The 113,228-nt window shown below is 63.7% G+C and carries 108 protein-coding genes and 1 tRNA gene (2 of these 109 only partly in view); 65 read left to right on the top strand and 44 right to left on the bottom strand.

Features of this window, described 5'->3' with window-relative positions:
• The 4 genes from RFN28_RS05295 to RFN28_RS05280 all read right to left on the bottom strand — a co-directional run.
• Positions 1–434 carry the 5' portion of a hypothetical protein gene (locus RFN28_RS05295; RefSeq protein WP_320286319.1) on the bottom strand. 1,312 nt of this gene lie to the left of the window's left edge, so 434 of the gene's 1,746 nt are visible here — the first part of the coding sequence; it begins with the start codon at positions 432–434; its stop codon lies off the left edge, out of view.
• Positions 431–1,648, bottom strand: coding sequence for an N-6 DNA methylase (locus RFN28_RS05290; protein ID WP_320286318.1), 1,218 nt, complete (start codon positions 1,646–1,648; stop codon positions 431–433). Before RFN28_RS05290 ends, RFN28_RS05295 begins: the two co-directional genes overlap by 4 nt.
• Before the next feature lie 82 nt (positions 1,649–1,730).
• Positions 1,731–1,895, bottom strand: coding sequence for a hypothetical protein (locus tag RFN28_RS05285; protein WP_320286317.1), 165 nt, complete (start codon positions 1,893–1,895; stop codon positions 1,731–1,733).
• A gap of 242 nt (positions 1,896–2,137) precedes the next feature.
• Positions 2,138–5,923: a vitamin B12-dependent ribonucleotide reductase gene (locus RFN28_RS05280; RefSeq protein WP_320286316.1), complete on the bottom strand. Its 3,786-nt coding sequence runs from the start codon at positions 5,921–5,923 to the stop codon at positions 2,138–2,140.
• A 720-nt stretch (positions 5,924–6,643) separates the two neighbouring features.
• Here RFN28_RS05280 and gltX point away from each other — a divergent pair.
• Positions 6,644–8,017 (top strand): glutamate--tRNA ligase, encoded by a 1,374-nt coding sequence (gene gltX, locus RFN28_RS05275; protein WP_320286315.1) that lies wholly within the window; start codon positions 6,644–6,646, stop codon positions 8,015–8,017.
• On the opposite strand, the gene RFN28_RS05270 is transcribed toward gltX, so the two are convergent.
• The 4 genes from RFN28_RS05270 to RFN28_RS05255 form a co-directional block, all read right to left on the bottom strand.
• Entirely contained in the window at positions 7,935–9,143 is a 1,209-nt protein-coding gene (locus tag RFN28_RS05270; RefSeq protein ID WP_320286314.1) for a DUF2865 domain-containing protein, read from the bottom strand. The two genes, gltX and RFN28_RS05270, sit on opposite strands and share 83 nt — an antisense overlap.
• Positions 9,144–9,192: 49 nt before the next feature.
• Positions 9,193–9,612, bottom strand: coding sequence for an MAPEG family protein (locus tag RFN28_RS05265; protein ID WP_320286313.1), 420 nt, complete (start codon positions 9,610–9,612; stop codon positions 9,193–9,195).
• A 121-nt stretch (positions 9,613–9,733) separates the two neighbouring features.
• Positions 9,734–12,058, bottom strand: coding sequence for an NADP-dependent malic enzyme (locus RFN28_RS05260; protein ID WP_320286312.1), 2,325 nt, complete (start codon positions 12,056–12,058; stop codon positions 9,734–9,736).
• 160 nt (positions 12,059–12,218) lie between these two features.
• Positions 12,219–12,998: an SDR family oxidoreductase gene (locus tag RFN28_RS05255; RefSeq protein ID WP_320286311.1), complete on the bottom strand. Its 780-nt coding sequence runs from the start codon at positions 12,996–12,998 to the stop codon at positions 12,219–12,221.
• A 118-nt stretch (positions 12,999–13,116) separates the two neighbouring features.
• Between RFN28_RS05255 and RFN28_RS05250 the strand changes: the two genes are divergently transcribed.
• A complete protein-coding gene (locus RFN28_RS05250; protein ID WP_320286310.1) occupies positions 13,117–13,947 on the top strand; it encodes a UDP-2,3-diacylglucosamine diphosphatase in 831 nt (276 codons plus the stop codon).
• A 21-nt stretch (positions 13,948–13,968) separates the two neighbouring features.
• Here the strand turns inward: RFN28_RS05250 and RFN28_RS05245 are convergent, their stop codons facing one another.
• Positions 13,969–14,889 carry an AraC family transcriptional regulator gene (locus RFN28_RS05245; protein ID WP_320286309.1) on the bottom strand — a complete coding sequence of 307 codons (921 nt, stop codon included), beginning with the start codon at positions 14,887–14,889 and terminating at the stop codon, positions 13,969–13,971.
• Between the two features lie 130 nt (positions 14,890–15,019).
• On the opposite strand from RFN28_RS05245, the gene RFN28_RS05240 reads away from it, so the two are divergent.
• Together RFN28_RS05240 and RFN28_RS05235 are read left to right on the top strand one after the other, a co-directional pair.
• The gene (locus RFN28_RS05240; protein WP_320286308.1) at positions 15,020–15,910 is read left to right on the top strand and encodes an SDR family oxidoreductase; all 891 of its coding nucleotides are present in this window, start codon (positions 15,020–15,022) and stop codon (positions 15,908–15,910) included.
• A gap of 170 nt (positions 15,911–16,080) precedes the next feature.
• Positions 16,081–17,295, top strand: a complete 1,215-nt coding sequence (locus tag RFN28_RS05235) for an MFS transporter (protein WP_320286307.1) — start codon at positions 16,081–16,083, stop codon at positions 17,293–17,295.
• Here the strand turns inward: RFN28_RS05235 and dgcA are convergent.
• Positions 17,266–18,249, bottom strand: a complete 984-nt coding sequence (gene dgcA, locus RFN28_RS05230; protein WP_320286306.1) for an N-acetyl-D-Glu racemase DgcA — start codon at positions 18,247–18,249, stop codon at positions 17,266–17,268. The two genes, RFN28_RS05235 and dgcA, sit on opposite strands and share 30 nt — an antisense overlap.
• 77 nt (positions 18,250–18,326) lie before the next feature.
• On the opposite strand from dgcA, the gene RFN28_RS05225 reads away from it, so the two are divergent.
• From RFN28_RS05225 to RFN28_RS05210, 4 genes are all read left to right on the top strand, one after another.
• Positions 18,327–19,514 carry an ABC transporter permease gene (locus RFN28_RS05225; RefSeq protein WP_320286305.1) on the top strand — a complete coding sequence of 396 codons (1,188 nt, stop codon included), beginning with the start codon at positions 18,327–18,329 and terminating at the stop codon, positions 19,512–19,514.
• A gap of 1 nt (position 19,515) precedes the next feature.
• Positions 19,516–20,322: an ABC transporter ATP-binding protein gene (locus RFN28_RS05220; protein WP_320286304.1), complete on the top strand. Its 807-nt coding sequence runs from the start codon at positions 19,516–19,518 to the stop codon at positions 20,320–20,322.
• 14 nt (positions 20,323–20,336) lie between these two features.
• Positions 20,337–21,710: an MlaD family protein gene (locus tag RFN28_RS05215; protein WP_320286303.1), complete on the top strand. Its 1,374-nt coding sequence runs from the start codon at positions 20,337–20,339 to the stop codon at positions 21,708–21,710.
• A gap of 79 nt (positions 21,711–21,789) precedes the next feature.
• Positions 21,790–22,389: an ABC-type transport auxiliary lipoprotein family protein gene (locus RFN28_RS05210; RefSeq protein ID WP_430677288.1), complete on the top strand. Its 600-nt coding sequence runs from the start codon at positions 21,790–21,792 to the stop codon at positions 22,387–22,389.
• A 157-nt stretch (positions 22,390–22,546) separates the two neighbouring features.
• On the opposite strand, the gene RFN28_RS05205 is transcribed toward RFN28_RS05210, so the two are convergent.
• Positions 22,547–28,834 carry a kinesin gene (locus RFN28_RS05205; protein ID WP_320286302.1) on the bottom strand — a complete coding sequence of 2,096 codons (6,288 nt, stop codon included), beginning with the start codon at positions 28,832–28,834 and terminating at the stop codon, positions 22,547–22,549.
• Positions 28,835–29,122: 288 nt separating this feature from the next.
• Here RFN28_RS05205 and RFN28_RS05200 point away from each other — a divergent pair, with 288 nt between their 5' ends.
• The 3 genes from RFN28_RS05200 to RFN28_RS05190 all read left to right on the top strand — a co-directional run bounded on the left by RFN28_RS05200 (position 29,123) and on the right by RFN28_RS05190 (position 31,047).
• Positions 29,123–29,491: an Hpt domain-containing protein gene (locus tag RFN28_RS05200; RefSeq protein WP_320286301.1), complete on the top strand. Its 369-nt coding sequence runs from the start codon at positions 29,123–29,125 to the stop codon at positions 29,489–29,491.
• Between the two features lie 107 nt (positions 29,492–29,598).
• On the top strand, positions 29,599–29,919 hold the full coding sequence (locus RFN28_RS05195; protein WP_320286300.1) for a 2Fe-2S iron-sulfur cluster-binding protein: 321 nt from the start codon (positions 29,599–29,601) through the stop codon (positions 29,917–29,919).
• Positions 29,920–30,015: 96 nt separating this feature from the next.
• A complete protein-coding gene (locus RFN28_RS05190; RefSeq protein WP_320286299.1) occupies positions 30,016–31,047 on the top strand; it encodes an NAD(P)/FAD-dependent oxidoreductase in 1,032 nt (343 codons plus the stop codon).
• A gap of 26 nt (positions 31,048–31,073) precedes the next feature.
• Here the strand turns inward: RFN28_RS05190 and RFN28_RS05185 are convergent, their stop codons facing one another.
• Positions 31,074–32,561, bottom strand: coding sequence for an MDR family MFS transporter (locus RFN28_RS05185; protein WP_320286298.1), 1,488 nt, complete (start codon positions 32,559–32,561; stop codon positions 31,074–31,076).
• Between the two features lie 221 nt (positions 32,562–32,782).
• Positions 32,783–33,403, bottom strand: a complete 621-nt coding sequence (locus tag RFN28_RS05180; protein WP_320286297.1) for a DUF922 domain-containing Zn-dependent protease — start codon at positions 33,401–33,403, stop codon at positions 32,783–32,785.
• A gap of 84 nt (positions 33,404–33,487) precedes the next feature.
• On the opposite strand from RFN28_RS05180, the gene folP reads away from it, so the two are divergent.
• From folP to folK, 3 genes are read left to right on the top strand one after another with little or no spacing between them, the layout of a single operon-like run.
• Entirely contained in the window at positions 33,488–34,339 is an 852-nt protein-coding gene (gene folP / locus RFN28_RS05175) for a dihydropteroate synthase (protein ID WP_320286296.1), read from the top strand.
• Between the two features lie 2 nt (positions 34,340–34,341).
• Positions 34,342–34,701, top strand: a complete 360-nt coding sequence (gene folB / locus RFN28_RS05170; RefSeq protein ID WP_040972244.1) for a dihydroneopterin aldolase — start codon at positions 34,342–34,344, stop codon at positions 34,699–34,701.
• Positions 34,685–35,197, top strand: a complete 513-nt coding sequence (gene folK, locus RFN28_RS05165; RefSeq protein ID WP_320286295.1) for a 2-amino-4-hydroxy-6-hydroxymethyldihydropteridine diphosphokinase — start codon at positions 34,685–34,687, stop codon at positions 35,195–35,197. Before folB ends, folK begins: the two co-directional genes overlap by 17 nt.
• A gap of 9 nt (positions 35,198–35,206) precedes the next feature.
• On the opposite strand, the gene RFN28_RS05160 is transcribed toward folK, so the two are convergent.
• Both RFN28_RS05160 and RFN28_RS05155 read right to left on the bottom strand, forming a co-directional pair.
• On the bottom strand, positions 35,207–35,755 hold the full coding sequence (locus RFN28_RS05160) for a DUF924 family protein (protein ID WP_320286294.1): 549 nt from the start codon (positions 35,753–35,755) through the stop codon (positions 35,207–35,209).
• 13 nt (positions 35,756–35,768) lie between these two features.
• Positions 35,769–37,604, bottom strand: coding sequence for a monovalent cation:proton antiporter-2 (CPA2) family protein (locus RFN28_RS05155; protein ID WP_320286293.1), 1,836 nt, complete (start codon positions 37,602–37,604; stop codon positions 35,769–35,771).
• Between the two features lie 141 nt (positions 37,605–37,745).
• Between RFN28_RS05155 and RFN28_RS05150 the strand changes: the two genes are divergently transcribed.
• The 3 genes from RFN28_RS05150 (at position 37,746) to RFN28_RS05140 (ending at position 40,463) form a co-directional block, all read left to right on the top strand.
• Entirely contained in the window at positions 37,746–38,735 is a 990-nt protein-coding gene (locus RFN28_RS05150; RefSeq protein WP_320286292.1) for an AraC family transcriptional regulator, read from the top strand.
• Positions 38,736–38,794: 59 nt separating this feature from the next.
• The gene (locus RFN28_RS05145) at positions 38,795–40,003 is read left to right on the top strand and encodes an MFS transporter (RefSeq protein WP_320286291.1); all 1,209 of its coding nucleotides are present in this window, start codon (positions 38,795–38,797) and stop codon (positions 40,001–40,003) included.
• A 193-nt stretch (positions 40,004–40,196) separates the two neighbouring features.
• Positions 40,197–40,463: a hypothetical protein gene (locus RFN28_RS05140; protein WP_040972249.1), complete on the top strand. Its 267-nt coding sequence runs from the start codon at positions 40,197–40,199 to the stop codon at positions 40,461–40,463.
• Positions 40,464–40,536: 73 nt separating this feature from the next.
• On the opposite strand, the gene RFN28_RS05135 is transcribed toward RFN28_RS05140, so the two are convergent.
• The 4 genes from RFN28_RS05135 to RFN28_RS05120 form a co-directional block, all read right to left on the bottom strand.
• Positions 40,537–41,091, bottom strand: a complete 555-nt coding sequence (locus RFN28_RS05135; RefSeq protein WP_320286290.1) for a hypothetical protein — start codon at positions 41,089–41,091, stop codon at positions 40,537–40,539.
• A gap of 112 nt (positions 41,092–41,203) precedes the next feature.
• A complete protein-coding gene (locus tag RFN28_RS05130) occupies positions 41,204–42,286 on the bottom strand; it encodes a YcjF family protein (protein WP_320286289.1) in 1,083 nt (360 codons plus the stop codon).
• Positions 42,283–43,755: a YcjX family GTP-binding protein gene (locus RFN28_RS05125; protein WP_320286288.1), complete on the bottom strand. Its 1,473-nt coding sequence runs from the start codon at positions 43,753–43,755 to the stop codon at positions 42,283–42,285. The genes RFN28_RS05130 and RFN28_RS05125 overlap by 4 nt, the downstream gene beginning before the upstream one ends.
• A 63-nt stretch (positions 43,756–43,818) precedes the next feature.
• The gene (locus RFN28_RS05120; protein WP_320286287.1) at positions 43,819–44,322 is read right to left on the bottom strand and encodes a SixA phosphatase family protein; all 504 of its coding nucleotides are present in this window, start codon (positions 44,320–44,322) and stop codon (positions 43,819–43,821) included.
• Between the two features lie 266 nt (positions 44,323–44,588).
• Between RFN28_RS05120 and dksA the strand changes: the two genes are divergently transcribed.
• Entirely contained in the window at positions 44,589–45,005 is a 417-nt protein-coding gene (gene dksA / locus RFN28_RS05115) for an RNA polymerase-binding protein DksA (protein WP_040972254.1), read from the top strand.
• Positions 45,006–45,129: 124 nt separating this feature from the next.
• Here the strand turns inward: dksA and RFN28_RS05110 are convergent, their stop codons facing one another.
• Positions 45,130–45,840 (bottom strand): flagellar biosynthetic protein FliO, encoded by a 711-nt coding sequence (locus RFN28_RS05110; RefSeq protein ID WP_320286286.1) that lies wholly within the window; start codon positions 45,838–45,840, stop codon positions 45,130–45,132.
• A 225-nt stretch (positions 45,841–46,065) separates the two neighbouring features.
• Between RFN28_RS05110 and cckA the strand changes: the two genes are divergently transcribed.
• Both cckA and RFN28_RS05100 read left to right on the top strand, forming a co-directional pair.
• On the top strand, positions 46,066–48,645 hold the full coding sequence (cckA, locus tag RFN28_RS05105; RefSeq protein WP_320286285.1) for a cell cycle histidine kinase CckA: 2,580 nt from the start codon (positions 46,066–46,068) through the stop codon (positions 48,643–48,645).
• Between the two features lie 75 nt (positions 48,646–48,720).
• Entirely contained in the window at positions 48,721–49,428 is a 708-nt protein-coding gene (locus RFN28_RS05100; RefSeq protein ID WP_320286284.1) for a purine-nucleoside phosphorylase, read from the top strand.
• Here the strand turns inward: RFN28_RS05100 and RFN28_RS05095 are convergent.
• Complete coding sequence (locus tag RFN28_RS05095) at positions 49,425–49,730, bottom strand: ribbon-helix-helix domain-containing protein (protein WP_320286390.1); 306 nt, start codon at positions 49,728–49,730, stop codon at positions 49,425–49,427. The genes RFN28_RS05100 and RFN28_RS05095 overlap by 4 nt on opposite strands.
• Positions 49,731–49,965: 235 nt before the next feature.
• Here RFN28_RS05095 and RFN28_RS05090 point away from each other — a divergent pair, with 235 nt between their 5' ends.
• The 3 genes from RFN28_RS05090 to RFN28_RS05080 all read left to right on the top strand — a co-directional run bounded on the left by RFN28_RS05090 (position 49,966) and on the right by RFN28_RS05080 (position 52,623).
• The gene (locus RFN28_RS05090; protein ID WP_320286283.1) at positions 49,966–50,361 is read left to right on the top strand and encodes a VOC family protein; all 396 of its coding nucleotides are present in this window, start codon (positions 49,966–49,968) and stop codon (positions 50,359–50,361) included.
• A gap of 77 nt (positions 50,362–50,438) precedes the next feature.
• Positions 50,439–50,984 (top strand): gluconate 2-dehydrogenase subunit 3 family protein, encoded by a 546-nt coding sequence (locus RFN28_RS05085; RefSeq protein WP_320286282.1) that lies wholly within the window; start codon positions 50,439–50,441, stop codon positions 50,982–50,984.
• Between the two features lie 67 nt (positions 50,985–51,051).
• Positions 51,052–52,623, top strand: coding sequence for a GMC family oxidoreductase (locus RFN28_RS05080; protein WP_320286281.1), 1,572 nt, complete (start codon positions 51,052–51,054; stop codon positions 52,621–52,623).
• Between the two features lie 57 nt (positions 52,624–52,680).
• On the opposite strand, the gene RFN28_RS05075 is transcribed toward RFN28_RS05080, so the two are convergent.
• Positions 52,681–53,073: a hypothetical protein gene (locus tag RFN28_RS05075; RefSeq protein WP_320286280.1), complete on the bottom strand. Its 393-nt coding sequence runs from the start codon at positions 53,071–53,073 to the stop codon at positions 52,681–52,683.
• Positions 53,074–53,379: 306 nt separating this feature from the next.
• Here RFN28_RS05075 and urtA point away from each other — a divergent pair, with 306 nt between their 5' ends.
• The 6 genes from urtA (at position 53,380) to RFN28_RS05045 (ending at position 59,781) form a co-directional block, all read left to right on the top strand.
• Entirely contained in the window at positions 53,380–54,690 is a 1,311-nt protein-coding gene (urtA, locus tag RFN28_RS05070) for an urea ABC transporter substrate-binding protein (RefSeq protein ID WP_320286279.1), read from the top strand.
• A 116-nt stretch (positions 54,691–54,806) separates the two neighbouring features.
• Entirely contained in the window at positions 54,807–56,423 is a 1,617-nt protein-coding gene (gene urtB, locus RFN28_RS05065) for an urea ABC transporter permease subunit UrtB (protein WP_320286389.1), read from the top strand.
• A complete protein-coding gene (urtC, locus tag RFN28_RS05060) occupies positions 56,420–57,643 on the top strand; it encodes an urea ABC transporter permease subunit UrtC (protein ID WP_320286278.1) in 1,224 nt (407 codons plus the stop codon). Before urtB ends, urtC begins: the two co-directional genes overlap by 4 nt.
• Before the next feature lie 6 nt (positions 57,644–57,649).
• Positions 57,650–58,396, top strand: a complete 747-nt coding sequence (gene urtD / locus RFN28_RS05055) for an urea ABC transporter ATP-binding protein UrtD (protein WP_320286277.1) — start codon at positions 57,650–57,652, stop codon at positions 58,394–58,396.
• 70 nt (positions 58,397–58,466) lie between these two features.
• Positions 58,467–59,162, top strand: a complete 696-nt coding sequence (gene urtE / locus RFN28_RS05050; RefSeq protein ID WP_320286276.1) for an urea ABC transporter ATP-binding subunit UrtE — start codon at positions 58,467–58,469, stop codon at positions 59,160–59,162.
• Positions 59,163–59,604: 442 nt separating this feature from the next.
• Positions 59,605–59,781: a hypothetical protein gene (locus RFN28_RS05045; protein ID WP_320219154.1), complete on the top strand. Its 177-nt coding sequence runs from the start codon at positions 59,605–59,607 to the stop codon at positions 59,779–59,781.
• A gap of 19 nt (positions 59,782–59,800) precedes the next feature.
• Here RFN28_RS05045 and RFN28_RS05040 read toward each other — a convergent pair whose 3' ends face one another.
• The 8 genes from RFN28_RS05040 to RFN28_RS05000 form a co-directional block, all read right to left on the bottom strand.
• On the bottom strand, positions 59,801–60,946 hold the full coding sequence (locus RFN28_RS05040) for a GGDEF domain-containing protein (protein WP_320286275.1): 1,146 nt from the start codon (positions 60,944–60,946) through the stop codon (positions 59,801–59,803).
• Positions 60,947–61,514: 568 nt separating this feature from the next.
• The gene (locus tag RFN28_RS05030) at positions 61,515–62,321 is read right to left on the bottom strand and encodes a DUF72 domain-containing protein (RefSeq protein ID WP_320286273.1); all 807 of its coding nucleotides are present in this window, start codon (positions 62,319–62,321) and stop codon (positions 61,515–61,517) included.
• 28 nt (positions 62,322–62,349) lie between these two features.
• A complete protein-coding gene (locus tag RFN28_RS05025) occupies positions 62,350–62,814 on the bottom strand; it encodes a GNAT family N-acetyltransferase (protein ID WP_320286272.1) in 465 nt (154 codons plus the stop codon).
• A gap of 35 nt (positions 62,815–62,849) precedes the next feature.
• Positions 62,850–65,771: an excinuclease ABC subunit UvrA gene (gene uvrA, locus RFN28_RS05020; protein ID WP_320286271.1), complete on the bottom strand. Its 2,922-nt coding sequence runs from the start codon at positions 65,769–65,771 to the stop codon at positions 62,850–62,852.
• A 725-nt stretch (positions 65,772–66,496) separates the two neighbouring features.
• The gene (locus RFN28_RS05015) at positions 66,497–66,781 is read right to left on the bottom strand and encodes a hypothetical protein (protein WP_430677272.1); all 285 of its coding nucleotides are present in this window, start codon (positions 66,779–66,781) and stop codon (positions 66,497–66,499) included.
• 63 nt (positions 66,782–66,844) lie between these two features.
• Positions 66,845–67,450 (bottom strand): ATP-dependent Clp protease proteolytic subunit, encoded by a 606-nt coding sequence (locus RFN28_RS05010; protein ID WP_071099199.1) that lies wholly within the window; start codon positions 67,448–67,450, stop codon positions 66,845–66,847.
• 26 nt (positions 67,451–67,476) lie between these two features.
• Complete coding sequence (locus RFN28_RS05005; RefSeq protein WP_320286269.1) at positions 67,477–67,968, bottom strand: SRPBCC family protein; 492 nt, start codon at positions 67,966–67,968, stop codon at positions 67,477–67,479.
• A complete protein-coding gene (locus RFN28_RS05000; protein WP_320286268.1) occupies positions 67,965–68,279 on the bottom strand; it encodes an ArsR/SmtB family transcription factor in 315 nt (104 codons plus the stop codon). The genes RFN28_RS05005 and RFN28_RS05000 overlap by 4 nt, the downstream gene beginning before the upstream one ends.
• 238 nt (positions 68,280–68,517) lie before the next feature.
• Between RFN28_RS05000 and RFN28_RS04995 the strand changes: the two genes are divergently transcribed.
• The 3 genes from RFN28_RS04995 (at position 68,518) to RFN28_RS04985 (ending at position 69,993) form a co-directional block, all read left to right on the top strand.
• Entirely contained in the window at positions 68,518–69,033 is a 516-nt protein-coding gene (locus RFN28_RS04995) for a single-stranded DNA-binding protein (RefSeq protein WP_320286267.1), read from the top strand.
• 34 nt (positions 69,034–69,067) lie between these two features.
• Positions 69,068–69,466 carry a DUF2306 domain-containing protein gene (locus tag RFN28_RS04990; RefSeq protein ID WP_320286266.1) on the top strand — a complete coding sequence of 133 codons (399 nt, stop codon included), beginning with the start codon at positions 69,068–69,070 and terminating at the stop codon, positions 69,464–69,466.
• 101 nt (positions 69,467–69,567) lie between these two features.
• Positions 69,568–69,993 carry an OsmC family protein gene (locus RFN28_RS04985; protein ID WP_320286265.1) on the top strand — a complete coding sequence of 142 codons (426 nt, stop codon included), beginning with the start codon at positions 69,568–69,570 and terminating at the stop codon, positions 69,991–69,993.
• A gap of 32 nt (positions 69,994–70,025) precedes the next feature.
• On the opposite strand, the gene RFN28_RS04980 is transcribed toward RFN28_RS04985, so the two are convergent.
• The 3 genes from RFN28_RS04980 to RFN28_RS04970 form a co-directional block, all read right to left on the bottom strand.
• A complete protein-coding gene (locus RFN28_RS04980; RefSeq protein WP_320286264.1) occupies positions 70,026–70,655 on the bottom strand; it encodes a MarC family protein in 630 nt (209 codons plus the stop codon).
• A 94-nt stretch (positions 70,656–70,749) separates the two neighbouring features.
• Entirely contained in the window at positions 70,750–71,127 is a 378-nt protein-coding gene (locus RFN28_RS04975; protein ID WP_320286263.1) for a VOC family protein, read from the bottom strand.
• A 32-nt stretch (positions 71,128–71,159) separates the two neighbouring features.
• Positions 71,160–71,690: a hypothetical protein gene (locus tag RFN28_RS04970; protein ID WP_320286262.1), complete on the bottom strand. Its 531-nt coding sequence runs from the start codon at positions 71,688–71,690 to the stop codon at positions 71,160–71,162.
• Positions 71,691–71,775: 85 nt separating this feature from the next.
• On the opposite strand from RFN28_RS04970, the gene RFN28_RS04965 reads away from it, so the two are divergent.
• The gene (locus tag RFN28_RS04965; protein WP_320286261.1) at positions 71,776–72,606 is read left to right on the top strand and encodes a helix-turn-helix transcriptional regulator; all 831 of its coding nucleotides are present in this window, start codon (positions 71,776–71,778) and stop codon (positions 72,604–72,606) included.
• An 88-nt stretch (positions 72,607–72,694) separates the two neighbouring features.
• Here the strand turns inward: RFN28_RS04965 and RFN28_RS04960 are convergent, their stop codons facing one another.
• From RFN28_RS04960 to RFN28_RS04950, 3 genes are all read right to left on the bottom strand, one after another.
• Complete coding sequence (locus RFN28_RS04960; protein WP_320286260.1) at positions 72,695–73,708, bottom strand: PQQ-dependent sugar dehydrogenase; 1,014 nt, start codon at positions 73,706–73,708, stop codon at positions 72,695–72,697.
• 87 nt (positions 73,709–73,795) lie between these two features.
• On the bottom strand, positions 73,796–74,416 hold the full coding sequence (locus RFN28_RS04955) for a ParB-like protein (protein ID WP_320286259.1): 621 nt from the start codon (positions 74,414–74,416) through the stop codon (positions 73,796–73,798).
• Positions 74,413–76,110 (bottom strand): SulP family inorganic anion transporter, encoded by a 1,698-nt coding sequence (locus RFN28_RS04950; RefSeq protein ID WP_430677321.1) that lies wholly within the window; start codon positions 76,108–76,110, stop codon positions 74,413–74,415. Before RFN28_RS04950 ends, RFN28_RS04955 begins: the two co-directional genes overlap by 4 nt.
• Before the next feature lie 34 nt (positions 76,111–76,144).
• On the opposite strand from RFN28_RS04950, the gene RFN28_RS04945 reads away from it, so the two are divergent.
• Together RFN28_RS04945 and gyrA are read left to right on the top strand one after the other, a co-directional pair.
• On the top strand, positions 76,145–76,318 hold the full coding sequence (locus RFN28_RS04945) for a hypothetical protein (protein WP_320286257.1): 174 nt from the start codon (positions 76,145–76,147) through the stop codon (positions 76,316–76,318).
• Position 76,319: 1 nt separating this feature from the next.
• Positions 76,320–79,112: a DNA gyrase subunit A gene (gene gyrA, locus RFN28_RS04940; protein WP_320286256.1), complete on the top strand. Its 2,793-nt coding sequence runs from the start codon at positions 76,320–76,322 to the stop codon at positions 79,110–79,112.
• A gap of 97 nt (positions 79,113–79,209) precedes the next feature.
• Here gyrA and RFN28_RS04935 read toward each other — a convergent pair whose 3' ends face one another.
• The gene (locus tag RFN28_RS04935) at positions 79,210–79,362 is read right to left on the bottom strand and encodes a hypothetical protein (RefSeq protein WP_320286255.1); all 153 of its coding nucleotides are present in this window, start codon (positions 79,360–79,362) and stop codon (positions 79,210–79,212) included.
• A 192-nt stretch (positions 79,363–79,554) separates the two neighbouring features.
• Here RFN28_RS04935 and coaD point away from each other — a divergent pair, with 192 nt between their 5' ends.
• From coaD to RFN28_RS04900, 7 genes are all read left to right on the top strand, one after another.
• Complete coding sequence (gene coaD / locus RFN28_RS04930) at positions 79,555–80,055, top strand: pantetheine-phosphate adenylyltransferase (protein WP_320286254.1); 501 nt, start codon at positions 79,555–79,557, stop codon at positions 80,053–80,055.
• A gap of 170 nt (positions 80,056–80,225) precedes the next feature.
• The gene (locus RFN28_RS04925; RefSeq protein WP_320286388.1) at positions 80,226–80,723 is read left to right on the top strand and encodes a peptidylprolyl isomerase; all 498 of its coding nucleotides are present in this window, start codon (positions 80,226–80,228) and stop codon (positions 80,721–80,723) included.
• Between the two features lie 29 nt (positions 80,724–80,752).
• Complete coding sequence (locus RFN28_RS04920; protein WP_040972289.1) at positions 80,753–81,265, top strand: peptidylprolyl isomerase; 513 nt, start codon at positions 80,753–80,755, stop codon at positions 81,263–81,265.
• An 11-nt stretch (positions 81,266–81,276) separates the two neighbouring features.
• Complete coding sequence (locus tag RFN28_RS04915) at positions 81,277–81,726, top strand: DMT family transporter (protein ID WP_320286253.1); 450 nt, start codon at positions 81,277–81,279, stop codon at positions 81,724–81,726.
• Positions 81,726–82,814, top strand: coding sequence for a tRNA preQ1(34) S-adenosylmethionine ribosyltransferase-isomerase QueA (gene queA, locus RFN28_RS04910; RefSeq protein WP_320286252.1), 1,089 nt, complete (start codon positions 81,726–81,728; stop codon positions 82,812–82,814). The genes RFN28_RS04915 and queA overlap by 1 nt, the downstream gene beginning before the upstream one ends.
• A gap of 43 nt (positions 82,815–82,857) precedes the next feature.
• Positions 82,858–83,988, top strand: coding sequence for a tRNA guanosine(34) transglycosylase Tgt (gene tgt / locus RFN28_RS04905; protein ID WP_320286387.1), 1,131 nt, complete (start codon positions 82,858–82,860; stop codon positions 83,986–83,988).
• Between the two features lie 73 nt (positions 83,989–84,061).
• On the top strand, positions 84,062–85,540 hold the full coding sequence (locus RFN28_RS04900; protein WP_320286251.1) for a glycosyltransferase family protein: 1,479 nt from the start codon (positions 84,062–84,064) through the stop codon (positions 85,538–85,540).
• A 24-nt stretch (positions 85,541–85,564) separates the two neighbouring features.
• Here RFN28_RS04900 and RFN28_RS04895 read toward each other — a convergent pair whose 3' ends face one another.
• Positions 85,565–85,984: a DUF4864 domain-containing protein gene (locus tag RFN28_RS04895; RefSeq protein ID WP_320286250.1), complete on the bottom strand. Its 420-nt coding sequence runs from the start codon at positions 85,982–85,984 to the stop codon at positions 85,565–85,567.
• A gap of 219 nt (positions 85,985–86,203) precedes the next feature.
• On the opposite strand from RFN28_RS04895, the gene RFN28_RS04890 reads away from it, so the two are divergent.
• The 15 genes from RFN28_RS04890 (at position 86,204) to glpK (ending at position 102,453) form a co-directional block, all read left to right on the top strand.
• Positions 86,204–86,440: an Lrp/AsnC ligand binding domain-containing protein gene (locus RFN28_RS04890; RefSeq protein ID WP_320286249.1), complete on the top strand. Its 237-nt coding sequence runs from the start codon at positions 86,204–86,206 to the stop codon at positions 86,438–86,440.
• A gap of 169 nt (positions 86,441–86,609) precedes the next feature.
• On the top strand, positions 86,610–88,022 hold the full coding sequence (locus RFN28_RS04885; protein WP_320286248.1) for a circularly permuted type 2 ATP-grasp protein: 1,413 nt from the start codon (positions 86,610–86,612) through the stop codon (positions 88,020–88,022).
• Positions 88,023–88,145: 123 nt separating this feature from the next.
• On the top strand, positions 88,146–89,087 hold the full coding sequence (locus tag RFN28_RS04880) for an alpha-E domain-containing protein (RefSeq protein WP_320286247.1): 942 nt from the start codon (positions 88,146–88,148) through the stop codon (positions 89,085–89,087).
• A 20-nt stretch (positions 89,088–89,107) separates the two neighbouring features.
• On the top strand, positions 89,108–89,902 hold the full coding sequence (locus RFN28_RS04875; protein ID WP_320286246.1) for a transglutaminase family protein: 795 nt from the start codon (positions 89,108–89,110) through the stop codon (positions 89,900–89,902).
• A gap of 34 nt (positions 89,903–89,936) precedes the next feature.
• Positions 89,937–90,668 (top strand): proteasome-type protease, encoded by a 732-nt coding sequence (locus RFN28_RS04870; protein ID WP_320286245.1) that lies wholly within the window; start codon positions 89,937–89,939, stop codon positions 90,666–90,668.
• Positions 90,669–90,772: 104 nt separating this feature from the next.
• Entirely contained in the window at positions 90,773–92,185 is a 1,413-nt protein-coding gene (locus RFN28_RS04865) for a pyridoxal phosphate-dependent decarboxylase family protein (RefSeq protein WP_320286244.1), read from the top strand.
• A gap of 128 nt (positions 92,186–92,313) precedes the next feature.
• The gene (locus RFN28_RS04860; protein WP_320286243.1) at positions 92,314–93,081 is read left to right on the top strand and encodes a DeoR/GlpR family DNA-binding transcription regulator; all 768 of its coding nucleotides are present in this window, start codon (positions 92,314–92,316) and stop codon (positions 93,079–93,081) included.
• A gap of 125 nt (positions 93,082–93,206) precedes the next feature.
• Positions 93,207–94,733: a glycerol-3-phosphate dehydrogenase gene (gene glpD, locus RFN28_RS04855; protein ID WP_320286242.1), complete on the top strand. Its 1,527-nt coding sequence runs from the start codon at positions 93,207–93,209 to the stop codon at positions 94,731–94,733.
• A gap of 39 nt (positions 94,734–94,772) precedes the next feature.
• Positions 94,773–95,852 carry an ABC transporter ATP-binding protein gene (locus RFN28_RS04850; RefSeq protein ID WP_320286241.1) on the top strand — a complete coding sequence of 360 codons (1,080 nt, stop codon included), beginning with the start codon at positions 94,773–94,775 and terminating at the stop codon, positions 95,850–95,852.
• Between the two features lie 10 nt (positions 95,853–95,862).
• Entirely contained in the window at positions 95,863–96,930 is a 1,068-nt protein-coding gene (locus RFN28_RS04845) for an ABC transporter ATP-binding protein (protein ID WP_320286240.1), read from the top strand.
• Positions 96,931–97,797 (top strand): carbohydrate ABC transporter permease, encoded by an 867-nt coding sequence (locus RFN28_RS04840; protein ID WP_320286239.1) that lies wholly within the window; start codon positions 96,931–96,933, stop codon positions 97,795–97,797.
• 97 nt (positions 97,798–97,894) lie between these two features.
• Positions 97,895–98,713, top strand: coding sequence for an ABC transporter permease subunit (locus tag RFN28_RS04835; RefSeq protein WP_040972338.1), 819 nt, complete (start codon positions 97,895–97,897; stop codon positions 98,711–98,713).
• A 68-nt stretch (positions 98,714–98,781) separates the two neighbouring features.
• A complete protein-coding gene (locus tag RFN28_RS04830) occupies positions 98,782–99,069 on the top strand; it encodes a DUF2160 domain-containing protein (RefSeq protein ID WP_320286238.1) in 288 nt (95 codons plus the stop codon).
• Positions 99,070–99,146: 77 nt separating this feature from the next.
• Entirely contained in the window at positions 99,147–100,871 is a 1,725-nt protein-coding gene (locus tag RFN28_RS04825) for an ABC transporter substrate-binding protein (protein WP_320286237.1), read from the top strand.
• 91 nt (positions 100,872–100,962) lie between these two features.
• Positions 100,963–102,453: a glycerol kinase GlpK gene (gene glpK / locus RFN28_RS04820; protein WP_320286236.1), complete on the top strand. Its 1,491-nt coding sequence runs from the start codon at positions 100,963–100,965 to the stop codon at positions 102,451–102,453.
• Between the two features lie 63 nt (positions 102,454–102,516).
• Here the strand turns inward: glpK and RFN28_RS04815 are convergent, their stop codons facing one another.
• Positions 102,517–102,765, bottom strand: a complete 249-nt coding sequence (locus RFN28_RS04815; RefSeq protein ID WP_320286235.1) for a BA14K family protein — start codon at positions 102,763–102,765, stop codon at positions 102,517–102,519.
• Between the two features lie 287 nt (positions 102,766–103,052).
• Here RFN28_RS04815 and RFN28_RS04810 point away from each other — a divergent pair.
• From RFN28_RS04810 to RFN28_RS04795, 4 genes are all read left to right on the top strand, one after another.
• Positions 103,053–103,128, top strand: a tRNA-Lys gene (locus RFN28_RS04810).
• Positions 103,129–103,288: 160 nt separating this feature from the next.
• Entirely contained in the window at positions 103,289–103,828 is a 540-nt protein-coding gene (locus RFN28_RS04805; RefSeq protein WP_320286234.1) for a J domain-containing protein, read from the top strand.
• Positions 103,829–103,847: 19 nt separating this feature from the next.
• The gene (locus RFN28_RS04800; RefSeq protein ID WP_320286233.1) at positions 103,848–104,018 is read left to right on the top strand and encodes a hypothetical protein; all 171 of its coding nucleotides are present in this window, start codon (positions 103,848–103,850) and stop codon (positions 104,016–104,018) included.
• A 405-nt stretch (positions 104,019–104,423) separates the two neighbouring features.
• Entirely contained in the window at positions 104,424–104,609 is a 186-nt protein-coding gene (locus RFN28_RS04795) for a hypothetical protein (RefSeq protein ID WP_320286232.1), read from the top strand.
• Between the two features lie 11 nt (positions 104,610–104,620).
• Here the strand turns inward: RFN28_RS04795 and RFN28_RS04790 are convergent, their stop codons facing one another.
• Positions 104,621–105,043, bottom strand: coding sequence for a hypothetical protein (locus tag RFN28_RS04790; RefSeq protein ID WP_320286231.1), 423 nt, complete (start codon positions 105,041–105,043; stop codon positions 104,621–104,623).
• Positions 105,044–105,232: 189 nt separating this feature from the next.
• Between RFN28_RS04790 and RFN28_RS04785 the strand changes: the two genes are divergently transcribed.
• Positions 105,233–106,375 (top strand): hypothetical protein, encoded by a 1,143-nt coding sequence (locus RFN28_RS04785; protein ID WP_320286230.1) that lies wholly within the window; start codon positions 105,233–105,235, stop codon positions 106,373–106,375.
• Between the two features lie 7 nt (positions 106,376–106,382).
• Here the strand turns inward: RFN28_RS04785 and dprA are convergent, their stop codons facing one another.
• From dprA to RFN28_RS04765, 4 genes are all read right to left on the bottom strand, one after another.
• Positions 106,383–107,519, bottom strand: coding sequence for a DNA-processing protein DprA (gene dprA, locus RFN28_RS04780; RefSeq protein ID WP_320286229.1), 1,137 nt, complete (start codon positions 107,517–107,519; stop codon positions 106,383–106,385).
• On the bottom strand, positions 107,516–108,097 hold the full coding sequence (gene plsY / locus RFN28_RS04775; RefSeq protein ID WP_320286228.1) for a glycerol-3-phosphate 1-O-acyltransferase PlsY: 582 nt from the start codon (positions 108,095–108,097) through the stop codon (positions 107,516–107,518). Before plsY ends, dprA begins: the two co-directional genes overlap by 4 nt.
• Positions 108,098–108,174: 77 nt before the next feature.
• Positions 108,175–109,470 (bottom strand): dihydroorotase, encoded by a 1,296-nt coding sequence (locus tag RFN28_RS04770; protein ID WP_320286227.1) that lies wholly within the window; start codon positions 109,468–109,470, stop codon positions 108,175–108,177.
• Complete coding sequence (locus RFN28_RS04765; protein WP_320286226.1) at positions 109,467–110,432, bottom strand: aspartate carbamoyltransferase catalytic subunit; 966 nt, start codon at positions 110,430–110,432, stop codon at positions 109,467–109,469. Before RFN28_RS04765 ends, RFN28_RS04770 begins: the two co-directional genes overlap by 4 nt.
• A gap of 183 nt (positions 110,433–110,615) precedes the next feature.
• On the opposite strand from RFN28_RS04765, the gene RFN28_RS04760 reads away from it, so the two are divergent.
• The 3 genes from RFN28_RS04760 to RFN28_RS04750 all read left to right on the top strand — a co-directional run.
• Entirely contained in the window at positions 110,616–112,244 is a 1,629-nt protein-coding gene (locus RFN28_RS04760; RefSeq protein WP_320286225.1) for a DNA alkylation response protein, read from the top strand.
• A 156-nt stretch (positions 112,245–112,400) separates the two neighbouring features.
• Positions 112,401–112,961, top strand: a complete 561-nt coding sequence (locus tag RFN28_RS04755; RefSeq protein WP_320286224.1) for a hypothetical protein — start codon at positions 112,401–112,403, stop codon at positions 112,959–112,961.
• Positions 112,961–113,228, top strand: the 5' portion of a protein-coding gene (locus RFN28_RS04750; RefSeq protein ID WP_320286223.1) for a DUF6105 family protein. It continues 74 nt past the right edge of the window; 268 of the gene's 342 nt are visible here — the first part of the coding sequence; the start codon lies at positions 112,961–112,963; its stop codon lies off the right edge, out of view. The genes RFN28_RS04755 and RFN28_RS04750 overlap by 1 nt, the downstream gene beginning before the upstream one ends.

Genomic DNA, 113,228 nt, shown 5'->3' with positions numbered 1-113,228 from the left:
GACCCCACGCCAAATTCGACGCCAATGTCGTAGTCAGCGGGGCCGCCGACGCGCCTGAAGGTTTCCTGCGCTCCTTGAAGGATTCGAGCAAGTACCCAGGAGTGGAATAGCCCGTTGGCGTCTGTCCGTGCTCGGGACAGCGGCTCCAGGCTCAGGTAGCGGTTCAGAGACGTATAGACGCTGAATGGTCGATCCTTGTGGTCGACACATTCCAGCCATGCATATCGCATGAGATGGGTTTTTCCGCAGCCACGCGGACCGACGAGCAGCACCAGACCGCGCGCGCAGAGCACCCTTACGATCTCGTCGAACTGGTCGCCAGTCGCCGTGCCAGACTTGATGACGGTCTCCTCGACGTGGTCGGCACGCTCCTCGAAGGAATCGTCCAAGGCCTCGTCGAATTCCTGATCGTCCGCGTTCGGCGCTCCGGTCATGGCGTTTCGATCTCCAGGTCCAGGAGATCCTCCTTGTTCAGCATCCTTGCTCCAACGCCGCGAGACGCGCGGACAAGAGCCGCCTGACCGGCGTCGGACAAAAGGCCTCGGGCGACGGTATCGCGCCACGTAGCCGGCACGCGGATGCGGTAGATGCAATCTGTAATGATCGCTCGGCCGTGGGTCACGACGCAGATCTTCCTCTGCAACTCGCGATCGACCCGGGCTAGCAAGATGTCGCCAGGCTCGGCAATACGCCTGCCTGGACGGTCCTCACTTAGGCGTTGGCCAGAGAGACGATAGGCGAGGGGCGAATGCTGGTTGAAACCGTTCGTGTGGAAAATAGGTTCGCTACATTCGCGGGCTTCGGCCGACGACAGCGAGCCTCGCGTGATCTCCGCCTGGATGCCGCGCAACGTAAAGCCGTGCCTCACTACGTTCCTGATGGATCGGTAGAACCCGTAGTCCATCCGAAACTCGGCTGCCTCGGTTCCGACGGTGATCGGGGACGAGGTTCCGTCGACGTCGAGACTGCTGATCTCAACCGGTTCGCCCCGTCCGCATTCGTTCCTAAACACGATCACGTGCGCCTGTGCCTCGGTGCCTCTGAAAGACCCCCTCGGCAACTGGACAACTCGCATAACGCGGACACGGTCAAGCAATGCCTGTCGGATGGCGCGCGACCGTCGTGCGGACACGAGCCCGTCCGGGACGATAACCCCGATTTCGGCACCGCGTTCTGCTAGGCGGAGTATTTGTGCGATAAACATGATGTCGGAAGAGAGTGCCTCCGACGGAACCGCGTGCAGGCGCTCCAGACCGGCTTCCGCAAGGATCCGAGCGAAGCCGTCCCGCCAACGAATCCTTGTGTAGGGAGGGTTGCATACCGCGAGGTCGAAGCGCGGCCCGCCTACCATGTCGGGCAGATTCTCGTCGAGGACATCGGCCACCAAGTGCTCGTGCGCTTGATGGCCTGCAGAAGCCATGCCCAGCCGGATGTGTTGCTCGGCACCGAGGTCGACGTCTACCGTTTGGATACGGGCATCGACCCATCGTCTTGCGGCGGCGACCGTCAGCGACCCGCCACCCGAACCGAGGTCCAGGATCGAGCTCGCATGACGGCGATCGAACAGGCTGACGAACACCTGACCGATGACGGGATCGGTGTAGTACCGTCCCAGCGGATCGCTTTCTGTCCCGAACCCCTGACGCATGTCCCCCACTTACACACTCGGCTTCGCGAATCGGTCGCTCATACCGTTGCCCTATGCGGATGATTTTCCAAGGGTGCCGAAGTCACAAGAGTACATGCAGGCGCAGCAGGCCGAAACTGAGTTCGAGGTTTTCGCCGGTGCCCACCAACTCCCGCTTGAAGTCGATGTTTTTGCCTTCGCCCTCCCCAATAAGGCCGAGGAGGTCGTTCGCGGAGAGTTCCGCCAGTGGTCTGTTGAACAATGTCATACCTTGAACGCCCGCGCTGGAGTGGAGCTCGCGGTTCTTAAAAATCACAGTCTCCGACCTCAGAACGGCGGAATACGGTCTGCAATGTCTTTCAAGGCGACCCGGGCACCGAAAGCGCCCGGGTTAGTTTTCGTTCTGGCTGCCAGCCGAAGGTGAGCAGACTTCCTGTGTCGAATGAGCGATCTGCCTTGACGTTGAGCGAGATTCAGTGACGCGTCAGGCGACGAGGCGGCATCTAGAGCTCAACTGCACCCGCTGGTCGCACCGCACGTGTCGCACTTCTCGCAGGTGCCGTTCCGCACCATGGTGAAGTTGTGGCACTCGGAGCATTCGTTGCCGGTGTAGCCCTGGAGCAGCGACTGCTGGCGCCTTGTCGCGGCGAGCTTCTTCGCCTCGGCGGCCTCGTTGGCGGCGGCGTCGGTAAACAGCGCCTCGGCGCCGCCCGCGGCCTCGGCTTCCTGTTCCACCATCTCCTCGGCGAGTTCCCTGGCGCGCTCCTCATAGTCGCGCTTGTAGGCGATCGCCTCGTCGCTCGCCGGCTTCAGCGTCAGGACGTTGGAGCCGGAGAAGGCGGTGGGTGCTGCGCGGGCAGGGGTGGTGGTCCCGGAGGAACCAGAACCCCCGCCAAAACCCTTGGGGTCGGCGCCCATGCCGGTCACCAGCTTCACCGGCGAGGCGCCGCGATAGAGACCCTTGGAGAAGGGCGTCGCCTTGCCTTCGGTGATGCCGCGGCCGAGCGCGGTCTTGTCGAAGTCCGACTGGTCGACATGGGCGAGGTCGTGGCGACCGAGATAGGAGACCGCAAGCTCGCGGAACACATAGTCGAGGATCGACGTCGCGTTCTTGATCGCGTCGTTGCCCTGCACCATGCCGGCCGGCTCGAACTTGGTGAAGGTGAAGGCCTCGACATATTCCTCGAGCGGCACGCCGTATTGCAGGCCGAGCGAGATGGCGATGGCGAAGTTGTTCATCATCGCGCGGAAGGCGGCACCTTCCTTGTGCATGTCGATGAAGATCTCGCCGAGGCGCCCGTCATCGAACTCGCCGGTCCTGAGATAGACCTTGTGGCCGCCGACGACGGCCTTCTGCGTATAACCCTTGCGGCGGTTCGGCAGCTTCTCGCGGTCGCGGTAGAGACGTTCCACCACGCGCTCGACGATCTTTTCCGTTACCTGCACGGCGCGCTGCGCGGCGGGCGCTGCGATGAACTGCTCCACCGCCTCGTCCTCATCCTCGTCATCATCGGCAAGCAGCGAGGCATTGAGCGGCTGCGACAGCTTGGAGCCGTCGCGATAGAGCGCGTTGGCCTTCAGCGCCAGTTTCCACGACAGCATGTAGGCGTTCTTGGCGTCCTCGACCGTCGCCTCGTTCGGCATGTTGATGGTCTTGGAGATGGCGCCCGAGATGAAGGGCTGCGCCGCGGCCATCATCAGAATGTGGCTCTGGATCGATAGCGAGCGCTTGCCGATCTTGCCGCACGGGCTGGCGCAGTCGAACACCGGCAGATGCTCGGGCTTCAGGAAGGGCGCGCCTTCGAGCGTCATCGCACCGCAGACATGGATGTTGGCGGCGTCGATCTCCTTCCTGGTGAAGCCCAGCGCCGGCAGCATCTCGAAGGAGAAGTCGCTAAGCTGTTCGTCGGTGAAGCCGAGCGTTTCCTTCACCCAGTCGGCGCCGAGCGTCCACTGGTTGAACACGAACTTGATGTCGAAGGCCGACTTCAGCGCCGCATTTAGCGCCGCGATCTTCTCATCGGTGAAACCCTTGGCCTTCAGCGTCGAAGGGTTGATGCCCGGCGCCTGGTTGAGGTTGCCGTGGCCGACCGCATAGGCCTCGATCTCGGCGATCTGGCTTTCGGAATAGCCCAGAGTGCGCAGCGCTTCCGGCACTGCGCGGTTGATAATCTTGAAGTAGCCGCCGCCGGCGAGCTTCTTGAACTTCACCAGCGCGAAGTCGGGCTCGATGCCGGTGGTGTCGCAGTCCATGACAAGACCGATCGTGCCGGTCGGTGCGATCACCGTCGCCTGCGCGTTGCGGTAGCCGTGCTCCTCGCCGAGCTCGATGGCGCGGTCCCAGGCGGCGCGGGCATGCTCGGCCAGCGCCTGCTGCTTCAAGTCGGACGCGACCAGCGGCACCGGATTGACGGAGAGCTTCTCATAGCCATCCTTGTCTCCGTAGGCAGCGCGGCGATGGTTGCGCATGACGCGCAACATGTTCTGGGCGTTGCGGTCATAGTCCGGGAAGGCGCCGAGCTCGGAGGCCATTTCGGCCGAGGTCGAGTAGGCGACGCCGGTCATGATCGCGGTGAGCGCGGCGCAGATGGCGCGGCCCTCGTTGGAGTCATAGGGAATGCCCGAAGTCATCAACAGGCCGCCGATATTGGCGTAGCCGAGGCCGAGCGTGCGGTAGTCGTAGGAGAGCTTAGCGATCTCCTTCGACGGGAACTGCGCCATCATCACCGAGATTTCGAGCACGATGGTCCACAGCCGAACGGTGTGCTCGTAAGCGGCGATGTCGATCGTGCCGTCTGCCTTGCGGTAGGGCAGGAGGTTGATCGAGGCGAGGTTGCAGGCCGTGTCGTCGAGGAACATGTATTCCGAGCACGGATTGGAGGCACGGATCGCACCGGCCGAAGCGCAGGTGTGCCAGTCGTTCATCGTCGTGTTGAAATGCAGGCCGGGGTCGGCCGACGCCCAGGCGGCATAGCCGATCTTTTCCCACAGATCGCGCGCCTTCAGCGTCTTCACCACCTTGCCGTCCTTGCGGGCGGTGAGCTGCCAGTCGCCATCGGCTTCCACGGCGCGCAGGAAATTGTCCTTCAGCGACACCGAGTTGTTGGAGTTCTGGCCGGAGACCGTCAGATAAGCGTCCGAATCCCAGTCGGTGTCGTAGGTCTTGAACGACATCGAGGTGTAGCCCTGGCGGGCGAACTGGATGACGCGGTAGATGTAGTTCTCCGGCACCGAGTTCCGCTTGGCCGCCTTGATCTCGCGCTTCAGCGCGGTGTTGAGCGCCGGGTCGAAGCAGTCGTCACCATTGCCTTCGCAATTGACGCAGGCCTTCATGATCGCTTCGAGGTGCTTCTTGACGATCTTCGAGCCGGTCACCAGCGAGGCGACCTTCTGCTCCTCATTGACCTTCCAGTCGATGAATTCCTCGATATCGGGATGGTCGGCGTCGACGATGACCATCTTGGCGGCGCGGCGCGTCGTGCCGCCCGACTTGATGGCGCCGGCCGCGCGGTCACCGATCTTGAGGAAGCTCATCAGGCCGGACGAGCGGCCGCCGCCGGAAAGCTTTTCGCCTTCGCCGCGCAGCATGGAGAAGTTCGAGCCGGTTCCGGAACCGTATTTGAACAGGCGCGCCTCACGCACCCACAGGTCCATGATGCCGCCCTCGTTGACGAGGTCGTCCTGCACGCTCTGGATGAAGCAGGCATGCGGCTGCGGATGCTCGTAGGCCGACTTCGACTTGGTCAGCTTGCCGGTGAAGGGGTCGACATAGAAATGGCCCTGGCTCGGACCGTCGATACCATAGGCCCAGTGCAGGCCGGTGTTGAACCATTGCGGCGAGTTCGGCGCGACGCGCTGGGTGGCAAGCATATAGGCGAGCTCGTCGCGGAAGGCGCGTGCGTCCTCTTCCGACTTGAAGTAGCCGCCCTTCCAGCCCCAATAGGTCCAGGTGCCGGACAGCCGATCGAAGACCTGGCGGGCATCGGTTTCCGACCCATAGCGCTCCGCCTCGGGAAGTTTCGCAAGTTCGGCCTCGTCGGCAACCGAACGCCACAGGAAGGAGGGGACGTCGTTCTCCTCGACCTTCTTCAGGCGCGCCGGCACGCCGGCCTTGCGGAAATACTTTTGGGCCAGGATGTCGGCCGCGACCTGGCTGAACTGCGCCGGCACATCGATGTTGTCGAGGCGGAACACCACCGAGCCGTCGGGATTCTTGATCTCCGACAGGGCCTTGCGGAATTCGATCTCCGCATAGGCAGACTGCTCTGGCTTGGTGAAGCGACGCTCGATGCGCATTGGTCCGGTCCCTTTTGTCTATATGTAGCGCTTTTCCCCAGGGTTTTCTGCCCCACAGAGCGAAAAGCGCAGTCCGCCGTTTGCCGGCATTGCGAGCAGCGCCGGCACTCTCCTCGTCGCGTGTGCCGGCATGCAGACGACAATACGCCTTCCCAGGCGTTTGCACAGGCTGCAGACCGACCCGCGGGTCCCTAAAACTGAAACTTTGGTCGATTCCCTCGCTTGAGGGAGGTTCACACTATCTAGGGTCGAGCCTGCCTGCAAACACTAAATATAGTGTTAACAGATCATTTTTTCCAGACCGACAATTCTCCCTTTCGCCCACCCAAGCCCCAACAATCCCAACGCTTCCGCCGGCCTTCTAAACCGGCGGAAATGTGGGCAAAACGCACAAAATCCGGGAAAAAGACCGGCCTCTGAAACTCTCCGGTCACGCCCGCAACAGGAGCGCATGGCCTATAAAAAGCGACTCGTTTTGAACCGTCAAGGATTCGTTTTTGTAGGTTTTGTGACCCCAATATGTTGTGTGTCACATATGTGGATAACGGGGACAGAAAACCGCCCTGGAAAGCCTGGATTTGGTGGGCATCGCGGGCGGGTCGGCGAAGGGGCGCGACCGCGATGCCGAGCGCCTTTTCATTTTAGCTGGCTTGCACTATCTCTTGCCGTTGCGCGGGGGCGTGTCTTGTCAAGCCTAAAAGCATTCGCTACGCCGCGCTCATGACAGCTACCGTTCGCTTCGCCCCATCGCCGACCGGCCGTATCCACATCGGCAATGCGCGCACCGCTTTGTTCAACTGGCTGTTCGCCGTGAACAACAAGGGCCGCTTCATCCAGCGCTTCGACGACACCGACATTGCCCGCTCGACGCAGGAATTCGCCGATTCCATCCTGTACGACCTGCATTGGCTGGGCATTTTTCCGGATGCCACCGAATACCAGTCGCGACGCATCGATATCTACGACGCTGCGGTGGAACGGCTGAAGGCGGCGCGCGTGCTCTATGCCTGCTACGAGACGCCCGAGGAACTCGATCTGCGCCGTAAGGTGCGCCGCACGCGCGGCCTGCCGCCGGTCTATGGCCGCGAGGCGCTGACGCTCACGCCAGAGCAGGTGGCCGAATACGAGTCGGACGGGCGCCGGCCGCACTGGCGCTTCCTGTTGCCGAATTTCACCAGCGATCCGCTGCAGCCGGAGCGGACCGAGGTGCACTGGAACGACCTGGTGCGCGGCGAGGAGACGGTCGATCTTGCCTCACTGTCGGACCCGGTCCTGGTCCGCGAGGACGGCACCTATCTCTACACTTTGCCTTCCGTGGTCGACGACATCGAGATGGGTGTCACCCATGTGATCCGCGGCGACGATCATGTCACCAACACCGGCGTGCAGATCGCACTTTTGCAAGCGCTGGGAGCGGAACCGCCGATCTTCGGCCACCACAATCTCCTGACCACGGTGTCGGGCGAGGGGCTGTCGAAGCGCACCGGCGCGCTGTCGATCGAAAGCCTGCGCGAGGATGGCATCGAGCCGATGGCGGTTGCATCGCTCGCCGTGCTCGTCGGAACGTCGGAAAATGTCACGGCCGCGCACGATCTCAACGAGCTTGCCAGTCATTTCGACCCGGCCGCGACATCCAAGTCCGCCGCCAAGTTCGATCCGGATGAGCTCTTCGTGCTCAACCGCACCTTGATGCATCAAATGCCGTTCGAGGAGGCGCGCGACCGGCTGATTGTGCTCGGCATTTCCGGCGACAAGGCCGAGCCCTTCTGGCTCGCCGTGCGCGGCAATATCGACCGTTTGTCCGACGCGGTCGCCTGGTGGCGAATCTTAAGCGACGGGCCGCAGGAGCCGGCGGAGTTTTCCGGCGAGGATCGCGAATTCCTCCACCAGGCCTTCGACCTCCTGCCGGAAGAGCCGTGGAACGGCACCGTTTGGAAGGATTGGACGGGCAAGATCAAGGAAGCGACGGGGCGCAAGGGCAAGCCGCTGTTCATGCCGCTGAGGCTCGCGCTTACTGGGCGGACTTGGGGGCCGGAGCTTTCAGATCTATTGCCGCTGATGGGTCGGGAAGGAACGCTGGCCCGACGACCCTGACCTTGCGCTGTTCCGGCGGCAACGCCGAAACCGGCGACTCCTGGGCTTTGGTGGTCAGCCGCTTGATCGCCTCGCGATCGAGCCCTCCGTCGGCATTGGCGAGCGTTTCGGGATCGGCGCCGGGATCGGGCTTGGAAGCCGGCGTCGGAAGAAACGGCGTCGTCTCATTGTCCGGTCGCGACTGCTCCGGATTGGGCGGGTTGCCGGCGATGATCGAGAAACTGCCGGCTTGCGCGTTGCAGCCACAGGCCGGTGGTCGCGGGAGGCTGGCGTTCTTGTAAAGAAAAGCAGTCGGCAGTTCGCTATAGGGACGGCCGGTCGCAGACGAGATCATCGCGCCGGCGTCATCATCCATGCCGCGCGTGTAGAAGACCTGCATCTCGGTGCCCGGGCAGCTCGATTCGCAATTCTTCTGGTCGCGCTCGAAATCCCCAACAGAGGCGGCGTTCGACATCGGGAAGAAATAGCCGTCGCAGGTGCGCACGCAGACCGTGCGGAACTCGCCGCCCGGCTGCGGCAGGTCCATGCCGTCCGGCTGGTTGATGACGCGGCGGATGTTGCGCATGCTGGGATCGTCGGGCGGAAGCGCCTCAGGCGTGTCGAGCGTGTCGATCTCCTGGTCGCCGCGGCCGAAAAGCTGCTCGAACAGATTGCCGCCGCCATTGTTGCGGGAAGCCTCCTCGATCGGCGCGCGCCGCGGCGCGATCTCATTGCCGCGGCAGCCATTGGCGTCGAGCGCCGCGAGGATGCGGCTGCGGTCGCGCGGCGTGCCGCCGCCAACCAGCCGCTCGCGCTTGGCCTGCAATGCGTCGAGATTGGCGTTCATGCGTTGGATCGAGGCGTTGATCGCCGCGCATTCGCTGACATTGCGCGAGAACAGCGTGAAGCCGCAATTGGCATCGCTCGCCCGGCCGCGCGCCTTGGCCAATTGCTCGCGCTGGCGCGCGATCGCGTCGTCATATTTGCGGATCAGGCCCGGCCCGCCGCCACCGCCGCGAGCCGCGGCAAGCTCGGCCTCGAGCTGGCGGCACATGCGGGAAGCTGCCTGCGGCTCGGTCACGGCAACGGCCGACGCGGCGAGCGCTGTGAGCAGCGCCGCGAGATGCGTCAGCTTCAACCCTTTCATCCGCCTGAAACCCCGATTGACCGCGGCCGCAAGGCTACCGTGTTCGTGGTTAACTGTTCCCTAGTAAAGGCAGGTCGGGCCACACCGATGCCAGCAAAAGCATGACCATTCCAACAAACGCAACGTTCCAAACGAGCGAGCGGAGCAGAGGAACGCCGAAAGCATAGAGCGGAAGATAGACTAGCCTGGCTGAAAAATAGAGTCCGGCTCCCCACTTGCTGAGCACGGTCTCGTGACCGACCGCGTGGACAAGAAAAACCGCGGCGACGAACACCGGAAATGTCTCGACGAAGTTTCGCTGTGCCCGTTCCAGGCGCCCCGCCATCCCTGTGAGCGGAGGGACTTCGGTGTCTCGGGCGCTGGCCGTCCAGCGGTAACCCCGCTGGAAGCTCGCCGAATGCGAGGCGAGAACAATGTGGATGAAACAGAGAACGCAGCTCGCGGCGAGCATGGCTAGTTCGAAGCTCATTCAACCCTCGCACCTGCCCATTCGTCTTTCGAGTCTGAACGTCGAAAGGTGACGGTGTGGCCGCAATGGCCGCCATCAACTTACAATGAAGCGCCAGCGGTGTTTACAGCCAGAGCCGTCCTCAACTCAGATTGGCAATCGCCTGCGCCTTGTGCGCCGCTTCGACCACCGCCAGCGCGGTCATGTTGACCACGCCGCGCGAGGTCACCGACGGCGTCAGGATATGCGCGGGCTTGTCGGTGCCGAGCAGGATCGGCCCGACATGCAGCGCATCCATCATGGCGCCCAGCGCCGTCAGCGTGATGTTCGCCGAATCGAGGTTCGGGAATACCAGCAGATTGGCTTCGCCCTTCAGCCGCGAATGCGGATAGACGCGCTGGCGCAAATGTTCCGACAGCGCGGTATCGGCGTGCATCTCGCCGTCGCATTGCAGGTCGGGCGCGATGCGCGCCAGGATCGCCGCGGCTTGCCGCATTTTAAATGCGCTCGGCGCATCGCGCGAACCGAAATCCGAGAACGAGAGCAGGGCGGCCTTTGGTTCCATGCCGAAACGCCTGATCTCCTCGGCTGCCAGGACGGTCATCTCGGCGATCTCCTCGGCCGTCGGATCGATGGAGACATAGGTGTCGGTGAGGAAGATGATGCCACGTTGCGAAATCAGCATGGAGAGCGTTGACAGGTCACGGTCCTTGACGCCGGCGCGTGGACCGATGATCAGCGTGACATTGCGCAAATGCCGCTCGAAGCGACCTTCGAGCCCGCAGACCATCGCATCCGCATCGCCACGCTTCAGCGCGAGCGCCGCGATCACCGTATTGTTGGTGCGCACCATGGTGCGCGCGGCTTCCGTCGTGATACCGCGGCGGCCGGCGAGCTCGATCAAGAGGTCGACATAGTGGCGGTAGCGCGGATCATCTTCCGGGTTGATCAGGCCGAAATCGACGCCCGGCCGGATGCGCAGGCCGTAGCGTTTGAGCCGGACCTCGACGACATGCGGGCGGCCGATGAGGATCGGCTCGGCGATGCCTTCCTCCAGAACCACCTGCGCTGCACGCAGCACGCGCTCATCCTCGCCATCGGCATAGATGACGCGCTTGGCGCTGGAGGCCTTGGCCGAGGAGAATACCGGCTTCATCACCAGGCCGGAGCGGAAGACGAAGCGGTTGAGCTTGTCGATATAGGCGGAGAAATCGGCGATCGGCCGTGTGGCCACGCCGGTGTCGCAGGCCGCCTTCGCCACCGCTGGCGCGATGCGCAGGATGAGGCGGGGGTCGAAGGGCGAAGGGATCAGAAAATCCGGGCCGAAGACCGGCGTCTCGCCGGAATAGGCGCGCGCCGCGACATCGGAGGGCTCTTCGCGCGCGAGCGCGGCGATCGCCCGCACGGCGGCCATCTTCATCTCCTCGTTGATGGCGCTGGCGCCGCAATCGAGCGCGCCACGGAAGATGTAAGGAAAGCAGAGCACGTTGTTGACTTGATTGGGAAAATCCGAGCGCCCCGTGCAGATCATGGCGTCCGGGCGGGCGGCGCGCGCCACCTCCGGCATGATCTCCGGCGTCGGGTTGGCAAGCGCCAGGATCAGCGGCTTCGGCGCCATGTGCTGGAGCAATTCCGGCTTCAGCACGCCGGCGGCGGAGAGACCGAGGAAGACGTCGGCGCCCGGAATGACATCGGCCAGCGTGCGCGCTTCCGTATCCTTCACATAGGGGTCCTTCCAGCGATCCATCTCCTCGACGCGGCCTTTGTAGGCGACGCCGAAACGGTCCGTGACCCAGATGTTTTCGACCTTGGCGCCGAGCGAGACCAGGAGATTGAGGCAGGCGAGCGCCGCAGCACCCGCACCGGAGGTGACGATCTTGATGTCGGAGATCGACTTGCCAGCGAATTCCAGCCCGTTGAGCACGGCCGCGGCAACAATGATAGCCGTGCCGTGCTGGTCGTCATGGAAGACCGGAATGCCCATGCGGGCCTTCAGCCGCTCCTCGACCTCGAAGCATTCGGGCGCCTTGATGTCCTCGAGGTTGATGCCGCCGAAGGTCGGCTCGAGCGCGGCGACCGTCTCGACCATGCGCTCGATCTGCGGCGCGTCGATCTCGATGTCGAACACGTCGATGCCGGCAAACTTCTTGAACAGAACCGCCTTGCCTTCCATCACGGGCTTGGAAGCGAGCGGGCCGATATTGCCGAGACCGAGCACCGCCGACCCGTTGGAGACGACGCCGACAAGATTGGCGCGCGCCGTGTAATCGGCGGCGGTCGCAGGATCGTCGCGGATCTCGAGACAGGGCGCGGCGACGCCCGGCGAATAGGCAAGCGCGAGGTCGCGCTGGTTGCCGAGCGGCTTGGTCGCCTGGATCTCGAGCTTTCCCGGGGAGGGGTGCTTGTGGAAGAAGAGCGCGGCCTCGTCGAGGTCCGAACGGGCCGTTTTCTTGATCTCGCCGTCCATCGCGGCCCCTCCTGTGCTCCTGCTTTCGAGCCTTTTAGCATGCGGCGACGATTCTTCGCGACGCCAAATGTCGGCCTTGGCGTTCACAATGCCGAGGCGAAAATAATCAATCTATTTCAGCCTGTTGGCTCGGAAACTTCCGACGGATTGCCGACGCTCGTCAGAACGCGCTGACGTAGAGGCCGCCGTCGACCGGGATGTTCTGTCCAGTGAGATAGCCGGCATGGACCGAGCACAGGAAGGCGCAGATCTGGCCGAACTCCTCCGGCGTGCCGAGGCGTTTGGCCGGCACATCGGCGCTGATGCGGGCCTTGCGCGCGGCTGCAGTCGCAGGCTCCTCCGGGGTGCCGGCCTCGTGCGGGCCACGCAGCCGGTCGGTGTCGAGCTTGCCGGGCAAGAGGCTGTTGATGGTCACGTTGCGGTCGATCACGGTGCGTGCCACGCCGGCAAGGAAAGAGGTCAGGCCGGCGCGCGCGCCCGACGACAGGTCGAGCCCGGGGATCGGCACATAGACCGACAGCGAGGTGATGTTGACGATGCGGCCGAAGCCGCGCTTGGCCATGCCGTCGATCACCGCCTGGATCAGCTCGATCGGCGTCACCATGTTCTGCGTCACGCCTTCGAGGATTTTCGCGCGGTCGAGCTCGCGGAAGTCGCGCAGCGGCGGGCCGCCATTGTTGTTGACCAGGATATCGGGCTCCGGGCAGGCGGCCAGCATCGCCTTCTGCACCTCGGGCTTCGACACATCGCCGGCAACCTCGATCACCTTGACGCCAAACTTCTTGCGGATCTCCACAGCGGTCTTGGCGAGCAGCTCGGCGTTGCGGCCATTGACGACGAGGTCGACGCCGGCCTCAGCCAGCGCGACTGCGCAGCCGCGCCCTAGTCCCTTGCTCGAGGCGCAGACGATGGCCTTCTTTCCGCGAATGCCGAGATCCATGGCGATTTCTCCTTTTTCGAGGGCGGCAAGCTAGCGCTTGGACTGGACCAACCGCAACCGTCATACGGTTGTTGCATGAATCGAGGCATAGGCACGCGAAAGCAGAGGTGAAATCGCGATGTCAGGCCCAGAGCCCCGCACTTTCCGCACCATGTTCATTTCCGACCTGCATCTCGGCTCGAAGGCGGCCAAGGCCGATTTCCTGATCGATTTCCTGCGCTACCACGATGCCGATACCATCTATCTGGTCGGCGATATCGTCGACGGCTGGCGCCTGCGGCGCAGCTGGCATTGGCCGCAGAGCCATAACGACGTGGTGCAGAAATTGCTGCGCAAGGCGCGCAAGGGCGCTTCGATAACCTATATCGCCGGCAACCACGACGAGTTCGCCCGCCAGTTCCAGGGCGTGCATTTCGGCGGCATCGTCGTTGCCGATCGCGCCATCCACGAGACCGCCGACGGCAGGCGGCTGCTGGTCATCCATGGCGACCAGTTTGACACGGTGGTGCACAACCAGCGCTGGCTCGCCTATCTCGGCGACTATGCCTATGACGCGGCGATGCTGGTCAACCGCGTCGTGACCAAGCTGCGCCACCTGCTCGGCCTGCCTTACTGGTCGTTCTCTTCCTGGGCCAAGGTCAAGGTCAAGAAGGCGGTGAACTTCATCGGCTCGTTCCAGACGGTCCTCTCCGAGGAAGCGCGGCGCTCGCATGTCGACGGTGTGATCTGCGGCCACATCCACCATGCCGCGATCGAAAACTATGGCGACGTGCAGTACATCAACACGGGCGACTGGGTGGAAAGCTGCACAGCGGTGGTAGAACATTTCGACGGCAGGATGGAAATCTTGACCTGGGCGCATGTGCTGCCCGAATCTTCCGCGGGCAAGGATGTGCTGGTGCCCGTCGATATCGTCGATCTCAAAGGCAGGGCGGTAAAGGCTGCCTGAGCGCTTTCCCGCCTTCCTGGCTCAAGCGGCAACCGCGCTGCGATCGCGGCCATATTGGCGCGGCGAGGCGCCCATCACGCGCTTGAAAGCCGTGCTGAAAGCGCTTTCGGATTCGTAGCCGAGCGAGAGCGCGATGACCGAAGTGTGCTCGCTGGAATTGGCCAGCCTTTCGCCGGCAAGCAGCATCCGCCAACGAGTCAAATATTCCATCGCCGACGTTCCAACCATCTCCTTGAATTTGAGCGCGAAATTCGATCGCGACATGCCGGCGCGCTCGGCCAGTTCCTGCAAGGTCCAGCGATGCGCCGGGTCCTCGTGCATGGCACCGATCGCGGCGCCCATCTGCTTGTCGGCGAGCGCAAAAAGCCAGCCGACGCCGCCATTCGGTCCTTCCGCCATATGCAGGCGCAGTGCCTGGACCAGCATCATGTGGGAAAGGTGCTGCGCCACCAGGAAACCGCCAGGCTGACCTTCGCGGAGCTCCTGCATCATCCGTTCCACCGACCAGCGAAGTGCCGCTTTGTCCTCCTCCCTGCGGATATGGATGATCGGCGGCATCATCTTCAGCAGGATGTCGGCATGGCGGCCGCTCAGCACAAAACGGCTGCCGACCAAGAAGACGTCGCCGCCGCCATTGTAGGTGACGACGCCGCCGGCGCGGGCCGGGGGAAAAACCGTGTGCGCGCCGACGGGCTTCACCTCAAGGCCGCTTGCCAGACGGAACGGCCGGCCGCCGGGCAGCAGGAAGCAATCACCGGCGGTGAGATGCACCGGATCTGGAACGCCTTCCACGGCCAGCCAGCACTGCCCCGAGACAACCGCGTAGCATTTGATGCCGATGTTGCGGGGGAACTCGATAGCCCAGTCTCCGCCGGCATCGAAGCCGGCCGAGACATTGCTTTGCGGCTTCAGCAGCGACAGCACATCCGATAGTGGGTCCATGCGCGTTCCTGGACGATTGCAAAGATAATACGGACTTTGCAGCATAGATCGTCCTCCCTCAAGCGTTTATTTGATCGTCACGGGCCGCCAAGGCAGCGGCGCCCATCAAATCAAGCAAGGGAAAACTGCAATGCGTGTCTTCGTCACCGGAGCCACCGGCTTTGTCGGCTCGGCCACTGTCCAGGAACTCCTCAGCGCCGGCCACAAGGTGCTCGGCCTCGCCCGCTCGGATGCCGGCGCCGATGCTCTCGCCGCCGCAGGCGCCGAAGTGCTGAGGGGCAATCTGGAAGACCTGGACGGCCTTCGCCGCGGCGCGGCTCAGGCGGATGGCGTCATCCATACCGGCTTCAACCACGATTTCTCGCGGTTCAAGGAAAACTGCGAAACCGATCGGCGCGCCATCGAGGCGATGGGGCTGGAACTTGCCGGCTCCGACCGACCGCTGATCGTGACCTCCGGCATCGGGCTGGTTCAGCCCGGCCGGGTCGCGAGCGAAGATGTTCCGCCTGCCTCCAACCCAGCGATCCCACGCGTCTCGGAGCAGACGGCCTATGCCGCGGCCGAGAAGGGCGCGCGCGTGTCGATCATCCGCTTGCCGCCGTCGGTGCATGGAGTTGGCGATCACGGCTTCGTCCCGATCCTGATCGGCATCGCGCGCGAGAAGGGCGCCTCGGTCTACACCGGTGAGGGCCTCAACCGCTGGCCGGCAGTTCACCGGCTCGATGCCGCCAGGCTCTACAGGCTGGTGTTGGAGAAGGGCCGGGGCGGCGCCCGCTACCACGCCGTCGCCGAGGAGGGCGTGCCGTTCCGCGAGATCGCCGGCGTCATCGGCCGCAGACTCGGCGTGCCGGTGGTCAGCAAGAGCCCCGAAGAATCGGCCGCTCATTTCGGCTGGTTCGCGCATTTCGCCGCGATCGACAACGAAGCATCGAGCGCGCTGACCCGGCAGGAATTGGGTTGGGAGCCGACGCAGCCGCGACTGATCGAGGACGTTGACCAAGCGGCCTATTTCCAAGCCTGAGCCGCGACGATGGCGAGCCCGAGGCGCGGATGCGCCTCGGGCTCGAGATCCTTTGTCTTTCAACAGCTTTAGCCCGATCGATTGGTCCAGGCAGTTCCGCCCGGACCTGCCGCATGATAGGGATCGAAACGCGTTGCGGGCCATCGAATGCAGCGTAATTGGATCGATTCATGTCGCTGCCGCCGCTTTCGCCTGAGCAACTCGTCAAGCCTAGCCATTTCGAACTGCGCATGAGCCTGATCTTCGCGACATTGTTCGTGTCGCAGGGCACGCATCTGCCGTATTTTCCGCTCTGGCTGCAGGCGAAAGGTTTTCACGCCGAGCAGATCGCGGTCATCCTGGCCGCGCCGATGTTCCTGCGCGTCGTGACGACGCCGATGCTCACCGCGCTTGCCGACCGGGCGAAGGACCGCGCCAACGTCTATATCGCTCTGGTCGTGGCATCGATGATCATTTCGGCCGGCTACTTCCTGCCGGCCACCTACGCGATCGTGCTCGCCGTATCGCTTGCTTTGACGATCGTCTGGACGCCGCATTCGCCGATGGCCGATTCGCTGGCGCTGTCGGGCGTGCGCCGCTTCGGCTCGAACTACACCGCCATGCGCAAATGGGGCTCGATCTCCTATCTCTGCGCCAATGTGGTGGGCGGCTTGATCCTGGCCGTGACCGGAGCCAAGGCAGTGCCGGTGATCATCTTCGTGGCCATCGCCGCAGCACTCGTCGCTGCGCTGTTTGCGCCGCGCATGGGCAAGCCCCGCAAAGCTTCGCCGCTGTCGGCGACCGATATCCAGCATTCGGCGCCAGGCCTCTTCAATGCCTATTTCCTCTATTTCACGCTCGGCGTCGGCATCATCACCGCCAGCCATGCCTTCCTCTACGGTTTCGTGTCGATCTACTGGAAGTCGATCGGCATCAGCGATTCCGTCGTCGGTCTGCTGTGGGCCTGGGGCGTGGTGTCGGAAGTCTGCATATTCTTGTTCTTCAACCGCATTTTCGCCTCCGTCTCGGTCGTCAGGGTGATGATGATCGCCGGCCTCGGCGCGATCGTACGCTGGATCGCCTTTCCGCTGGTCTGGTCGCTTGGGCTGGGCGTCGTCGGCTTCTTCGGCGTCCAGACGCTGCATGCGGTGTCGGTGGCGATGGTGCTGATCGGCCTGCAGAAGATGATCGGCGAGACGGTCTCGGAAGAGCGCACCGGCGCCGCGCAAGGCATCGCCTATTTCTTCAACGGCTTCTTCATGGCCGCGGTGACGCTCGCTTCAGGCCCGCTATACGACCGCCTCGGCGTCGACGGTTTCCTGGCGATGATCCCAATCGCGATAATCGGCCTCGTGCTGATCGGGCTTGCGGCGCGCTCAGCCCCACAGCGCCCGGTCAGGGGGTGAGACCAGCGATCCCTGGTAGACGAGGCCGGGCTCGCGGTCGCGTGCAAGCAGCAGCGGGCCGTCGAGATCGACGAAATCGGCGCCTTGAGCCAAAAGCACCGCCGGCGCCATGGCGAGCGACGTACCCACCATGCACCCCACCATGATGCCGAAACCCAGTTCGCGTGCGCGTTCGCGAAGCGCGAGCGCTTCCGTCAGGCCGCCCGTTTTGTCGAGCTTGATGTTGACGGCATCATAGAGGCCGACCAGCGAATCGAGATCCTTCGCCTCGTGCACGCTTTCGTCGGCGCAGATCGGCACCGGATGCGCGATTTCGCGCAGGATGCCGTCGCGACCGGCGGGAAGTGGCTGCTCGATGAGCGCGATGCCGTGCTCGGCAGCGAAGGCGAGGTTGGCTTCAATGTTGTCGTCGGTCCAACCCTCGTTGGCGTCGAGGATGATGCGGCTTTGCGGAGCGGCTTCCGTCACCGCGCGAATCCTCGCCATGTCGTTTTCGCCGCCGATCTTGACCTTGAGCAGCGGCCGCGAGGCGTTGGCGCGAGCCTGCGCCGCCATCGCTTCAGGCTCGCCGAGCGAGAGCGTGTAGGCGGTTTCCAGCGCCTTTGGCGAAACGATGCCAATTGCATCCGCTACTGGTCTGCCGGCGAGCTTTGCTTCGAGATCCCAGAGCGCGCAGTCGATCGCGTTGCGTGCCGCGCCGCCCGGCATCGCGGCAAGCAAGGCGGTGCGATCGATCCCGTTGGCGATTCGCTCGCGCATAGCCTCGATCGCGGCGCGCGCACCATCCGTGGTCTCGCCATAGCGCTTGTAGGGAACGCACTCGCCGCGCCCGACATGACCGTTATCACCAATGGTCACGGTGATGACTTCGGCCTCGGTTTTCGAGCCGCGCGAGATGGTGAAGGTGCCGGCTATCGGAAATCGCTCCGCCTCGACCGAAATGACACGCGCCATATTTTTCTTCTCCAGCTGTGCGACACCGGTCTGCCGGCAAATCGACACGCCAGTCCCGTCACGCTAAACAGGACGCCATGTTGACCATCCGCAAACGCGACGCAAGCCGCACGCCCGCCGGTGATGCCAATCACCAGCCGCGCATCGACGTGGGCGAAGAAGGCGGCGTGCTCGGCTGTGTTTTCTCGGGCGTCTGGACAACGCGCACCGTGGCGTCGGTCGATGCCGAGATGCGCAAGATAGAGAAGCGCAACAATGCGAAAAGGCTGGAGCTCGATCTTTCCCGCATCGAGAAGATGGACACGGCCGGTGCCTGGGTGATCGATCGCCTGGCGAGCGCCTTCGAGAAGAAGGGCGTCGAGGTCCATGTACAGGGGCGGAGCGAGATCGCATCGATCCTGCTCGGCGCCGTCGGCGGCGCGGTGCGGCGCGAGCCCGAAAAGGGGCCGGCCGGGCCGCCCAACATCATCCTGCGCGCGCTGGAGCTGGTCGGCCGCCGCGTCTACGAGATGCGCGACGATTTTCTTTCGTCGATGAACATCCTCGGCGCGACCATCCGCGGCGCCCAGATGAAGCTTGGCCGCGGCCATGCCGTTAATCCGGCGGCGATTTTCAACCAGATCGACCGAATGGGCGTCGGCGCCATCCCTGTGGTGGTGCTGATGTCGGCCATCGTCGGCGCGATCGTTGCCCAGCAGGGCGCCTACCAGCTCAGCTATTTCGGCGCCGACATCTTCGTCGTCGACCTCGTCGGCGTGCTGATCCTGCGCGAGCTCGGCGTGCTTATGACGGCGATCATGCTTGCCGGCCGCTCAGGCAGCGCCATCACCGCCGAGATCGGCTCGATGAAGATGCGCGAGGAGGTCGATGCGCTCAAGGTGATCGGTCTCAACCCGATCGGCGTGCTGGTGTTTCCGCGCCTCGTCGCCCTGGTGATCGCGCTGCCATGCCTGACGATCATCGCCAATTTCGCGGCGCTTGGCGGCGGCATTGTCGCCGCCTACCTCTATTCCGACATCGCGCCGGCCGCATTCATTGACCGGTTGCGGGTCGCCATCGACCTCAGCACCATCTTTGCCGGGCTGATCAAGGCGCCTTTCATGGCGCTGATCATCGGCATCATTGCTTCCGTCGAAGGCATGAAGGTCGGCGGCAGCGCCGAATCGCTCGGCCTGCATGTGACCGCCTCGGTGGTGAAGTCGATCTTCGTCGTCATCATCCTCGACGGACTTTTCGCCATGTTCTACGCAGCGATCGGGTTCTGAGATGGCGAACGGCAACGGAGCCAGAACAGAGGAGGGCGAGAGCGAGATCGTGCTGTCGGTGCGCGACGTCACCGTCGCCATCGAGGACAAGGTGATCCTCGACAAGCTTTCCCTCGACATCAAGCGCGGCGAAATCCTGGGCTTTGTCGGCGCTTCGGGCGCCGGCAAATCCGTTCTGTTGCGCACCATCCTCGGTTTGATGCCCAAGCAATCGGGAACGATCAGGCTGTTCGGCGTCGATGTCGATCAAGCGAGCGAGGCCGAGCGCCTGCGCATCGACATGCGGCTCGGCGTCCTCTTCCAGCATGGCGCGCTGTTCTCGGCGCTGACGGTGCTCGAAAACGTGCAGGTGCCGATGCGCGAATATCTCGATCTGCCGAAGAAGCTGATGGACGAGCTCGCCATGCTCAAGGTCGAGCTGGTCGGTCTCCCGCCGGATGCGGCGCAGAAATTCCCGTCCGAGCTTTCCGGCGGCATGATCAAGCGCGCCGCACTTGCGCGCGCGCTGGCGCTCGATCCGGACATCGTCTTTCTCGACGAGCCGACCTCGGGCCTCGATCCGATCAGCGCGGCCGAATTCGACGAGCTGGTCGTCAAGCTGCGCGATACCATGGATTTGACGGTCTACATGGTCACGCACGACCTCGACACGCTGTTCACCGCCTGCGACCACGTGGCGGTGCTCGGCAAGAAGCGGGTGCTGGTCGAAGGCACGATCGACGACATGCTGAAGAGCGAGGAGCCGTGGGTCAAATCCTATTTCCGCGGAAAACGCGCCCGGCAACTTGATCTTGCCGCGCGCGCATAGCCATAAGTGAGGCAATGGAAACCAGGGCCAACTACATCATTGTCGGCATCTTCACGCTGGTCGCGATCCTGGCGGCCTTCGCCTTCGTCTATTGGACCGCCGCTGTTGGCGAAAGGGGCGAGACGGCGGTCTTGCGCGTCCGCATCCCCGGCTCGGCTTCCGGCCTCGGCCGCGGCAGCTTCGTGCTGTTCAACGGCGTCAGGGTGGGCGAGGTCAAGCGGGTCTATATCGATTTCGACAATCCGACGGTCGCCATTGCCGACACCGAGATCGATCGCATGACGCCGATCACCAAGTCGACGCAGGCCGATATCGGGCTCACCGGCCTCAGCGGCCAGGCCAATATCGAGCTCAGAGGCGCCGATCCCAAGGAAGCCAAGCTGCTCGATCTGGCGGAAAAGGAAGGCAAGATCGCCGAAATCACGGCCAATCCGTCGGCCGTGACCAATCTGTTGCAAACGGCGCAGAACATCTTCACCCGCGCCGACAAGGTGCTCTCCGAGCTCGAAGGCTTCACCAAGGACGTTCGTGGGCCGCTGACGCAGACGGTCAAGAACGTCGAGACCTTCTCCGACGCGCTGGCCAGGAATTCGGACGGCATCGACAAGTTCCTGTCTGCCGTGAGCTCGCTTTCGGATCAGCTGAAGGCCGTCTCGGGGCGGCTGGACAGCACGCTCAAGGCGGCGGAAGGCCTGATCAACTCGGTCGACAAGGACCAGATCAAGAGCATCGTCGCCAATGTCAATACGGTCACCGCGAACCTGAAGGAAACCTCGAAGCAGTTCGACACGACCATCGACAACGTCAACACCGCGGTCGGCTCGATCAACGATTTCGCCAAACAGACGCAAGGCACGCTTGCCAAGGTCAACGGCGTGCTCGACGGCATCGACCCGAACGACGTCCGCACCGCGCTCGCCAACATCCAGAAGGCGAGCGACAGCGCCAACAAGGCGGCATCCGACATCGCCAAGGTCACGGACAAGCTCGCCAATCGCTCCGACGACATCAACGATACGATCAAGAATGCCCGCCAGCTCGCGCAGCGTCTCAACGACGCCTCGGTGCGCGTCGACGGCATCCTCGAAAAGGTCGACAAGCTTCTCGGATCCGGCGAAGCCAACGGCGTGATGGCCGATGCCAGGGCGACACTGAGATCCTTCAAGCAGGTTGCCGACACGCTGAACGCCCGCCTCGGCACCATCGTCGACAATCTGTCGCGCTTCTCCGGCTCTGGCCTGCAGAATGTGGAAGCGCTGGTGCAGGAAAGCCGGCGCTCGATCAACCGCATCGAGGAAGCCGTGACCGATCTCAGCCGCAATCCGCAGCGGATCCTGACAGGCGGCGAGGGAGAGGTTCGTCAGTTCAACGGCAGGGCGCGGCGTTGACTTCGGCCGCCGCGAACGCCAAGAACGTGAATTGCAGCTGCAAGTTGATCGTAAGGTCCGGGGACAACGGGGATCGCGCGTGAAGTCGGTGAGAGGGTTGAAGTCGGTTGCGGCCGCGGCGCTCGTGTTCACGCTCGCCGGCTGCGCGGCACTGGGAGGCAAGCCGGCGCCTCTCGACACGTTCGAGCTTTCGGCTCCGTCGGTCGAAATGCACGCCCACAGCCGCCGCCAGATCCTGATCGCCCAGCCTTCGGCGCTCAAGGCGCTGGACAGCCAGAACATCGTCATTAGGCCGTCGGACCAATCGATCCAGTTCCTCAAGGGTGCGCAATGGGCGGACCGCCTGCCGCTCATCGTTCAGGCCAGGCTCGCCGAGACCTTCCAGCGCTCCGGCAGCTTTGCCGGCGTCGGCAAGCCGGGCGAGGGGCTGGCGATCGACTACCAGATCATCGTCGAGGTCCGCTCCTTCGAAGTCCGCGTCAATGGCGGCGAGCATGCCGAAATCGACCTCTTCGTGCGCATCCTCAACGACCGCAACGGCGAGGTGCGCGCCTCGAAGAGTTTTACCGCGAGTGCGCCGGTCTCGGGTGCTGGCAACGCTGCCTATGTCGGCGCGCTGGACAGCGCCTTCGGCCAGGCGGCGAAGGACATCGTCCGCTGGACGGATTCGGTGATCTGAAAAGGTTCCATCCTGTCGCCGAGGCCGTTGCCGTTAGGTGACAACCATGAAGCGTCGGCCGACGACATCCATCGCAGCCCGTGTCGCAAGCATGCTGTTCGGACAAACCAAAAAGGCGGGAGCTTGTCCCGCCTTTTTGTTACTCGCTAACAAACGCTCACCGCAGGCGACCGCTGGCGTGGGCAAGCATGGTGTAGACCTTGCCGGTATCCGACGTGAGATAGGTCTGCGCCATGATGTTGTCGCGGTCGTTGCGCGACACATCCTTGAGCAGCTTCTCGAAATCATCGCAGTAGCGGTCGACGGCGGCGCGGAACTCGGCCTCGGCCTGGTACTTGCGGCGGATCTCGTCGAAGGTCTGCTGACCCTTCAGCGTGTAGAGGCGGCGCGTGAACACGTCGCGCTCGCCGCGGCGATAGCGGTTCCACAGCTCGATCGAGGCGTCATGGTCGATGGCGCGCGCGATGTCGACGGAGAGGGAGTTGAGCGACTCCATGACATGCAGCGGCGTGCGCTGGGCGGGTGCCGCGCGCGGTGCTTCGACCGGCGCCGCCGGCTTCAGGTCCTCGCCACGCGAAGCGTTGGTCAAGAGATCGCGCACCCAGCCGCCCTGAGGCGAGCGGCCGTTCGGATCGCGGCGCGGCGCCTCCGTGGGGCGCTCGAGATCGAGCGTGCCGCGCAGCGTCGTCTCGCCGAGCGGCGCCTGGGGTGCCGGGCGTACCGGCTGAGGCTGCTGCGGCTCCTGCGGCCGGCGCAGCGGCTCGGCGGGGCGGGCAGGCGCCTGCGGCGCAGGGCGCAGGGCGCGCGGCTCGCCGGTCTCGCTGCTGCCGCTGCGGCCCGATTTCGCAACGATGTCAGACAGTTCCTTGAGCGCGTTGATCTGCTCGGCGACGGCGCGGCGGATGGCCGAGGTCGATTCCTTGGCTTCCTCGGGCATTTCGATGACACCCTTCTTGAGCTCGGCGCGGGTGAGATCCAGTTCGCTCTTGATGGAGCCTGCGGTGCGCCGCATCTCCTCGGTGGCGTCGGCGAAGCGCCGCGTGGCCGAATCGACGACGTCGGCGATAGCCGTGCGGATCTTCTCCGCCGATTCCATCGTGCGGCCCTCGGCGTTCTGCATCGTCTGGCCGACGAGGCTCTCGAAGGAGCGCATCACCTTCTCGAGATCCTCCGACTTCTTGACCAGGCCGACGGCGAGGTCCTCTAGCGAGGACTGGCGTTCCAACGTGTGCTCGAGATTGCTCTGCGCGGAGCTGAGCAGATCCGAGGCGCTGGACAGCAGGCGGCTGTGCTCGTCGAACTTGGTCGCGATCGAGGCGACCTCGCGCAGCGTCGCTGACGACAGATCGGTGAGCCGCGTCGTGTTGGAATCGACGAGACGCGCCGAGCTGGCGAAGGTCTGGGCCGCCTTTTCCGTGGTCGTGGCGAAGCTCTGCGTGCTGCCGGCGAGGCGCTGCTCGACCTGGCCGAGGTTGACGGCCGCCTGGTCGATCAGCTGGCCGAGCTGCGCGCTCGAGGTGGTCATGCGACCGATGAGGTCGGCAACGCTGTCGGCCAGCGTCGAGCGCGCGCCCTCGACGGCCGAAAGCGTCTCGGCCGTGCGGTTGGCAAGCGCGTTGACGAGGGCGGCGTTTTCGCTGCGCAGCTTCTCGGTCGCCCGTTCGGTGACCTCTTCCATGCTCTTTTGCAGTTCGGACCCGCCCTGGGCGAAGCGCTCGACCAGGGGACGCGCCGTCTCGTCGAGGATCCTCGACATTTCGGCGGAGCGTGCCGCCAGCATCGTGTTGAGCTCGCGAGTGTTGGCGCCGATGGTCTTTGCCGCCTCGTTGGTGCTCTGGCCGATATGCTGGCCGACCGCCGTGAAGGTTTCGGCGATGACGTTGGCGCGCGAGATCAGCTGCGCCTCGGCGCTGGAGACCTGCTCGTTGAGCTTCTGGCCCATCGTCTCGGTGCTGTAGGCGAGGCGGTTCTCGACGCTCGCCACCTGCTCCTCGACGCGGGTCGCGGCAGCGGCGGCGCTCGAAGCCAGCCGCTCGTCGGCGCCGGCAAGCGCCTGCTCGATCTCGCGGGCGTGAACGGCAAGTTCCTGGCCGGTCTGCCGGGCACGGTCGGCGACACGCTGCTCGGTGGCGGCGAAAGCACCGACAATGGTGTCGGCATGCTCGCCGATGGTCGAGGTGCTGCTGGCGATGCGCGATACCAGGCGGTCGTCGGCATCGTCGAAGATGCGGGCAATTTCGGACGCCCGCGACGACAGCGCTTCCGAACCCTCGGCAATGCGCGAAACCAAATGCTGGTCGGCGGCATCGAAGATACGGCCGAGATCGGAGGCGCGCGCGGCCAGCGCTTCGGCCGACTCGCTGATGCGCTGGCTCAGCCGCTCGTCGGCGCCCTCGAAGTTGCGCAGGATGTCGCCGGCGCGCGCCGCCAGCGACTGCGCCGTCTCGACGGCGCGGGCGACCAACTTCTGGTCTGCTGCGTCGAACGTGCCGGCGATCTCGCTGGCGCGAGCGGCCAGCTTGTCGGCGGTTTCCTCGGCGCGAGCCATCAGCGAATTGGACGCATCGTCGGCGCGGGCCATCAGCATGCTGGACGTGTCCTGCGCCCGCTCGTGCAGGCGGCGGTCCGCCGCCTCGAAAGCGTTGGCGATGTCTTCGGCCCTGGCAAGGAGCGCTGCCGAAGTCTGCTCGGCGCGTTCGGCGATCTTGCGGTCGGCGTCGCTGAAGGCAGCACCCGCCTGCTCGTGCAGCGTGCTGGTGATTTCCATGACCTTGTCGCGCAGCGCGCCGGCAACGAAGACGGCGGTCTTTTCGAGAACGCCGCGGACATTGTCGACGCCGGTCGAGAGCGCACGCTCCATGGTGCCGGCGCGTTCTTCGATGACGCCGGTCTGCCGGCTAAACGCCTGCTCGATCTTCTCGACATCGGCAGCGATCGCGGCCGAGATGTCGCTGCTTTTGGCGGCGATCTGGTCGATGTGGCCCGACACCGAACGGTCGACGTCCTTGCGCGCCTCGGCGAGCTTGGCGAGATCGTCCTCCAGGGCGCGGGCCAGCATGTCGCGGCCTTCGGAAAGCTTGCCGACATGGCCGGCAATGACGTTGTCGATCTCCGAGCGGCTTTCCGCCAACTTCTGCAGGTCGGCTTCGAGGGCGCGCTTGAGGATATCGCGACCCTCGGCGAGTTTTTCCACCTGGCCGGAGACCAGCCCATCGATGCCAGCGCGGCTCTCGGCGAGCTTTGCAAGGTCGGCCTCGAGGGCACGGGTGAGGACATCGCGGCCTTCCGCGAGCTTCTCGACCTGAGCGGCAACGAGGCCGTCGATCGATGCGCGACTTTCGGCGAGCTTGGCGAGGTCCGCTTCCAGGGCACGCTTAAGGATGTCACGGCCCTCGGCGAGCTTCTCGACCTGGCCGGCGACCAGCCCGTCGATGCTGGAACGGCTTTCGGCCAGCTTGGCGAGATCGTCTTCCAGGGCTTTGGAGAGCGTCGCGCGGTCCTGGACCAGCCTGTCGGCGTGGGTCTGCATGAGGCCGCTGGCATTGGCCATATCGGCATCGAGGGCGCGCGAGAGCTCTGAGCGATGGTCGGCGATCTTCTGCGAATGATCGACGACGGCGCCCTGGATGGTGTTGAGGTCGGCTTCCAGGGCGCGCTTCAAGATATCGCGGCCCTCGGCGAGCTTCTCGACCTGGCCGGCGACGAGGCCGTCGATGCTGGAGCGGCTCTCGGCCAGCTTGGCGAGATCGTCCTCGAGCGACTTCGACAGCACGGCGCGGTCCTGGACCAGCCTGTTCTGGTGGTCGGAGATTGCCCCGCTCACGCTCTGAAGGTCGTCTTCGAGTGCCTTCGACAATGCCGCGCGGTCCTGGACAAGCCTGTTCTGGTGGTCGGAGATGGCTCCGCCGACGGTCTGCAGGTCGGCCTCCAGGGCCTTCGACAGTTGCGCGCGTTCTTCCTGTACCTTCTCCGAGTGTCCCGCAATGGCACCCCTGATGGTGTTGATGTCGGCTTCCAGGGCGCGCTTCAAGATATCGCGGCCTTCGGCGAGCTTCTCGACCTGGCCGGCGACGAGGCCGTCGATCGAGGCGCGGCTTTCGGCGAGCTTGGCGAGGTCGGCTTCCAGCGTCTGCGACAGCAGGCTGCGGTCCTCTGCGAGCTTGCCGGCATGACTGTCGATCAGGCTGCGGATGCCGCTGAGGTCGCCCTCCAGCGCGCGGCTGAGCTCGCCGCGGTCCTCGGCAAGCTTCGTCGAGTGGGTCTCGATCAGGTTCCTGATGCCGAGGATGTCGGTCTCGAGCGCCTTGGCGAGCACGGCGCGGCCCTCGGCGATCTTCTCGACCTGGCCGGCGACGAGGCCGTCGATCGAGGCGCGGCTGTCCGCCAGCTTGCCGAGATCGGCTTCCAGCGCGCGCGCCAAAATGTTGCGGCCCTCGGCCAGCTTGCCGACATGGCCAGCGACCATTTCGTCAATCAACGTACGGGCTTGCACGAGTTTGCCGGAGTCCTCGTTCAACGCTTGGGCGAGGCGGTTGCGACCTTCTTCGAGCTGTTCAAGGTGGCTGCCCAGAGAAGCGTCGATGGCAGCGCGCGACTCGTTTACCTTGCGCAGATCCTCTTCCAGCGCGCGCGAGATCAGGTTGCGGCCTTCGGCGAGCTTCTGCACCTGGTTGGTGACGGCGGTATCGATTTCGGCGCGGCCTTCGGCAAACTTCGCCAGATCCTCCTGCATGGCGGCTGCCATGCGATCGCGGCTTTCGGAAAGCATGCGGCTGTGGTTCTCGACCGCTTCCTCGATGCCGACGCGGGCATCGGCGAGCCGCTGGATGTCGGCGTCGAAGGAACGCGACACGACATGGCGCGCGGCCTCCATGCGGCCGGCGAAATCGGTGGCGCGGGCTTCGAGCATGGACGAGGTCGACGAGACGATGTCTGCCATGTCGGCGCCGATCTGGGTCTTGCCCTGATCGATCATTGCCGACAACGTGTCCTTGCTCTCGGCGAAGGTGTTGGCGATCTCGCGTGCGCGTTCGACCAGAGTCTCGTTGATCTGGCGGGCGCGGGCCTCGAGCGCCGCGTTGAGCTTCTGCGTTCCGGTGTCGAGTGCCTCGGCGCGGGTCTGGAACTCGCTGATCAGCGCCTGGCCGCGTTCGGCCAGCGTCCGCTCGATGCCGTTGAGGCTGGCTTCGAACTCGGAATTCAGCGTGCGGGCGGCACCGCCGAGCAGCGAAACCATGCCGTTGGTGCGGTCGTCGAGCAGGTCGGTCAGCGAGCGGGTGAGGCCGTCCGTGGTGTCGGTCAGCTTGGCGATGCGGGTGTCGAGCAGGCTGGCGAAGGCCTCGCCCGAGGTCGACAGGCGGTCGGTGATCGTATCGAGCCGGGTTTCCACCGAATCGAAGATCGACATCGAGCTCTCGTTGATGCGATCGATCAGCGTGTCGCCGGAATTGTTGATCGTCATCGACAGCTTGGTCGAGGCGTTGAGGATCGAGTCGCGGATGATGTCGCTCGCGGCGCCGATCTCGTCGCGCAGCGTTTCGTGCGCGCCGTGGATCGAAGCCCGCACGCGCTCGGCATGGCTCACGACCGCCTCGCGCTCGCTGCCGAGGCCATCGACCAGCGAGCGGATGCGGGCCTCGTTCTCGGAATAGGAGCGCTCGATCTGACTGACTTCGCTGTGGACGAGCGTTTCGAGCTCGACCGCGCGCGCCAAAGTGCGCTCGATGCCTTCGCCCATGGCCGCCACCTCGCGGCGGACGGCCTGGCCGATCATCATGACGCGGTCCTGGGCAAGGTTTTCCGGCTCGGCGAGGCGGAAGGCCACCTCGGTCATCGATTGCGCGGCAATGCGCATTTCCTGGGCGCGCCGGATCATGGCGGCGAAGGCCCAGAACAGGATGACCGGGACGATCGCGGCGACCGCCAGGCCGATCAGCTCGGGGCGGGCGAAGAACTGGTCGAGGGTGCGGATCGTCCAGATGCTCGGGCCGAACAGGAGGTTGGCGAGGCCGCCGGCGCCAGCGATCCAGGCCAGCGAGATGAACGCTATCACCCAGTAGACGGTGCTCGACGCGCGCCGGTTGAGGCTATGCAAGAGCGTCCGGTAATCCTTCTGGCGGTCGTCGTTGGCCGGCGTGAACCCGGCAGGAGCGGGCGTGAAACCGGCCGGCTGCGAGCCGCGCGATTCGAGCGGGCGCAGTTCCGCCGGCTTTGCCTGGGGCGCCGCTTTCGCCGCCTGGGGTTCATTTGCCGGTTCGATTCTCTGGCTGCGGCCTTCGCGCGCCAATTCGTCTGCGGCCGCCGATATCTGGGCCTCGAGATCCTCCATCGACGCCGCCATGTCGAGCCCGCCTTCGTCGCCGCCAAGGTCAAGGTCAAGCGCCTTTTCCAGCTCCGCGGCCACGTCGCTCTCGAGAGATTTGGTCGTCGTCGGTTTCTTAGCCATGCCTTCGCTACCCTGTACTAGCTGCCGCGGGACTTATGATTTTGGCCTGAATCTGGCTTGTCTGGTCCCAGACAGGAGGCTGAAAATGGACGTTCGTATCGTAATGACACACGGGGGTAAAGAAAACATGCATTCCGGGCGATACGTAAAACTTTAAATATAAGGTTAACGGAAGCGTGAGTTGGCCGCCTCCGTGACAACATTTTTCCCCGCTACCCGTTAACCCGATGGCGACGCGGGTCGCCTATTTTTTTGGCGGTCGGCCGCCCTATAGGAGTTGCAGTGCGTATGCGTGGCGAAAGTGGAATCGCGTTTTCCATGCCCGGCGGCGACGTGTCGGGAACGGCAGGGTCGCGGCCTGTGGATATGGCCCATCTGGCGCGGCAGACGATGGATGATCGCGCGCTCGAACAGGAAGTGCTGGCGCTGTTCGTGCAGCAGGCGCTTTCGGTGCGCGACAAGATCCTCGATGCCGATGCCAGGGAACGGGTGCTCCTGGCACACGGCCTCAAGGGCTCGGCGCGCGGCATCGGTGCCTTTGCGGTTGCCGAATGCGCCGCAGCGATCGAAAGGCAGCCCGAGGATGCCCGCATCCTGGAGAAGCTTGGCGTGCTGATCGAGGAAGTGCGGGACTTCATCGCCGCCATCAGCCGCTAGTCTCTCCAGGGGATACCTTCCGAAAAACGTCATTTCGTGGCGCTTTCGCGCCGCAGTTGACTTGTCCAGCGGAGTGATTATTTCCGCTGCGACTCCTCAGGTGACCAATGACCAAGCTGACTTTCATCGCCAATGACGGCACTGAATTCGACGTGGATGCCGAAAACGGCTCGACCGTCATGGAAAATGCGATCCGCAATGCGGTGCCCGGCATCGAGGCCGAATGCGGCGGCGCCTGCGCTTGCGCGACGTGCCATGTCTATGTGGACGAAGCGTGGACGGCCGAGGTCGGTGAGCCGGAAGCGATGGAAGAGGACATGCTGGACTTCGCCTACGATGTCCGGCCGAACTCGCGCCTGTCCTGCCAGATCAAGGTGCGCGACGCGCTCGACGGCCTGGTCGTGCGCGTTCCCGAACGCCAGGGCTAACCCGGCTCTCCATTTGCCAATTTGCCCCGTGGCAGCTTGGCAGCGGGCCAATGCTCATGCAGTGTCCCCTCCATTTCCCAAAACGGGGCGGAACTGATGACGGACACGATCAAGACGGACGTACTTATTGTCGGGGCAGGGCCGATCGGCCTGTTCGCCGTATTCGAGCTCGGCCTCTTCGACATGAAGTGCCATCTCATCGACATTCTCGACCGTCCCGGCGGGCAATGCGCCGAGCTCTATCCGGAAAAGCCGATCTACGACATTCCCGGCTGGCCCATGATCACGGCGCAGGGTCTGGTCGACAAGCTGCTCGAGCAGATCCACCCGTTCAAGCCGGACTTCACCTTCAACCGCATGGTCTCCAGCCTCGAGAAGCTCGAGGACGGCACGTTCCGCGTCACCACCGACGAGGGCGAGGTGTTCGAGGCCAAGGTAGTGGTGATCGCCGCCGGCGGCGGCTCTTTCCAGCCCAAGCGCCCGCCGATCCCGGGCATCGAGGAGTATGAGGGTAGAAGCGTCTTCTATTCCGTCCGGCGCATGGAGGAATTCCGCGGCCACGACCTCGTCATTGTCGGCGGCGGCGATTCGGCGCTCGACTGGACGCTCAACCTGCAGCCGATCGCCAAAAGCGTCACGCTCGTGCACAGGCGCCCGGAATTCCGGGCGGCGCCCGACAGCGTCAACAAGATGTACGCCATGCAGGAGATGAAGCAGCTGCAGTTCCTGGTCGGTCAGGTCGGCGGGCTCACCGGCGCCGGCGGACAGCTCTCATCCGCAACCATCAAGGGCGGCCCCGACGGCGACGTCGAGGTGCCTTGCACCCGCATGTTGCCGTTCTTCGGCCTCACCATGAAGCTCGGGCCGATCGCCGAATGGGGTCTGAACCTGCACGAGAACCTGATCCCGGTCGACACCGAGAAATTCCAGTCGTCGGTCCCCGGCATCTTCGCCGTCGGCGACATCAACTGGTATCCCGGCAAGCTGAAGCTGATCCTTTCGGGCTTCCATGAGGTGGCCCTGATGGCGCAGGCCGCAAAACGCATCGTCAGCCCCGGCGAGCGCATCGTCTTCCAGTACACGACGTCGTCGACCAGCCTGCAGAAGAAGCTCGGCGTCCACGACTAACCCTGCTGAGAGTAGTACCCGCCCTATTATTCCGCCATGGCCGGCGCCGTGTGCTCGGCCTGACCGCGCAGCGGCTTTTCCGGCATCAGCGCCAGCGTAATCAGCGCCAGAATTAGCGTGATGCCGGCGGTGAGGAAGATCATCACGAACGGCGTCGCCGAAGTGAGCTCGACGTGGGTGAGCGAGCCTTCCGCAGCGAGCGGCAGGCCGAAGCCCAGCGCAACGGCGCCGAGCATGGCGACGCCGAGCGCGCCGCCCAGCGAGCGCAGGAAGGTCAGCACCCCGGTCGCGACACCGAGATGCGCCCGATCGACGGCATTCTGGACCGAGACGGTGCTGACCGGGTACGTTGTTCCGCTGCCGAGGCCGATGAGGGTCGTCAGGACCTCGACTTCGAGCAGCGAGGCATGTCCCGCAATGGCGCTGAGCACGCCGATGCAGACGATCGCCAGAATGATGCCGACCATGGCGATGCGCTTGTAGTGGACAAAGTGCGGGATCATGCGCCCGCTGAAGGTGGCGCCCGCAACGGTGCCGAGGAGCAGCCCAAGCATGGCGGTACCGGATTCGCTGACCGAGAGCCCGACGACAGACTGCAGATAGACCGGCAGGTAGACCGAGGCGCCAATGTTTGCCGCCTGCAGCAGGAACATCGACAGCGTGCCGGCGAGCACGATCGGGTTGGCCAGCACTTCGAGCGAGATTAGCGGCTCGGAGGCTTTTAGCAGCCGCGCCGCGAACAGCGCCCAGAACAAGATCGAGCAGGCGACCAGCCCCAGGATTTCCGGCGAGACCCAGGGATAGGTGCTGCCGCCCCAGTTGAGCGCCAGTAAGAACAGCGCCGTCGCAATCACCAAAAGCACGGCGCCCAGTCCGTCGATGCGGTGGTGCTTTGCCGCGATCGGCAGCTTCTTCAGCGGGTTGTTGATGATGGCCATCGCCAGGAAGCCGAGCGGCAGGTTGATCCAGAAGATCAGCGACCAATGCAGATGCTCGGCAAACGTGCCGCCGAGCAGCGGCCCGGCAACGCTGGCGACCGCCCAGGTGCCGGCAATCCAGGCCGCATAGCGGGCGCGCTCGCGCGGCGGCACCAGGTCGCCGATGACCGTCTGGGCGAGCGCGAACAGGCCGCCGCCGCCCGCTCCCTGGATCGCCCGGCCGATGACCAGCACCAGCATGTTGGGGGCCAGCGCGCTGACCAGCGATCCCAGGAGAAAGATCAGCACGGCAGCGTAGATCACCGGCCGGCGGCCGTAGACATCGGAAATCTTGCCGTAGAGCGGCGCCATCGCGGTGGCCGTCAGCAGATAGCCGGTGACGATCCAAGGCAGGTATTCGGCATGGCCGAGGGCGCGCGCGATCGTCGGCAGGGCAGGGGCAACGATGGTCTGGTCAAGCGCAGCCAGAAGCATCGACAGCAGCACGCCGCCGATGATGGCGTTCTTCTCGCTCTCGCTTATCCGCGGCGAGGTCGTTGTTCCCATCGTCGTGCGGTCGTCGACCGTCTGGTCCATGCGGCATTCTTTCAAACAAAAAAGGCTGGTGCGCGGTCCGCAAGAGGGCGGTCCGGTGTCTTCCGCCTGTCATTTGTGTCTTGTCTTCCAAGCCCGCCAGACGGCGAACCCGATATATGTCGTGCGATATAGGCCGTCTTCGAGCACCGGCTGATAGTTTTTCGAATCTGGCACTACGTTTCCGCGGGGATTGGCCCTCGCAGGCACTGCCCCGCCATCGGTCAAGTCGGTGGCAACCGCCCGCTTTGGATGCGTTCCATCCGATAGCGCAGAAGCCGGATGATGCGGCTTTCGAAGTTGACGCCTTCGACGCGGTCGAACTGCACCTGGGCGAGGTCATGCTTGGCGAGGATGGCTGTCGAAATCTCGGCGGCCTTAGCCTTCGCGGCTTCGCAGGTCTTCTGCGGATAAGTTGCCTTAAGCGCGTCCTCGAGCTCGCGCGCATGGTTCTTGGCGATCTCGACATGGCGCTCCTCGTGGCGCTTGATGTCCGCCGACAGCGTATCCCAGAACAGCCTGACTTCCGGATCGGCCTTGCGCGGACGCCGCCATTCCGGAAGGATCACCTTGACCTTCAGGGTCACCTGCGCGTTCGCGATCCGGCAGGAGTTCGCCGTCTGCGCGTAGCTGACGCGGGTGGTGAAAGCCATCTGCGTGGCGCCTGGATGCCTGGACCCCGTGCTCTTCACCTCGGGTCCGTTTTTCGTCAGCTGTTTTTCGATATCATCGAGCGTGCGGCCATTGACGCTGAAATAGCTGTAGGTCTTCACCAGATTCGTCGCGCCGGCCGGCGCGACGGAAAGCGAAAGCATCAGGGCACAGAGCAGGGACCGGTTCATCATGTTGCCTCTTCACGCACCTTGCTTTACGGCCCTTGCCGGCGCAACGAAATTGATTTCCCGCAAATCACGCATGGTTGATGGACAATGACGGTAAGGCGATGGCAACTCGCGCATGGACGCCATCTCGATCTCGGCCCCAAAGCCGTCGTCGTAGGCATCCTCAACGTCACGCCGGACAGTTTTTCCGATGGCGGGCTGTTCATCGCGCCGGACAAGGCAATAGCCCAGGCGCGCCGGATGGTCAAAGAGGGGGCGGCCATCATCGATATCGGCGGGGAATCGACGCGGCCGGGCTTTGCCCCGATCACGGCCGAAGAAGAGCAGGCACGAGTGCTGCCGGTCATCGAGGCGCTCGCGGCATCGGGCGAGGCGCTGATTTCGGTCGACACCTATCGCGAGGATACCGCGAGGCGAGCGGTCGCCGTCGGCGCCCACATCGTCAACGATGTCTGGGGCTTGCAGCGCGAGCCCGGCATCTCGCGTGTCGCCGCCGAAACCGGCGCCGGCCTCATCATCATGCATACAGGACGCGAGCGGCAAAAACTGCCGGACGTGATCGAGGACCAGTTTCTCTTCCTCGAGAGATCGCTGGAGATCGCGCGCGCTGGCGGTGTTGTGGACGGCCAGATCGTGCTCGATCCCGGCTTCGGCTTCGCCAAGGAGACGACGGAGGAAAACCTCGACCTGATGGCGCGGTTTTCCGAACTCCTGGCGCTCGGCTTTCCGCTGATGGCGGGGACGTCGCGAAAGCGTTTCATCGGCGGCGTCACGGGGCGCGAGCCGGCCGAGCGGGCGGTCGGCACCGCGGCCACCAGCGTCATCCTGCGGCTCAAAGGGGCCGATCTTTTTCGCGTCCACGATGTCGCAATCAACGTGGATGCGCTGGCGGTGGCCGATGCTATGCTGGCGCGAGAAACCCTGTCTCCCGGACACTGACCATGTATGTCATTCGCATGAAGAACTGCGCCTTCTTTGCCCGGCACGGCGTGCTGGACGAGGAGGAGACGCTTGGCCAGCGTTTCTATGTCGACGCCGAACTGACCGTCGAGCCCAGCCGCCCGCTGGAAGAGGATTCCATCGAGGACACCGTCAATTACGGCGTCGCCTTCGCGGTGATCGAGAAGATCGTCACCGGGCAGCGCCGTTTCCTGATCGAGGCGTTGGCGCTGGAGGTGGCGAAGGCGCTGGCGGCGCGGTTCCCGCAGATCAGGAAGGCCGAGATCACGGTGCGCAAGCCGAACGCCCCGGTGCCGGGCGTGCTCGATCATGTCGAGGTGACCGTTGTCTGGCCCCAATAGCGTCGTCTATCTCAGTCTCGGCGGCAATCTCGGCGACCCGGCGAAATCCATGGCCGCGGCACTGCGCATGCTGGACGGCGAGGACAAGACGCGGGTCACCGCAGTCTCCTCGCTCTACCGCACGCCACCCTGGGGCAAGCTTGACCAGCCGCATTTTCTGAACGCTGCGGCCGCGATCGAAACGGCGCTGTCGCCACACGACCTGCTTGATCTCTGCCTGGACGTCGAAAGGCGCCTCAAGCGGGTGCGCGAGGAGCGCTGGGGACCGCGGCTGATCGACATCGACATACTGGTGTTCGGCGACCGGGTGATTCACGAGACCGGCCTCGAGGTGCCGCATCCGCGCATGCTGGAGCGGGCCTTCGTGCTGGCGCCGCTGGCCGAGATCGCGCCCGACCTCGTTGTCGGCGGCAAAAGCGTGTCGGAGCGGCTCGGCGCCGTCGATGCGTCGGGGATCGAGCGCCTGCCTTCCGGCCGGGAATGGTGGCTCGGTTAGCCGCCGGACTCAGCCGGAGAAACCGCCGGCGTCGAGAAATGTCTTTTCTTCGGCCGTCGTCTCGCGGCCGAGCATTTTGTTTCGATGCGGAAAGCGGCCGAAGCGCTGGATGATCTCCAGATGCTCATTGGCGTATTTGAGGTAGTCCGGCGCCCGGGCTGCGGTTAGCTCCACTGACCGCTGCTGATCCGCGAGCAATTCGGAATGTTCGAAGGGCAGATAAAGGAAGACGCGCAGGGTCCCGTCGAGCGCCAGGTCATGGCCGGCGGCGATCGCCCGGTCGGCGAAATGCCTGGCCAGCGGATCGGTCGCGTACATATGTGCGGTGCCGCGGAAGCAATTGCGCGGAAACTGGTCGAGCAGGATCATCAGCGCCAGCGATGCTTCGGCATGCACGTTCCAGTCGTCGCATTCGCGCCGCGCCACGGCATAGTGCAGGTCGAGGAAGCGATTGCGAAAATCCGTGTCGAACGCATCGTTCTTCTCGAACCAGGCATCCTCGCCGACGTCGCGCCAGAATTTGGTGACGGAAAGCGCCCGCGCGTCGAATTCTGCCATGCGTTGCTCCTCCTCAGTTCTTCGTCTCGGCCTTGTTCAACACGCCCGCCGTCTCCTCGTTCAGCGCCCGGCCGGCGCGGCGCGGCTGCGCGAGCGGCGTCGGGATCGGCGTGCCGATATTGCCCTTGAGGAAGCGCTGGCCGGCGCGGATGCCTTCGGCAAGCTGTGTCTCGAAACGGGCGGTATCGCGGTGGCGCACATCCTCGATCACCTCGGCCACCTCTTCCGGGTCGACGCCCAGCGCTTCCAGCGCCGAGCCGCCGAAGACGAGTGCCGATTCGAAGGTCTCGCGCAGCTGATAGTCGACACCGGCACGGATGAGCTGCAGCGCGGTGCCGCGGTCGAAGGCGCGCGCCAGGATAGTGACCAGCGGGAATTCGGCCTTGATGAGCTGCGCGATGCGCACCGCGGCGTCCGGCTTGTCGACGCAGATCAGCACCGCGCGTGCCCGGCCGGCGCCGGCGGCATGCAGGATGTCGAGCCGCGTGCCGTCGCCATAATAGACCTTGAAGCCGAAATCGGCCGCCGCCTGGATCATCTCGACCTCGTTGTCGATGATCGAGACGTCAAGGCCGCGCAAAAGCAGTGGCTGGCTGGCGATCTGGCCGAAGCGGCCGAAGCCGATGATCAACACGCTGCCGGTGAGGCCGTCGGCGATGTCGACGCCTTCCAGCGATTGCTCGTCGCGCGGCGTGAGGTAGCGCAGCGCCGCGATTGCCAAGGGCGTCAGCACCATGGAGATGATGATGATGGCGGTCAGTGTCGCATTGGCCTGGCCGTCGATGATGCCAACCGCGGCGGCCGAGGAATAGAGCACGAAGGCGAATTCGCCGCCCTGCGCCATGAAGACGGCGCGTTCGAGCGCTTCGCGGTGGCCGCTCTTGAGCATGCGCGCGACGATGTAGATGCCGAGCGCCTTCATGATCATGTAGGCGACGACGTAGATGGCGACGAGCCGCCAGTTATGGGCAACGACGCTGAGGTCGAGCGACATGCCGACTGCAAGGAAGAACAGGCCGAGCAGGATGCCGCGAAACGGCTCGATGTCGGCTTCGAGCTGGTGACGGAAGGTCGATTCGGAGAGCAGCACGCCGGCTAGGAAAGCCCCCATCGCCATCGACAGGCCGGAAAGCTGCATGGCTAAAGCCGATCCCAGAACCACCAGCAGGGCGGCGGCCGTCATCACCTCGCGGGCGCGGGCATCTGCCAGGATGCGGAAGAGCGGGTTGAGCAGATAGCGCCCCGCCACCACCAGCCCGACGATTGCCGCGACGCCGATGCCGACCTCGGTGAACCGTTGGGACACTGTGGTGTCGGTGCCGCCGGGCGCGAGGAACGCGACCAGCGCCAGAAGCGGCACGATCATCAGGTCCTCGAGCAGCAGGATCGAGACAATGCGCTGGCCCTTGGGCGTGGCGATCTCGCCGCGTTCCTCGATCAGCTGCATGACGATCGCCGTCGAGGTCAGCACGAAGCCGGCGCCGGCGACGAAGGACTGCGCGATCGGAAAGCCTCCGGCCAGTCCGACGCCGGTCAGAAGCATGGCGCAGACGCCGACCTGCAATGCGCCGAGCCCGAAGATCTCGCGGCGCAGGCCCCAGAGCCGCGACGGCTGCATTTCGAGGCCGATGATAAACAGGAACATGACGACGCCGAGCTCGGCGACGTGAAGGATGGCTTCCGATTCGGAAAAGACGCGCAGGCCGAACGGTCCGATGACCACGCCGGCGGCGAGATAGCCGAGGATGGAGCCCAGCCCCATGCGCTTGAAGATGGGGACGGCGACCACGCCGGCAGCAAGCAGCGCCACCACCTGTACGAGATCGCCGCTTGATGCTTCAGCTGCCATGCCTGTCGTCCCGTTTCCTGGAAGCACTCCTTGCATGCAGCGGGAGCGAGAGGCAAGGGCGGGAGGACTGACTTGAATGGTAGGGTGCCGTTGAAACGGCCTCCGCTTGCCTGCCGGACGTTCGGCATCTATAATAGGCAAATGCCTGACTATTCGTCCCGATCGCCTTCGGCGTCCCATATCCCGATCGATGCGCTCAGCGAAGTCCTGCAAGACTTTCGCTTGAGTGGCGTCAACTATGGCCGCTGCGAACTCCGACATCCATGGAGCGTCGCCTTTCCGCAACAGCCGCTGCTTCGCTTTCACTTTGTCGGCCAGGGTCCGTGCTGGATCCATACCGAAGCGGAGGGCTGGCAGGAGTTGCGCGATGGCGATCTGGTGCTGCTGCCACAAGGCATCGCCCATCGGCTGGCCAGTGCGCCGGACGTTGTTGGTGACTCGCTCGAGGGTTGCCAGGTGACCAAGTTGGGGAGCAATGTCTGCGAGGTGGTGCGGGAAGGGACGGGCGCGACAAGCACCCTTTTCTGCGGCTCGATGGCCTTGGGCGCCTGTGCGCTTAACCCATTGATCACGTTGATGCCGCCTATCATCAAAGGGTGCGACGTGGCCGGCAATGACCCGGTCGTTGGTCCTTTGCTGGCGGCTATGACGGCGGAGGCCGCGCAACCGCAGATGGGCAGCGCCACCATCTTGTCGCGTATGGCGGACTTGCTGACAGCCCGGCTCATCCGCTGCTGGGTCAATTGTACTGGAGCCTCGACTACCGGTTGGCTCGCCGCTATCCGCGACCCCCATATCGGCCGCGCGCTGGCAGCCATGCACCGAGACCCCGGCCATAACTGGACCTTGGAAAGCCTTGCCGGCCTGGCCGGCCAATCGCGCTCGATTTTCGCCGAGCGCTTCAGCGCTGTATTAGGGGAGGGTGCTGCACACTATCTCGCCCGTCTGCGTATGCAGCTTGCCCGCGAGTTGTTGGGGCAGAACGGCTTGTCGGTTGCCGAGGTCGCTACCCGTTTGGGCTATGATAGCGAAGCATCCTTCGCGCGCGCGTTCAAGCGCATCACCAATGTCTCGCCAGGCGTTGTGCGGCGCACAATTCCTGGACGAATGGACATGAATTTCGGATTTTAAGATACATATCATCCGGAAAGACTCGTCTATTAAGATCTCCAGAACTTGGAGATCTTTCAGTGACAGACACAACATTACAGCTTGAAGACGCGGCGATAGACCTCGATGCCGCCGCGCCAACCACGTGGAACGCAGCCACTTGGTTCGCGGTGATTTCATTGGCGGCCACCAGCTTTGCTTTGGTGTCAGCCGAATTCCTGCCGGCAGGTCTGTTGACGCCGATGGCGCGCGATCTCGGTATCAGCGAAGGAACGGCCGGACAGGTCGTCACCGCCACGGCTTCGGTCGGCGCCGTGACGGCCATGTTGAGCAATGTTCTGATCGGCCGATTGAACCGCAAGACAGTGCTGGTTGGCCTCAGCGCCTTGGCGGTCGGTTCCAATATCCTTGCAGCGTTTGCGCCCAATTTCTGGCTGTTGCTGTTAGGCCGGGCCGGGCTCGGAATCGCCATCAGCGCCTTCTGGGCACTTTCGGTTGCCGTCGTGGCCAGGCTGGTGGGCGCCAATGCGACAGGTCGGGGCATGGCCGTCGTAACCCTCGGCGTCTCGCTCGCCACCATTGCCGCACCGTCGGTGGGTGCGTTGATCAGCGACTGGCTGGGATGGCGCAGCGCCATGGCCTTGACAGCGGGGCTGGCCGTGATTGCCATGTTGCTGCAGTTGCTTAGCCTGCCAACCCTGCCTGCCACAGCCAGCAATAGTCTTGCGGATGTATTTCGGCTGACACGGCGGCGTGGCATTCAACTCGGCATGCTGGCCATTCTTTTGCTGATGACAGGGCATTTTGCCGGGTCCGTCTATGTACGCCCCTTCCTCGAACATGTGACGCTCCTTGCAACCGGGCCAATTGCCTTAGCCCTGCTCGGATTTGGCATCGCCGCTGTGATCGGCAACATTGCCGGCGGCCGCATGGCCGATGCCAATATCCGCATGGCTCTCGTGGGCACCGCCGCGTTGATGGCGTTTGCGGCGCTGGCATTGGTGCTTTGGGGCGTGCACATCGCCGTTGCCTTTGGATTCGTCACCCTTTGGGGCTTGGCATTCGGCATGGCGCCGGTGGTGCTGCCGACCAATCTGTCCCGCGCGGCACCTGATGCGCTGGAAGCAGCGGGTAGTCTGATGGTCGTCTCTTTCCAGGTTGCCATCACCATCGGCGCGGTTGTCGGTGGCTATGTCGTGGATACCTATGGTGCCTCGGGGCCTTTGACCCTTACCGTCGTCCTTGCAGCATCGACAGTCGTGCTGGCGCTGCTACAGCCTCGCAGGTGACTTTGCTCCAGCTGACAGGCGGGCTAAATCCGGAACGCCGCGATATTCCAGCTTGGTTACACAAGTTTATGCGGCCCGGTCGTTGCGTGCGGCCACAATCGGAGGTTAAGGCACGCTCGGCTTTGGCCATTGGGCTTCGGCCATTGGGAGGCAGCGGCGATGGGCCGCTGCCTTTTTTGAGGAGATGATTGACATGAAGAAGTTTTTGCTCGTCGCCGTTGGTGTTGCGGCGCTGGCCGGCTCGGCCTGTTCGAAGGGACCGGAGTGCACGCAGGAGATCGCCGCCAAGAAGGCGCAGGACATGGCCGCCGCGCTCCAGGCAGCGATCACCAAGGATCCGAGCAAGGCGGCCGATCTGACGGCCAAGGTGCAGGCCGTGACGACCAAGTATCAGAACGCCACGACGCTCGACGAAGCCTGCAAGGCCTATGACGAAGTGACCGCCGCCATCAAGGGTTGAGCGAGGTCGTCAAAAACGAAAGAAGGCGGTAGCCATCGGCTGCCGCCTTTTGTCTATCCCTTGAGCGCGCTGCTCAGTTCTTCGCGATCGAGCCGACCTCGACCGTGTCGACCCGCTTCAGGCTCATGCCGATGACCGGCACCAGTTGCTTGTCGACGCGCACGGCCACCGTCACGGTCATCGAATTGTCGTCAGGGATGCGGGCCTGCATGACGCCGTTCAACTGGTTGCGGTTGATGGTGAAGACCACCTTCTGCGGATCGACGACATTGCCGCCGATGATGTCGAGCCCGTTGCCGGACGAGCCGCCCATGAAGTTGCCCTTGTAGCCTTCGCGGCCCTTGCGCTCGACGGACGCCGACATCTTCTGGGTGAACATGCCGACCCGGCAGTCGCCGTCGAGCGTCATGCCGACCTTGCCGTCAGGCGTAGAACCGTTGAAATTGCAGGTGAATTTGGTGCCCTTGTACTTGCCGGCGATGATTTCGCCAGGGCCGACCCATTTGCCTTCGACAGAACGGAAAAACTGCTTGTCCGGCTCTGCCCCAAAGGCCTTTCCGACGAGGCCGAGCGGCGCGGCAACCGCAACCGTCACGGGCAGGACGCAGGACAAGATCACGCTTTTCATGGACGACACCCGGCACAACAAAGTCTGTTCTTGGGACAGAAACGACCATGAACAAGATTGGTTAATGCTTCGTCACCGGTGGCCGTTTCTCCATTTACCTTGTTGCTCGGCCTTATTGCTCGCTTTGGCCGTCCTTGCGTGTCGCGAAGGAGGTGAGCGCCGAGAGGAAATCGCCTAGTCCCGGGCGTTTCGCAGCGATGAATGGCAGCGGGCGAGCCGTTTCCATCGCCGCAATGCCGATGCGCGCCGTCATCATGCCGTTGACCACGCCTTCGCCAAGCTTCGCGGAGAGTTTTGCGGCAAGGCCGTGGCCGACGATCTGCTGCACGAAACTGTCTCCGACGGCGATCGAGCCGGTCACCGCGAGGTGGGCGAGCACGCCACGCGCCAGCCGGAAGAAGCCCAGCGTGCCGGGGCGGCCGCCATAGAGCTCCGACAGACGCCGGATCAGCCGCCCGGCTTCGAACACCACATAGGCGACGTCGACGAGCGCGCGCGGGCTGACCGCCGTCACCAGCGAGACGCGCTTCGCGGCTTCCAGAATCATCGTCCTGGCGCGGGCATCGAGCGGCGAGAGGATCTCGGTTTCGGCGAGCCGCACCAGATCGCTGCCGTCGATGATCTCGCCGCGCAATTCGGCGAGCGAGCGCCGGCCGGCCGCGGTCTCAGGCTTTGCGGCGACGAAGGCGGAAAGCTCGTCAACCAGGGCGCGTGCCGCCTTGGGATCGTCGCGCGCCACTGCGTCCAGTGCCCGTCGCTGCAGCTTTTCGACTTCGGCGAGGCGCGCGATGGCGAGGAATTCGCGCAACAGGATGACGAGCAGCGACAAAAGCGCGATCGCCGCCACGCCGGCCGCCAGCCAGCCCAGCCACTCGGCGCGCGCGAAGAGGTCACGGATGAGCTGGTCCGTCCAGAGGCCGACCGCGAGCGAGATAAGCACGCCGAGGGCGCCGAAGAACAGGCGCGCCAGCAGCGAGCGTTTCCTTGGAGCGGTCGCCGGCGGCGGTGCGGCCCGCTCGATGTCGGGTTCGTCGAAGACGTCGATTTCCGAAGGGATGACGACCGCCACATCGGACCTGGCGGCTTGCGGCTTGCGCAGGGGCCGTTCCTCGCCGCGATGCTTCCGCGGCGCCTCTTGCCTTGGCGCCGGCTCAGGCTCGATGCGGAAGGCCGCCGGTTTGCGGGGCGGGTTCATGCCAAATGATCTCCGATCAGGAACTGCAGCGCGCGGTCGAGCCGGATATGCGGCAGGGAGAGCGTGACGCCCTCGGCCGTGCGCTCGAGCTTCGGCGGACGGAACCGCACGAAGCGGATCGCCGGTTCGTTATCTTCCGGCTGCGATCCGGAAAGTTCGAAGGCCGCATCGGCTTTTTCCGGCAAGTCGCCGGGGAATATGGCGGTTTCGATTTTGCCGTCGAATGTCTCGCCGTTGATTTTTTCGCCTTTCAGCGGCATGCCGATGATCACCGGCAGTGTCTCGCGGCCTTGCTTGACCGTGCCCTCGCGGGTCGAGCGCACCGCCGCCATGGCGACAACGTCGACATCGGCGCCGCTGAAATTCGCCCGCGCCACCGCCCGGTCCGCCAGCCGGCGCACGATCGCCTGCAGCCGGTCATGGCTTTCATGGTGCAGTTGGTCGGCCTTGGTCGCCGCGACCAGGATGCGGTCGATACGCCTCGAAAACAGGTCGGTGACGAAATTGCCCCGGCCGGGACGAAAGCAGGACAGGATTTCCGTGACGGCCCGTTCCAGGTCGGCCATGGCGGCGGGGCCCGCATTGAGCGCTTGCATGGCGTCGATCAGCACGATCTGCCGGTCGAGGCGGGTGATGTGCTCGCGAAAGAACGGTTTTACGACATGCGTCTTGTAGGCCTCGTAGCGCCGCTCCATCATCGCCTGCAGCGATCCGGAACGGGGTCGTCCCGCGGCAAGCTTCATCAGCGGCGCAAAGGTAAGCGCCGGCGAACCTTCGAGATCGCCCGGCATCAGGAAGCGGCCGGGCGGCAGCGTCGACAGCGCGCGCTCGTCGAGCTTGCAGGCCTTGAGATAGGCGGCGAAGCTTTCGGCGAGACGGCGCGCCGTCATTTCGTCGGCGTCGGTGTCGGGATCGATTTGGGCAGCGAGCGCTCGCCAGTCTTGCGAAAGGTCGCAGCGGACGGGCAGGGCCGCAAGCTCGATCGCCTCGCGTGAAAAATCGGCGAAGGATTTGCCGAGCAGCGGCAGATCGAGCAGCCATTCGCCGGGATAGTCGACGATGTCGACCGACAGTTTTCCAGCCGAAAACAGGCGGTTCCAGCCGGAGGCCGACTCATATTCGATGGTGAGCCTGAGTTCCGAAATGGCGCGCGTCGAATCCGGCCAGACGCGGTCGTCGACCAGGGCCGCGACATGGTCCTCGTACTGGAAGCGCGGGACGGCATCGTCGGGCTGCTCCTCGAGGAAGGCGCGGGCGATGCGGCCTGACTTTTGCGCTTCGAACAGCGGCAGCCGCCCGCCATGGATCAGGTTATGGACAAGAGCGCAAATGAAGACCGTCTTGCCGGCGCGGGAAAGACCGGTGACGCCCAGGCGCAGCGATGGGGAGAAGAGCCCGGCGGCGCGGCCCGACAGCGTGTCGAGCGCAATCCTCGCCTCGTCGGTAAAATTGGTCAGCGATGATGCCAAAAACAAATCCCTGCGCGCTGGTCGGCCCCGATATAGGCGCCGGAGCCGCCATTTGAAATGGTGTCAGAGATCGGCAGGGGTTAGAAAAGCTTCGAGATAGCCATTGCCCGGACCTGCTTCACCGAGATTTCCGGGAAAACGCACCACGGCGAGCCCGGAGGCGGGAAAGCCGTGGTTGAGCATGCCGCGCGCGGTCTCGTCGCCGTCGCCTGACACCGCGATTGCGAGATCCTCCGTCATCGGGTTGTGACCGATCACCAGAAGCGAGCCGGTTCCGCCATTCCTGCGGATGATATCGAGATAGCCGGCGGCGTCCTCGCTGTAGAGCGTGTCGAAGAACAGCACCCGGCCGGTATCGGTGCGGCCCGCCAGCCCTTCCAGCGTCTGCCGCGCCCGCTTGGCGCTGGAGCAAAGCGTGACATCCGGCACATAGTTGCGGCCCCGCATGACATCGCCCATGGCCTCGGCGTCGGCCATGCCCGATTCGTCGAGCGGACGATCGAAGTCGCGCACGCCCGGCAGCGCCCATCCGGCCTTTGCATGCCTCAACAGATAAAGTCTGCTCAACCGATCCCCTCACTGCTACCAAGCAACGAAAATCCGTCCGCGACGTTATGGGATTAGCCACGAGAAGCGTCCCATGCACAATGGCCGGCATCGCTCAAGCATAGCAAATCGTATAGGAATTCGGCTGTACCCTTACTGCGAAAGGCTCTGTTTGTGCTGGGCTCCCTCCGCACTAACAATTGCGTGAAACTATCGTCGATTGCGCTTGTGCAGCCTTCGGTCCGCGAATATATAGGCGCCAAATTTGGGGTTGTTGGGTGAGTCGAATGAACGATATCGTTACCGCCGATTACGTACCCTCCGAAGACGAGCCGTTCATGAACGAACGGCAGAAATCATACTTCCGCCAGAAGCTTATCACTTGGAAGAATGACATCCTTCGCGAAGCGCGTGAAACCCTCGAAATCCTCCAGCAAGAAAACGCCAACCATCCCGACCTAGCCGACAGAGCCTCTTCCGAAACCGACCGAGCCATCGAACTGCGCGCCCGCGACCGCCAGCGCAAGCTCATCTCGAAGATCGATTCGGCGCTGCAGCGCATCGACGAGGGCACCTACGGCTATTGCGAGGAAACCGGCGAGCCGATCGCGCTGAAGCGGCTCGACGCCCGCCCGATCGCGACGCTGTCGATCGAGGCGCAAGAGCGTCACGAGCGCCGCGAGAAGGTCTACCGCGACGACTGAGGCGGACAGGCAAGCATCAGATTTAAGAAAATGGCCGGGGTTCCCGGCCATTTTTCGTTCTTACCTGGAGGCGCTGGAGGGCGGGCAATGGCCGCTCGACGGTGCAGCCTGAGACCCAGCCGCGTCAGCGTTTGTGGCTGGCAAGCTCACCGAGAAGCTTGGTCATCTCGTCGTCGAGCGAAGGCTTCGCCGCGGGCTTGCCGCTCGCCGGCTTGGGGTGCGACTCGTCCAGCGATGCCTCGAGCTCGTTCATCAGCGTATCGTCGATCGAATCGTTGGAAGGCGGCGGCGGTGCATGGCGGACGCTGCCGTTCGCCGTTCCATAGGCGGGAAGCGGCATGACCTTTGCTATGGTCGGCTGGCCAGGCGCCGCCGGCTTGGGCGCGGCGGGCGTCGCTGCGCGTGGACGCGCCGCGGGGTCGGCGACTGGCGCCGGTGCCGGCGGCTGTTTCGCCGGCGCGGGCTGAGGCGCGCGCGGGCGCGGCGCGGCAGGCTGCTGGTGGCCGCCGTCGCCGGTCAGCGCCGGGCGGCGGGGCGCTGCCAACCTGATGTCGCGTTCGACCACGACATCCGTCGGTCCGCCGATCAGGATCAGGTGCTCGATATCGTCGCGTCGCACCAGCACCAGCCGGCGGTGGCTGTCGACGGCCGTGGCGTCCATGACGGCGAGCCGCGTCTTGCGGTTCCTGCCGCCGGCCACGAAAGTTCCGAAGGTCAGGTTGCGGACCACCTTGATGACGAGGAGGATCACGACCAGCAGGATAAGGGCCGCAAACGTCCACAGGATTGCAGCGACATAACCCGGACCCGCTACGCTATCCAGCCACTGTAGCATCGGTGCACCCAATCGCCATTTGTGAGGCGCCATTTGTGAGGTGAGGCGACACTAGACCGTCGCGGCGTCTCGCCGCAAGTTCGCATCACGCATCGTGAACAGTTTGAAACATGATTCGTTGATTTTATCGGACATTTGCCGCCGGGGCCTTTTCCGCTACAGGAGAATGTGATTCAACCTGCCGTTCGCGGGTGTCGGGACATCGGAATCACGAGCAGGGGGCACATGGCCAAGGAAACGCGCGGCGATTTCTATCCGGTACCGATCATCGACCAGAACACGCGTCCGGGCGCCGTCACCAGGCTCATCGTCTTCATCGTCGTACTGACCGGCGCCGCGATCGTCTTCGGATTGTTCCGCGAGCGTCTCGGCGATCCCTTCCTGCTCGGCATGCTGGGTGTGCTCGCCATGATCGGCGTCGGCTTCCTGTTCGCGACGGCGATCGGCTTCGTGCAGATCGCCCCGCGCTCGACCGGCGACGAATTGTCGAAAGCCTTCGTCGATTCCATGTCGCAAGGTCTCCTGGTCACCGACACCAAAGGTCGCGTCATCTACGCCAACCGCGCCTATGCCGACATGACAGGCGCTGCATCGGCGGCCGACCTCAAGACTGTCGAAGGGCTGCTTTCGGATGTTCCCGAGGCCTCGATGACCATCTATCGGCTGGCTTCGGGCCTGCGCGACGGCCAGGCCGGCGACGGCGAATTCAGGCTGGCGCAGTCGATCAAGCCCGGAGCCGAGCCCGGCGCGCGCTGGTACCGTGCCCGCGCCCGCGCCTTCAATGTGCCGGGCGAGCGGCTGCCGATGCTCGCCTGGCAGATCGCCGACATCTCGCAGGAGCGGGCGGAGCAGGAGCGCTTCTTCCTCGACCTGCAAAAGGCGATAGACCACCTCGACCACGCGCCGGCCGGCTTCTTCTCGGCCGACCAGGAAGGCCGCGTCACCTACATCAATGCGACGCTCGCCGAATGGCTGGGCATCGACCTGGCCAGCTTCACCCCGGGCGCGGTGACGCTGCCGGAAATCGTCGCCGGCGACGGCATGGCGCTCGTGCGCTCGGTCAAGGCGGATCCCGGCACCACGCGCAATGCCGTCATCGACCTCGATCTCACGACAATGAGTGGCCAGGCGCTGCCCGTGCGCTTCATGCATCGCGTTTCGGCGAGCCGCGAGGGCGTGAACGGCCCAACCCGCACCATCGTGCTCAACCGCACCCAGGGCGAAGACGCTTCCGCCGACCTGCGCGCCTCGGAGGTCCGCTTCACCCGCTTCTTCAATTCGACGCCGATGGCGATTGCCGGCGTCGATGCCAGTGGGCGCATCCTGCGCACCAACGCGCCGTTCCTGTCGCTGTTTTCGTCCGTCGTCGACCGCGACGCGGTCGACCGGCGCGCGCGCTTCGAAACCGTGGTGCATGAGCGCGACCGGCCGGCCTTTGCCGCCGCCTTCGAGAAGGCGCGGCAGCGCCAGGCCAATATCGAGCCGATCGACTCGCTGCTGCCCGGCAATGAGGAGCGCCACATACGCTTTTACGTCAATGCCGTCGTCGACGGCGCCGGCGGCGGTGGGGCTGAGGAGTCGGCCATCGTCTACGCGGTCGACACCACCGAGCAGAAGGCGCTCGAGGGCCAGATGGCGCAAAGCCAGAAGATGCAGGCGGTCGGCCAGCTCGCCGGCGGCATCGCGCACGACTTCAACAATGTTCTCACCGCCATCATCATGGCGTCGGACCTTCTGCTGACCAACCATCGCCCGTCGGATCCGTCCTTCCCCGACATCATGAACATCAAGCAGAATGCCAACCGTGCGGCGTCGCTGGTCAGGCAATTGCTGGCCTTCTCACGCAAGCAGACGCTGCGGCCGGAAGTGCTTAACCTGACCGATGTACTCGCAGACCTCAGAATGCTGCTCGCCCGCCTGGTCGGCAACGACATCCGTCTGAAGATCGACCACGGCCGGGATCTGTGGCCGGTCAAGGTCGACATCGGCCAGTTCGAGCAGGTGGTGGTCAATCTCGCCGTCAACGCGCGCGACGCGATGCCCGCCGGCGGCGATCTTACGGTGCGCACCCGCAACGTCGCGGCCGAGGAGTGCAAATACTTTGCCTACCGGGAGCTTACCCCGGCCGACTATGTGCTCGTCGAGGTCGAGGACACCGGCAGCGGCATCGCGCCGGACGTGCTGAAGAAGATCTTCGAACCTTTCTTCACCACCAAGGAGGTCGGCAAGGGCACGGGCCTTGGCCTCTCGATGGTCTACGGCATCATCAAACAGACCGGCGGCTTCATCTATTGCGATTCCGAAGTCGGCAAGGGAACGGTGTTCCGCATCTTGCTGCCGCGCCACGTCGCGGAGGTGAAGAAGGCGAGCGAGCCTGTCGAGGCGGCGGTTGCCGCGGCGCCGGCCAGACCGGCCGACACGGTGAAGGACCTCTCAGGTTCCGCGACCGTGCTTCTGGTCGAGGACGAGGATGCTGTTCGCATGGGCGGCGTCAGGGCGCTGACCTCGCGCGGCTACACAGTCCACGAGGCGTCCTCCGGCGTCGAGGCGCTGGAGGTCTTCGAGGGCCTCGGCGGCAAGGTCGACATCGTCGTGTCCGACGTGGTGATGCCTGAAATGGACGGGCCGACGCTGCTCGGCGAGTTGCGCAAGCGCCAGCCGGACATCAAGTTCGTCTTCGTCTCCGGCTATGCCGAGGACGCCTTCGCCAAAAACCTGCCGGCCGATGCGCATTTCGGTTTCCTGCCGAAGCCGTTCTCGCTCAAGCAACTGGCGACCATCGTCAAGGACGTGCTGGAATCCTAATAAAGCTACCGCTTGCGCATCCGCGCGACCCTGCCATGATGTCAGGGACGGGTGCCATCATGGGGGTGATAGCGCGTGACACCGCACATCGAGGCGGGCAGGGGCGATTATGCTGAAACCGTGCTGTTGCCGGGCGATCCCGAGCGCGCTCAATGGATGGCGGAAACTTTTCTGGAGGCACCACGCTGCGTCAATCGTCGTCGGGGCGCTCTCGGCTTCACCGGCCGTTTCCGCGGCAAGCCGGTCAGCATCCAGGCAACCGGCATCGGCGTCTCGTCCTTCCTGATCTACACCCATGAACTGCTGGACTATTATGGCGTCAAGACACTGATCCGCACGGGCACATGCGGGGCCCTGTCGGAGGAGGTTCCGCTGCGCGGCCTGGTCATCTCCAGCGCCGTCCGTGCCGAGGGCGCAATCAGCGGGCAGGTGTTCGGGCTTTACCGGCCGGCGGGACCGGATCAGGCGCTCCATGCATTGGCATTGCAGCAGGCCGCCGATCTCGGCATCGCCTGCAGCGCCGGGCTGACGGTGTGCAGCGACGTATTCTATCACCCCGACGGCCGCGCGCGATTCGACGAGCCAAGGGCGCTCGGCGCGCTGGCGGTCGATATGGAAACCAGCGCGCTCTACCGCATTTCGGCGCGGTTTGGCGCGCGCGCCCTGTCGCTGCTGACCGTGGTCGACCACGTCGCTACTGACGAGCAGACCGAGTATTCCGAACGCCAGGCACTGTTCACCGACATGACGCGGCTGGCGCTGGAAATCGCCGTCACTGCCTAAGCGGCTTCGCGCTTCAGTGCTACCTGTCCTTCGGCTGTCGGCCGGTGGCCGCGCAGATAGAGCGCGCACGTCGTGCGCAGCATCGAAGCGAAGTTCGGAATCTGGCCGTTGATCTCGATCGCCTCGTCATAGAGCGTCGAGATGAATTTGGGTGTCGTCAAACCCTGGCTCTCGGCGATCTCGTCGAGCAGCGCCCAGAACGTTGCCTCGAGCTGGATGCTCGTTGAATGCCCGTCTATGCGGATCGACCGGTTGATCTGCCGGTAGCCTTCCGGATCCTGTCCGGCAAAGACTCTGCACATCGTTCCCTCCCATTCTTGTTGGCCTTGGGCGCCGATTGATCGGTCTCGCGCCTCTTGAGCACTGCCTGCGCTTTCATCTTCGACCTGACAGCCGGTTCCGGCAATCGGACTTTCGTCCTTTGGGTGAGCGACACCAGGAATTTTCGCAATGGATGCGTGGTAATCGGCTGCCACCACCTTTTTTCGCCGGCGCGCATAATCGGCTTCGAAAGCACGAAAAGCTGCGGAGTCCGATTTGGCCAAGGCGATCCACACCATGATCCGGGTTCTCGACGAGGCCCGGTCAGTCGATTTCTACAGCAAGGCCTTCGGCCTCGATGTCGCGCAGCGGCTCGATTTCGAGACTTTTACGCTCATCTATCTCAGCAATGCCGACACCCCGTTCGAGGTCGAGCTGACCGTCAACAAAGGTCGCACCGAACCCTATGCGCTGGGCGACGGCTACGGCCATCTCGCGGTTTCGGTCGCCGATCTCGACAGCGAGCACGACCGGCTCGGCGCGCTCGGCTTCAACCCGAAGAAGATCGTCGAGTTCAACCGCGACGCAGCGCTGATTGCCCGCTTCTTCTTCATCGAAGACCCCGACGGCTACAAGATTGAGGTTCTGCAGCGAGGGGGACGCTTCCAATAGGGGACAACCGGCCGCGGACCGGCGCGGCGCCAGAACGGCACTCTTCAAGAGTGCGAACAGCAAGCAGGGAGGAAGGTATGGTCACGATCTACGAGAGGAAGCCACATGAGAGGAAGCTGAGCCTTTCGCGGCGCGAGCTTCTCAAACGCGGCGGCGCAGGCGCGCTTCTCATCATTTCGGGCAGCGCCGTCATCAGCCCCGAACATGCCTGGGGCCTGGAAACCTCGGCGCTGAAGCCCGAGACGATGGCGACGCTGATCCAGGTGGCGCGCGACATCTACCCGCACGACCAGGTGCCGGACAAATATTACGCCATTGCCGTCAAGGGCCATGACGAGACGGCCGCCAAGGATCCGGCCCACAAGGAACTGATCGAGAAGGGCATCGCCGATCTCGACAAGAAGGCCGGCAAGGGCGGCTATCGCGGGCTCGGCTGGGAAGAACAGCGCGTCGCGCTTCTCAAGGAGATCGAGAAGACGCCCTTCTTCCAGGCGGTGCGCGGCGGCCTCGTCGTCAGCCTATACAACCAGAAGGAGGTGTGGCCGATCTTCGGCTACGAGGGCGAATCCTTCTCCAAGGGCGGCTATATCGCGCGCGGCTTCAACGACATCGAGTGGCTCTGAGCCGCCCTGTCCTTGAACCGCTTCTGACCGATTGAACCGCTTCTGAACGATTTCATGGGAGGAAACCATGGCAGCACAATTTGATCTCAAGAACGACGGCGTGGTCGTCATCATCGGCTCGGGCGCCGGTGGCGGCACGCTCGGCAACGAACTCGCCCAGAAAGGCATCGACGTCGTCATCCTCGAGGCGGGCGCCCGCCACGAATATGAGGACTTCATCAATGACGAGTGGGATTCCTTCACGCAGCTCGCCTGGAAGGACAAGCGCACCACATCCGGCGACTGGCGCGTGGCGAAGGATTTCCCGAACCTGCCGGCCTGGATCGTCAAGTCCGTCGGCGGCTCTACCACACACTGGGCTGGCGCATCGCTGCGCTTCCAGGAGCATGAATTCAAGACGCTTACGACCTACGGCAAGGTGAAGGGCGCGAACCTTCTCGACTGGCCGGTCACGCTTGCCGAAATGGAGCCCTATTACGCCAAGGCCGAAGCCAAGATGGGCGTGACGGGAACCAACAACTGGCCGCGGCTGCCGGGCAACAACAATTTCAAGGTGCTCAAGGCTGGCGCCGACAAGCTCGGCTACAAGGAATGCCACACCGGCAACATGGCCATCAATTCGGTTGAGCGCGACGACCGCAACTCCTGCCAGCAGACCGGCTTCTGCTTCCAGGGCTGCAAGTGGGGGGCCAAATGGTCGACGCTCTACACCGAGATCCCGAAAGGCGAGGCGACCGGCCATCTGGAGGTGCGGCCAAACTCCATGGCGATCAAGATCAACCATGATGCCTCGGGCAAGGTGACGGGCGTCGTCTATGCCGACAAGGACGGCAAACTGCAGGAACAAAAGGCCCGCGTCGTCGCCGTCGCCGGCAATTCGATCGAGAGCCCGCGCCTGCTGCTCAACTCGGAATCGAGCAAATTCCCGCGCGGCCTCGCCAACTCGTCGGGGCAGGTGGGCAGGAACTACATGCGCCACACCACCGGCTCGGTTTACGCCGTCTTCGACAAGCCGGTGCATATGTATCGCGGCACCACCATGGCCGGCATCATCCGCGACGAGGCGCGCCATGATCCGTCACGCGGCTTCGTCGGCGGCTACGAGATGGAGACGCTGTCTCTTGGCCTGCCGTTCATGGCGGCCTTCCTCAATCCGGGCGGCTGGGGCCGCTCCTTCGCCACGGCGCTCGACCACTACGACCATATGGCGGGCTTGTGGATCGTCGGCGAGGACATGCCGCGCGAGGAGAACCGCATCACGCTGCATAAAGACGAAAAGGACGAGCACGGCATGCCGATCGCCGACGTCCATTTCGACGACCATCCCAACGACACGGCGATGCGCGATCACGCCTACAAGCAGGGCCAGGCCTTGTACGCCGCCGTCGGGGCGACCAGGACTTTTCCGACGCCGCCCTATCCCTCGACCCACAATCTCGGCACCAACCGGATGAGCGAGAAGCCGGCCGACGGCGTCGTCAACAAGCATGGCCAGACGCACGACATCAAGAACCTGTTCGTCTCGGACGGCAGCCAGTTCACCACGGGCGGCGCGGAAAATCCGACGCTGACGATCGTGTCGCTGGCCATCCGCCAGGCCGACTACATCGCGGCGCAAATGTCGGCGAAAAGCATTTAGTCCTCCCGACTGCCTGCTGGCGCGGGACCCGAACGGGTTCCGCGCCCTTTTTATCGATCAGCGTTTCGTGCAGGTCGAGGCGGTGAAGGCGCCGTCCTGGTGCTTCATGATGATGTCGAAGGACGGGCTGGACGGGTCATCCAACGTCGCCTGGGTCAGCGAGATCGAGTTGCCGCCGCTGGTATAACCGCCGAGCGGACCGAGCCAGCTGATCTCGCCGTTGGCGTCCATCTGGTAGTTGTAGGTTCCCGAAGCGCCGAAGGTCACCGGGCCGCTGTAGACATTGCCCTTGATGGTGATGTCGCCGAGGTTGAGGAACAGGCCGAGCAGGTAGACCTCGCAGCGATAGATGCCGTCGGGCAGCTTGCCTTCCGAGAAATCGGCGCGGGCGCCGCCTGCGGCCGACACAAGAAGCAGGAAGCTCAGAACAATTCGAATTGGGAAAGCCATCAGGTCGCTCATTTCGGCGGCGACCTTGCCCCATTTTGTTGCCGCCCCGCAACTGCCGCTCAATTGCCCATGGGGAGCCGAGCTTAAAGATTGGGCATTTTTACCATTTGGGCAAAATCTAGGCAGGAATGCGCAAAGTTTTCTCAAATCATTTTGCAGACCAGGAACTCGAAATGTTCGGCGGCGATGCGATAAGCAACTGTAAAAACTGACTTATCGCTCCTGACCCCACCACGTGGCTGCGTTTGGCACGTCGTTTGCACCGCTATGTCGCGATGCAAAACAACCAGCTTGGGAGCGTGGATCATGAGGGGTAATTTCTCGACAATAACAAAAATGTTTTCGGCCGGCGTGATCGCTGCCGGCCTGTCGGTGTCGGCTCCCGCCAAGGCGGCCGACGACACGATCAAGGTCGGCATCCTCCATTCGCTGTCGGGGACCATGGCGATTTCGGAGACGACGCTCAAGGACGTCATGCTGATGCTGATCGAAGAGCAGAACGCCAAGGGCGGCCTGCTCGGCAAGAAGCTGGAGCCTGTCGTCGTCGATCCGGCGTCCAATTGGCCGCTCTTCGCCGAAAAGGCGCGCGAGCTGATTTCGAAGGACAAGGTGGCGGCGGTGTTCGGCTGTTGGACCTCGGTGTCGCGCAAGTCGGTGCTGCCGGTGTTTTCCGAGCTCGACAACATCCTCTTCTATCCCGTCCAGTATGAGGGCGAGGAGAGCGAGCGCAACGTCTTCTACACAGGCGCGGCGCCGAACCAGCAAGCCATTCCGGCCGTCGACTATCTGATGAGCGCCGACGGCGGCTCGGTGAAGCGCTGGGTGCTCGAAGGCACCGACTATGTCTATCCGCGCACCACCAACAAGATCCTCGAAGCCTATCTCAAGTCGAAGGGCGTGCCGGCCGAGGACATTATGGTCAACTACACGCCGTTCGGCTTCTCCGACTGGCAGACCGAGGTCTCGGCGATCAAGAAGTTCGGCTCGGCCGGCAAGAAGACGGCGGTGGTTTCGACCGTCAATGGCGACGCTAACGTGCCGTTCTACAAGGAGCTCGGCAACCAGGGCATCAAGGCCGAGGACATCCCGGTCATGGCCTTCTCGGTCGGCGAGGAAGAACTGGCGGGCCTCGACACCGGACCTTTGGTCGGCCATCTCGCCGCCTGGAACTATTTCGAGAGCGTCGATACGCCCGAAAACAAGAAGTTCATCGAGGACTGGCACAAGTTCATCAAGAACGACAAGCGCACCACCAACGACCCGATGGAAGCCTATTACATCGGCTTCAACATGTGGGTGAAGGCGGTTGAGAAGGCCGGCACGACCGATCCGGACAAGGTGATCGACGCCATGGTCGGCGTTTCGGTGCCGAACCTGACCGGCGGCTATTCGACGATGATGCCGAACCACCACATCACCAAGCCGGTGCTGATCGGCGAGATCCAGGCCGACGGCCAGTTCGAGACCGTCTCGCAGACGCCTGGCCTCGTGATGGGCGACGAATGGTCCGACTACCTGCCGGATTCCAAGGACCTGATCTCCGATTGGCGCGCGCCCTTGCACTGCGGCAACTTCAACGTCGCGACCGGCAAGTGCGGCGGCAAGGGCACCAACTGATCCTCCCAGGTCTGTCGGGTCGCGGTGTGGCCCCACGATCCGAGACCGTCGCCCGGGCGGGCCTTTCAGGTCCGCCCGGGCAGAACCCTCAAACCTTCGCGATCAGCTTGAAGACGATGATCCTGTTGCGCGCAATCGGCATGACGCTGCTGCTGACGATGGCAGGCCTTTTGCCGTCGCAGGCAGCCGAAGCCGATCTCCGCGCGAGCATCGCCAAATTCGCGAACGCCACAAATTTCTCGGCGACAGAGGCCGTCGTGCGCGAGCTTGCCGCCGGCGGCGATCCGGCGGTCGAACGTCCGCTCTCGGCGCTCGCCGAAGGCAATCTCTATATCCGCAAGGCCGATTCCCAGGTCTTCATCGGCAAGGAGGCCGGCAACGGCATCGAACTGCTCGATCCGTTGAGCGGCGAGAAAACCGCCGATGCCGCCAAGACCGACCTCACCAAGATCAAGGTCAACAACAGCCTGCGCCGCACGATCCGCGATGCGCTGGGCACGCTGACGCTGCGCGCCAAGGACCCGGCCGTGCGCCTCGCCGCCGCGGCGACCATGTTCAAGACGCCCGATGCTGCGAACTTCGAGCCGCTCGACGCAGCAATCGCCGCCGAGACCGACGGCGCCGTCAAGTCGATGTTCGAACAGGCGCGCGCGGCGTCCGTCCTGATTTCCGACAAGCCCGAGGCCGACAAGCTGGCGGCGATCTCGGTCATCGCGGCGCGCGGCGACCGCGACGCGCTGTCGTTGCTGACCTCGGTCGAGGCCAACGCGCAGGGCGCGGTCAAGGACGCGGCGACCGGTGCCATCGGACATATCAATTCGACGCTGGCGCTGTGGGATGCCGGGCAGAATATCTGGTACGGCATCTCGCTCGGATCGGTGCTGCTGCTGGCTGCGATCGGGCTTGCCATCACCTTCGGCGTCATGGGCGTCATCAACATGGCGCATGGCGAGATGGTGATGCTCGGCGCCTACACCACCTTCGTCGTCCAACAGGTGATCCGCACCTCGTTCCCCGGCCTGTTCGACTGGTCGCTGGTCATCGCGCTGCCGCTCGCCTTCCTTGTCGCTGCACTGGTCGGCCTCGCCATAGAGCGCGGCATCATCCGCTTCCTCTATGGTCGTCCGCTGGAAACGCTACTGGCCACCTGGGGCGTCTCGCTGATCCTGCAGCAGGCGGTGCGGACCATCTTTGGGCCGACCAACCAGGACGTCGGCAATCCGTCCTGGATGTCCGGCTCTTTCGATATCGGCCAGTTGGCCATCACTTGGAACCGGCTGTGGATCCTGATGTTCGCGCTCCTGATGTTTGCGGTGCTGCTTTACGTCATGAAGCGCACGCCCTGGGGGCTGCAGATGCGCGCCGTCACCGCAAACCGTCGCATGGCCGCATCGATGGGCATCAGGACGCCATGGGTCGACGCGCTAACCTTCGCGCTCGGCTCCGGCATCGCCGGCATTGCCGGTGTCGCGCTCAGCCAGATCGACAACGTCTCACCCAATCTCGGCCGCGGCTACATCATCGACAGCTTCATGGTCGTCGTCTTCGGCGGCGTCGGCAATCTCTGGGGCACGCTGGTCGGCGCCTTCTCGCTCGGCATCGTCAACAAGTTCCTTGAGCCCTATGCCGGCGCCGTGCTCGGCAAGATCGTCGTGCTGGTGCTCATCATCCTATTCATCCAGAAGCGCCCGCGCGGCCTGTTCGCGCTGAAGGGCAGGGCGGTGGAAGCATGATTGCTCAACGCCTCTTCGGCGCCGACCGGCGTATCGTGATTGCCGTCTTCGTCCTGCTGGCGGCGGCCGTCGTCGTGCCGCTGCTCAATCTTGCGGTTTCGCCGGCGAGCGCCCTCTACATGCCGCCCTACATCGTGGCGCTGCTCGGCAAATATCTCTGCTATGCGCTGCTGGGGCTCGCGCTCGATCTCGTCTGGGGTTATTGCGGCATCCTCTCGCTCGGCCACGGCGCTTTCTTCGCGCTCGGCGGCTATGCGATGGGCATGTATCTGATGCGCCAGATCGGCTCGCGCGGCGTCTACGGCAACCCGATCCTGCCGGACTTCATGGTGTTCCTGAACTACAAGGAGCTGCCCTGGTTCTGGTACGGCTTCGACCATTTCTGGTTCGCGGCGCTTATGGTGCTCGCCGTGCCGGGCCTGCTCGCTTTCGTCTTCGGCTGGTTCGCCTTCCGCAGCCGCGTCACCGGCGTCTATCTCTCGATCATCACCCAGGCGATGACCTATGCGCTGCTGCTTGCCTTCTTTCGCAACGACATGGGTTTTGGCGGCAACAACGGCCTCACCGACTTCAAGGACATTCTCGGCTTCAACGTGCAGGCCGACGCGACGCGCTCGGCGCTGTTTGCGGCGAGCGCCGTCACGCTGGCGCTCGCCGTCTTCGTCACGGCGGCGATCGTGCGCTCCAAATACGGCAAGTTGCTGATGGCGGTGCGCGACGCGGAAAGCCGCACGCGCTTCCTTGGCTGGCGGGCGGAGAACGTCAAGCTGTTCGCCTTCACCGTCTCGGCGATCATGGCGGGCATCGGCGGCGCGCTTTATGTGCCGCAGGTCGGTATCATCAATCCAGGCGAGTTCGAGCCGGCCAATTCGATCGAGGTGGTGATCTGGACTGCCGTCGGCGGGCGCGGCACCATCGTCGGTCCGATCATCGGCGCGCTGCTCGTCAACGCGGGAAAATCCTGGTTCACCGGCGTGCTGCCGGAATTCTGGCTGTTCGCATTGGGCGGATTGTTCGTCGCCGTCACGCTGTTCCTGCCCAAGGGTGTCGTCGGCACCTGGGATGGCTGGCGCGGCAAGGCCAGGGCATTGCGCGCGGCCTCGCTCGCCGAGGAAGCCGGCGCAGATCCCGTGGCGCCGCCGCCGAAGATCGTGCGCTCGGCGGCGAGAACGCCCGGCGCATGGTCGGCCTCCGGCCCCGAGCCGCAGCCGGCGGAGTGAGCGGCCATGAGCAAGTCGAACACCATCCTTTATCTCGACGGCGTCTCGGTTTCATTCGACGGTTTTCGCGCCATCAACAACCTGTCGCTGGTGCTCGACAAGGGCGAGATGCGGGCGATCATCGGACCCAACGGCGCCGGCAAGACGACGATGATGGACATCGTCACCGGCAAGACGCGGCCGGACGAGGGCGAGGTCTTCTTCGACGGCCAGGTCGACCTCACCCGGCATGACGAGGCCGAGATCGCCATGATGGGCATCGGCCGCAAATTCCAGAAGCCGACCGTTTTCGAAAGCCACAGCGTCGAGGACAATCTGCTGCTGGCGCTGAAAGGGCCGCGCTCGATCTTCCCGGCGCTGTTTCATCGCCGCTCTGTTGTCGAGGCGCGGCGCATCGACGATATCCTCGGCATCATCCGTCTCGGCGACAAGCGCGGCGAGCTCGCCGCCAATTTGAGCCACGGCCAAAAGCAGTGGCTGGAGATCGGCATGCTGCTCGCGCAAGACCCGAAGCTGCTCCTCGTCGACGAGCCGGTCGCCGGCATGACCGACGCCGAGACCGAGGAGACCGCGCGGCTGCTCAAGGACATTGCCCGCGACCATTCGGTGATCGTGGTCGAGCACGACATGCATTTCGTGCGCGAGCTTGGCGTGAAGGTCACCTGCCTGCATGAGGGCTCGGTGCTGTCCGAAGGCACGCTCGATTTTGTCTCGGCCGACGAGCGCGTCGTCGAAGTCTATCTGGGGCGCTGAACATGGTCTGGCGGGTTCCGTTCCACCGTTTCGATTTTGCTTTCCTGAAACGCTGGAGAAGGGGCTGATCATGCTCGAAGTCTCCAATGCCACGCTCCACTATGGCGCCGCCCAGGCGCTGCGCGGCGTCTCGCTGAAGGCGGGTGCCGGCAAGATCACTTGCGTGCTCGGCCGCAACGGCGTCGGCAAGACCAGTTTGATGAGATCGATCGTCGGCCATCACCGGCTGACGAGCGGAAGCGTTGCCTTCGAGGGGAAGGCGCTCGACCGGAGCGCGGCGTATGACCGCGCCCGGTCGGGCATCGCATTCGTGCCGCAGGGCCGGGAGATTTTTCCGCTGCTCACGGTACGCGAGAATCTGGAATCGGGCTACGCGCCGCTGAAGCGCGCCGACCGCAATGTTCCGGCGCATGTCTTCGAGCTGTTTCCGGTGCTGAAGCAGATGCTGTCGCGGCGCGGCGGCGATCTCTCCGGCGGCCAGCAGCAGCAGCTTGCCATTGGCCGAGCCCTTGTGATGCGGCCGAAGCTGCTCGTGCTCGACGAGCCGACCGAAGGCATCCAGCCGTCGATCATCAAGGACATCGGCCGCGCCATCCGCTATCTGCGCGACCAGGCGGGGATCGCCGTGCTGCTGGTCGAGCAATATCTCGACTTCTGCCGCGAGCTTGCCGACGAGGTCAACATCATGGACCGCGGCCAGATCGTGCACACCGGACCGGCCGAGGATCTGGACCGGGCGGACGTAAGGAAGTTCCTTACAGTGTAGTGTAGCTCAAGTGTGCGGCGGCTCCCGCATCGTCATGTATGGACGTAGCGACGCGAAGCGACGCGGCGTAGACCCAAGGATCCATGCGGTGACGTTGGTCGAAGAATGCTGCGCTGCAGAATAGATTCTCTGTGCTGCGCCCCAACCATTCCGAGTTCTGCACCGTTACTGACGCTTGGAAGTAACGGCATGGATCCTTGGGTCTGCGCTCCGCTTCGCGTCGCTACGCCCAAGGATTACGAAGTGATGGATGGCGCTGGCGCATCAATGACCACATGCTAGTCTTTCCTCGGCTTGGTGAGTCGGCCGCTTTCCGTGTCAGTCACGAATGAGGAGAAGGGACGGGCTCGGTCGGCAAGTTCCACGCAAGCAAACCTGCCTAGCTTTCCCCGCAGTGATTGTCGGTCAATGCGTCCAACAAAGAACTTGCCAGGGGAAGGCGATGGAACGTTTTGTCGAGGACTATCAGAAGCGACGCCTCACCGAACGGGTCGACATCATGACGGCGATCAACATCCTGATGTCGCAAGGCTATGACGAGGACGATCTGCTCGGAGAAATAACCAAGGTCTTTTACGTCGACCTCGACGCCTACAACGAAGTGATCGGACGCCACTGACGGGTTAAGTTTCCAAGCTTCAAGCGCAGCGGCGGAAGTCGAGCACGCGGTTGCGCCCACCGCGCTTGGCTGCGTAAAGCGCCTTGTCGGCGGCGCTCAGCACCTTGTCGAAGCTCATGCCTTCGCTGCTGCCGAAGGCGAAGCCGGCGCTCACCGTGCATGTCAGCCGGCCGGCCTCGGTTTCGATCGTCCGGGCCGCGAAGGCCATCCTTATCCGTTCGGCCGTACCCTCCACCATTTCGGGCAAGGCGCGTTTGAGCACGAGCGCGAATTCCTCGCCACCCATGCGGGCGGCGACATCGTTCGGGCGCAGATTGCCGGACAGTTCTTCGGCGAAGACCTTCAGTACCTCGTCGCCGGCGGCGTGGCCGAACTGGTCGTTGATCGCCTTGAAGCCGTCGAGGTCGAAAACCACCACCGCCATGAAGGCGCCGATGGGCACCTTGCCGTGCAGATCGAACAGCGCGCGGCGGTTGAGCAGCCCGGTCAGCGCATCGGTCTCAGCCTCGCGCTTGTGGTGGCGCGCAAGCCGCCCCTGGTTGAGCGCCAGCGACAGCGCGCCGATGCCGGTCATCGAGGCGATAACGATGACCAGGCTCAGATCCTCGGCCCAGTTGCTTGGCGCGTGACCAAGGACAAGCTTGCCGTCCCATGCGAGCACTGCCGCGCACAATACGAAGGATGCAGCCGTCAGCGAATAGAGCAGCGCCACGCCAACGAGCTGCGCCGGCGCCTCCGCGCGGCCCCTCCAATATTCATACGCGGTGCCGAACAGGAGCAGCGCGGCGAGGGAGTTCTCCAGCATGAAGCCCAGCCCGTCATAACCGAGCGCCATTGGCGGCAGTGCCAGAGCAAAGGAGATGCCGGCGCCAAGCGCGATGCGCGGCAGCGGCGAGCGGCCGGTCCGGAACTGGTGGGCGGCGCCCAGCATCACGGAGAAGCCAAGCAGCAGCAGCGCCAGCGTCAGGATGCCGAGACCCGTTCCGGGCGCTGCGATATAGGCGTCATAGACAAACACCTCGGCCACCACCACCAGCACGCTGATCGCCCATGTCAGCAGGAACTTGTCGGAGCGGGCGGTCAGCCAGGTTCCGAACAGGGTCAGGCTGAGACAGGCAGCGGAGAAGCCGACGGCCAGCAGCAATGAGTTGTAGTCGAGCAGCATGCATCCGTCCTTGCCGCGCCGGGTCTCTGCAACCTGGCGTAGATGCGTTAATGCAGCAAGGAAGTATCGATTACGTTACGATAGCGGTGAAGATGCCGGAATTCCTGCGTTATAGGATCACTACCGACAACAGCAGGATAAGGCCGATCGCCATCATCAGCAGACCTGGCCAATTCTGTGCAAGGCCGAGGAAACCGAGGCCGCGCCGGCGTGGCTCGAGTGTCGGGCCAGGCGTTGCGAGGTATGGATTCGGGCGATCCAACGCTGCAGGTCCCGGATCGCTGAGTCGCCCGCGCCAGAGGACTGCACCCGCCATGTACACAACCCCGGCGACTGTAAGCAACGCCCCGATGAGGATGACAGCCATGTCTACCTCGCTTCTTCGGGTTCTCCGATACGCATCCCTGGCCAGCGCTCGGCACCCAACCGCTATGAAAACCGGCCGAGATAGGCAAAACGGTCGAGATGCCCGGCAAGTTCCGGCGGAGTTACGCAAGTGTCTCCGACACCAAGAAGGCAAATCCGACGCTGAAACAAAAGGATATGGCCGCAGTGAAGGCTCGCCGCTTTAATCGGTTACTCGCTTCATCAGCGCCATGGCGCCGAAGGGGGCGCGCACCTTGCCTTCAGTGATGAAGTAGACGAACACGTCGCGCGGCTTGACCGGCGCATCGGTGTTGGGATCGGCGCGCGGCAGGTCGGCCGGCTGCTTGCCTTCCGCCCAGGTCTTTGCCCGCGCCGCCCACTCGTCGAGCTCCTTTGGCGTGTAGCAGTCGGGATTGCCGTCGCTGCCAGTTTGCAGGCGCGCATAGACGAAATCGCCGGTGACGTCGGCGATCGCCGGATATTTGGCGTGGTCGGCATAGACGATTGCGGCATTGTATTTGCGCGCGAGCGCGGGAAATTCCGGCACGATGAAGCTGTCGTGCCGCACCTCGAGCGCATGGCGCAGTGTGACGCCGTTCTGCTTCTCAGGTAGCAGCTTCAGGAAGGCCTCGAAATCGTCGGCATCGAACTTCTTCGTCGGCGCGAACTGCCACAGGATCGGCCCGAGTTTCTCGCCCAGCGCGGCGATGCCGGAGCCTAGGAAGCGCATCATCGATTCGCCGGCCTCGCCGAGCACACGGCGGTTGGTGACAAAGCGGTTGCCCTTCACCGAAAAGACGAAACCGTCCGGCACGTCGCCGGCCCATTTCACGAAGGTCGGTTCCTTGAAGCTGGAATAATAGGTGCCGTTGACCTCGATGGTCGGCACCTGGCGGCTGGCATAGTTGAGCTGCTTGCCCTTGGCGAGCTTGTCCGGATAGAAGGAGGTATCCCACGGTTCGAAGGTCCAACCGCCCATGCCGGAGCGGATCTTTCCTTGGCTGGTCATCATCTTCCTCCCGGTTTCAAAAATAGGATCAGGCGGCTTTGTCGACCGGCTTGGACATGTCCACCACCGTCCACCCCGGCCGATAGGGGTTCGGCCGGCGGCCGGTCTCGCGATAGCCATAGGCCGAATAGAGCGCGATGTTCCGCTCCATGCGCGAATTGGTGTAGAGCCGCACTTCCGGCAGCCCCCAAGACCGCGCCTGCTCGTCGGCGAAGTTTAACAGCTTGATGCCGAGCTTCTTGCCTTGGAAGGCCGGCGCGACGGCAACGCTGAAGATCATGGAGTGGTCAGGATGCCATTCCAGCACGATCAGCCCGGCCAGTTCGGAGCCTTCCTCCAGCAGCCAGATTTCGCCGCGCTCGATACGCGGCGCGTAGTCTTCCGTCACCGGGATCGGCGGGGCGCCGAACAGGGCGGTGTAGGGGGCGTAGGCGGGTGTGGTCAATGCGACGACGGCTTGGAGATCACCGGCAAGCGCTTGTCTGATCTTCATTCGAGACTCTTCCAAACGCCCGCCGGCCCGCTCTGTTACTCCGCCGCTTCGCGCTTGCCTCCGGGGCGGCGCTCCAGGAGCTCCTTCAGGAACTGGCCGGTGTAGCTGCGCTTTTCGCGCACGATCGCTTCCGGCGTGCCCGAGGCGACCAGCTCGCCGCCGCCGTCGCCGCCTTCGGGGCCGAGATCGAGCACCCAGTCAGCGGTTTTTATCACCTCGAGATTGTGTTCGATCACCACCACCGTGTTGCCCTGGTCGACCAGCTCGTGCAGCACTTCGAGCAGCTTGGCGACATCGTGGAAGTGCAGGCCGGTGGTCGGCTCGTCGAGGATGTAGAGCGTCTTGCCGGTCGCCTTGCGCGACAGCTCCTTGGCGAGTTTTATTCGCTGCGCCTCGCCGCCCGACAGCGTCGTCGCCTGCTGGCCGATATGGATGTAGCCGAGGCCGACCTGCTTCAGCGTCTCCAGCTTGTCGCGCACACCGGGCACCGCCGAGAAGAACTCGACGCCTTCCTCGACGGTCATGTCGAGCACGTCGGCGATCGACTTGCTCTTGAACAGCACGTCCAGCGTCTCGCGGTTGTAGCGCTTGCCGTGGCAGACGTCGCAGGTGACATAGACGTCGGGCAAGAAATGCATCTCGATCTTGATAACGCCGTCGCCCTGGCAGGCCTCGCAGCGGCCGCCCTTGACGTTGAAGGAGAAGCGGCCGGGCTGATAGCCGCGCGCCTTGGCCTCCGGCAGTCCGGCAAACCAGTCGCGGATCGGCGTGAAGGCGCCGGTGTAGGTGGCCGGGTTGGACCGCGGTGTGCGGCCGATCGGCGACTGGTCGATGTCGATGACCTTGTCGAGGAACTCCAGCCCCTCGATGCGGTCATGCTCGGCGGGATGCTCGCGCGAGCCCATGATGCGGCGCGAGGCCGCTTTGAACAGCGTCTCGATCAGGAAGGTCGACTTGCCGCCGCCGGACACGCCAGTGACGCAGGTGAAGGTGCCGAGCGGGATCTCCGCCGTCACGTTCTTCAGATTGTTGCCGCGCGCGCCGACGACCTTGATGCGCCGGTTCTTCTTCGCCTCGCGGCGCACCTCCGGAGTCGCGACTTCAAGCTCGCCCGACAGATATTTGCCGGTGATCGAGGCGGGCGTCGCCATGATCTGCTGCGGGGTGCCTTCCGCGATGATCTCACCGCCATGGATGCCGGCGGCCGGACCGATATCGACGACATAATCGGCATGCAGGATTGCGTCCTCGTCATGCTCGACGACGATCACCGTATTGCCGATGTCGCGCAGGTGCTTCAGCGTGTCGAGCAGGCGCGCATTGTCGCGCTGGTGCAGGCCGATCGACGGCTCGTCCAGCACATAGAGCACGCCGGTGAGGCCGGAGCCGATCTGCGAGGCGAGGCGAATGCGCTGGCTCTCGCCGCCCGACAGCGTGCCGGAATTGCGCGACAGCGTCAGATAGTCGAGGCCGACATCGTTGAGGAAGCGCAGCCGCTCGCGGATTTCCTTGAGCACCCTGACCGCGATCTCGTTCTGCTTCTCGTTGAGCTCAGCCGGCAGGTCGGTGAACCATTGGTCAGCCTTGCGGATCGACTGTTCGGTGACCTCGCCGATGTGCTTTCCCGCGATCTTCACGGCGAGCGCTTCCGGCTTCAGCCGGTAGCCGTTGCAGGCGGGGCAGGGGGTGGCCGACATGAAGCGCTCGATCTCCTCGCGCATCCAGGCCGATTCCGTTTCCTTCCAGCGCCGCTCGAGATTGGGAATGACGCCCTCGAAGGTCTTGGTCGTCTTATAGGAGCGCAAGCCGTCGTCATACTGGAAGGTGATCTCGCGCTCGCCCGTGCCGTGCAGCACGACCTGCTGCGCCTCCGCGCTCAGATCCTTGAACTTGTCGCCGAGCTTGAAGCCATAGGCCTTGCCGAGCGCTTCCAGCGTTTGCGCGTAATAGGGCGAGGTCGATTTCGCCCATGGGCTAATGGCGCCGTCGCGCAGCGAGACATTCTCGTCCGGCACGACGAGATTGGCGTCGATGGCGCGCTGGCTGCCTAAGCCATCGCAGGTCGGGCAGGCGCCGAACGGATTGTTGAAGGAGAACAGCCTGGGTTCGATCTCCGGAATGGTGAAGCCGGATACCGGGCAGGCGAATTTTTCCGAGAACATGATGCGCTCATGCGTCTCGTTCTTCGACTTGTTGACCGAGTCCTCGCCGGTCTGGCTGGCGTCGAGCGGCCGGTCGGCGAATTCGGCCACCGCCAGCCCGTCGGCGAGCTTCAGCGCGGTTTCCATCGAATCCGCGAGCCGCGTCGCCAGATCGCCGCGCACGACGATGCGGTCGACGACCACGTCTATGTCGTGCTTGTATTTCTTGTCCAGCGCCGGCACGTCGGCGATCTCGTAGAAGACGCCGTCAACCTTGACGCGCTGGAAACCCTTCTTCTGCAGCTCCAGCAGCTCCTTGCGGTACTCGCCCTTGCGGCCGCGCACGATCGGCGCCAGCAGGTAAAGACGGGTGCCTTCGTCCAGCGCCAGCACGCGGTCGACCATCTGGCTGACCGTCTGGCTCTCGATCGGCAGGCCGGTCGCCGGCGAATAGGGGACGCCGACGCGCGCGAACAGCAGGCGCATGTAGTCGTAGATTTCGGTGACGGTGCCGACCGTCGAGCGCGGGTTGCGCGAGGTGGTCTTCTGCTCGATGGAGATGGCGGGCGACAGGCCGTCGATCTGGTCGACGTCCGGCTTCTGCATCATCTCCAGGAACTGGCGGGCATAGGCCGACAGGCTCTCGACATAACGGCGCTGGCCCTCGGCATAGATGGTGTCGAAGGCAAGCGACGACTTGCCGGATCCAGACAGCCCGGTCATGACGATCAGGCTGTCGCGCGGCAGGTCGAGATCGACGTTCTTGAGATTGTGTTCGCGCGCCCCGCGAATGGAAAGGTATTTTTGGTCGGCCATTGCCGGTCGCCGCCTCAGGTCTGGAATTTGCTGGATTGGCGGGTCTGTCCCGGCCATCCCCTATGTAGGTAATTTTGCCGCCGCGTCGAGTGACGCTACGCTCTCGACCCAAGCGTTTAACCGCCTTTCGCGCGGGCGGGCAAGCGGAAAGAACAAAGATCGAACACGCTCCTGACAAAGCGCTGTGGAAACAGCCGCTCCCCCGATATCCGCTTCATCGACCCACTGAAGCGATCGACTTACCCGCACGTAACCTCCTGACGATCACATTTTTCGATAACCGGCTACTCAACGGTTGACGCCGGCGACCCACGGGGGCAGTCTCGGGGCGTCAGCGAAGCCGGCCGTCTCTGGATGGCCTCGCCGCCCCTTAGGTGGCCTGCGAGACGCCGCAGGCATTGGCGATTAGAGCTTCGTAGGACGATGGTCGCAACGGACAGAAGGAGCGGAGCATGACGCCACCGGACAGTCCCTTGAGGCTCCACGACGCGATGGAGCCGCGGCGGGCATAAGTGCCAGGGTAGGCGTGAGCGCCACCCGACAAACCGTGACCTGCCGATTCCTACAATTAGAGACTATAGTCGGATCGTCGGCTGAAAGCCGCGGTGCATCCGAAATCGAACGCCGGCAGTCCACTCCCGGCAAAAGTTGGGTTTGAAATCCATGAAAGCCCCGTCCACCTGCGGAAGCAGTGGCGGGGCTTACATTTTGTGGCATATCGCCAATCAGTGGCTGGGAGGCCTGATGCCGCCCGTTCCCATGTCGATGGTTATGCTGCCGGAAACCCTGACATCGGTGTCGCCGATCTTAAACGTGCCGTTGCTGCCGGTGGGCAGCGCGTCGTCAGGTTCCGGCTGTGGCGCAGGTTTGGCGATGCGATAGTCGCCGCTCACACCGGGCAGTTTTTGTGTCGAATTGTCGTCGGCAAAAGCAGCGGCGCCGGCCGCCAGCAGGCCGGCTAGCGCGGCGACGGCAATGCCCAGACTCGTCAAGGATCGGTCTCGGATCATGCGCGGACTATAGAGACGCGCCGGAGGCGAGGCCAGACACGCCGCAATCAATTTGCCGCGCGGTCAGGCCGCCTTCTTGCGCGTGTCGTAGACATGGTCGACGAGGCCCCAGGCCTTCGCTTCCTCGGCTGTCATGAAATAGTCGCGGTCCAGCGTGCGTTCCACCTCTTCGTAGGTCCGGCCGCAATGCTTTGCGTAGAGCTCGGTCATATGGCGCTTGGTGCGCAGAATGTCCTCGGCGTGGCGCTGGATGTCGGAGGCCTGACCCTGGAAGCCGCCCAGCGGCTGATGCAGCACGATCCTGGTGTTGGGCAGCGCGATGCGCCGGCCGGGCGAGCCGGCCATCAAAAGGAAGGAGCCCATCGACGCCGCGAAGCCCATGCAGACCGTGGACACAGGGCAGGAGATGTACTGCATCGTGTCGTAGATGGCGAAGCCGCTGGTCACCACGCCGCCCGGCGAATTGATGTAGATCGATATCTCCTTGTCGGGATTGTCCGATTCCAGCGACAAGAGCTGCGCACAGACCAGCGCGGAGACGCCGTCATTGATCTCGCCATTGATGAAGACGATGCGCTCGCGCAGCAGCCGCGAGAAGATGTCGAAGGCGCGTTCGCCGCGGCTCGACTGCTCGATCACCATCGGCACCAGATTGGCAAGGGCGCTCATGGCCGTTTCTCCTCGATTGTCTTCGGTCAGGCCGCGCGCTGCATCATGCAGGGCGCATTGGCGGCCATAGGTTTCTTGCGTGCATCGAGCGACAGCCCGCAGCCGGCGCCGGCCACGGCGACGACAGGCTGCGCTGCCGGCACGAGGCCGTCATGGACGATGCGAAGATGCGTGCCGCCGGAAACCGTCCGCGCGAGCGTGAAGGTGACCACGCTGTCGAAGGCGGGGCTGTCGAATGCCGGCCGGCGGTCGGCAGTTTCGACGCGGGGCCGCTCCCGCCACGAATAGCGCAGCAGCTTGCTCGGTTCGGCGTCGAGCACCTCGCATTCGATCGCCGCATCGGGTCCCGCAAAGGCGAAGCGCTTGCCGGCCTCCGGTTTGATGTCGTTCGGCATCATCCAGGCGGCGAGCAGTTCCGGCTCGGTCAGCGCGCGCCAGACTTTTTCCGGCGGATCGGCAAGCTCGCATTCGAAGCTGAGCGGCGTATCGGCCGCTGTCGGGTGTCTTGTTGCCGTCATTGGTCCATTTCCTTCAGAACCGTCTTCAACCTTTCGATCCGCTCCGGCCAGAAGGCGCGGTAGCGCTCGATCCAGCCGAGCAGCGGATCGAGCCCTTGCGGCTCGGCGCGGTAATAGGCGTTGCGGCCGGCACGCCGCTCGACCACGAGGCCGGCGCCGCGCAGCACGGCAAGGTGCTGCGACACCGCCGGCTGCGACACGCTCATGCCGGCGCGCAGCTGCGACACCGTCATTTCGCCGGCCGCCATCCGCTCGTAGACGGCGCGCCGTGTCGGATCGGCCAAGGCCCGGAAAATCTCTGTCTCGATCATGGCCAAACACATAAGTCGATACTTATTGATTTGGCAAGCCGGCATTTGATCGCCATATCGAGATATGCGGGCCCGATCGTGCCTTTGCTGACATTCCTTGACAGAACGGGCGGTCATGGTTAGAACGAAAAGAGAACAAAAACCTTGTGGGAAAAGCCAGCCTTTGCAGGCAGTGGCGACCCGCAGGCTGTAAGGTGCGGCGACTTAGATTTGTTTCGGATGAGCGCGGAGAAATAAGATGGCGGGTAGCGTCAACAAGGTCATTCTGGTCGGCAACCTCGGGGCGGACCCGGAAATCCGCCGCCTGAATTCGGGTGATCCGGTCGTCAACATCCGCATCGCCACGTCGGAAAGCTGGCGCGACAAGAACACTGGCGAGCGCAAGGAAAAGACCGAGTGGCACAATGTCGTCATCTTCAACGACCAGCTCGCCAAGGTGGCCGAGCAGTATCTGAAGAAGGGCATGAAGGTCTATGTCGAGGGCCAGCTGCAGACGCGCAAATGGCAGGACCAGACCGGCAATGACCGTTACACGACCGAGGTCGTGCTGCAGAAATTCCGCGGCGAGTTGCAGATGCTCGATGCGCGCGGCGAAGGCGGCGGCCAGGTCGGCAGCTATTCGGGCGGCAGCAGCCGCGGCTCGGATTTCGGCCAGTCCGGCCCGAATGAAGGCTTCAGCCGTGGTGGCGGTGGCAGCTCTAGGGGCGGTGGCGGCGGCGCGTCGCGCGAGCTGGACGACGAGATTCCGTTCTAGGCGTCCCGCTATGATCATTTGAGGGGAAGGCGCGTTGTCGCTCGGGCCGCTTCTATCCTCGCCGTTTCCAATCCCGTGGCATGCGTTCGCGGCCTTTGCCGCACTGGCTTTCGGCGGCGTCCAGCTGGCGCTGCCGAAAGGCACGCCGCGGCACCGTGTGATGGACTATGTGTGGGTGGCGCTGATGCTGGTCATCGCCATTTCGAGCTTCTGGATCCAGCAGCTCCGGGTGATCGGGCCGTTCAGCCCGATCCATCTCCTGTCGATCCTGGTGCTGATCACGGTGCCGCTGGCGGTGTGGTACGCGCACAGCCATCGCGTCGCAGCGCATCGCAGTGCTATGATCAGGCTTTATCTGTTCGCCCTGGTCGGCGCCGGCATCTTCACGCTGCTGCCTGGCCGTGTCATGCACGCGGTCGTGTTCGGCCAATGAGCAATTCCAGGAAAGGTGTGCAGCGGCTTTCCGTCCGGAATTGCGTACAAACAAACATTTGCAGCGGGCCGCTGCGAGGCAAAGTCGCAAGGAAGGTCATCGTGAAAGCACGCGTCAAATGGGTCGAGGAACGCACCTTTGTCGGCGAGTCCGGCAGCGGCCATAAGGTGGTGCTGGGTACCGCGCATGGGGCGGAAGGCCGGACGCCCGGGCCGAGCCCGATGGAACTGGTGCTGATCGGCACCGGCGGCTGCTCTGCCTATGACGTCGTCCATATCCTCGAGAAGGGCCGCGAAGCAGTCGAGGATTGCGTGGTCGAGCTCGACGCCGACCGCGCGGAAACCGAGCCGCGCGTCTTCACCCGCATCCACATGCATTTCATCGTCAAGGGCCGCGCGCTGTCGCGCGACAAGGTCAAACGGGCGATCGACCTGTCGATCGAGAAATACTGCTCGGCCACGGCGATGATGGCCAAGACGGCGACCGTGACGCATGATTTCGAGGTCGTTGATACAGCGGCGAAATAAGGGGAATTGGCAGTAGGCAGTAGGGATGCTGCTCAGGCAGCCATAAGCGCCCTGACGCCGTCGGCGACGAACTGCACGGCAAGCGCGGCCAGGATGACGCCGAGCAGTCGCGTCAGGATCGAGCGGCCGGTCTGGCCGAGGATGCGGTCGATGCGCTCGGCGAGCACAAAGACCAGATAGGTGAGGACAAGACAGATCGCGATGATCCCGACCAGCGCGGCTTGAGCGCTGAAACCCTCGAAGTGTCCCGACAGCAGAACGGTCGCGGAAATCGCGCCTGGGCCGGCGATCAGCGGGATCGCCAACGGGAAGGCGGCGATGTTGTGGATCATGTCCCTGGTGATGGCGACGTCGCCGATCTTCTCCTTGCGGTCCTGACGGCGCTCGAAAACCATTTCGAAGGCGATGAAGAACAGCAGGAAGCCGCCGGCGACGCGGAAGGCCGGCAGCGTGATGCCGAACACCGACAGGATCGAAGCACCGGCAATGGCGAATAGCGCCATCACCAGGAAACCGATCACCGAAGCGCGCACCGAGACCTGCTGACGTTCCTCGCGGTTCATGCCGCGTGTCACAGCGAGGAAAAGCGGCGCCAGGCCGGGCGGGTCGATGGTCACCAGGATGGTGACGAAGGCGTTGAACAGGCTGTCGAAGCTCGGCATCGCTGGTCCCCCTCCCGCCGGGCGAAGCCCGAACCCTACAATTGGTAGAGCAAAGCGGGAGCGGTGGAAACGGCAGGTAGCCGAATTCAACCGGCTATTCAGCTCTGCCGCAATAGGCCTCGAGGCGATAGCCGTCAGGATCGATGACGAACGCCGCATAGTAATTGTCGCCATAGGCGGTGCGCGGACCAGGCGGGCCATTGTCCTTGCCGCCTTCGCGCAACGCCGCCGCGTGAAACGCATCGACGCTGGCGCGCGTCGGTGCGGCGAAACAGAAGTGCAGGCCGGAGTCCTTATCGGCCGGCACCGGGTGGCCGGCCTCATTGACCCAGAGCTCCACCGTCTTCGCGCCGTAGCCGAGCGAGCCGGGCGACTGGCTAAGGCAGGAATAGCCGAGCGGCTGCAGCGCGGCGTCGTAGAAGCGTTTCGAGGTGCTGCTGTCGCGGACGCCGATCGAGACATGGTCAAGCATCGTTTTCTCCATGATTACATGTGGTTGATCGCTTAGGCTGGAGTCGCGCGGCGAGCCAGGAACTCGACCTCGATGCGCCAGGTTGCGCCACCGTCATGCGAGCGTTCACCGAGCCAGCGGAATGAGTTTTCGGTGATGCGCGAAAAGCTCCAGCGTACCGATGAGCCGGTGTCATCGACGCCTTGTTGGACGATCACGTCACCTTCGGCGCGGCCGAGCTGGCGGCTGAAGTAGCGGCTGCGCGGATCGCTCCAGAAGATGTGCCAGGCATCTATGCCGGGGTCGTAGACGCGCAAAGTCGTGCCGTAGAAGGTCCACGGCCCGAGCGACGGCGAGGGTCCAGCGTCCCGCGCCGGCAGGATCCAGACGTCCTGGACGGCTTTGCCTTCCAGGACCCAGCCGAAATGCACCTCGCCGCGGCCTGTAAGCTTGGTGCCGTCCTCGAGTGTGCGCGTGGCGTCGAATGTCCAGGCGCCGACGAAGCGGCCGTAAAGCTTGAGCTTCTCGGCAAGGTCAGGATCGGGGCCGTCGCTGTGCAGGGCTTCAGCAAAAGGATCGGTCATAGTTGCTGCCTCGTTTGTCAGGAGAGGGCAAGCAATAGAGGCATGGCCGGGTTCTTCGCTTGGGAAAAATTGCTATTTTTGGCCCATGACGACGACCGAGAAAAAACTTGCCTCGGGACCTGGCTGGCAGGTATCCGACGTGATCTGCACGGCCAAAGCCGGCGACAAGCCGTTCGAGGAACAGCATCGCTCTTTCTGCGTCGCCGCGGTGACCCGCGGCACGTTCCGCTACCGGACGCGGCAGGGCACGGCGATGCTTGCTCCCGGCGCCATCCTGCTCGGCAATCCAGGCACCTGCTACGAATGCGGCCACGAGCATGGCGCCGGCGACCGCTGTCTCTCCTTCCATTTTGCTCCGGCCTATATGGAGCGCATCGTCGTCGACGTGCGGGGCGCGAAGCGGCTCGGCTTCAGCGGTCCGCGCCTGCCGCCTCTGCCGTTTTTGACACCATTGCTGGCGCAAGCGGAGGCCGCGCGGGAAACGAGCGACAGCGACGCGTTCGAAGAACTCGGCCTGCGCATCGCCGGTGCGGTCGTCGCGGCTGCGGCCGATTCTTCCAAGGCTGGCCGGACACCCAGCCGCCGTGACCAGAAACGCGTCGCCGAGGCGGTGCGCCTGGTCGAGCTCAACGCCGACCGGCCGCTCTCACTCACCGAACTCGCCGACGGCACGGCGACTAGCCCGTATCATTTCCTGCGCACGTTCCGGCATGTGGCCGGCATGACGCCCTATCAGTTCCTGCTGCGGACCAGGCTGCACCGCGCCGCCGTGCGGCTGCGCGCGTCGGATGAAGCGATCTCGACGATCGCTTTCGATGCCGGCTTCAATGATCTGTCGACCTTCAACCGCCGGTTCCGGCGCGAGATAGGAAAGACGCCCAGCGCCTATCGTGCCGGGCGATCCGGCATGCGATAGAGCCGAACGCATTTTGATCGGGCTGGAAACTTCGCCTGTGATTGGGGGCGCCTCCGGTGCCCGGATCAGAAACTGGGAAGATGCCGCGTCATTGCTTGAAGACGTAAATCGCGCCTCCGGCATCGTCGGATACGAGGACGGAACCGTCCGGCGCTTCCTTGACGTCCACGGGCCGGCCGACGCCTTTGATGAAAGTCGTCGCCGAGACCGGACGGCCGCCCCGGAAGCGCACGCGCACGACCTGGCGGCCGACAGGAACCGACCTGTTCCAACTTCCGTGCTCGGCGACCAGAGCGTCGCCGCCGAGACTGCGGAAGAAATGGATACCCAGCGTCGCGACATGTGCCTGGAAGTCCAAGACGGGCCGAATCTGCTGTGCGGGCGGTCGCGCGTCGCGGAATCCATTGAGCGGGATCTGGCCTCCGAAATAGGGAAAGCCGTAGAAGCCGCCGGGCCGGAGCTCGTTCAACTCGTCAGGCGGGATATCGTCGCCCATCCGGTCGGCGCCGTTGTCGGTGAAGAACATGGTGCCGCCATGCCAGTCGAAGCCGACCGAATTGCGCACGCCCCAGGCGACGCGCCGAAGATCGGACCCGTCCTGCTTCATGCTGATGATCGTGCCTTGCAGTCCGCGCGGTTGGCAAATGTTGCAAGGTGACCCCAGCGAGACATAGAGCCGGGAGTCGGGGCCGACGCCGATATAGCGAAGACTATGGACACCTGAATTCGCCAATCCCCGGCGAATGTCGCGCCTGCCGCTCAGCGCGCCTCCTGGCCCGATATCGAAGGCGGTCACGCTATTCCTCGAGGCTACGAACAGACGACCGCTGGAGCATGCGACGCCGTTCGCAGCCGAGAACCCGGAGGCGACCCGTCGAGCGCGTCCCCCGGACACGGGTAAGGCATAGACCGAGGAGCCTTTGGTGCCGACGAACAGCATGTCGCCGCAGACCGCCATTTCGCGCGCAGCCGGAACGCGGGCAAGAAGCGCGGCGTGCGCCGGGCCGAGATCCGAACCGGAGGCGACCGCCGCAACCGAAGCGAAAGCGAGAAATCGAATTGCAGCGGAAAGCGATCCGGTCTTGGGGGAAAAGACGTTCATGGCCGGCCTCCAAATGCAAGCTGAGCCTGCTGGAGGGAATTGGGGCGGCTGATTCTCGTTTCAAGCCGGAGCCAAGGCCTGCGGCCTTCAGTCAGTCGTCGGCCCGCACCAACCGGGCAGATAGTCCGCGTCCTTGTCTTTGGCGAACACGAGGGCCTGCTTCATGGCCTTGTCGAAATTCTTCGCCACGGCACTCCGGTCGATGCGCCGGCGCAGGAAATCCGCCCACAGGAACTCGCTAAAGGGTGTCGTGTCCTTGGCGAAGCCGCCTTGCCGGCGCAACTCGCCGGCAAGGCTACGGTAAGGGTCGTCGACAAGGTCGGCCATGCTCTTGGGCAGCGCGCCGTAGTCGCGCCGCTTGCCGTTCTCGTCGAATGGATGCATCCAGCCGCGATTGTCGAGCACGATGAGGAAGGCGTCCTTGTCGAGCTTCGACAGATCGCTGGTCACCGTCACCAAGACATCCTTGATGCCTTCCTCGAGCAGGGCCCGGGCCATGTGGTGATGGTCGACGACATAGTTGCGCTTCTTGGGACCAAGCACGACGGGAACCATGTGACGGCCGAGGAATGTGCCGGTTTCCTTGTCGCTCTGCGCGCGGATCATCCGGCGTTTCAGTTCCACCTCGCGCATGCCGACCGTGATCTGCGTCGGCCGCAATTCCTTGACGGCCACCGGGGTAAGGATGGGTTCGCGCGAGGCTATCATTGCACCTTGTCCTGCTGTTGAGGCTGTTCTGGGCCAAGCGCCCTGATGGCGGCGTCGACGCTGTGGAATATCCGCTGCGGACCGACCAGGTCGGCGATGCCGAATCGCTTCAGCGCCGCCTGGGCGCGCAGCGATTCCATGCGCGCGATGGCAAAGACCGCGCCTTTGTCTCGGCAGTGATGGATGGCGTCGATCAGTGTCTGGGCGGCGGTGTAGTCGATCTCGACAATATTGCTGGCCTCCAGCACCACCAGCTTCACATCCTCGCTCCTGGCGTCGATCAGGCCGCGCAGGCCGCGCTTGAAACGGTCGGCGTTGACAAAGGAGAGCGGCGCCTGGAACGCCGCGACCAGCACGCCTGGGTGCTGTTCGCCTGTGCCGGAACCATTTGGTGGCCACCAGACCGACGTGCCCGGCACCTGCGCCAGCTCGATCGGCTCCGTGCGCGTCGAGCCCCAGATGCCGTGCAGCAGCGACAGGCCGATGCCGATAGCAACGCCGGTCTCGATCGGCAGGACAACAATGGCGACCATGGTGATCAGGATCAGCGCGAACTCGACTGGCGCCTGGCGGTAGACATTGGCGAAGACCTGCCAGCGCAATATGTGCTGGGCCACGAACATCAGCACGCCGGCAAGAGCCGCCTGTGGCACGTTGGCCAGCAGGCCGCCGCCGAAGGCGCCAAGCGCCAGCACGATGGCCGTGGCAATCAGACCTGACAGCTGCGAGTGGCCTCCGGTCTGCGCGACGATCGCCGTGCGCGGCGGGCTGGAGTTCACGGCAAAGGCGCCGAACAGGCCGGCCACGATGCTGCCAGCGCCGACGCCGACGAAATCGCGGTTGACGTCGGGCACTTCGCCATCTTGCGGCACGAAGGAGCGGCTGGTGGCCGCCGTCTGTACCATGACGACGATGGCGATCAGCAGTGCGAGTGGAACAAGGGCTTGAGCGTCCTGGAAATCGACGGTCGGCATCCCCGGTGTCGGCAGGCCATTCGGCAAGATGCCGAGCAGTTCGACGCCCCGGTTCTTCAGGTCGAAGACGATGACGGCAAGCGTTGCCAGAACCATGCCGATCAGCGCCGCGGGGATGCGGGCGCTGATGCGTTCGGCGATGAAGACGAGGGCGAACACGCCAAGCCCAAGCGTCGCACTCCACGGATTGGCGAGGTGGAGACTGGCGACGATTTCACCGATGCGTCGCACCGTCTCGCCGCTTTCCGGCGGTAGGCCGAGCAGGCCCGGCAGCTGTGAGACGACGATGTGGACGGAAATGCCGGCGAGGAACCCGGTCGTGACCGGCACCGAAAGGAGATCGGCGATCCAGCCGAGGCGGAAGATGCCGCTGAGCGCCACCAGCAGCCCGACCATCAGCGCCAGCATCGCCGCCAATGCCAGGTAATGCTGCGAGCCGGAGGCGGCGATCAGCGCGAGGCCGCCGGCGAAAAGCGGCGTGATCGTCGAATCCGCCCCGACCGAGAGGTGGCGATTGGCGCCGAACAGCGCAAAGGCCAGGGATCCGGCGGCGAAGGCGAAGAAACCGATTTCCGGTCCGAAGCCTCCGAGCCTGGCCGTCGCCATCTGTTCGGGAATGGCGATGGCCGCCAGCGTGATGCCAGCCGCCAGATCGCCGTTGAAGTCTTTTGCCGTCCAGCCGCTCAGCGCCCGCAGAGGCAGCCATGAGGTCCAGTTCATCGCGCTTGCAGCTTCCGCCCGAGGAAGTTGATCCATGGCCGACCTTGCCTTATGGCGGCGAAATCGACCTTGGCCATATCGTCGCAATCAGCGGTATCCTTTTGAAATTACCACCGAAATTGTCTCTGGAAAAGTGCCGCCGCCATTGGAGTTTCGCCCCGGCTTCCTATATAAGCAGCCAGTGATTCCCGACTGGATTGTGACCTGATTTGACCGACCAGAAGACACCGCGCGGGCCGGAGGGCGGCCCCAACGGCATAGAGCCGATTTCGATCATCGAGGAGATGCAGCGCTCCTATCTCGATTACGCCATGAGCGTGATCGTCAGCCGCGCGCTGCCCGACGTGCGCGACGGCTTGAAGCCGGTGCACCGCCGCATCCTCTATGCCTCGCATGAGAGCGGCTACCACTGGAACCGCAAATATGTGAAGTCGGCGCGCCCGGTCGCCGACGTGATGGGTAAATACCATCCGCATGGCGATGCCTCGATCTACGACGCTTTGGTGCGCATGGCGCAGGACTGGTCGCTGCGCGTGCCGCTGATCGACGGGCAAGGCAATTTCGGCTCGATCGACGGCGATCCGCCAGCGGCGATGCGCTACACCGAGTCCAGGCTTACCAAGGTCGCGCATGAGCTGCTGGAGGACATCGACAAGGAAACTGTCGATTTCCAGGACACCTATGATGCGTCCGCCACTGAGCCGCGCGTGCTGCCGGCCCGCTTCCCGAACCTTCTGGTCAACGGCTCGGGCGGCATCGCCGTCGGCATGGCCACCAACATACCGCCGCACAATCTCGCCGAGGTCTGCAACGGCGCCATCGCCATCATCGACAATCCGGCCATCGACCTGCCGTCGCTGATGGAAATCGTGCCCGGGCCGGATTTCCCGACCGGCGGCATCATCCTTGGCCGCTCCGGCATCTACAGCGCCTATTCGACGGGTCGCGGCTCGATCGTCATGCGCGGCCGCGTCAACATCGAGGCGCGCGGCAACGACCGCGAATCGATCGTCATCACCGAGATTCCCTATCAGGTGAACAAGGCCGCGATGATCGAAAAGATGGCCGAGCTGGTGCGCGAGAAGCGCATCGAAGGCATCTCCGACATCCGCGACGAGAGCGACCGTCAGGGCTACCGCGTCGTCGTCGAGCTGAAGCGCGAGGCGGTCGCAGACGTCATCCTCAACCAGCTCTACCGCTTCACGCCGCTGCAGACCTCCTTCGGCGCCAACATGGTGGCGCTGAACGGCGGCAAGCCGGAAGTGCTGACGCTGATTGACATGCTGAAGGCCTTTGTCGGCTTCCGCGAGGAGGTGATCAGCCGCCGCACAAAGTACCTTTTGCGCAAGGCGCGCGAGCGCGCCCATGTGCTCGTCGGTCTCGCGATCGCGGTCGCTAACATCGACGAAGTGATCAAGCTGATCCGCACCGCGCCGGATCCGCAGACGGCGCGCGAGCAGTTGATGGAACGTCGCTGGCCATCCCACGACGTGGCTCCGCTGATCCAGCTGATCGACGATCCGCGCCACCGCATCAACGAGGACGGCACTTACAACCTCTCGGAGGAGCAGGCACGCGCAATCCTCGATCTGCGCCTGCAGCGCCTGACCGCGCTCGGCCGCGACGAGATTGCCGACGAGTTGAACAAGATCGGCGCCGAAATCGTTGATTATCTTGATATTTTGTCTTCCCGCGCGCGCATCCAGCAGATCGTCAAGGACGAGCTCATCGCGGTCCGCGACGAGTTCGGCACGCCGCGCCGCACCGAGCTCAGCGAGGGCGGGGCGGACATGGAAGATGAGGACCTGATCCAGCGCGAGGACATGGTCGTCACCGTCAGCCATTCCGGCTACATCAAGCGTGTGCCGCTGTCGCTCTACCGGGCGCAGCGCCGCGGCGGCAAGGGTCGCTCCGGCATGTCGACCAAGGACGAGGATTTCGTCACCCGGCTGTTCGTCGCCAACACGCACACGCCGGTGTTGTTCTTCTCCTCGCGCGGCATTGTCTACAAGGAAAAGGTCTGGCGCCTGCCGGTCGGCAACCCACAGTCTCGCGGCAAGGCGCTGATCAACATGCTGCCGCTCGAGCAGGGCGAGCGCATCACCACCATCATGCCGCTGCCTGAGGACGAGACGAGCTGGGGCGAGCTCGACGTGATGTTCGCCACCACGCGTGGCACCGTGCGCCGCAACAAGCTGTCCGACTTCGTCCAGGTCAACCGCAACGGCAAGATCGCCATGAAGCTGGAGGAAGAGGGCGACGAGATCCTCGGCGTCGAGACCTGCACCGACAATGACGATGTGCTTTTGACGGCGAATTCCGGCCAGTGCATCCGTTTCTCGGTCAGCGACGTGCGCGTCTTCCAAAGCCGCAACTCCGTCGGCGTGCGCGGCATCGCCATGGCCGAGACCGATCGCGTGATCTCGATGTCCATTATCGAGCATGTCGACGCTTCGCCTGCCGAACGCGCCGCTTACCTGAAGCGCGCCGCTGCCGAGCGGCGGCTTGCTCCCGGCACGGCCGGCGAGGAGGAGGAGATCGCGCTGACCAACGAGGAGGTCGGCGAGGAAGCCGAGCTTTCCGACGAGCGCTACGAGTTCCTCAAGGCGCATGAGCGGTTCGTGCTGACGGTGACCGAGTACGGCTACGGCAAGCGTTCGTCGTCCTACGATTTCCGCCTGACGGGCCGCGGCGGCAAGGGCATCCGCGCCACCGACGTGTCCAAGACGGGCGAGATCGGGCGGCTTGTCGCGACCTTCCCGGTCGGCAATGACGATCAGATCATGCTGGTGTCGGACGGCGGCACGGTCATTCGCGTTCCGGTCGAAGGCATCCGTTTCGCCAGCCGCGCCACCAAGGGCGTGACCATCTTCAACACGGCCGAAGGTGAGAAAGTGGTGTCGGTCGAGCGGATTTCGGAGCCGCAGTCCGATGAGGAAGCCGAAGAAGCGTCGTCGGGCGAGGCAGGCACAGCAGATGCGGGCCAGGAAAGCCCCGAATAGGCCCTAACTGTCTGTTTTCCTGACGGAAAAGCGTTGCACGTTTCCTGGAATTGCTTAGGCGTCACCGGCCTTCAGGCCGGTGGGTCATCACTGGAAGTCAGAAGTGACGGTGGGGTTTGCGGGAAACGAAACCATCGAGCCGCTTGGTGTTGGCCTTGACGCGGACCCGCGCCGCCTCCTGATGCAGCCCGAATGCGGTAGCGATCAGCATCACGACGGTCATGGCAGTGGCAAGCATGTAGATCAGCATTTGCGTGTTCTCCTGCTTTTGTAACGATAAGATGGTGTTTTGGTTTCATCTCCTGAAGCGGCAACCTAGTGAACGCTGCGTGAAGCCTTCGTGATTGTCGCATTCATCTGTTGTTCATGACCGTGAAAAGGTTCACGACCGGCCACATCGATGGGATTTGCCTTTGTTGGAGAGGCTCGCTAGAAGCCTGCCATGACCGAACGCACCGCCCTTTACGCCGGCTCCTTCGACCCGCTGACCAACGGCCATCTCGATGTCTTGAAGGCGTCACTGGCGGTGGCCGACACCGTCTTTGCCGCGATTGGCACCCATCCGGGCAAGACGCCGCTGTTTTCCTTCGAGGAACGCGTCAAGCTGATCGAAGTCGCGACCAAGGCAGAGTTCGGCCGCGATGGCGACCGCATCAAGGTCGTCTCGTTCGATGGCCTGGTCATCGACGCCGCCAGGAAGCATGGCGCCTCGATCATCATACGCGGCCTGCGCGACGGCACCGACCTCGACTATGAGATGCAGATGGCCGGCATGAACGAGACGATGGCGCCCGAACTGCAGACCGTTTTCCTGCCCGCCAGCCCTTCGGTGCGCACCATTACCGCCACACTTGTCCGCCAGATTGCCTCAATGGGCGGCGACATCCGGCCGTTCGTGCCGGCGGCGGTTGCCGGCGCGCTCACCACCAAATTCGCGAAATAGTGCATGTCGCCCAAAAGTGGATCCCGGTTTTGGGGTAACGACATGCACCCAAACAAAAGACTTTCGGAGAAGAGTTCATGCAGCTGAAAAAGCTCGCTTCGTTCCTTGTCGTGCTTGCCGGCCTTTTCGCCGCATCCCTGCCTGCCTTCGCCGCCGACAAGGAAAACACCATGATCGTCACGCTGAAGGACGGCGACGTGACGATTGCGCTGCGTCCGGATCTCGCGCCCAAGCACGTCGCGCAGATCAAGAAGCTGGTGCGCGAAGGCGCCTATGACAATGTCGTCTTCCATCGCGTGATTGACGGCTTCATGGCGCAGACCGGCGACGTCAAGTTCGGCAACATGAAGAAGGGTTTTAACCCGGAGGCTGTCGGCACCGGCGGTTCCGATCTTCCCGACCTGCCGGCCGAGTTCTCGCAGACCGAGCAATTCACCCGCGGCGTCGTCGGCATGGCCCGCTCGCAGGATCCGAATTCGGCCAACTCCCAGTTCTTCATCATGTTCGCACCGGCGCCGAACCTCGACGGGCAGTACACGATCGTCGGCAAGGTGGAGAGCGGCATGGAACTGGTGGACAAGATCAAGAAGGGCGATGAGGCGGACAACGGCACGGTCACGGACCCCGATCGGATGATCAAGGTCCGCATCGCTGCCGACAACAAGTAACCAACTCAATTTTCAAAGGATTTTCTGACATGGCTGAGATCAAGGACCGCGAGAACGCACTCATCATGGAAACGACCAAGGGTCCGGTCGTCATCGAAATGTATCCGGACCTTGCGCCCGGCCACGTCGCCCGCATCAAGGAACTGGCGCGCGAGGGCGCCTATGACGGCGTAGTGTTCCACCGCGTCATCGACGGCTTCATGGCGCAGACCGGCGACGTCAAGTTCGGCAATTCCTCGAAGCCGACCTTCGCTCCGTCGCGCGCGGGCATGGGCGGTTCCGACAAGCCGGACCTCAAGGCCGAATTCTCCAACGCCAATCACGGTCGCGGCACCTGCTCGATGGCGCGCGCGCAGAACCCGAACTCGGCGAATTCGCAATTCTTCATCTGCTTCGACGACGCCTCCTTCCTCAACCGCCAGTACACGGTCTGGGGCCAGGTGATCGAGGGCATGGAGAATGTCGACAAGATCAAGCGCGGCGAGCCGGTGCAGGATCCCGACAAGATCGTGTCGCTGAAGGTCGCGGCCGACGTCAAGTAAGGCATAAAACGATGATGGGCGCAGTCTGGTCCCTGCTTGGCATCCTGTCCGGCGCCTTCATCGCCGTCCAGGCGCCGATCAATTCGCAATTGGCGCGCGGTCTCGGCCTTCCGGTCGCGGCCGCGGCCTTCTCCTTCCTGTCGGGTGCTGTCGTGCTCGGCATCATCGCGGTCTCGGTGGTGAAGGTGCAGGGCATATCGCTCGACTGGAAGGCGCCGGCGCCGTGGCTGTTCATCGCCGGCGGCGTGCTCGGCGGCTTCTATGTGACGCTCTCCACAATCCTCACGCCGCGCATCGGCGCGGCCGCGCTGATGGCTTTCCTGGTCGCCGGCCAGCTGCTTGCCGGCATGCTCGTCGACCGCGCCGGCTTCCTCGGCGTTGCCGTGCGCGAGATTTCGCTTGGCCGCGTTGCCGGCGCCGTGTTGCTGCTGGCCGGAGCGCTGCTCATCCGGCTCTACTGATGCGCGTCGACCTGTTCGACTTCGAGCTGCCGGAGGAGCGCATTGCGCTGCGCCCTGCAGAGCCGCGCGACAGCGCAAGGCAGCTGGTCGTCAGGCCGGGTCAAGGCGTGGAAGACCGGATCGTGCGCGATCTGCCGTCGCTGCTGGGAGAAGGCGACGTGCTGGTGTTCAACGACACCAGGGTCATTCCGGCGCAGCTGAAAGGCATCCGCAAGCGCGGCGAGGCGACAGCGCAGGTCGAGGCCACGCTGCATATGCGCGTTGCGCCGGACCGCTGGCGGGCCTTCATGCGGCCGGGCAAGCGCATCACCGTCGGCGACCGCATCCATTTCGGCCATGACCAGAATTCCTGTTTCCTCGGCCGGCTTGACGCCACGGTGGTCGAGAAGGGCGAGGCGGGCGAGGCGCTGCTCGGCTTCGATCTGTCAGGGCCATTCCTCGACGAGGCGCTGCGGGCCGTCGGCCATATTCCGCTGCCGCCCTACATCGCCTCGAAGCGCGACGACGACGAGCGCGACCGCAGCGACTACCAGACCATCTATGCCAGGGAGGAGGGCGCCGTCGCCGCGCCCACCGCAGGACTGCATTTCACGCCGGAGCTGTTTGCAGCTCTCGACGCCAAGGGTGTCGAGCGCCGCTTCGTCACGCTGCATGTCGGCGCCGGCACGTTCCTGCCGGTGAAGGCCGACGACACCGCCGGCCACAAGATGCATGCGGAGATCGGCTCCGTGAGCGCCGAGACGGCGGAGGCGCTCAATGCGGCCAGGGCGCGGGGAGGGCGGATTGTCGCCGTCGGCACGACGTCGCTGCGTCTCCTGGAAAGCGCCGCGCGCGAGGACGGCAGGATCGAGCCCTGGTCGGGACCGACCGATATCTTCATCACACCCGGCTACCGTTTCCGGACGGCCGACATGCTGATGACCAATTTCCACCTGCCGCGTTCGACGCTGTTCATGCTGGTCTCGGCCTTCAGCGGGCTGGAGACGATGCGTTCGGCCTATGCACATGCCATCGCAAGCCGCTACAGATTCTATTCCTATGGAGATTCCTGCCTGCTTTTCAGAGCGGAGACGAGCGATGGACCTTGAACTCGAAAAACACCAGGCGCGCTCGTCCATGACAAGGAATTCGATGGCCGAGACTTTTTCCTTCAAGCTCATCGCCACCGACGGCAAGGCGCGGCGCGGTCTGATCAGCATGCCGCGCGGCGAAATCCGCACGCCGGCCTTCATGCCGGTCGGCACCGGCGGCACCGTCAAGGCCATGTATATGGACCAGGTGCGCGGCGTCGGCGCCGACATCATCCTCGGCAACACCTATCACCTGATGCTGCGGCCCGGCGCCGAGCGCGTGGCGAAACTCGGCGGCCTGCATGAGTTTGCGCGCTGGCCTTATCCGATCCTCACCGACAGCGGCGGTTTCCAGGTGATGTCGCTGGCGACGCTGAGGAAGCTCACGGAAAAGGGCGTCACCTTCCGCTCGCATATCGACGGCGCGCGCTACGAGATGTCGCCGGAGCGGTCGATCGAGATCCAGGGGCTGCTCGATTCCGACATCCAGATGCAGCTCGACGAATGCACGGCGTTGCCGGCCAAACCCAAGGAGATCGAGCGCGCCATGGAATTGTCGCTGCGCTGGGCCGAGCGCTGCAAGACGGCGTTCGGCGACCAGCCGGGCAAGGCGATGTTCGGCATCGTCCAGGGTGGCGACAGCGCGGTGATGCGTCTGCGCTCGGCGCAGGCGCTGAAGGCGATGGATCTCAAAGGCTACGCTGTCGGCGGACTGGCGGTCGGCGAGCCGCAGGCGGTGATGCTGGAGATGCTCGACATCACCTGTCCGGAACTGCCGGCCGACAGGCCGCGCTACCTGATGGGCGTCGGCACGCCGGACGACATCTTGAAGTCGGTGGCGCGCGGCATCGACATGTTCGACTGCGTGATGCCGACGCGCGCCGGCCGCCACGGCCTGGCCTATACGCGTCGCGGCAAGATCAACCTGCGCAATGCCCGCCACGCCGACGATCCGCGTCCGCTGGACGAGGAGAGCGACTGCCCAGCCGCGCGCGACTATTCACGCGCCTATCTGCATCACCTTGTGCGCTCGCAGGAGTCGCTCGGCGCAATGCTGCTCACCTGGAACAACCTGTCCTACTACCAGAAGCTGATGCAGGACATCCGCACCGCGATCGAGGCGCAGGCCTTCGAGGCGCGCGCCGCGGCGATTTCGGAAGGCTGGGCGAGAGGCGACATTCCGGGCCGCTGAGCATGCGCGAACTCTTTTGAAACGACTGCGGATATACAGATTGCCGGGATGACATCAGGCAAAGGTCAAAACCTTGCTCATCTCGGGACACGCCGCAACACCGGGCGAGGCGCAAACCAACCGCGCAAGCGGCTCTTCTGAGCCTGTCCTCGCCATCCAACAACAATGGACATGCGCGGTATCGCTGGCGGTCGCGGCAATTGTGGCGGCCGGGCTCGTTCTGCGGTTGCTGGGTGCGCGCGGCGATCTGTGGCTGGACGAGATCTGGAGCCTGGTGCTGCTCGAGCCGCTCACCTCGATCGACCAGATATTCTGGCGCATAAACCACGACAACAACCATTTCCTCAATTCGCTCTACCTCTACCTGGCCGGCCCCGATGCCTTGCCGCTGCTTCAGCGCGGCCTGTCGATAGCGCTCGGCGTCGGCGCCATCGTTGCCGCCGGGGCGGCTGCACGCGGCCGGTGGGCAGCCGTCGTCACAAGCCTGCTGTTTGCGATCAGCTATCCGATGGTTCACTACGGCTCCGAGGCCAGAGGATATGCCGGCCTGGTGCTGTTTACGCTTCTCTCCATCGTGTTTCTGGAACGCCGGCTCGACAAGCTGGGCTCGGGCTTCGCGTTTGGCGTGATCGTCCTCCTCGGCTTCCTGTCTCATCTCATCATGATAGAAACGGTGGCGGTCCTGGTGACCTGGACCGCTCGGCTCGTCTGGCGGCGCACCGGCAGCCTTGATCGGGTCAATGTCGAGCTCGGTCAGATTTTCGCGCCAGCTTTTCTAGCCGTATTGCCGCTCGCCGCCTGCATGCTCATCGGCAGGCTGCGGTTCGGCTTTACGATCGGTGGTGCATTGCCGTTTTCGTTCCAGGCCTTCGCGCAAGGCTACGGCGGCATGATCCGTTACCTGTTCGGCCTGCCGGCCTGGATCAGCGGCTGGGTCTGCATCATCGCCGCTTGCAGCCTTGTCTGTGTCTGCGCCGGCATCTGGCGTGATCGCAGGGCTAGCCTCTATGTCATCGGCATCGTCGGGCTGCCCATTCTCATGGCGGCGGCCCGGCTGCCCAACGCCGAGTTCCAGCGCTACTTCCTGGTTCCCGCAACGTTGACGTTGCTGTGGGCGGGCGAGCTGCTTGGGCGCGGTTTCGCCGCCGGGGGCAAGTACCGACTGTTTGCCGCGGGCGCGATCGTGGCGATCCTTGCCGGCACGACGACGCTTCTGCTGCCATTCTACGAATACGGACGCGGGTCCTATGCCGCGATGGTCGACAAGATAACGCGCGATGGCGCGACGAGCTATGCCACCAATCAGACCTTCCGGACCGTCATGACCGTCGACTATTTTGCCAAACGCCTGGGGCGCCAGGCATCGGTTGTCGCGCAAGACAAGATGTGTGACGAACGTCCGTCCTGGCTGATCCTTGAAGGCGCCATCGACCGGCAGCCGCAATATGTCGATCGCGCGCCGAACTGCAGTTTAAGCTATGAGCGTGTCGAGGCCTCGCCGAGCTGGGGTCTTTCAGGCTTGAGCTGGACGCTCTATCAGCGCCGGGATTGAGTGCCGACCGGCTGCGGACGGCGTTCACGTGCTGACCGAGGTCGACGCACGCAGGCTGCAGCCGGTGATCTTGAAGCTGCCGTCCGGCTGCTGCTCCAGCGTATAGACCGCTTCGTAGTCCTTGCCGTCTGGTCCGACGATCAGCACCTGCTGGATGATCGAGGCCGGACCGGTCTGCTCGACCTTGCCGAAGGAATAGCTCTGCGGCTTGCGCACCGGCGCGTAGCCATTGGTCACCATGTTCATGAAAGTGTCGACGGTCGGGAAGATGCGCTTCACGTTCGGCGCCGCGAAGCTGTAGGCGGTGACGCCGTCGTCGGCGAGGAAGGCCTTGATCTGGCTGTCGATGACCGTTTGTGCCGCCTTGATCTCGGCATCGCCGGCAAAGGCCATGGAGGCCAAAAGCAGCGGAAAGAGAGCAAATGCGAACAAAGCGCGGCGCATGGCCTGTCTCCCGGAATTCGCGTTGCGAGATGCAGTCTAACATACGCTGGGCGGGGTGCCGTGGTTTCACCGTCTTTGGAAGATTCTTGCCGGTGCCAACGTTTACGGTCGCGGAATTGCGGCGAGCGGTCGCCGGGGCGTGCCGCCTGATGCTTGAAAGCCGGGCGGCAGTCTGCCACAAGGGCCGCTTATTCACATGGAAGCTGGCAGGACCGGGCAATGAAGGCATTTTTCGTGCAGATAAAGTGCGATCTGGGCAAGGCCTATGAGGTCGCCAGCGCGCTCGCCGATGCCGAGATCGCTTCCGAAATCTACTCGACCGCCGGCAATTACGATCTGCTCGCCAAGTTCTATCTCGACGACGGAGAAGACATCGGCCACTTCGTCAACGAGAAGGTGCAGGTCCTGCCTGGAATCAAGGACACCTTCACCATCGTCACCTTCCGGGCCTTCTGACCGGCTTGGCGTTGCCCTTCCGCGATGCAGGGCCTGACCCGCAATCGCCCGCGCTGCCCTAATCTTAGGCAATTTGCGTAGAGCGGCCATCGCGGCCGCCCAAATCGCCGATTGCGCTTGATTTTCTCTGATGAGGCCAGTGAAATGGTTTTCAGAGGGGAGTACGCGATTGGCAGCGTTCGACGAAATGCTTCCGGAAGTTTCCGGATTGAGAAGACCATATGCGGCTTACGATCGCTGGCTGAAGGAACAGGATCCGGCCAGGCTCACCCAGAAAATGCAGGACGCCGAGCGCGTCTTCCGCAAGACCGGCATCACCTTCGCCGTCTATGGCGAGCAGGAAGCCTCCGAGCGGCTGATCCCCTTCGACATCGTCCCGCGCATCATCTCCGGCCAGGAGTGGCGCCGGCTGACGCTGGGCATCGAACAGCGCGTGCAGGCGCTGAACGCCTTTCTCGACGACATCTACCACCGCCAGGAGATCCTGCGCGCCGGGCGCGTTCCGAGGGAACTCATAGCGAAGAACGACGCGTTCCTGCCCGAGATGATCGGGGTCAGGCCGCCGGCCGGCGTCTACACCCACATCATCGGCGTCGACATCGTCCGCATCAGCGAGAATGAATTCTACGTGCTGGAGGACAATGCCCGCACGCCGTCAGGCGTCTCCTACATGCTGGAGAACCGCGAGACGATGATGCAGCTCTTCCCGGAGCTGTTCCAGCAGATAAAGGTGCGGCCGGTCGAGAACTACCCGCAGCTGTTGCGCCAGTCACTGGCAGCGGTCAGGCCGCAGGGCGCCGAGGGCGCGCCGACCATCGCCGTGCTGACGCCGGGCAGCTACAATTCCGCCTATTTCGAGCACGCCTTCCTTGCCGACCAAATGGGCGTTCAGCTCGTCGAGGGGCAGGACCTGCGCGTCGTCGACGGTCATGTCACGATGCGCACCACCGAGGGCTACAAGCAGATCGACGTGCTCTATCGCCGCGTCGACGATGCCTTCCTCGACCCGCTGACGTTTAGGCCGGAATCGGCGCTCGGCGTGCCGGGCATCATGGATGTCTACCGCGCCGGCAACATCACCATCGCCAATGCGCCGGGCACCGGCATTGCCGACGACAAGGCGATCTATTCCTACATGCCCGAGATCGTCGAGTTCTACACCGGCCGCAAGGCGATCCTCGGCAACATCCCGACCTGGCGATGCTCGGAACCGGACAGCCTGAAATATGTGCTGGAACACATTGGCGAGCTTGTCATCAAGGAAGTGCACGGCTCCGGCGGCTACGGCATGCTGGTCGGCCCGGCGGCGACCAAGAAGGAGTGCCAGGACTTCGCCAAGAAGCTGCAGGCGAAGCCCGGCAACTACATCGCGCAGCCGACGCTCGCGCTATCGACCTGCCCGATCCTGACCGAAAAAGGCCTGTCGCCGCGCCATGTCGATCTCAGGCCTTACGTGCTCGTCTCCGACCGCATCCAGATCGTGCCCGGCGGACTGACCCGGGTGGCGCTCAAGGAAGGCTCGCTAGTGGTCAATTCCTCGCAAGGCGGGGGCACCAAAGACACTTGGGTACTCGATGATTGAAGAGGCTCCGGCCGTGAGTCGATGAGTAGAGGGGACAGAGTAATGTCGTGTTCGATCGGACTTCAATCAGCCACTATTCGCTATTCGCTACTCGCTACTCGCTAGCCTGAAGGGCCATTTCATATGCTACTCGGCCGCACCGCTAACGGTCTCTACTGGATGAACCGCTACATCGAGCGGGCCGAAAACATGGCGCGCCTGGTCGATGCGGGCCTGCGCATGGCGCTGACGCGCACCCAGAACGCGTCGGAAGAATGGAACTCGGTGCTGCTCAGCGCCGGCTCCGACTATGCCTTCTCGCAGAAATACCAAGACTACACCGTCGCCAATGTGTCGGATTTCCTGCTGCGCGACATCTCGAACCCGTCGAGCACGATGTCGGCGATCGAGACGGCGCGCAACAATGCGCGCATGGTGCGCACGGCGCTGACGCGCGAGACCTGGGAGAGCATCAACGAAGCCTGGATGTCGCTGAAGCGCATGCTGGCAAGGCCGATCGACGAGCGCGACCTGCCGACGGTGCTCGACGCGATAAAGCGCGAGACGGCGCTGATCCGCGGCTCTTTCTACGGCACCATGCTGCGCAACGAGATCTTCGATTTCTCGCAGCTCGGCACCTATGTCGAGCGCGCCGACAACACGGCGCGCATCCTCGACGTGAAGTACTATGTGCTTTTGCCGTCGATCTCCTGGGTAGGCTCGACGCTCGACAATTACCAGTGGGAGTCGATCCTGCGCTCCGTCTCGGCGCACCGCTCCTACCGCTGGGTCTACGACGCCGACTACAAGCCGACCAACATCGCGGACTACCTGATCCTCAATGTGCGGATGCCACGCACGCTGACCTTCTGTTACCGCTTCCTTGGCGAGCACCTGAAATTCCTCGCCGACGATTATGGCGAGCGCCATGCCTGCCACGCCACGGCCGAGAAGATCCAGGCGATGCTCAAAAAGGGCTCGATCAAGGATATTTTCGACCACGGCCTGCACGAGTTCCTGGCCGAATTCATCCGCGACAACACCAGGCTGGGCGACGAGATCGCCCAGGACTACCGGTTCTACTGAGCGCTGAAGGGGCAGGCGTCATGCGGCTCAAGATCACCCACCGGACCGAGTATCGCTACGATGCGCCGGTGCCGTATCTGCTGCAGCGGCTGCGCCTGCTGCCGATGAGCGGCCACACGCAGACCGTGTCCTCCTGGGCGATCAAGATCGACGGCGCGCGCGAGGAAGTGCGGTTCACCGACCATTTCGGCAACGACACGCGACTGGTGAGCGCCGAGGGCGGCCACACCACCATCACGCTCGAGGCGCATGGCGAGGTGACGACGCGCGACACGGCTGGTGTGTCCGGCCCGCACCAGGGCTTCGCACCGCTCTGGCTGTTCGGCCAGGAAACGCCGCTCACCGCTGCCGGTGACGGCATCCGCGAGTTGGCCGCATCTGTCGGAGAGGGGACCGATATCGAGCGCCTGCACGGGCTGATGGGCGCGATCCGGGAACGCGTCGCCTACAAGCCGGGCACGACCAGCGCCGTGACGCCGGCGGAAGAGGCCTTGGCATTGAAGAGCGGCGTCTGCCAGGACCACAGCCAGATCTTCGCCGCCGCGGCGCGCGTCATGGGTTTTCCCGCGCGCTATGTCAGCGGCTACCTGATGATGGATGCGACCGTCGAGCAGGCGGCGAGCCATGCCTGGGCGGAGGCGCATGTTGGTGGCCTCGGCTGGGTCGCCTTCGATCCCGCCAACGGCATCTCCCCCGACGAACGCTATGTGAGGGTGGCGACGGGACGCGACTATCGCGATGCCTCGCCGGTGTCGGGGATACTGCTCGGGCAAGCGCAAGAGAAGCTTGCCGTCACCGTCACGGTCGAGCAGTAATTTCCGCCGGGGATTCGCTGCCAGAAGAAGAATCATGACCTATTGCGTCGGCCTCAAGATCGACAGCGGGCTCGTGTTCATGTCGGACACGCGCACCAATGCCGGCATGGATTCGATCTCGACCTTCAAGAAGATGCATGTCTGGGAAGAGCCCGGCGAGCGCGTCATCGTGCTGATGTCGGCGGGCAATCTTGCGACGACCCAGGCCGTGGTCAGCCTGCTGGACGAGCGCAACAAGGCGGTCACTGATCGTCACGAGAAGCTGCTCGAGACGCCGTCCATGTACCAGACGGTGCGGCTGGTCGGTGAAACGGTGAAAGAGGTGATCGCACAATCGTCGCCCGCCGGTGACAAGGCCGATTCCTATTTCAACGCCTCCTTCATCCTGGGGGGCCAGATCAAGGGCAGCCCGCCGCGGCTGTTCATGATCTATCCCGAGGGCAATTTCATCGAGTCGACCGACGATACGCCGTTCTTCCAGATTGGCGAGACGAAATACGGCAAGCCGATCATCATCCGCGCCTATGACTGCGCGATGAGCCTTGCCGAGACGGTGAAGCTGCTCCTGGTTTCCTTTGACTCGACGCTGAAGTCGAACCTGTCTGTCGGCTTGCCGCTCGACCTGGCCTTTCTGGAGAAGGATGCCTTCAAGGTCGGGCTCAACAAGCGGATCGGCCAGGACGACCCGTATTACCGCGCCATTTCCGAGGGCTGGTCGAACGCGTTGAAGACGGCCTTTGCCAGCCTTCCGGACTTTCCGGGCTAGGGGTGCAAGGCGCGCTGCCACGTTGCCTTGATATAATTAACGTGTTAATCAAAGCCAAAATAGCCGGATATGTCAGCACGTTCGGTCGGCTGCCGGGAGGATCTATGGACAACAAAGAATTCCGCGACTGGTCGAGGCGCGCCGCCGACTGGGGCGCCGATTACCGTGCCAGCCTGCGTGACCGGCCGGTGCGGCCGGCAATCGCGCCAGGCGAGATATTCAGGAGCATCGAGGTCTCTCCGCCCGAAACGGCCGAGCCGATGGAAAAAATCTTCGCCGATTTCGAAAAAAAGATCGTGCCGGGGATGACGCATTGGCAGCATCCGCGCTTCTTCGCCTATTTCCCGGCCAACGCTGCGCCGGTCTCGGTGGTGGCGGAATATCTTGTTTCGGCAATGGCCGCGCAGTGCATGCTCTGGCAGACCTCGCCGGCGGCGACCGAGCTCGAGACGCGCATTGTCGACTGGATGCGCCAGGCACTTGGTCTGTCCGAAGGTTTCTCCGGCGTCATCCAGGATTCGGCGTCCTCGGCGACGCTGGCTGCGGTGCTTACCATGCGCGAGCGCGCGCTCGACTGGCAGGGCAACAAAAAGGGGCTCGCCGGACAGGCGAAGCTGCGCGTCTATTCCTCCGACCAGGTCCATACCTCGATCGACCGCGCCATCTGGGTATCCGGCATCGGCGAGGAAAACCTCGTCCGCATTCCGGCTGCCGGCCGTTTCCGCGCCATGGACACGGCGGCGCTGGAAGCGGCGATCGTGGCCGATCGCCAAGTCGGCCTGCTGCCGGCGGGCATCATCGCCTGCGTCGGCGGCACCAGCACGGGCGGCACCGACGACATCGCCGCCGTCGCGGCGGTCGCGAAGCGGCACGGCCTTTATCTCCATGTCGACGCCGCTTGGGCTGGCTCGGCCATGATCTGCCCGGAATACCGGCATTTCTGGGCGGGTGTTGAAGGCGCCGATTCGATCGTCTTCAACCCGCATAAGTGGCTTGGTGCCCAGTTCGACTGCTCGATCCAGTTCGTCCGCCAGCCGGAAGACTTGGTGCGGACACTGGCGATCAAGCCGGAGTATCTGAAGACCCGCGGCCATGACGGCATCATCAATTATTCGGAATGGTCGGTGCCGCTCGGCCGGCGCTTCCGGGCGCTGAAACTCTGGTTCCTGTTGCGCGCCCACGGGCTGGAAGGCCTGCGCAAAATGATCCGCAATCATGTCGCCTGGAGCGAAGGTCTTGCCGCGCGCATCGCCAAGGAAGCGGATTTCGAGCTTGTCACCGAACCGATGCTATCGCTGTTCTCGTTCCGGCACCGTGCCCCAGAGAGCGCCGACCCGGACGAGCACAATCTGCGGCTGGTCGATGCGATCAATAGGGATGGGCGCATCTATCTGACGCAGGCCCGCGTGGATGGGCAGGTGGCGATCCGCTTCCAGGCCGGTCAATTCGAGTCGACGGCTGACGACGTCAATACGGCTTTCGACGTCGTCACCGAGATCGCGCGACGGCTTGCATGAGGCCGCGCGCCGGTTGCGGATCGGTTTGGCTTTGCGATTATATGAATTTCATTAGCCGGCTTATGCCTTTTCATCGCTTTCGTTTTCCGATATAGACAGGAAAAACGAAAACGGGGAGGGATTGCCGGATGTTTCTTTCGCCACGCCACGCCGAGATCATCCAGATGGCGAAGGACCACGGCCGGGTTCTGGTCGAAGACCTGGCGACGCATTTCAGCGTGACGCCGCAGACCATCCGCAAGGATCTCAACGATCTCTGCGATCAGCGCCTGCTGACGCGCATCCATGGCGGGGCGCTGTTTCCGTCCGGCATCGAGAACATGGAGTATGAGGCGCGGCGCAAGATCGCCGCCGAGGAGAAGGAGGCGATCGGCCGCGCCGCCGCCAGGCTGATCCCCGACAATGCCTCGCTGTTCATCAACATCGGCACCACGACGGAAGCCGTCAGCAAGGCGCTTCTCGACCATAACGGGCTTATGGTCATTACCAATAACATCAATGTTGCCAATAGGATGCGTATCTATCCTTCGATAGAGGTGGTGATCGCCGGTGGCGTGGTGCGCGGCTCCGACGGCGGCGTCGTCGGCGAGGCCGCGGTCGATTTCATCCGGCAGTTCAAGGTCGACTACGCTGTCATCGGCGCCTCGGCCATCGACCATGACGGCGCGCTGCTCGACTTCGATTTTCGCGAGGTGAAGGTGGCGCAAGCCATCATCGCCAATGCTCGTCACGTCATTCTCGTCTCCGACCAGACCAAATTCGAGCGCACGGCGCCGGTCCGCATCGGCCACCTGTCGCAGGTCAACACCTTCATCACCGACCGTTGCGACATTCCTTCGGTGCGCCGTATCTGCGAGGAATCGGAAGTTCGCTTGATCGAGACGGCGCTCGGGTAGGGTCGTTTCACAGGTATCTCAGAGCGCCGTGATATTTCGTTTGACATTCGTTCTTAGTTCGAAATAATCCCGCAACGGTTTCGCGAAACACAAAAATGGTGCAATGCGAAATCGTGGAGGAACCTGTGAACGCATCTCCGATCCATGACATTTTCGTCATAGGCGGCGGCATCAATGGCTGCGGCATCGCCCGCGACGCCGTTGGCCGCGGATTTTCGGTTTTCCTGGCCGAGATGAGCGATCTCGCCAGCGGGACGTCCTCCGGCTCGACCAAGCTGATCCATGGCGGCCTGCGCTATCTCGAATTCTACGAATTCCGCCTGGTGCGCGAAGCGCTGATGGAGCGCGAGATTCTCTGGAAGAACGCGCCGCACATCATCTGGCCGATGCGCTTCGTGCTGCCCTACGCCAAGGGACTGCGTCCGGCCTGGCTGATCCGGCTCGGCCTGTTCCTCTACGATCATATCGGCGGGCGCAAGCTGCTGCCGGCGACGAAGACGCTGGACATGGCCACCGATCCCGCCGGCAAGCCGCTGAAGCCGCTCTTCCGCAAGGCGTTCGAATATTCGGACGGCTGGGTCAACGATGCCCGCCTGGTGGCGCTCAATGCCCGTGATGCGGCCGATCGCGGCGCCGTCATCCGCACCCGCACCAAAGTCACCAGCGCGCGCCGCGACGGGGCGCTGTGGACGATCAAGATCCAGAATGTGCTGACCGGCGAGAGCGAGGACGTGCGCGCCCGGCTTCTGGTCAACGCGGCTGGCCCATGGGTCGACCAGGTGCTGGCAAAGGCGGTCGGCCAGAACGACGTGCACAATGTCCGTCTGGTGCAGGGCAGCCACATCGTCATCCGAAAGAAATTCGACGATCCGCGCGCCTATTTCTTCCAGAACAAGGACGGGCGCATCATCTTCGCCATTCCCTATGAGGAAGAGTTCACGCTGATCGGCACGACCGACCGCGACTATCCGGGCGACCCGCATGAGGTGAAGATCAGCGATGCCGAGATCGACTATCTCTGCGCCGCGGCAAGCGAATACTTCGCGCAACCTGTCAAGCGCTCGGACATCGTCTGGACCTATTCGGCGGTGCGGCCGCTCTATGACGACGGCGCCTCGAAGGCGCAGGAGGCGACCCGCGATTACGTGCTGAAGGCCGAGGGCGGGGAGGGTGCCGCTCCGTTGCTCAATTCATTCGGCGGCAAGATCACGACGTTCCGCCGGCTGTCGGAATCGATGCTGGAGAAGATCGAAGGTTTCCTCGGCAAGCGCGGCAGGCCATGGACCGCCAACGCGCCGCTGCCCGGCGGCGATTTTCCGGCGACCGGGTTCGACGCGCAGGTCGCCAGGCTCAAGAGCGCCTATCCCTTTGTCGACCAGCGGCTGGCGCGCCGTCTCACCCGGCTTTACGGCACGCGTGCCGAGAAGCTGCTCGGCCTCGCCAAGTCGAATGCCGATCTCGGCCGCAATTTCGGTTCCGACCTTTACGAGGCCGAGGTGCGCTATCTCGCCGAGAACGAATGGGCGGTCACCGCGGAGGATGTGCTGTGGCGCAGGACCAAGCTCGGCCTGCATTTCAGCCGCGAGCAGACGGCGGCGCTCGAAGAATTCATGCATGGACTGAGCCGGCGCCACGTCGCGGCGGCCGAATGAAGACCGCCCGGTAATGCGCAGGGCCTGGGAGGAGGAGTGATGCTGGAACTGAGGAACGTGACGAAGACGGTCGGCGCGCAGGAGCATATCCGCGACGTTTCGCTGACGCTTCAGCACGGCTCGCTGAACGTCCTCCTCGGGCCGACGCTTTCCGGCAAGACCAGCCTGATGCGCCTGATGGCGGGCCTCGACGCGCCGACATCAGGCTCCGTCTGGTTCGACGGCAAGGACGTCACCGGACAGCCGGTGCAGAAGCGCAACGTCGCCATGGTCTACCAGCAGTTCATCAACTATCCGGCGATGACGGTCTACGAGAACATCGCCTCGCCGCTGCGGGTCGCAGGCGTCGAGCAGACAAAGATCGATAGGGAGGTGCGCAACGCCGCTGCGCTGCTCAAGCTCACGCCCTATCTCGACCGCACGCCACTCAGCCTGTCAGGCGGGCAGCAGCAGCGCACGGCGCTGGCGCGCGCCATCGTCAAGAACGCCAGCCTGGTCCTGCTCGACGAACCGCTTGCCAATCTCGACTACAAGCTGCGCGAGGAATTGCGGGCAGAGCTACCGAAGATTTTCGCAGCCGCCGGCACCATCTTTGTCTACGCCACCACCGAGCCTCATGAGGCGCTTCTGCTCGGCGGCAACACGGCAACGCTCTGCGAAGGCCGTGTCACCCAGTTCGGCCCGACCGTCGAAGTGTTCCGCAAGCCGGTCGATCTGGTGACGGCGCGAACCTTCGCCGACCCGCCGCTCAACACCATCGTGCTTGCCAAGAAGGGATCGGATTTCCTGCTCGAAGGCGGCGTCAAGCTGCCGGTGCCGCCGGAACTGCTCGGCATCGCGGACGCCAGCTACACGATCGGCTTCCAGCCGCACCATTTGTCGCTCGATCGCCCCAACGGCAGCGCCGTGCCGGTGCGGGCCAAGGTCACCATCACCGAGATCACCGGCTCGGAAAGCTTCGTCCATCTCGACTTCGCCGACGCACGCTGGGTCATGCTCGCGCACGGCATCCTCGATTTCGAGACCGACGACGAGATCGAGGTGTTCATCGACCCGCGTCACATCATGGTGTTCGACCAGAACGGCCGCGCCGTGACGGCGTCGAAGCTGGCGGCCTGAGGAGGAAACGATGGCGCGCATCGAGGTCAACCATATCCGCCACTCTTACCTGCCCAATCCCCGGAAGGATTCGGATTTCGCGCTGAAGGAGGTGCACCACACTTTCGAGGACGGCGGTGCCTATGCGCTGCTCGGGCCGTCGGGCTGCGGCAAGACCACCTTGCTCAACATCATTTCGGGCCTGCTCCACCCCTCGCACGGTCAGCTTTTGTTCAACGGCAGGGATGTGACCAGGCTGTCGACGCAGGAGCGCAACATTGCCCAGGTGTTCCAGTTCCCCGTCATCTACGACACCATGACCGTCTATGACAATCTGGCCTTCCCGCTGCGCAACCGGCGCGTGCCGGAGGCCGATGTCGACCGCAAGGTGCGCGAGACGCTCGACATGATCGATCTCGCCTCGATGGCGAACAGGAAGGCGCGCCGGCTGACCGCCGACCAGAAGCAGAAGATCTCGCTTGGCCGCGGCCTGGTTCGTTCCGACGTCAACGCCATCCTGTTCGACGAGCCGCTCACCGTCATCGATCCGCATATGAAATGGGTGCTGCGCTCGCAACTCAAGCAGCTGCACCGCCGCTTCGGCTACACCATGGTCTATGTCACGCACGACCAGACCGAGGCGCTGACTTTCGCCGACCGCGTGGTGGTCATGTATGACGGCGAGATCGTGCAGATCGGCACGCCGGCCGAACTGTTCGAGCGGCCTCGCCATACCTTCGTCGGCTACTTCATCGGCTCGCCGGGCATGAACGTCCTGCCGGTCGCTGTCGAAGGCAAGGTGGCGATGCTCGGGTCGCAGCGTATCGAATTGCCCGGCGTGCCGAAGGCCGAAGCCGGCGCCGTCGAGCTGGGCATCCGTCCCGAATATGTGCGGCTCGGCCGCGAAGGCATGGCGGTCTCCGTCAGCAAGGTCGAGGATGTCGGGCGCCACAAGGTGGTGCGCGCCAATCTCGAGGGCAAGGAGATCGCCGCCGTCATCGGCGAGGACGACGAGGTGCCGGCCGAACCCAGGGTCCGCTTCGATCCGGCCGGCATCAACATCTATGCCGGTTCATGGCGCGTCGAGATGGGGGCATAGATGGAAAAGACCTGGAACAACAAGGCCTGGTTCCTTGTCCTGCCGGTGCTGGTGCTGGTGGCGTTCTCGGCCGTGATCCCGCTGATGACCGTCGTCAACTATTCGGTGCAGGACACGTTCGGCAACAACGTCTTCTTCTGGGCCGGCACCGAGTGGTTTGAGGAATTGCTGCATTCCAAGCGCTTCTGGGAAGCGATGGCGCGCAATCTGGTCTTCTCCTTCATCATCCTGGCGATCGAAGTGCCGCTCGGCATCTTCATCGCGCTCAACATGCCGAAAAAGGGCTGGGGCGTGCCGGTCTGCCTGGTGGCGATGGCGCTGCCGCTGCTCATTCCGTGGAACGTTGTCGGCACGATCTGGCAGGTCTTCGGTCGCAACGACATCGGCCTGCTCGGCTATTATGTCAATGCGCTCGGCTTCAACTACAACTACGTCCAGGATCCGGTCGACGCCTGGGTTACCGTCATCATCATGGACATCTGGCACTGGACGAGCCTGGTCGTGCTGCTCTGCTATGCCGGCCTGGTCTCGATCCCGGACGCCTTCTACCAGGCCGCCAAGATCGACGGCGCGTCGCGCTGGGCGGTGTTCCGCTACATCCAATTGCCGAAGATGCAGCGCGTGCTGCTGATCGCCGTGCTTTTGCGCTTCATGGACAGTTTCATGATCTACACCGAACCCTTCGTCGTCACCGGCGGCGGCCCCGGCAACTCGACCACCTTCCTGTCGATCGACCTCGTCAAGATGGCGCTCGGCCAGTTCGACCTCGGTCCGGCTGCGGCGATGTCGCTCGTCTACTTCCTGATCATCCTGCTGTTGTCGTGGGTGTTCTACACCGTGATGACCAACTACGACGCGGAGCGCTGAGATGGAGGGCGCGAACGAGAGAGCGACGAGAGTGAGCGAAACCGCCGTCGCCGAAGGCGTGGGCAGCACGCTGTCGCAGGACGAGGTCGCAAGGCTGATGCGGCGCCGCGGCGAGGAATCGCGCTGGTGGTGGATCGTGCCGACGATCTACATCATCGTGCTGCTGCTGCCGATCTATTGGCTCATCAACATGAGCTTCAAGACCAATCAGGAGATCATTTCCTCGCTGACGCTCTACCCACACGAGCCGACGCTGCGCAATTACAAGATCATCTTCACCGATCGGTCCTGGTATTCCGGCTACATCAATTCGATCACCTATGTGGTGATGAACATGGTGATCTCGGTGGCGGTCGCGCTGCCGGCAGCCTATGCATTCTCGCGCTACCGCTTCCTCGGCGACAAGCACCTGTTCTTCTGGCTGCTCACCAACCGCATGGCGCCGCCGGCGGTGTTCGCGCTGCCGTTCTTCCAGCTCTACTCGGCTTTCGGACTCATCGACACGCATATCGCGGTCGCGCTGGCGCACTGCCTGTTCAATGTGCCGCTGGCGGTGTGGATCCTCGAAGGCTTCATGTCCGGCGTGCCGAAGGAAATCGACGAGACCGCCTATATCGACGGCTACTCCTTCCCCCGCTTCTTCCTGAAGATCTTCATGCCGCTGATCGCGAGCGGGATCGGCGTCGCCTGCTTCTTCTGCTTCATGTTCTCATGGGTGGAGCTCTTGATCGCGCGCACGCTGACGACGACGGACGCCAAGCCGATCGCCGCCACCATGACGCGCACCGTCTCGGCTGCCGGCATGGACTGGGGACTGCTGGCCGCCGCCGGCGTGCTGACGCTGATCCCCGGCGCGCTCGTCATCTGGTTCGTCCGCAACTACATCGCCAAGGGCTTCGCTCTGGGGAGGGTATGATGAGACGAACGCAAGAGTTCATCCCGCAACACCATCGCCAACGGCTTCGCGCTGGGAAGGTCTGATTCATGAACCTCGACTTCTCCTGGATGGCATGGACCTGGCCGACGGCTGCTTTCTTCATCATCATCGTGCTGATGCTCTTCGGCATGGGCGTTTGGGAATATGTCTCGCCCGGCGGCAATCCGCGCGTCGGTTTGCTTCGCTTCGAGACGACGCGCGGCGACCGCCTCTTCGTTTCGCTGCTCGGCAGCGCCTTTATCCATCTCGCTTGGCTGGGTCTCGTTGGGCCCAACCTGTGGTGGGCTCTCGCTCTCTCCGTGGTCTACGCGATTGGCGTATTCCGATACGTATAGAGGGGGAAATAGTTGGAGCGGCCGCGTGCCGGCGGCCGCTCCAGATCGCACTTGCAACCTAAGACTGGAGGAGACACATGCGACGGCAAATTTTAACATCAACGACTGCTCTTGTACTATTGCTCGGGGCGGGCCACGCCTATGCCGGGATGGACGAGGCAAAAGCCTTCCTAGACAAAGAGATAGGCCCCTTGTCGACGCTTTCGCGCGCCGATCAGGAAAAGGAGATGCAGTGGTTTGTCGACGCGGCCAAGCCGTTTGCCGGCATGGAAATCAAGGTCGTGTCGGAAACGCTGACCACGCACCAGTATGAATCACAGGTGCTCGCGCCGGCCTTCACGGCCATCACGGGCATCAAGGTCACGCATGACGTGATCCAGGAAGGCGACGTCGTCGAGAAGATCCAGACTCAGATGCAGACCGGCCAGAACCTTTATGACGGCTGGGTCAACGACTCCGATCTGATCGGCACGCACTGGCGCTATCAGCAGGCGCGCAACCTCACCGACTGGATGGCCGGCGAGGGCAAGGACGTCACCGATCCGATGCTCGATGTCGACGACTTCATCGGCAAGTCGTTCACCACCGCGCCGGACGGCAAGCTCTACCAGCTTCCCGACCAGCAGTTCGCGAATCTCTACTGGTTCCGCTACGACTGGTTCAACGACGAGAAGAACAAAGCGGACTTCAAGGCCAAGTACGGCTATGACCTCGGGGTGCCGGTCAACTGGTCGGCCTATGAGGACATCGCCGCTTTCTTCACCGGCCGCGAGATCGATGGCAAGAAGGTCTACGGCCACATGGACTACGGCAAGAAGGACCCGTCGCTCGGCTGGCGCTTCACCGATGCGTGGCTTTCGATGGCGGGCAATGGCGACAAGGGCATCCCGAACGGCAAGCCGGTCGACGAATGGGGTATCAAGGTCGATGAGAATTCCCGTCCGGTCGGCTCCTGCGCCGCGCGCGGCGGCGACACCAACGCCCCGGCCTCGGTCTATGCCATCCAGAAATATCTCGACTGGCTGAAGGCCTATGCGCCGCCGGAAGCGCAGGGCATGACCTTCTCTGAATCGGGTCCTGTTCCCTCGCAGGGCAACATCGCCCAGCAGATCTTCTGGTACACGGCCTTCACCGCCGACATGGCCAAGCCCGGCCTGCCGGTCGTGAACGATGACGGCACGCCGAAATGGCGCGTCGCGCCCTCGCCGCACGGCGTGTACTGGAAGGACGGTATGAAGCTCGGCTATCAGGACGCCGGTTCCTGGACGCTGCTGAAGTCGACGCCGACCGACCGCGCCAAGGCCGCCTGGCTCTACGCGCAGTTCGTCGTGTCGAAGACTGTCGACGTGAAGAAGAGCCAGGTCGGTCTGACCTTCGTCCGCGACTCCACCATCCACGACAAGAGCTTCACCGAACGGGCTCCGAAGCTCGGTGGCCTGATTGAGTTCTACCGCTCGCCGGCGCGCGTGCAGTGGACCCCGACCGGCACCAACGTTCCGGACTATCCGAAGCTGGCGCAGCTCTGGTGGCAGAACATCGGCGACGCGTCTTCGGGCGCCAAGAGCCCGCAGGAAGCGATGGATTCGCTCTGTGCCGACCAGGAGAAGGTGCTGGAGCGCCTCGAGAAGTCTGGCGTCCAGGGCGACATCGGTCCGAAGATGGCCGAGGAGCATGACCTCGAATACTGGAACAAGGACGCCGTTTCGAAGGGCAACCTTGCGCCGCAGCTCAAGGTCGAGAACGAGAAGGACAAGCCGATCACCGTCAACTATGACGAGCTGGTCAAGAGCTGGCAGAAGTAACTGCATGACGTGGGCGTGCTCGCCCGCATAAGAAATGCAGGGGAGGCGGCTTTGCCGTCTCCCCTGTTGCATGAGAAGCGGAGGGAACGGAATGAGCGGTTTTGTGCTGGCCATCGATCAGGGGACGACATCGACCCGAGCGATCCTGTTCGACGATAAGATGAAAGTGGCAGGCGTTGGCCAGCAGGAATTCGCACAGCATTATCCGGCTTCCGGCTGGGTCGAGCATGACCCGGAAGACATCTGGTCAAGTGTGGTCGCGACTGTGAAGGCGGCGCTGAGGGCAGCCGGCCGCGCGGCATCCGACGTGGCGGCGATCGGCATCACCAACCAGCGCGAGACAGTCGTGATCTGGGAAAAAGCGACCGGCAAGCCGATCCACAATGCCATCGTGTGGCAGGACCGTCGTACCGCGCCGCTTTGCCAAAAGCTGCGTAGCCAAGGGCTGGAGAAGAAATTCACCCGCAAGACCGGGCTGCTGCTCGATCCCTATTTCTCCGGCACCAAGATCGCCTGGATGCTGGACAAGGTGAAGGGAGCAAGAAAGCTTGCCGAAAAAGGCGAGCTGCTCGCCGGCACCATCGACAGTTTCCTGATCTGGCGGCTGACCGGCGGCAAGGTGCACGCCACCGACGCAACCAATGCTTCGCGCACGCTGATCTACAACATCGAGAAGAATGTCTGGGACGACGAGCTGCTGGCAATCCTGAACATACCGGCCGCGATCCTACCGCAGGTGAAGGACTGCGCCGATGATTTCGGCGTCACCGAGAAAAGCCTGTTCGGCGCCGAGATGAGGATATTGGGCGTCGCCGGCGACCAGCATGCGGCGACCATCGGCCAGGCCTGTTTCGAGCCCGGAATGATGAAGTCCACCTACGGCACCGGCTGCTTCGCGCTGCTCAACACCGGCGGCGATCTGGTGCGCTCGAAGAACAGGCTGCTCACCACCATCGCTTACCGGCTGAACGGCAAGACGACCTATGCGCTGGAAGGCTCGATCTTCATCGCGGGGGCCGCCGTGCAATGGCTGCGCGACGGCATCAAGGTGATCGGCAAGGCCGAACATAGCGGCGCGCTGGCGGCGACCGCCGATCTGGCGCAGCAGGTCTATCTGGTGCCGGCCTTCGTTGGGCTCGGCGCGCCGCATTGGGATGCGGATGCGCGAGGCGCCATCTTCGGCCTGACCCGCAATTCAGGGCCCGCTGAATTTGCCCGCGCGGCGCTGGAGTCCGTCGCCTTCCAGACGCGCGACCTGCTCGACGCCATGCGCAAGGACTGGAAAGGCGCCTCCGCCAAGACCGTGCTTCGCGTCGACGGCGGCATGGTGGCGTCCGACTGGACCATGCAGCGCCTGGCCGACATCCTCGACGCGCCGGTCGATCGGCCGATGATCCTGGAGACGACCGCGTTGGGCGCCGCCTGGCTTGCCGGATCGAAGGCCGGCGTGTGGCCGAAGGCGAAGGAATTCGCCAAGACCTGGGCGCTCGAGCGCCGCTTCAAGCCGGACATGGATGCAGCCACCCGCTCGGCAAAGCTAGCGGGATGGAAAGATGCCGTCCGCAGGACGTTGAGCGCGTGATCTGAAAATCCGCGCCGCCCGGCGCGGATTTTAGACGGTCAACCGTCTGCCGGCTGACGTCCGTCAGTAGGGCGAGCGGCATTCGCGCCGCGTGCCGTAGCTGGACAGGTAGGTGTTGTCCGAGGCGCGATAGCTTCTGTAGTGGTCATAGCACCACTGTACATGCGCATCCGCATAGCGGTTCTGGCTGTTCACGATCGCGCCGGTGATCAGGGCGCCGGCGGCGAATGCAGCCAGCGGGAACCAGAAATCGCCGTGGCGGCGATAGCCGCAGTGGTATTCGCGATAGCCGCGATGGCCGTTCCAGTACACGGCACCATTGCGTTCATAGATGCCGCCACGGGAGCGATCGAAACTGCGGCGCTTCCTCCAGTCCTGGTATTGCAGCGTCTGGATATTCGAGAAGTCTTGGCCTTGCGCTTCTGTTCAACGCGACTCGCCCGACCGAAGTGTCTCCCTCCGGCCTTGCTCGAGGTAGGATTCGGGAGCCCCCGATGTCGCGAAAAGCAAGGCTTGAAGGCGATCTTTTTCCGGTTGACCCGCCGATGCACTCTCCCTATGTTCCGCGCAATTTCGAGGGCGGCGTTTCCAGCCCGCGGGAGCGCGTAGCTCAGCCGGTAGAGCAACTGACTTTTAATCAGTAGGTCATGGGTTCGAATCCCATCGCGCTCACCAGATTCACAAAATTCAGTGAGCCCCTGGTTGCCGATAGCCTGGCAAGGCGCTGGAATTGTGCACGCTCGGCCTGGAAAGCCGGCTTGCATGGGCAGAACGGTTGCGCCAAGCTGCTACTGGGGAATGGTGTTCGCAATATCGATTCCGTGGAATTACCACTATGTTCGTAGACTATTACGAAGTTCTGGAAATCAGCCCGAACGCGAACTCGGAAACGATCGAGCGGATATTTCGTTATTTCGCCATGCGCTACCATCCCGACAATCGGGAGACCGGCGATGAATCACGCTTCAGCGAAATCGTCGAGGCCCACAATACGCTCAAAGATCCGGTCAAGCGCGCGCAGTATGATATTCAGTATAAGGACAATTTGAGCCTTCGCCGCGAATTGACCGAAGAGGCCGCCGACCCCAAAAGCGTCGAACGCGATTCCGCCATTCAGGCGAAACTGCTCTCGCTCCTTTATGTGAAACGCCGGCAAGACGTGCACAATCCAGGTATCGGCGACTCGGAACTCGAACGCTTGTCGGGCTGTCCGCGCGAGCATCTGGAATTTCATCTCTGGTATCTGAAAGCAAAAGGCTGGATAGGCAGGATCGAAAACGGGATGCTCGCGATCACGGTGGAAGGCATTGATCGCGCCAATTCCGAACATCGTCGTGAACCCGCCGCTACCAGACTGCTGAATCATACAAGCTGAAGGGCACCGAGGAAGCCGCTTGGCTGTCGACCCGTTAGCCTTCTTTGCAGCCTTAATTCCAGGAGATCCGAACGAGCCCTTGGAAGTTCTCAGCTTGGTCAACGCTTTTCATCAGCGCAATGCGATATGCGCTCTTGTTTGCCAAGCCATCCCAGACAAAGAACGCAGCGACGACGGCGGCGATCAGTAGGATCGGTCGCATCGGAACCTCCCTCAAAGCTCCTCGTACGCTGGTTCGTTATTATGCGCCTGGCCCGAGTTTAGAGCAAGCAAGTGCTAATCAAGCATTCGCTAATGTAGATTGCCATAGGCGAGGGAGGCACTAATGCTGAAGGCGAGACGAAACCGCAGAAGGCTGACACAGATTCCGATCGCTTCGGCGAGGACGGAAGCTTAAAGCGCGTCGCGTTGAAACGGAGTCGGGCGCCGCGCTTTAAGTCTTTGTTTTGATGCATGTCGTTCTCCCAAAACCGCTGCGCACTTTTGGGCGACATGCATTAATCGGGCCGGGACCATGGTCGCCTTGCAAGGAGGATCGATCGGTGTGTGGCGCGGTCGCGTCCCGGTGTCCAGTCTTATCGACAGGAGGGCGAAAGTGGCCGAGAAAAAGGTGATCGCAGTCAAGGACTGGACCTGCGCCATGAGCGACGAGCTCGGTCGTGTAGCCCTGACGATCAACCCGACCGACGGCGAGCCGATCCTGGTTTTGTTGACGATCTTTCAGGCGGCAAAGTTGGGGCGTGAGCTGCAGTCGCCGAAACGTGCACCGCTACCAGTCTAAGTTGATCGAGTCTAGCGCTTGGTTCCCGCGTTTGACGGCGGCAAGGCCTTGAACGCGGCATAAGTCAGGTACAGTCCAAGGACCAGCGTAATCGCGGCATAGATGTAGAAAAGGTCTTCGAAATGAAACATCGCGAAATAAGTCGACAGCGCTTCGGGTGAAAGGAAGAGCAGGAGCAATCCCCGGATCAGGATTGTCCATCCGATGATAGTGACGACGACAGGCAGGACTCCACCCGCCCAGATATTATGCCCGAGCACCATGGCGAGACCCGCAATCGATGCAATCATGGCGATAAACAGGACCAGCGGTGGGTCCTGAATGAGCCTGGGCACGGTCGCGACAAACGACTGTTTGTGCAAGAGCATGAATAGCGCGGAGAGAATAAAGAACAGGCCAATCAGTCTGCCGAGAAAAATCGTACGAGGTTGCATGTTCGCCTCCCGCGCTCACCTAGAGCCGTGGGGCAGCTATCTTACACCTCGGCTGGACTTAAAGTGTCTTATTTTCGCCGCTGGCGAGGGCATTAACGCCTATGGCGCGAGGGCAGAGCGGCGGCCACAACCTTGTGGGCAGAGTGGGCGATGGTTAAAGTCCATCATCCCCGAGGGAGACTCCCAAAAATGGCACTTCACCTTTCGGTCGATGCTTCAGCCCCTAAAGCGGCGACACCCGGCAAGTATCTCTTTGGGCCTGTCGCCGACTTCCTCATGCTTGGCGGCAGCGCATTTCTGATCCTGCCAATTCTGTTGCTTGTACCGCTTGAATACGAGGGTCCCGTAACCGCAATGATGGTGGTGGTGGCGTATCTGATCAACTATCCCCACTTCGCCCACTCATACCAGATTTTCTACCGCAACTTCGGGCGGAAGGTGAGCGGGATCGGATACGACAGGAGCCTGCAGCTTCGCTACATTTTCGCTGGCATCGTGGTTCCCGCGGTCATGGTCGCGTTCTTTGCGTATGGCGCGGCGACGGCGAATGCGCGGCTGCTCGGCTATGCGGCCAATGCGATGTTCTTCTTCGTGGGCTGGCACTACGTCAAGCAAGGCTACGGCATGCTGATGGTGGATGCCGTCCTGAAGCGCAAATTCTTCGACGATCGGGACAAGAAGGTACTGCTGGTCAACAGCTATGCCGTGTGGATTCTGGCATGGCTGCAGACCAACACGGCAGTCACCCAGGGCAAGTATTACGGCCTCGAATATTACACATTCGCGGCTCCTTCCTGGATCGCCAGCATTGCCCTGCTGGCGGCCGTCGCATCGACCGCGGCCACGGTTCTGATGCTGGTCAATCGCTGGCGCAGACACGGCCGTGCGCTGCCGTATAATGGCATCGTGGCCTATGTCGCATCGCTCTATCTTTGGATCCTGATCGCGCGGACAAATCCGCTCTGGCTGCTTGTGATACCCACGCTCCACTCGCTCCAATATCTGGCGGTGGTCTGGCGCTATCAGACCAATGTCGAGCGCGCCGTCCCGGATGCAGCAAGCGATCCGCAACCGAAGATACTGTCCTTTCTCGGACCGCTCTACAGGCTGCGGGTCCTGGGATTTATCGTCGGGGGCGGGGCGCTGGGATATCTCGGTTTCTGGCTGATCCCGATGGCGATGACGGCTTTGATCCCCTACGACAGGGAAGTCCTCGGATCATCGCTGTTCTTCTTCATCGTGCTGATCTTCATCAACGTGCACCACTATTTCCTGGACAATGTGATGTGGCGCCGGGGCAATCCGGAGGTGTCCAAATATCTGTTCCGGTAGGGCGATTTTAGGAACGGCCGAAAACCAGCGACACATTCCCGCCGGCATGGCGTTCGAGCCGTCCGGCGAGGTCGAGTTCAAGCAGGACCATCGCAATCTGCGCGGCGCCCAAGCCCGTGTGGCGGATGATCTCGTCGACGGCGACCGGCGGCGGGCCGAGCGCTTCCAGCACGTCGGCGCGCTCGTCCTCGCCGGGCGGCGGCATCGACGACAGGTCGGGTTCTTCGGCCAGCGGCGCGGTTCTTGGCGGGCGAGTGCCGGCCAGCGGCGCCAGCGCGCCCAGGATGTCGCTTGCTTCGGTGACGAGCGTCGCGCCGTCCTTGAGCAGGGCGTTGCTGCCGGCGGCGCGCGGGTCGAGCGGTGAGCCCGGCACTGCGAAGACCAGCCGGCCCATTTCGTTGGCGAGCCTGGCGCTGATCAGCGAGCCGGAGCGCTGCGCCGCCTCGACCACGGCCAGCCCGACCGCCATGCCGGCGACCAGCCGGTTGCGGCGCGGAAAATCCTGCGCGCGCGGCTGCCAGCCGAACGGCATTTCCGAAACGATGGCGCCGCCGCGCTCGGCGATCTCCTCGCACAGACCTGCATTCTCGGGCGGGTAGGGCACATCGAGGCCGCCGGCCAGCACGCCGATGGTGCCGGTCGACAAACTGCCCTGATGCGCCGCAGTGTCGATGCCGCGCGCCAGGCCTGACACGATGGCGTAGCCGTCGCGGCCGAGGTCCTGCGCCAGCATGCGCGCCATCTTGATGCCGGCGAGCGAGGCGTTGCGGGCACCGACGATCGCAACCGCCGGCAGACGGAATACCGCGCCTTCGCCTTTCACAGCCAGCAGCGGCGGCGGGTTGTCCATGGTCTTCAGCAAAGGGGGATAGTCGGCCTCGCCGATGCCGACGAAGCGGGCTCCGGCGCGCCGGGCGGCTTCCAGCTCCGCCTCTGCCTCTGCGATGGAGGGAATGCGGGCGATGCGGTTGGCACCGCCCGAGATCATCAGTTCGGGCAGCATTTCGAGCGCGGCTTCGGCCGAGCCGAAGCGATTGATCAGCTCGCGAAACGAGGCGGGGCCGACATTCGGTGTGCGGATCAGGCGAAGCCAGGCAAGCCGCTGCCGGTCGCTGAGGCGCGGGCCGGCGGCGGGCGCGCTCATCCTTTCGCCCCGATCTTGTCCTCGGTGCCGGCGAGTAGCCGCGAGATGTTGGCGCGATGCTTGATGAAGACGATCACGCTCATCAGCGCGAACAGACCGGCGATCTGGGGCGTGCTGATGAAATAGAGCGCGATCGGCACGATCACCGCCGCCGCCAGGGCGGCCAGGGAGGAGTAGCGGAACAGAAAGGCCGTGGCGAGCCAGACCACGGCGAAGACAAGCATACCTTGCCAGGAAAGGCCGAGCAGCACACCGAGATAGGTGGCGACGCCCTTGCCGCCCTTGAAGCCGAGCCAGACCGGAAAAAGATGGCCGAGGAAAGCGCCGAAGCCGGCAAGCAAAGCGAATTCCGGGGCGAAGCGGCTGGCGATCAGCACGGCGGCCGTACCCTTCAGCGCGTCAAGCAAGAGCGTCGCGGCGGCAAGCCCCTTATTGCCGGTGCGCAGCACATTGGTCGCGCCGATATTGCCGGAGCCGATCTGGCGCACATCGCCGAGACCGGCCGCGCGGGTGATCAAGAGCCCAAACGGGATCGAGCCGAGCAGGTACCCGAAGATGAGCGCGAGCAGGTAACCCATTGTTTCCCCCAAAGATAACCCTGTCTGGCTTCCGGGAAGTCTTAGAGATTCAGGTCAGGCCGGCTTCGCCTCAATCCCTACCCATCCCAGGCCGAAAACACTGTGCGGCCCGCAACCATTGTTTGCAAGACCTTGCCCTGCAGGCGCGCGCCCTCGAAGCAGGTGTTCTTGGAGCGCGAGCGCAGGCCGCTCTCGCTGACGATCCAGGGTTCGTCGAGATCGATCACGGCGAGATCGGCCAGCGCGCCCGGCTTCAGCGTGCCGCCCGGCAGGCCGAACAATCTTGCCGGCGCGGTCGAAAGCGGCTCGACCAGCCTGAGCAGCGGCACGTCGCCATTGTGGTAAAGCCGCAGGGCCGCGCCAAGAAGCGTCTCCAGACCGATCGCGCCGGCAGCGGCATCGGCGAAGGGCAGGCGCTTGGTGTCGACATCCTGCGGGTCATGCGAGGAGACGATGATGTCGATGGTTCCGTCCTTGATCGCCTCGACCATCGCCAGCCGGTCGTCCTCCGCTCGCAAGGGCGGCGTCAGCCGGAAGAAGGTGCGGTACTCGCCGACATCGTTCTCGTTGAGCGACAGATTGTGGATGGCGACGCCCGCCGTGACATTGGCGCCGTCCGCCTTTGCCCGGCTCACTGCCCCGACCGCCATCGCCGTCGAGATCTTGGCCGCGTGATAGGCGCCGCCTGTCAGCCGCGCCAGCGCCAAGTCACGCTCCAGCGGGATGAGCTCGGCCTCGCGCGGAATGCCCGACAGGCCAAGCCAACTCGCATATAGGCCTTCGTTCATCACACCCGCCGCGGCAAGGTCGGCATCCTGCGTCTCATGCGCGATGACGCCGCCGAAATCGCGCGCATAGGTCAGCGCCCGGCGCATCACCAGCGCATTGGCGATCGTGTGGCGGCCATCGGTGAAGGCGACCGCGCCGGCCTCGCGCAGCAGGCCGAACTCGGTCATCTCGCGGCCGTCGAGGCCCTTGGTGATCGCCGCCGCCGGAAAGATGTTGACGTTTGCCGTGTCCTTTGCCGTACGCAGCACAAATTCGACCAGCGCCACATTGTCGATCACCGGGTTGGTGTCGGGCATCATGACGATGGAGGTGACGCCGCCGGCGGCCGCAGCGACGCTTGCCGAGGCGATGGTCTCGCGATGCTCGCCGCCGGGTTCGCCGATGAAGACGCGCGCATCGACAAGGCCCGGAACAATCGTCTTGCCTGCGCAGTCGATGACGACAGCGCCTTCAGGCACGCCCTGGTTCAACGCCGCCTTGCCGGCGGCGGCGATCCTGCGGCCGTCGACGATGACGGCGCCGATCTCATCGACGCCGCGCGACGGGTCGACGATATGCGCCTTGCTGAAGACCGTCACGCTCATGCGCCGCGTCCCTCATGATTGCGACGCGGGTCGAGTAGCGCTTCCATCACCGCCATGCGCACGGCCACACCCATCTCGACCTGTTCCTGGATGACGCTTTGTGGCCCGTCGGCGATTTCCGAGGCGATCTCGACGCCGCGGTTCATCGGTCCCGGATGCATGACCAGCGCATCGCCTTTCGCTGCCTTGAGCTTTTCGGCATCGAGGCCGAAATAGCGGAAATATTCGCGGATCGAAGGCACGAAGGCGCCTTCCATGCGCTCGCGCTGCAGGCGCAGCATCATCACCACGTCGGCGTCCTTGAGCCCCTCCGCCATCGAGCGCGCCACGATCACGCCCATCCTGTCGATCCCGGCAGGCAGCAGCGTCGAGGGCGCGACAACCCGCACCTGCGCGCCCAGCGCGTTCAAGAGCATGATGTTGGAGCGGGCGACGCGCGAATGCAGGATATCGCCGCAGATCGCCACGATCAGCTTCGACAGCGGCCCTTTGGCTCGGCGGATGGTCAGCGCGTCGAGCAGCGCTTGCGTCGGATGCTCATGCGCGCCATCGCCGGCATTGACTACCGAGCAGCCGACCTTCTGGGCCAGAAGCGCCGCCGCGCCGGCCGACTGGTGGCGGATGATCAGGATGTCCGGGCGCATAGCGTTGAGCGTCATGGCGGTGTCGATCAGCGTCTCGCCCTTCTTCACCGAGGAACTCGCGACCGACATGTTCATCACGTCGGCGCCGAGCCTTTTCCCCGCGAGCTCGAAGGACGACTGCGTGCGGGTCGAGGCCTCGTAGAAGAGATTGATCTGGGTGCGGCCGCGCAGCGTCGAGGTCTTCTTCTCCGGCTGCCGCGAGATCGACACGGCCCGGTCGGCGCGGTCGAGCAAAAGCTCGATATCGGCCGGGGAAAGATCGCGGATGCCCAGAAGATGGCGGTGGGGAAAGAGCGGCAGGGACGAAGCGTCGGTCATCTCAAGGCGCTGCTATAGGGTGCGGTCCGGCCTGCCGCAAGCGCCAGCTTTGGATTGCGGGCTTTCTCCCCGGTATTTTCGTCGCGCGCCTTATGTTGCTTGGGCTATAAGGCCCGATGGCTTCGGATTCGCGACCGCGGCCTCGAGATGGTAAGGACCTCTCTGCCAATTGAAGGATTGGGCGTGACCGACGACGTGATCAACCAGCCGCCGCCATTGACGGGCGGCAATGCATGGCGGGGCGATCCGTTGCTCATCCAGCTTGCCGAGCGTTTTTCCGATCCGGTGCGCAAGGATCTCGACGGGCTCGGCCGCTTCGTCATGACGCAGGAGGCGCAGGAGCTTGCCCGCCTCGCCAACACCGACACACCGAAGCTCAGGACGCATGACCGTCAGGGCCGGCGTATCGACTTCGTCGAGTTTCATCCCGCCTATCACGCGCTCATGCGGCGCTCGGTGGCCAACGGGCTGCATTCCTCGGTCTGGGAAAATGGCGACGCCGAGATCGGCCGGCGCCATCAGGTGAGGGCGGCGCGCTTCTACCTGACCGCGGAGCTGGAGACCGGGCATCTTTGCCCCATCACCATGACCAGCGCTTCGCTGGCGGCACTGATGGCGAGCCCGAAACTGTTCCGCGAATGGGCGCCGCGCGTGACGACGCGCAAATACGATCAGACCCAGAAGCCGCCAGTGCAGAAAACCGGGCTCACCCTCGGCATGGGCATGACCGAGAAGCAGGGCGGCACCGATGTGCGCGCCAACATCACAAAAGCCGAGCGTGCAGGAAACGGCTTCTACCGGCTCACCGGCCATAAATGGTTCATGTCGGCGCCGATGTCCGACGCCTTCCTGGCGCTTGCCCAGGCGCCGGAAGGCCTCTCCTGCTTCCTCGTTCCGCGCATCCTGGGCGACGGTTCCGGCAATGGCTTCCGTTTCCAGCGCCTGAAGGACAAGCTCGGCAACCGTTCCAACGCCTCGTCGGAAGTCGAGTTCGTCAACGCCATAGGCGAGATGGTCGGCGAGCCCGGCGCCGGCATCAAGACGATCATGGACATGGTCACGCTGACCAGGCTCGATTGCGCGGTCGCCTCGTCGGCGATCATGCGGGCAGGGCTGGCCGAGGCCGTCCACCACAGCCGCTATCGCCAGGTGTTCGGCACAAATCTGATCGACCAGCCGCTGATGCAGCGGGTGCTGGCCGACATGGCGCTCGATGTCGCCGCCGCGACGGCACTGTCGTTCCGCCTGGCGCGCTCCTTCGACGAGGCGGCGAGCGATCGCGGCGAGGCTGCCTTTGCCCGCGCCATGACGCCGGTGGTCAAATACTGGGTCTGCAAGATCGCGCCCGGGCTGCTCTACGAGGCCATGGAGTGCCTGGGCGGCAACGGCTATGTCGAGGAAGCGCCGCTCGCGCGCTACTACCGCGAGGCTCCGGTCAACGCCATCTGGGAAGGCTCGGGCAATGTCATGGCGCTTGACGTGCTGAGGGTACTTGGGCGCGCGCCCGGCTTGTTCGAGGAGGTGCTGGCCGGCATCGACCGCGACCTTGGCACCGGCGGCCGCGGCACCATCGGCGTCCTCAAGGCGGCAATGCAGGTTGCTTCGACCGATGAGGGCTCGGCGCGCCTGTTAACCGAGCAGCTTGCGCTGTCGGCGGCCGCGGCGGAGCTGCGCCGCTTGGGGGCAGGGCGGATCGCCGACGCCTTCGTCGAAACCCGGCTTGGCGGCCAGTGGCGCACCACCTACGGCATGCTCGATTCGCGCCATGACGCGCGCATGATCATCGACACGCTCTATCCGCCGCTGACCTGAGCACGTCTAAAACGCGTTCCGTCGCCACCTGTGGATCGTCGTTAACCTTAACAAATGGTTTCCGTTGCGGGGACTGTTTGTAAAGCCCACTCTCTGCCCGCTGGAGTAGGGAAGGGTTAACCATGACCCGCCTGCGCTCCACCAGGCAGGAAGCGCATGCGGCACGTGTTGACATCATTTCTGGCCTTGCATTGGGCGGTCGTCTTCGCCCTGCTTGCCTACATCTGCATGGATGGCAATCGCGGCATCGCGTCGGCGCTGGGCGTGCTCGGCGTATCGGTGCAAAGCAGCCGTTTTCCGGGTCTCGAGCACGCTCTGGTCGTGGCGCCGCTGTCGATCGCGCTGCTGATCGTCGCGCTGCTATTCTGCTGGGCCTTTGTCGAAACGCTGCTCAACATCGCGACAAGGCCGGATGCCGGCGATGCAGTTGTACGGATCGCTTTCATCTGCGCCTCTTTCCTGCTTTCCGTCATCCTCGTCGGCGGCGCCGCGCAAGGCATCAACGGGCTGTTCATGGTCGTCGCCATCCAGATGACGGCGCTGCTGGCCTCTTACGTCGCGGTGCTCGCCGAGCGACGCTCAGCTGTCGCCGCAATGACCTTGCATGAGAGCGACGCCCGCCTGGCGGCTCACCGCCTGGCGACGGGTGCCGCGCACAGCTCGCTGCTTTCCCGCATCTACGGAAATCCCAAAACGAGGCCCGGAGGCCGTCGCTGATGCGCGCTCTATTCGCATTCTGGGCGGCTCCGCTGATCCTGTTCTGGGGCTGGTTCTTCCTGTCGCTCAACGACATCAATTTCGGCTACGTCATGCTGAGCCGCCAGCTGCACGACCTGGTCTTCCAGCTCTACGGCCAGATGCTAGGCATCGATCCGGCGATCATCCCGGGCATGGTCGCGAAGGCCTGCGTGTCCGACAGTTTCCTGCTCGCTGGACTGGTGGCTTTCCGCCGCCGGCGCCAGATCGCCGAATGGATCAGGCAGC

The organism is Mesorhizobium album, assembly GCF_033977205.1.
GTDB lineage: Bacteria > Pseudomonadota > Alphaproteobacteria > Rhizobiales > Rhizobiaceae > Mesorhizobium > Mesorhizobium album.
The sequence above is the reverse complement of the archived record's forward strand: the minus strand, read 5'-3'. Positions and strand labels throughout refer to the sequence as shown.

Bases quoted from the DNA above. Each gene is read 5' to 3' on its own strand.
- RFN28_RS05260 (WP_320286312.1), bottom strand. From the start codon at position 12,058: ATGGACGGCGAGATCAAGAAAACGGCCCGTTCGGACCTCGACGAGGCC.
- folP (WP_320286296.1), top strand. From the start codon at position 33,488: ATGACGGTAAGGCGATGGCAACTCGCGCATGGACGCCATCTCGATCTC.
- RFN28_RS04970 (WP_320286262.1), bottom strand. From the start codon at position 71,690: ATGACCGATCCTTTTGCTGAAGCCCTGCACAGCGACGGCCCCGATCCT.
- RFN28_RS05235 (WP_320286307.1), top strand. From the start codon at position 16,081: ATGTCGCTGCCGCCGCTTTCGCCTGAGCAACTCGTCAAGCCTAGCCAT.
- RFN28_RS05155 (WP_320286293.1), bottom strand. From the start codon at position 37,604: ATGGCAGCTGAAGCATCAAGCGGCGATCTCGTACAGGTGGTGGCGCTG.
- RFN28_RS04790 (WP_320286231.1), bottom strand. From the start codon at position 105,043: ATGCAACCTCGTACGATTTTTCTCGGCAGACTGATTGGCCTGTTCTTT.
- RFN28_RS04845 (WP_320286240.1), top strand. From the start codon at position 95,863: ATGGCGCGCATCGAGGTCAACCATATCCGCCACTCTTACCTGCCCAAT.
- RFN28_RS04830 (WP_320286238.1), top strand. From the start codon at position 98,782: ATGAACCTCGACTTCTCCTGGATGGCATGGACCTGGCCGACGGCTGCT.
- RFN28_RS04935 (WP_320286255.1), bottom strand. From the start codon at position 79,362: ATGCTGATCTACATGCTTGCCACTGCCATGACCGTCGTGATGCTGATC.
- RFN28_RS04770 (WP_320286227.1), bottom strand. From the start codon at position 109,470: ATGAGCGTGACGGTCTTCAGCAAGGCGCATATCGTCGACCCGTCGCGC.
- RFN28_RS05150 (WP_320286292.1), top strand. From the start codon at position 37,746: ATGCCTGACTATTCGTCCCGATCGCCTTCGGCGTCCCATATCCCGATC.
- RFN28_RS04825 (WP_320286237.1), top strand. From the start codon at position 99,147: ATGCGACGGCAAATTTTAACATCAACGACTGCTCTTGTACTATTGCTC.
- RFN28_RS04975 (WP_320286263.1), bottom strand. From the start codon at position 71,127: ATGCTTGACCATGTCTCGATCGGCGTCCGCGACAGCAGCACCTCGAAA.
- RFN28_RS05185 (WP_320286298.1), bottom strand. From the start codon at position 32,561: ATGGACCAGACGGTCGACGACCGCACGACGATGGGAACAACGACCTCG.
- tgt (WP_320286387.1), top strand. From the start codon at position 82,858: ATGGCCGAGACTTTTTCCTTCAAGCTCATCGCCACCGACGGCAAGGCG.
- RFN28_RS05040 (WP_320286275.1), bottom strand. From the start codon at position 60,946: ATGCTGCTCGACTACAACTCATTGCTGCTGGCCGTCGGCTTCTCCGCT.
- RFN28_RS04965 (WP_320286261.1), top strand. From the start codon at position 71,776: ATGACGACGACCGAGAAAAAACTTGCCTCGGGACCTGGCTGGCAGGTA.
- RFN28_RS04945 (WP_320286257.1), top strand. From the start codon at position 76,145: ATGGCCGACCTTGCCTTATGGCGGCGAAATCGACCTTGGCCATATCGT.
- glpK (WP_320286236.1), top strand. From the start codon at position 100,963: ATGAGCGGTTTTGTGCTGGCCATCGATCAGGGGACGACATCGACCCGA.
- urtB (WP_320286389.1), top strand. From the start codon at position 54,807: ATGATCCTGTTGCGCGCAATCGGCATGACGCTGCTGCTGACGATGGCA.
- RFN28_RS05095 (WP_320286390.1), bottom strand. From the start codon at position 49,730: ATGTGCAGAGTCTTTGCCGGACAGGATCCGGAAGGCTACCGGCAGATC.
- RFN28_RS05000 (WP_320286268.1), bottom strand. From the start codon at position 68,279: ATGATCGAGACAGAGATTTTCCGGGCCTTGGCCGATCCGACACGGCGC.
- RFN28_RS05195 (WP_320286300.1), top strand. From the start codon at position 29,599: ATGACCAAGCTGACTTTCATCGCCAATGACGGCACTGAATTCGACGTG.
- RFN28_RS05130 (WP_320286289.1), bottom strand. From the start codon at position 42,286: ATGAACCCGCCCCGCAAACCGGCGGCCTTCCGCATCGAGCCTGAGCCG.
- RFN28_RS05225 (WP_320286305.1), top strand. From the start codon at position 18,327: ATGTTGACCATCCGCAAACGCGACGCAAGCCGCACGCCCGCCGGTGAT.
- RFN28_RS05280 (WP_320286316.1), bottom strand. From the start codon at position 5,923: ATGCGCATCGAGCGTCGCTTCACCAAGCCAGAGCAGTCTGCCTATGCG.
- urtA (WP_320286279.1), top strand. From the start codon at position 53,380: ATGAGGGGTAATTTCTCGACAATAACAAAAATGTTTTCGGCCGGCGTG.
- urtD (WP_320286277.1), top strand. From the start codon at position 57,650: ATGAGCAAGTCGAACACCATCCTTTATCTCGACGGCGTCTCGGTTTCA.
- RFN28_RS04920 (WP_040972289.1), top strand. From the start codon at position 80,753: ATGGCTGAGATCAAGGACCGCGAGAACGCACTCATCATGGAAACGACC.
- urtE (WP_320286276.1), top strand. From the start codon at position 58,467: ATGCTCGAAGTCTCCAATGCCACGCTCCACTATGGCGCCGCCCAGGCG.
- gltX (WP_320286315.1), top strand. From the start codon at position 6,644: ATGACAGCTACCGTTCGCTTCGCCCCATCGCCGACCGGCCGTATCCAC.
- RFN28_RS04835 (WP_040972338.1), top strand. From the start codon at position 97,895: ATGCGGCGCCGCGGCGAGGAATCGCGCTGGTGGTGGATCGTGCCGACG.
- RFN28_RS05135 (WP_320286290.1), bottom strand. From the start codon at position 41,091: ATGAAAAGCGTGATCTTGTCCTGCGTCCTGCCCGTGACGGTTGCGGTT.
- dksA (WP_040972254.1), top strand. From the start codon at position 44,589: ATGAACGATATCGTTACCGCCGATTACGTACCCTCCGAAGACGAGCCG.
- RFN28_RS04955 (WP_320286259.1), bottom strand. From the start codon at position 74,416: ATGATAGCCTCGCGCGAACCCATCCTTACCCCGGTGGCCGTCAAGGAA.
- RFN28_RS04870 (WP_320286245.1), top strand. From the start codon at position 89,937: ATGACCTATTGCGTCGGCCTCAAGATCGACAGCGGGCTCGTGTTCATG.
- RFN28_RS05270 (WP_320286314.1), bottom strand. From the start codon at position 9,143: ATGAAAGGGTTGAAGCTGACGCATCTCGCGGCGCTGCTCACAGCGCTC.
- RFN28_RS05160 (WP_320286294.1), bottom strand. From the start codon at position 35,755: ATGGCAGAATTCGACGCGCGGGCGCTTTCCGTCACCAAATTCTGGCGC.
- RFN28_RS04960 (WP_320286260.1), bottom strand. From the start codon at position 73,708: ATGAACGTCTTTTCCCCCAAGACCGGATCGCTTTCCGCTGCAATTCGA.
- RFN28_RS05025 (WP_320286272.1), bottom strand. From the start codon at position 62,814: ATGAAGATCAGACAAGCGCTTGCCGGTGATCTCCAAGCCGTCGTCGCA.
- coaD (WP_320286254.1), top strand. From the start codon at position 79,555: ATGACCGAACGCACCGCCCTTTACGCCGGCTCCTTCGACCCGCTGACC.
- RFN28_RS05240 (WP_320286308.1), top strand. From the start codon at position 15,020: ATGCGTGTCTTCGTCACCGGAGCCACCGGCTTTGTCGGCTCGGCCACT.
- RFN28_RS05220 (WP_320286304.1), top strand. From the start codon at position 19,516: ATGGCGAACGGCAACGGAGCCAGAACAGAGGAGGGCGAGAGCGAGATC.
- RFN28_RS04850 (WP_320286241.1), top strand. From the start codon at position 94,773: ATGCTGGAACTGAGGAACGTGACGAAGACGGTCGGCGCGCAGGAGCAT.
- RFN28_RS05215 (WP_320286303.1), top strand. From the start codon at position 20,337: ATGGAAACCAGGGCCAACTACATCATTGTCGGCATCTTCACGCTGGTC.
- RFN28_RS04765 (WP_320286226.1), bottom strand. From the start codon at position 110,432: ATGACCGACGCTTCGTCCCTGCCGCTCTTTCCCCACCGCCATCTTCTG.
- urtC (WP_320286278.1), top strand. From the start codon at position 56,420: ATGATTGCTCAACGCCTCTTCGGCGCCGACCGGCGTATCGTGATTGCC.
- dprA (WP_320286229.1), bottom strand. From the start codon at position 107,519: ATGAGCGCGCCCGCCGCCGGCCCGCGCCTCAGCGACCGGCAGCGGCTT.
- plsY (WP_320286228.1), bottom strand. From the start codon at position 108,097: ATGGGTTACCTGCTCGCGCTCATCTTCGGGTACCTGCTCGGCTCGATC.
- RFN28_RS04995 (WP_320286267.1), top strand. From the start codon at position 68,518: ATGGCGGGTAGCGTCAACAAGGTCATTCTGGTCGGCAACCTCGGGGCG.
- RFN28_RS04805 (WP_320286234.1), top strand. From the start codon at position 103,289: ATGTTCGTAGACTATTACGAAGTTCTGGAAATCAGCCCGAACGCGAAC.
- RFN28_RS04980 (WP_320286264.1), bottom strand. From the start codon at position 70,655: ATGCCGAGCTTCGACAGCCTGTTCAACGCCTTCGTCACCATCCTGGTG.
- RFN28_RS05285 (WP_320286317.1), bottom strand. From the start codon at position 1,895: ATGACATTGTTCAACAGACCACTGGCGGAACTCTCCGCGAACGACCTC.
- RFN28_RS05200 (WP_320286301.1), top strand. From the start codon at position 29,123: ATGCGTGGCGAAAGTGGAATCGCGTTTTCCATGCCCGGCGGCGACGTG.
- uvrA (WP_320286271.1), bottom strand. From the start codon at position 65,771: ATGGCCGACCAAAAATACCTTTCCATTCGCGGGGCGCGCGAACACAAT.
- RFN28_RS05140 (WP_040972249.1), top strand. From the start codon at position 40,197: ATGAAGAAGTTTTTGCTCGTCGCCGTTGGTGTTGCGGCGCTGGCCGGC.
- RFN28_RS04865 (WP_320286244.1), top strand. From the start codon at position 90,773: ATGGACAACAAAGAATTCCGCGACTGGTCGAGGCGCGCCGCCGACTGG.
- RFN28_RS05180 (WP_320286297.1), bottom strand. From the start codon at position 33,403: ATGATGAACCGGTCCCTGCTCTGTGCCCTGATGCTTTCGCTTTCCGTC.
- dgcA (WP_320286306.1), bottom strand. From the start codon at position 18,249: ATGGCGCGTGTCATTTCGGTCGAGGCGGAGCGATTTCCGATAGCCGGC.
- RFN28_RS05005 (WP_320286269.1), bottom strand. From the start codon at position 67,968: ATGACGGCAACAAGACACCCGACAGCGGCCGATACGCCGCTCAGCTTC.
- RFN28_RS04880 (WP_320286247.1), top strand. From the start codon at position 88,146: ATGCTACTCGGCCGCACCGCTAACGGTCTCTACTGGATGAACCGCTAC.
- RFN28_RS04925 (WP_320286388.1), top strand. From the start codon at position 80,226: ATGATCGTCACGCTGAAGGACGGCGACGTGACGATTGCGCTGCGTCCG.
- RFN28_RS05085 (WP_320286282.1), top strand. From the start codon at position 50,439: ATGGTCACGATCTACGAGAGGAAGCCACATGAGAGGAAGCTGAGCCTT.
- RFN28_RS05250 (WP_320286310.1), top strand. From the start codon at position 13,117: ATGTCAGGCCCAGAGCCCCGCACTTTCCGCACCATGTTCATTTCCGAC.
- RFN28_RS05255 (WP_320286311.1), bottom strand. From the start codon at position 12,998: ATGGATCTCGGCATTCGCGGAAAGAAGGCCATCGTCTGCGCCTCGAGC.
- queA (WP_320286252.1), top strand. From the start codon at position 81,726: ATGCGCGTCGACCTGTTCGACTTCGAGCTGCCGGAGGAGCGCATTGCG.
- RFN28_RS05110 (WP_320286286.1), bottom strand. From the start codon at position 45,840: ATGCTACAGTGGCTGGATAGCGTAGCGGGTCCGGGTTATGTCGCTGCA.
- RFN28_RS05010 (WP_071099199.1), bottom strand. From the start codon at position 67,450: ATGAGCGCCCTTGCCAATCTGGTGCCGATGGTGATCGAGCAGTCGAGC.
- RFN28_RS05075 (WP_320286280.1), bottom strand. From the start codon at position 53,073: ATGGCTTTCCCAATTCGAATTGTTCTGAGCTTCCTGCTTCTTGTGTCG.
- folB (WP_040972244.1), top strand. From the start codon at position 34,342: ATGTATGTCATTCGCATGAAGAACTGCGCCTTCTTTGCCCGGCACGGC.
- RFN28_RS04785 (WP_320286230.1), top strand. From the start codon at position 105,233: ATGGCACTTCACCTTTCGGTCGATGCTTCAGCCCCTAAAGCGGCGACA.
- RFN28_RS04950 (WP_430677321.1), bottom strand. From the start codon at position 76,110: ATGAACTGGACCTCATGGCTGCCTCTGCGGGCGCTGAGCGGCTGGACG.
- RFN28_RS04875 (WP_320286246.1), top strand. From the start codon at position 89,108: ATGCGGCTCAAGATCACCCACCGGACCGAGTATCGCTACGATGCGCCG.
- RFN28_RS05045 (WP_320219154.1), top strand. From the start codon at position 59,605: ATGGAACGTTTTGTCGAGGACTATCAGAAGCGACGCCTCACCGAACGG.
- RFN28_RS05015 (WP_430677272.1), bottom strand. From the start codon at position 66,781: ATGATCCGAGACCGATCCTTGACGAGTCTGGGCATTGCCGTCGCCGCG.
- RFN28_RS05080 (WP_320286281.1), top strand. From the start codon at position 51,052: ATGGCAGCACAATTTGATCTCAAGAACGACGGCGTGGTCGTCATCATC.
- RFN28_RS05245 (WP_320286309.1), bottom strand. From the start codon at position 14,889: ATGGACCCACTATCGGATGTGCTGTCGCTGCTGAAGCCGCAAAGCAAT.
- RFN28_RS04840 (WP_320286239.1), top strand. From the start codon at position 96,931: ATGGAAAAGACCTGGAACAACAAGGCCTGGTTCCTTGTCCTGCCGGTG.
- RFN28_RS05265 (WP_320286313.1), bottom strand. From the start codon at position 9,612: ATGAGCTTCGAACTAGCCATGCTCGCCGCGAGCTGCGTTCTCTGTTTC.
- RFN28_RS04860 (WP_320286243.1), top strand. From the start codon at position 92,314: ATGTTTCTTTCGCCACGCCACGCCGAGATCATCCAGATGGCGAAGGAC.
- RFN28_RS04755 (WP_320286224.1), top strand. From the start codon at position 112,401: ATGCGGCACGTGTTGACATCATTTCTGGCCTTGCATTGGGCGGTCGTC.
- RFN28_RS05190 (WP_320286299.1), top strand. From the start codon at position 30,016: ATGACGGACACGATCAAGACGGACGTACTTATTGTCGGGGCAGGGCCG.
- cckA (WP_320286285.1), top strand. From the start codon at position 46,066: ATGGCCAAGGAAACGCGCGGCGATTTCTATCCGGTACCGATCATCGAC.
- RFN28_RS04890 (WP_320286249.1), top strand. From the start codon at position 86,204: ATGAAGGCATTTTTCGTGCAGATAAAGTGCGATCTGGGCAAGGCCTAT.
- RFN28_RS05030 (WP_320286273.1), bottom strand. From the start codon at position 62,321: ATGACCAGCCAAGGAAAGATCCGCTCCGGCATGGGCGGTTGGACCTTC.
- RFN28_RS04915 (WP_320286253.1), top strand. From the start codon at position 81,277: ATGATGGGCGCAGTCTGGTCCCTGCTTGGCATCCTGTCCGGCGCCTTC.
- RFN28_RS05205 (WP_320286302.1), bottom strand. From the start codon at position 28,834: ATGGCTAAGAAACCGACGACGACCAAATCTCTCGAGAGCGACGTGGCC.
- RFN28_RS04895 (WP_320286250.1), bottom strand. From the start codon at position 85,984: ATGCGCCGCGCTTTGTTCGCATTTGCTCTCTTTCCGCTGCTTTTGGCC.
- RFN28_RS05290 (WP_320286318.1), bottom strand. From the start codon at position 1,648: ATGCGTCAGGGGTTCGGGACAGAAAGCGATCCGCTGGGACGGTACTAC.